Annotated in this window: 98 protein-coding genes, 2 tRNA genes, 1 other RNA gene, 14 pseudogenes and 2 riboswitches (2 of these 117 only partly in view); of the genes and pseudogenes, 71 read left to right on the plus strand and 44 right to left on the minus strand. The window is 63.5% G+C overall.

Annotated features, from left to right (window positions below):
• Both cls and cysK read right to left on the minus strand, forming a co-directional pair.
• On the minus strand, window positions 1-1,038 hold the 5' portion of the coding sequence (gene cls / locus H9K75_RS16170) for a cardiolipin synthase (protein ID WP_226858267.1). The gene continues 447 nt to the left of window position 1, outside the view; 1,038 of the gene's 1,485 nt are visible here — the first part of the coding sequence; it begins with the start codon at window positions 1,036-1,038; its stop codon lies off the left edge, out of view.
• Between the two features lie 121 nt (window positions 1,039-1,159).
• A pseudogene (gene cysK / locus H9K75_RS16175) lies at window positions 1,160-2,076 on the minus strand (cysteine synthase A).
• Window positions 2,077-2,349: 273 nt separating this feature from the next.
• On the opposite strand from cysK, the gene H9K75_RS16180 reads away from it, so the two are divergent.
• Both H9K75_RS16180 and rnpB read left to right on the plus strand, forming a co-directional pair.
• Window positions 2,350-2,514 carry a hypothetical protein gene (locus H9K75_RS16180; RefSeq protein ID WP_187723394.1) on the plus strand — a complete coding sequence of 55 codons (165 nt, stop codon included), beginning with the start codon at window positions 2,350-2,352 and terminating at the stop codon, window positions 2,512-2,514.
• A 49-nt stretch (window positions 2,515-2,563) separates the two neighbouring features.
• Window positions 2,564-2,883, plus strand: an RNA gene (gene rnpB, locus H9K75_RS16185) — RNase P RNA component class A.
• Between the two features lie 71 nt (window positions 2,884-2,954).
• Here the strand turns inward: rnpB and H9K75_RS16190 are convergent.
• From H9K75_RS16190 to H9K75_RS16205, 4 genes are all read right to left on the minus strand, one after another.
• Window positions 2,955-4,187, minus strand: coding sequence for a M48 family metallopeptidase (locus H9K75_RS16190; protein ID WP_187723395.1), 1,233 nt, complete (start codon window positions 4,185-4,187; stop codon window positions 2,955-2,957).
• Window positions 4,187-5,458, minus strand: coding sequence for a YjgN family protein (locus H9K75_RS16195; RefSeq protein ID WP_187723396.1), 1,272 nt, complete (start codon window positions 5,456-5,458; stop codon window positions 4,187-4,189). Before H9K75_RS16195 ends, H9K75_RS16190 begins: the two co-directional genes overlap by 1 nt.
• A gap of 121 nt (window positions 5,459-5,579) precedes the next feature.
• Window positions 5,580-6,344: an RNA pseudouridine synthase gene (locus tag H9K75_RS16200; protein WP_226858268.1), complete on the minus strand. Its 765-nt coding sequence runs from the start codon at window positions 6,342-6,344 to the stop codon at window positions 5,580-5,582.
• Between the two features lie 56 nt (window positions 6,345-6,400).
• A complete protein-coding gene (locus H9K75_RS16205) occupies window positions 6,401-8,086 on the minus strand; it encodes an MBL fold metallo-hydrolase (protein WP_187726073.1) in 1,686 nt (561 codons plus the stop codon).
• 127 nt (window positions 8,087-8,213) lie between these two features.
• Between H9K75_RS16205 and dapF the strand changes: the two genes are divergently transcribed.
• The 3 genes and pseudogenes from dapF to H9K75_RS16220 all read left to right on the plus strand — a co-directional run bounded on the left by dapF (window position 8,214) and on the right by H9K75_RS16220 (window position 10,843).
• Window positions 8,214-9,104 carry a diaminopimelate epimerase gene (gene dapF, locus H9K75_RS16210; RefSeq protein ID WP_187723397.1) on the plus strand — a complete coding sequence of 297 codons (891 nt, stop codon included), beginning with the start codon at window positions 8,214-8,216 and terminating at the stop codon, window positions 9,102-9,104.
• A complete protein-coding gene (locus tag H9K75_RS16215) occupies window positions 9,101-9,805 on the plus strand; it encodes a DUF484 family protein (RefSeq protein ID WP_187723398.1) in 705 nt (234 codons plus the stop codon). The genes dapF and H9K75_RS16215 overlap by 4 nt, the downstream gene beginning before the upstream one ends.
• A gap of 13 nt (window positions 9,806-9,818) precedes the next feature.
• Window positions 9,819-10,843, plus strand: a pseudogene (locus H9K75_RS16220) (tyrosine-type recombinase/integrase).
• Between the two features lie 9 nt (window positions 10,844-10,852).
• Here the strand turns inward: H9K75_RS16220 and fabF are convergent.
• Window positions 10,853-12,127 carry a beta-ketoacyl-ACP synthase II gene (fabF, locus tag H9K75_RS16225; protein WP_187723399.1) on the minus strand — a complete coding sequence of 425 codons (1,275 nt, stop codon included), beginning with the start codon at window positions 12,125-12,127 and terminating at the stop codon, window positions 10,853-10,855.
• A gap of 67 nt (window positions 12,128-12,194) precedes the next feature.
• Between fabF and H9K75_RS16230 the strand changes: the two genes are divergently transcribed.
• The 14 genes and pseudogenes from H9K75_RS16230 (at window position 12,195) to mraY (ending at window position 27,189) form a co-directional block, all read left to right on the plus strand.
• A complete protein-coding gene (locus H9K75_RS16230) occupies window positions 12,195-12,779 on the plus strand; it encodes a TetR/AcrR family transcriptional regulator (RefSeq protein WP_187723400.1) in 585 nt (194 codons plus the stop codon).
• A 37-nt stretch (window positions 12,780-12,816) separates the two neighbouring features.
• Window positions 12,817-13,278: a methyltransferase family protein gene (locus tag H9K75_RS16235; RefSeq protein ID WP_187723401.1), complete on the plus strand. Its 462-nt coding sequence runs from the start codon at window positions 12,817-12,819 to the stop codon at window positions 13,276-13,278.
• A gap of 138 nt (window positions 13,279-13,416) precedes the next feature.
• Entirely contained in the window at window positions 13,417-14,514 is a 1,098-nt protein-coding gene (locus H9K75_RS16240) for a CobW family GTP-binding protein (protein ID WP_187723402.1), read from the plus strand.
• A 394-nt stretch (window positions 14,515-14,908) separates the two neighbouring features.
• Complete coding sequence (gene dksA, locus H9K75_RS16245) at window positions 14,909-15,400, plus strand: RNA polymerase-binding protein DksA (protein ID WP_187723403.1); 492 nt, start codon at window positions 14,909-14,911, stop codon at window positions 15,398-15,400.
• Window positions 15,401-15,468: 68 nt separating this feature from the next.
• Window positions 15,469-17,217 (plus strand): STAS domain-containing protein, encoded by a 1,749-nt coding sequence (locus tag H9K75_RS16250; RefSeq protein WP_187723404.1) that lies wholly within the window; start codon window positions 15,469-15,471, stop codon window positions 17,215-17,217.
• Window positions 17,218-17,329: 112 nt separating this feature from the next.
• Window positions 17,330-17,875, plus strand: coding sequence for an ATP-dependent protease subunit HslV (gene hslV, locus H9K75_RS16255; protein WP_187723405.1), 546 nt, complete (start codon window positions 17,330-17,332; stop codon window positions 17,873-17,875).
• A gap of 163 nt (window positions 17,876-18,038) precedes the next feature.
• Entirely contained in the window at window positions 18,039-19,355 is a 1,317-nt protein-coding gene (gene hslU / locus H9K75_RS16260) for an ATP-dependent protease ATPase subunit HslU (RefSeq protein WP_187723406.1), read from the plus strand.
• A 254-nt stretch (window positions 19,356-19,609) separates the two neighbouring features.
• Window positions 19,610-20,038 (plus strand): division/cell wall cluster transcriptional repressor MraZ, encoded by a 429-nt coding sequence (gene mraZ / locus H9K75_RS16265; protein ID WP_187723407.1) that lies wholly within the window; start codon window positions 19,610-19,612, stop codon window positions 20,036-20,038.
• A 9-nt stretch (window positions 20,039-20,047) separates the two neighbouring features.
• Window positions 20,048-20,973 (plus strand): annotated as a pseudogene (gene rsmH, locus H9K75_RS16270) (16S rRNA (cytosine(1402)-N(4))-methyltransferase RsmH).
• On the plus strand, window positions 20,973-21,314 hold the full coding sequence (gene ftsL / locus H9K75_RS16275) for a cell division protein FtsL (RefSeq protein ID WP_187726074.1): 342 nt from the start codon (window positions 20,973-20,975) through the stop codon (window positions 21,312-21,314). The pseudogene rsmH and the gene ftsL overlap by 1 nt, the downstream one beginning before the upstream one ends.
• Window positions 21,311-23,062, plus strand: coding sequence for a peptidoglycan D,D-transpeptidase FtsI family protein (locus tag H9K75_RS16280; protein WP_187723408.1), 1,752 nt, complete (start codon window positions 21,311-21,313; stop codon window positions 23,060-23,062). Before ftsL ends, H9K75_RS16280 begins: the two co-directional genes overlap by 4 nt.
• Entirely contained in the window at window positions 23,059-24,573 is a 1,515-nt protein-coding gene (locus H9K75_RS16285; protein WP_187723409.1) for a UDP-N-acetylmuramoyl-L-alanyl-D-glutamate--2,6-diaminopimelate ligase, read from the plus strand. Before H9K75_RS16280 ends, H9K75_RS16285 begins: the two co-directional genes overlap by 4 nt.
• Window positions 24,570-26,021: a UDP-N-acetylmuramoyl-tripeptide--D-alanyl-D-alanine ligase gene (locus H9K75_RS16290; RefSeq protein WP_187723410.1), complete on the plus strand. Its 1,452-nt coding sequence runs from the start codon at window positions 24,570-24,572 to the stop codon at window positions 26,019-26,021. Before H9K75_RS16285 ends, H9K75_RS16290 begins: the two co-directional genes overlap by 4 nt.
• Window positions 26,012-27,189, plus strand: a pseudogene (gene mraY, locus H9K75_RS16295) (phospho-N-acetylmuramoyl-pentapeptide-transferase). Before H9K75_RS16290 ends, mraY begins: the two are co-directional and overlap by 10 nt.
• 85 nt (window positions 27,190-27,274) lie before the next feature.
• On the opposite strand, the gene H9K75_RS16300 reads toward mraY, so the two are convergent.
• Window positions 27,275-27,610: a hypothetical protein gene (locus tag H9K75_RS16300; protein ID WP_187726178.1), complete on the minus strand. Its 336-nt coding sequence runs from the start codon at window positions 27,608-27,610 to the stop codon at window positions 27,275-27,277.
• A 63-nt stretch (window positions 27,611-27,673) separates the two neighbouring features.
• Here H9K75_RS16300 and murD point away from each other — a divergent pair.
• From murD to H9K75_RS16360, 12 genes and pseudogenes are all read left to right on the plus strand, one after another.
• Window positions 27,674-29,138, plus strand: a pseudogene (gene murD / locus H9K75_RS16305) (UDP-N-acetylmuramoyl-L-alanine--D-glutamate ligase).
• A complete protein-coding gene (ftsW, locus tag H9K75_RS16310) occupies window positions 29,135-30,415 on the plus strand; it encodes a putative lipid II flippase FtsW (protein ID WP_187723411.1) in 1,281 nt (426 codons plus the stop codon). Before murD ends, ftsW begins: the two are co-directional and overlap by 4 nt.
• Window positions 30,412-31,482 (plus strand): undecaprenyldiphospho-muramoylpentapeptide beta-N-acetylglucosaminyltransferase, encoded by a 1,071-nt coding sequence (gene murG, locus H9K75_RS16315; RefSeq protein ID WP_187723412.1) that lies wholly within the window; start codon window positions 30,412-30,414, stop codon window positions 31,480-31,482. The genes ftsW and murG overlap by 4 nt, the downstream gene beginning before the upstream one ends.
• A complete protein-coding gene (gene murC, locus H9K75_RS16320; protein WP_187723413.1) occupies window positions 31,479-32,912 on the plus strand; it encodes a UDP-N-acetylmuramate--L-alanine ligase in 1,434 nt (477 codons plus the stop codon). Before murG ends, murC begins: the two co-directional genes overlap by 4 nt.
• A complete protein-coding gene (locus H9K75_RS16325; RefSeq protein ID WP_319016834.1) occupies window positions 32,909-33,928 on the plus strand; it encodes a D-alanine--D-alanine ligase in 1,020 nt (339 codons plus the stop codon). Before murC ends, H9K75_RS16325 begins: the two co-directional genes overlap by 4 nt.
• On the plus strand, window positions 33,925-34,803 hold the full coding sequence (locus tag H9K75_RS16330; protein WP_187723414.1) for a cell division protein FtsQ/DivIB: 879 nt from the start codon (window positions 33,925-33,927) through the stop codon (window positions 34,801-34,803). Before H9K75_RS16325 ends, H9K75_RS16330 begins: the two co-directional genes overlap by 4 nt.
• A 15-nt stretch (window positions 34,804-34,818) precedes the next feature.
• Window positions 34,819-36,048: a cell division protein FtsA gene (gene ftsA / locus H9K75_RS16335; protein ID WP_187723415.1), complete on the plus strand. Its 1,230-nt coding sequence runs from the start codon at window positions 34,819-34,821 to the stop codon at window positions 36,046-36,048.
• A 162-nt stretch (window positions 36,049-36,210) separates the two neighbouring features.
• Window positions 36,211-37,425 carry a cell division protein FtsZ gene (gene ftsZ / locus H9K75_RS16340; protein ID WP_187723416.1) on the plus strand — a complete coding sequence of 405 codons (1,215 nt, stop codon included), beginning with the start codon at window positions 36,211-36,213 and terminating at the stop codon, window positions 37,423-37,425.
• A gap of 207 nt (window positions 37,426-37,632) precedes the next feature.
• A pseudogene (gene lpxC, locus H9K75_RS16345) lies at window positions 37,633-38,555 on the plus strand (UDP-3-O-acyl-N-acetylglucosamine deacetylase).
• Window positions 38,556-38,574: 19 nt separating this feature from the next.
• The gene (locus H9K75_RS16350) at window positions 38,575-38,751 is read left to right on the plus strand and encodes a hypothetical protein (RefSeq protein ID WP_187723417.1); all 177 of its coding nucleotides are present in this window, start codon (window positions 38,575-38,577) and stop codon (window positions 38,749-38,751) included.
• A gap of 46 nt (window positions 38,752-38,797) precedes the next feature.
• A riboswitch (TPP riboswitch) is annotated at window positions 38,798-38,906 on the plus strand.
• Between the two features lie 118 nt (window positions 38,907-39,024).
• Window positions 39,025-40,872, plus strand: a complete 1,848-nt coding sequence (gene thiC, locus H9K75_RS16355; protein WP_187723418.1) for a phosphomethylpyrimidine synthase ThiC — start codon at window positions 39,025-39,027, stop codon at window positions 40,870-40,872.
• Window positions 40,873-41,064: 192 nt separating this feature from the next.
• Window positions 41,065-41,523: an RcnB family protein gene (locus H9K75_RS16360; RefSeq protein ID WP_187723419.1), complete on the plus strand. Its 459-nt coding sequence runs from the start codon at window positions 41,065-41,067 to the stop codon at window positions 41,521-41,523.
• 87 nt (window positions 41,524-41,610) lie between these two features.
• Here H9K75_RS16360 and ruvC read toward each other — a convergent pair whose 3' ends face one another.
• Window positions 41,611-42,159, minus strand: coding sequence for a crossover junction endodeoxyribonuclease RuvC (ruvC, locus tag H9K75_RS16365; protein WP_187723420.1), 549 nt, complete (start codon window positions 42,157-42,159; stop codon window positions 41,611-41,613).
• Between the two features lie 410 nt (window positions 42,160-42,569).
• Between ruvC and H9K75_RS16370 the strand changes: the two genes are divergently transcribed.
• Complete coding sequence (locus H9K75_RS16370; protein WP_187723421.1) at window positions 42,570-43,397, plus strand: IclR family transcriptional regulator; 828 nt, start codon at window positions 42,570-42,572, stop codon at window positions 43,395-43,397.
• A 17-nt stretch (window positions 43,398-43,414) separates the two neighbouring features.
• On the opposite strand, the gene mtgA is transcribed toward H9K75_RS16370, so the two are convergent.
• The 4 genes and pseudogenes from mtgA to H9K75_RS16390 all read right to left on the minus strand — a co-directional run bounded on the left by mtgA (window position 43,415) and on the right by H9K75_RS16390 (window position 48,178).
• Window positions 43,415-44,164 (minus strand): monofunctional biosynthetic peptidoglycan transglycosylase, encoded by a 750-nt coding sequence (gene mtgA / locus H9K75_RS16375; protein ID WP_187723422.1) that lies wholly within the window; start codon window positions 44,162-44,164, stop codon window positions 43,415-43,417.
• 46 nt (window positions 44,165-44,210) lie between these two features.
• Window positions 44,211-45,051 (minus strand): annotated as a pseudogene (gene aroE, locus H9K75_RS16380) (shikimate dehydrogenase).
• Window positions 45,052-45,198: 147 nt separating this feature from the next.
• Window positions 45,199-46,059 carry an energy transducer TonB gene (locus tag H9K75_RS16385; RefSeq protein WP_187723423.1) on the minus strand — a complete coding sequence of 287 codons (861 nt, stop codon included), beginning with the start codon at window positions 46,057-46,059 and terminating at the stop codon, window positions 45,199-45,201.
• A pseudogene (locus H9K75_RS16390) lies at window positions 46,056-48,178 on the minus strand (ribonuclease catalytic domain-containing protein). Before H9K75_RS16390 ends, H9K75_RS16385 begins: the two are co-directional and overlap by 4 nt.
• A gap of 152 nt (window positions 48,179-48,330) precedes the next feature.
• Here H9K75_RS16390 and H9K75_RS16395 point away from each other — a divergent pair.
• The gene (locus H9K75_RS16395) at window positions 48,331-49,908 is read left to right on the plus strand and encodes a PglL family O-oligosaccharyltransferase (protein WP_187723424.1); all 1,578 of its coding nucleotides are present in this window, start codon (window positions 48,331-48,333) and stop codon (window positions 49,906-49,908) included.
• A gap of 29 nt (window positions 49,909-49,937) precedes the next feature.
• Here the strand turns inward: H9K75_RS16395 and H9K75_RS16400 are convergent, their stop codons facing one another.
• From H9K75_RS16400 to H9K75_RS16410, 3 genes are all read right to left on the minus strand, one after another.
• Window positions 49,938-50,579, minus strand: coding sequence for a CDGSH iron-sulfur domain-containing protein (locus H9K75_RS16400; protein WP_187723425.1), 642 nt, complete (start codon window positions 50,577-50,579; stop codon window positions 49,938-49,940).
• 140 nt (window positions 50,580-50,719) lie between these two features.
• Window positions 50,720-51,106 (minus strand): VOC family protein, encoded by a 387-nt coding sequence (locus H9K75_RS16405; RefSeq protein ID WP_187723426.1) that lies wholly within the window; start codon window positions 51,104-51,106, stop codon window positions 50,720-50,722.
• A gap of 217 nt (window positions 51,107-51,323) precedes the next feature.
• A complete protein-coding gene (locus H9K75_RS16410) occupies window positions 51,324-51,908 on the minus strand; it encodes a YqiA/YcfP family alpha/beta fold hydrolase (protein WP_187723427.1) in 585 nt (194 codons plus the stop codon).
• Between the two features lie 109 nt (window positions 51,909-52,017).
• Between H9K75_RS16410 and rodA the strand changes: the two are divergent.
• A pseudogene (gene rodA, locus H9K75_RS16415) lies at window positions 52,018-53,187 on the plus strand (rod shape-determining protein RodA).
• Window positions 53,188-53,233: 46 nt separating this feature from the next.
• Window positions 53,234-54,694 carry a metalloprotease TldD gene (gene tldD, locus H9K75_RS16420; protein WP_187723428.1) on the plus strand — a complete coding sequence of 487 codons (1,461 nt, stop codon included), beginning with the start codon at window positions 53,234-53,236 and terminating at the stop codon, window positions 54,692-54,694.
• A gap of 123 nt (window positions 54,695-54,817) precedes the next feature.
• On the opposite strand, the gene H9K75_RS16425 is transcribed toward tldD, so the two are convergent.
• Window positions 54,818-55,003, minus strand: a complete 186-nt coding sequence (locus H9K75_RS16425) for a hypothetical protein (RefSeq protein ID WP_187723429.1) — start codon at window positions 55,001-55,003, stop codon at window positions 54,818-54,820.
• On the opposite strand from H9K75_RS16425, the gene H9K75_RS16430 reads away from it, so the two are divergent.
• Window positions 55,002-56,123 carry a 3-deoxy-7-phosphoheptulonate synthase gene (locus H9K75_RS16430; protein WP_187723430.1) on the plus strand — a complete coding sequence of 374 codons (1,122 nt, stop codon included), beginning with the start codon at window positions 55,002-55,004 and terminating at the stop codon, window positions 56,121-56,123. The genes H9K75_RS16425 and H9K75_RS16430 overlap by 2 nt on opposite strands.
• A gap of 63 nt (window positions 56,124-56,186) precedes the next feature.
• Window positions 56,187-56,498 carry a hypothetical protein gene (locus H9K75_RS16435; RefSeq protein WP_187723431.1) on the plus strand — a complete coding sequence of 104 codons (312 nt, stop codon included), beginning with the start codon at window positions 56,187-56,189 and terminating at the stop codon, window positions 56,496-56,498.
• Between the two features lie 63 nt (window positions 56,499-56,561).
• Here the strand turns inward: H9K75_RS16435 and mpl are convergent, their stop codons facing one another.
• Window positions 56,562-57,974: a UDP-N-acetylmuramate:L-alanyl-gamma-D-glutamyl-meso-diaminopimelate ligase gene (gene mpl / locus H9K75_RS16440; protein WP_187723432.1), complete on the minus strand. Its 1,413-nt coding sequence runs from the start codon at window positions 57,972-57,974 to the stop codon at window positions 56,562-56,564.
• Window positions 57,975-58,187: 213 nt separating this feature from the next.
• Between mpl and H9K75_RS16445 the strand changes: the two genes are divergently transcribed.
• From H9K75_RS16445 to H9K75_RS25590, 6 genes and pseudogenes are all read left to right on the plus strand, one after another.
• Window positions 58,188-58,790, plus strand: a complete 603-nt coding sequence (locus H9K75_RS16445) for a hypothetical protein (protein ID WP_187723433.1) — start codon at window positions 58,188-58,190, stop codon at window positions 58,788-58,790.
• 54 nt (window positions 58,791-58,844) lie between these two features.
• A complete protein-coding gene (locus H9K75_RS16450) occupies window positions 58,845-59,429 on the plus strand; it encodes a TlpA disulfide reductase family protein (protein ID WP_187723434.1) in 585 nt (194 codons plus the stop codon).
• A 112-nt stretch (window positions 59,430-59,541) separates the two neighbouring features.
• Window positions 59,542-60,000 carry an acetyl-CoA carboxylase biotin carboxyl carrier protein gene (accB, locus tag H9K75_RS16455; protein WP_187723435.1) on the plus strand — a complete coding sequence of 153 codons (459 nt, stop codon included), beginning with the start codon at window positions 59,542-59,544 and terminating at the stop codon, window positions 59,998-60,000.
• A gap of 11 nt (window positions 60,001-60,011) precedes the next feature.
• Window positions 60,012-61,360 (plus strand): annotated as a pseudogene (gene accC / locus H9K75_RS16460) (acetyl-CoA carboxylase biotin carboxylase subunit).
• Between the two features lie 94 nt (window positions 61,361-61,454).
• Window positions 61,455-62,345 carry a 50S ribosomal protein L11 methyltransferase gene (prmA, locus tag H9K75_RS16465; RefSeq protein WP_187723436.1) on the plus strand — a complete coding sequence of 297 codons (891 nt, stop codon included), beginning with the start codon at window positions 61,455-61,457 and terminating at the stop codon, window positions 62,343-62,345.
• 79 nt (window positions 62,346-62,424) lie between these two features.
• Window positions 62,425-62,703 carry a zinc-ribbon domain-containing protein gene (locus tag H9K75_RS25590; RefSeq protein WP_404826354.1) on the plus strand — a complete coding sequence of 93 codons (279 nt, stop codon included), beginning with the start codon at window positions 62,425-62,427 and terminating at the stop codon, window positions 62,701-62,703.
• Window positions 62,704-63,095: 392 nt separating this feature from the next.
• Here H9K75_RS25590 and H9K75_RS16475 read toward each other — a convergent pair whose 3' ends face one another.
• Window positions 63,096-63,368, minus strand: coding sequence for a hypothetical protein (locus tag H9K75_RS16475; RefSeq protein ID WP_187723437.1), 273 nt, complete (start codon window positions 63,366-63,368; stop codon window positions 63,096-63,098).
• Between the two features lie 44 nt (window positions 63,369-63,412).
• On the opposite strand from H9K75_RS16475, the gene H9K75_RS16480 reads away from it, so the two are divergent.
• Together H9K75_RS16480 and H9K75_RS16485 are read left to right on the plus strand one after the other, a co-directional pair.
• Window positions 63,413-64,027, plus strand: a complete 615-nt coding sequence (locus H9K75_RS16480) for a DUF3426 domain-containing protein (protein ID WP_187723438.1) — start codon at window positions 63,413-63,415, stop codon at window positions 64,025-64,027.
• Window positions 64,028-64,074: 47 nt separating this feature from the next.
• Window positions 64,075-64,974 (plus strand): carbohydrate kinase family protein, encoded by a 900-nt coding sequence (locus H9K75_RS16485; RefSeq protein ID WP_187723439.1) that lies wholly within the window; start codon window positions 64,075-64,077, stop codon window positions 64,972-64,974.
• Window positions 64,975-65,085: 111 nt separating this feature from the next.
• Here H9K75_RS16485 and H9K75_RS16490 read toward each other — a convergent pair whose 3' ends face one another.
• The 10 genes and pseudogenes from H9K75_RS16490 to H9K75_RS16525 form a co-directional block, all read right to left on the minus strand.
• Window positions 65,086-65,724: a histone gene (locus tag H9K75_RS16490; protein WP_187723440.1), complete on the minus strand. Its 639-nt coding sequence runs from the start codon at window positions 65,722-65,724 to the stop codon at window positions 65,086-65,088.
• A 193-nt stretch (window positions 65,725-65,917) separates the two neighbouring features.
• Entirely contained in the window at window positions 65,918-67,108 is a 1,191-nt protein-coding gene (locus H9K75_RS16495) for a ribonucleotide-diphosphate reductase subunit beta (RefSeq protein WP_187723441.1), read from the minus strand.
• A 134-nt stretch (window positions 67,109-67,242) separates the two neighbouring features.
• A complete protein-coding gene (locus H9K75_RS16500; protein WP_187723442.1) occupies window positions 67,243-70,179 on the minus strand; it encodes a ribonucleoside-diphosphate reductase subunit alpha in 2,937 nt (978 codons plus the stop codon).
• A gap of 367 nt (window positions 70,180-70,546) precedes the next feature.
• Window positions 70,547-71,133, minus strand: a pseudogene (gene ampD, locus H9K75_RS16505) (1,6-anhydro-N-acetylmuramyl-L-alanine amidase AmpD).
• Window positions 71,117-71,554: a helix-turn-helix domain-containing protein gene (locus H9K75_RS25595; RefSeq protein ID WP_404826443.1), complete on the minus strand. Its 438-nt coding sequence runs from the start codon at window positions 71,552-71,554 to the stop codon at window positions 71,117-71,119. Before H9K75_RS25595 ends, ampD begins: the two are co-directional and overlap by 17 nt.
• Window positions 71,528-72,672 (minus strand): annotated as a pseudogene (locus H9K75_RS25600) (sigma 54-interacting transcriptional regulator); the annotation flags it as partial. The pseudogene H9K75_RS25600 and the gene H9K75_RS25595, both read right to left, overlap by 27 nt.
• Window positions 72,673-72,687: 15 nt before the next feature.
• On the minus strand, window positions 72,688-73,407 hold the full coding sequence (locus H9K75_RS25240) for a sensor histidine kinase (RefSeq protein WP_319016835.1): 720 nt from the start codon (window positions 73,405-73,407) through the stop codon (window positions 72,688-72,690).
• Entirely contained in the window at window positions 73,317-74,387 is a 1,071-nt protein-coding gene (locus tag H9K75_RS25245) for a hypothetical protein (protein ID WP_319016836.1), read from the minus strand. The genes H9K75_RS25240 and H9K75_RS25245 overlap by 91 nt, the downstream gene beginning before the upstream one ends.
• 31 nt (window positions 74,388-74,418) lie before the next feature.
• Window positions 74,419-74,658, minus strand: a complete 240-nt coding sequence (locus tag H9K75_RS16520; RefSeq protein WP_187723443.1) for a PP0621 family protein — start codon at window positions 74,656-74,658, stop codon at window positions 74,419-74,421.
• A gap of 5 nt (window positions 74,659-74,663) precedes the next feature.
• Entirely contained in the window at window positions 74,664-75,464 is an 801-nt protein-coding gene (locus H9K75_RS16525; protein WP_187723444.1) for a cytochrome C assembly family protein, read from the minus strand.
• Between the two features lie 94 nt (window positions 75,465-75,558).
• Here H9K75_RS16525 and ffh point away from each other — a divergent pair, with 94 nt between their 5' ends.
• Entirely contained in the window at window positions 75,559-76,944 is a 1,386-nt protein-coding gene (gene ffh / locus H9K75_RS16530) for a signal recognition particle protein (protein ID WP_187723445.1), read from the plus strand.
• 42 nt (window positions 76,945-76,986) lie between these two features.
• The gene (locus H9K75_RS16535) at window positions 76,987-78,279 is read left to right on the plus strand and encodes an amino acid deaminase (RefSeq protein ID WP_187726076.1); all 1,293 of its coding nucleotides are present in this window, start codon (window positions 76,987-76,989) and stop codon (window positions 78,277-78,279) included.
• A 21-nt stretch (window positions 78,280-78,300) separates the two neighbouring features.
• Here the strand turns inward: H9K75_RS16535 and miaB are convergent, their stop codons facing one another.
• Window positions 78,301-79,641, minus strand: a complete 1,341-nt coding sequence (gene miaB / locus H9K75_RS16540) for a tRNA (N6-isopentenyl adenosine(37)-C2)-methylthiotransferase MiaB (RefSeq protein WP_187723446.1) — start codon at window positions 79,639-79,641, stop codon at window positions 78,301-78,303.
• 154 nt (window positions 79,642-79,795) lie between these two features.
• Entirely contained in the window at window positions 79,796-80,209 is a 414-nt protein-coding gene (locus H9K75_RS16545; RefSeq protein ID WP_226858270.1) for a hypothetical protein, read from the minus strand.
• A gap of 189 nt (window positions 80,210-80,398) precedes the next feature.
• Between H9K75_RS16545 and H9K75_RS16550 the strand changes: the two genes are divergently transcribed.
• Complete coding sequence (locus H9K75_RS16550; RefSeq protein WP_187723448.1) at window positions 80,399-81,154, plus strand: metallophosphoesterase; 756 nt, start codon at window positions 80,399-80,401, stop codon at window positions 81,152-81,154.
• 60 nt (window positions 81,155-81,214) lie between these two features.
• On the opposite strand, the gene H9K75_RS16555 is transcribed toward H9K75_RS16550, so the two are convergent.
• From H9K75_RS16555 to H9K75_RS16580, 6 genes and pseudogenes are all read right to left on the minus strand, one after another.
• Window positions 81,215-81,291: transfer RNA gene (locus tag H9K75_RS16555), tRNA-Met, on the minus strand.
• Between the two features lie 48 nt (window positions 81,292-81,339).
• A tRNA-Met gene (locus H9K75_RS16560) sits at window positions 81,340-81,416 on the minus strand.
• 75 nt (window positions 81,417-81,491) lie between these two features.
• On the minus strand, window positions 81,492-82,271 hold the full coding sequence (locus tag H9K75_RS16565; RefSeq protein WP_187723449.1) for an enoyl-CoA hydratase: 780 nt from the start codon (window positions 82,269-82,271) through the stop codon (window positions 81,492-81,494).
• Window positions 82,272-82,382: 111 nt separating this feature from the next.
• Complete coding sequence (locus H9K75_RS16570; protein WP_187723450.1) at window positions 82,383-84,209, minus strand: M61 family metallopeptidase; 1,827 nt, start codon at window positions 84,207-84,209, stop codon at window positions 82,383-82,385.
• A 165-nt stretch (window positions 84,210-84,374) separates the two neighbouring features.
• A pseudogene (locus tag H9K75_RS16575) lies at window positions 84,375-85,090 on the minus strand (DsbC family protein).
• A 74-nt stretch (window positions 85,091-85,164) separates the two neighbouring features.
• A complete protein-coding gene (locus H9K75_RS16580; protein ID WP_187723451.1) occupies window positions 85,165-86,337 on the minus strand; it encodes an FAD-dependent monooxygenase in 1,173 nt (390 codons plus the stop codon).
• A gap of 111 nt (window positions 86,338-86,448) precedes the next feature.
• Between H9K75_RS16580 and H9K75_RS16585 the strand changes: the two genes are divergently transcribed.
• Window positions 86,449-87,327 (plus strand): MOSC domain-containing protein, encoded by an 879-nt coding sequence (locus H9K75_RS16585; RefSeq protein ID WP_187723452.1) that lies wholly within the window; start codon window positions 86,449-86,451, stop codon window positions 87,325-87,327.
• A gap of 74 nt (window positions 87,328-87,401) precedes the next feature.
• Here the strand turns inward: H9K75_RS16585 and H9K75_RS16590 are convergent, their stop codons facing one another.
• Window positions 87,402-88,091 (minus strand): hydrolase, encoded by a 690-nt coding sequence (locus H9K75_RS16590; RefSeq protein ID WP_187723453.1) that lies wholly within the window; start codon window positions 88,089-88,091, stop codon window positions 87,402-87,404.
• Between the two features lie 133 nt (window positions 88,092-88,224).
• Window positions 88,225-89,106, minus strand: a complete 882-nt coding sequence (locus tag H9K75_RS16595; RefSeq protein ID WP_187723454.1) for a pirin family protein — start codon at window positions 89,104-89,106, stop codon at window positions 88,225-88,227.
• 146 nt (window positions 89,107-89,252) lie between these two features.
• Between H9K75_RS16595 and H9K75_RS16600 the strand changes: the two genes are divergently transcribed.
• The gene (locus H9K75_RS16600) at window positions 89,253-90,164 is read left to right on the plus strand and encodes a LysR family transcriptional regulator (protein WP_187723455.1); all 912 of its coding nucleotides are present in this window, start codon (window positions 89,253-89,255) and stop codon (window positions 90,162-90,164) included.
• Between the two features lie 85 nt (window positions 90,165-90,249).
• Here the strand turns inward: H9K75_RS16600 and H9K75_RS16605 are convergent, their stop codons facing one another.
• Window positions 90,250-91,719: an IPTL-CTERM sorting domain-containing protein gene (locus H9K75_RS16605; protein ID WP_187723456.1), complete on the minus strand. Its 1,470-nt coding sequence runs from the start codon at window positions 91,717-91,719 to the stop codon at window positions 90,250-90,252.
• Window positions 91,677-92,411 carry a hypothetical protein gene (locus H9K75_RS16610; protein WP_187723457.1) on the minus strand — a complete coding sequence of 245 codons (735 nt, stop codon included), beginning with the start codon at window positions 92,409-92,411 and terminating at the stop codon, window positions 91,677-91,679. Before H9K75_RS16610 ends, H9K75_RS16605 begins: the two co-directional genes overlap by 43 nt.
• Window positions 92,412-92,523: 112 nt before the next feature.
• Between H9K75_RS16610 and H9K75_RS16615 the strand changes: the two genes are divergently transcribed.
• From H9K75_RS16615 to H9K75_RS16650, 8 genes and pseudogenes are all read left to right on the plus strand, one after another.
• The gene (locus H9K75_RS16615; protein WP_187723458.1) at window positions 92,524-92,826 is read left to right on the plus strand and encodes a hypothetical protein; all 303 of its coding nucleotides are present in this window, start codon (window positions 92,524-92,526) and stop codon (window positions 92,824-92,826) included.
• Between the two features lie 99 nt (window positions 92,827-92,925).
• Window positions 92,926-94,020 carry a redox-regulated ATPase YchF gene (gene ychF / locus H9K75_RS16620; RefSeq protein WP_187723459.1) on the plus strand — a complete coding sequence of 365 codons (1,095 nt, stop codon included), beginning with the start codon at window positions 92,926-92,928 and terminating at the stop codon, window positions 94,018-94,020.
• A 168-nt stretch (window positions 94,021-94,188) separates the two neighbouring features.
• Window positions 94,189-94,542 carry a type II toxin-antitoxin system RelE/ParE family toxin gene (locus H9K75_RS16625; protein WP_187723460.1) on the plus strand — a complete coding sequence of 118 codons (354 nt, stop codon included), beginning with the start codon at window positions 94,189-94,191 and terminating at the stop codon, window positions 94,540-94,542.
• Window positions 94,539-94,823 (plus strand): NadS family protein, encoded by a 285-nt coding sequence (gene nadS / locus H9K75_RS16630; RefSeq protein WP_187723461.1) that lies wholly within the window; start codon window positions 94,539-94,541, stop codon window positions 94,821-94,823. The genes H9K75_RS16625 and nadS overlap by 4 nt, the downstream gene beginning before the upstream one ends.
• Window positions 94,824-95,063: 240 nt before the next feature.
• A complete protein-coding gene (locus tag H9K75_RS16635; protein WP_187723462.1) occupies window positions 95,064-96,836 on the plus strand; it encodes a dipeptidase in 1,773 nt (590 codons plus the stop codon).
• Window positions 96,837-97,339: 503 nt separating this feature from the next.
• Window positions 97,340-98,286: pseudogene (locus H9K75_RS16640) on the plus strand (NUDIX hydrolase).
• 108 nt (window positions 98,287-98,394) lie between these two features.
• Window positions 98,395-99,267 carry a carboxylating nicotinate-nucleotide diphosphorylase gene (gene nadC / locus H9K75_RS16645; protein ID WP_187723463.1) on the plus strand — a complete coding sequence of 291 codons (873 nt, stop codon included), beginning with the start codon at window positions 98,395-98,397 and terminating at the stop codon, window positions 99,265-99,267.
• 159 nt (window positions 99,268-99,426) lie between these two features.
• Complete coding sequence (locus H9K75_RS16650; RefSeq protein ID WP_187723464.1) at window positions 99,427-100,149, plus strand: hypothetical protein; 723 nt, start codon at window positions 99,427-99,429, stop codon at window positions 100,147-100,149.
• 3 nt (window positions 100,150-100,152) lie between these two features.
• Here the strand turns inward: H9K75_RS16650 and H9K75_RS16655 are convergent, their stop codons facing one another.
• Complete coding sequence (locus tag H9K75_RS16655; RefSeq protein WP_187723465.1) at window positions 100,153-100,677, minus strand: YqaA family protein; 525 nt, start codon at window positions 100,675-100,677, stop codon at window positions 100,153-100,155.
• A gap of 191 nt (window positions 100,678-100,868) precedes the next feature.
• Between H9K75_RS16655 and dusB the strand changes: the two genes are divergently transcribed.
• The 8 genes from dusB to H9K75_RS16695 all read left to right on the plus strand — a co-directional run bounded on the left by dusB (window position 100,869) and on the right by H9K75_RS16695 (window position 109,940).
• Window positions 100,869-101,942, plus strand: coding sequence for a tRNA dihydrouridine synthase DusB (gene dusB / locus H9K75_RS16660; protein WP_187723466.1), 1,074 nt, complete (start codon window positions 100,869-100,871; stop codon window positions 101,940-101,942).
• Entirely contained in the window at window positions 101,923-102,156 is a 234-nt protein-coding gene (locus H9K75_RS16665; protein ID WP_187723467.1) for a Fis family transcriptional regulator, read from the plus strand. Before dusB ends, H9K75_RS16665 begins: the two co-directional genes overlap by 20 nt.
• 141 nt (window positions 102,157-102,297) lie before the next feature.
• Window positions 102,298-103,896 (plus strand): bifunctional phosphoribosylaminoimidazolecarboxamide formyltransferase/IMP cyclohydrolase, encoded by a 1,599-nt coding sequence (gene purH / locus H9K75_RS16670; RefSeq protein ID WP_187723468.1) that lies wholly within the window; start codon window positions 102,298-102,300, stop codon window positions 103,894-103,896.
• Window positions 103,897-103,911: 15 nt separating this feature from the next.
• Window positions 103,912-104,409 carry a c-type cytochrome gene (locus tag H9K75_RS16675; protein ID WP_226858272.1) on the plus strand — a complete coding sequence of 166 codons (498 nt, stop codon included), beginning with the start codon at window positions 103,912-103,914 and terminating at the stop codon, window positions 104,407-104,409.
• 43 nt (window positions 104,410-104,452) lie between these two features.
• A riboswitch (cobalamin riboswitch) is annotated at window positions 104,453-104,734 on the plus strand.
• A 434-nt stretch (window positions 104,735-105,168) separates the two neighbouring features.
• Window positions 105,169-107,058, plus strand: a complete 1,890-nt coding sequence (locus H9K75_RS16680) for a TonB-dependent receptor (protein ID WP_264293826.1) — start codon at window positions 105,169-105,171, stop codon at window positions 107,056-107,058.
• A 25-nt stretch (window positions 107,059-107,083) separates the two neighbouring features.
• Entirely contained in the window at window positions 107,084-108,085 is a 1,002-nt protein-coding gene (locus tag H9K75_RS16685; protein ID WP_187723469.1) for an ABC transporter substrate-binding protein, read from the plus strand.
• Between the two features lie 29 nt (window positions 108,086-108,114).
• Window positions 108,115-109,161 carry a FecCD family ABC transporter permease gene (locus tag H9K75_RS16690; protein WP_187723470.1) on the plus strand — a complete coding sequence of 349 codons (1,047 nt, stop codon included), beginning with the start codon at window positions 108,115-108,117 and terminating at the stop codon, window positions 109,159-109,161.
• Entirely contained in the window at window positions 109,158-109,940 is a 783-nt protein-coding gene (locus tag H9K75_RS16695) for an ABC transporter ATP-binding protein (RefSeq protein ID WP_187723471.1), read from the plus strand. The genes H9K75_RS16690 and H9K75_RS16695 overlap by 4 nt, the downstream gene beginning before the upstream one ends.
• Here the strand turns inward: H9K75_RS16695 and hemL are convergent.
• Window positions 109,937-111,241, minus strand: coding sequence for a glutamate-1-semialdehyde 2,1-aminomutase (gene hemL / locus H9K75_RS16700; protein ID WP_187723472.1), 1,305 nt, complete (start codon window positions 111,239-111,241; stop codon window positions 109,937-109,939). The genes H9K75_RS16695 and hemL overlap by 4 nt on opposite strands.
• Window positions 111,225-112,103 (minus strand): bifunctional hydroxymethylpyrimidine kinase/phosphomethylpyrimidine kinase, encoded by an 879-nt coding sequence (thiD, locus tag H9K75_RS16705; RefSeq protein ID WP_187723473.1) that lies wholly within the window; start codon window positions 112,101-112,103, stop codon window positions 111,225-111,227. The genes hemL and thiD overlap by 17 nt, the downstream gene beginning before the upstream one ends.
• Before the next feature lie 174 nt (window positions 112,104-112,277).
• Here thiD and H9K75_RS16710 point away from each other — a divergent pair, with 174 nt between their 5' ends.
• The 5 genes in view from H9K75_RS16710 to H9K75_RS16730 are tightly spaced (at most 49 nt apart) and all read left to right on the plus strand, a layout consistent with a single transcriptional unit that may run on beyond the window.
• Window positions 112,278-112,451 (plus strand): rubredoxin, encoded by a 174-nt coding sequence (locus H9K75_RS16710; RefSeq protein WP_319016837.1) that lies wholly within the window; start codon window positions 112,278-112,280, stop codon window positions 112,449-112,451.
• 49 nt (window positions 112,452-112,500) lie between these two features.
• Window positions 112,501-112,902, plus strand: a complete 402-nt coding sequence (locus H9K75_RS16715) for a response regulator (RefSeq protein WP_187723474.1) — start codon at window positions 112,501-112,503, stop codon at window positions 112,900-112,902.
• A complete protein-coding gene (locus H9K75_RS16720) occupies window positions 112,903-113,268 on the plus strand; it encodes a response regulator (RefSeq protein ID WP_187723475.1) in 366 nt (121 codons plus the stop codon).
• 39 nt (window positions 113,269-113,307) lie between these two features.
• The gene (locus tag H9K75_RS16725) at window positions 113,308-113,835 is read left to right on the plus strand and encodes a chemotaxis protein CheW (protein ID WP_187723476.1); all 528 of its coding nucleotides are present in this window, start codon (window positions 113,308-113,310) and stop codon (window positions 113,833-113,835) included.
• A gap of 20 nt (window positions 113,836-113,855) precedes the next feature.
• On the plus strand, window positions 113,856-114,630 hold the start of the coding sequence (locus H9K75_RS16730; protein WP_187723477.1) for a methyl-accepting chemotaxis protein. The gene runs 1,496 nt beyond the window's last position; the window shows 775 of its 2,271 coding nt (coding positions 1-775); the start codon lies at window positions 113,856-113,858; its stop codon lies off the right edge, out of view.

Genomic DNA, 114,630 nt, shown 5'->3' on the forward strand with positions numbered 1-114,630 from the left:
CACCAGTTCCTTGCGCGCCGCGTACATGCAGGCCACGAACATGTCCGACATCGAATTGCCCTTGGACGTTGGCCCGGTCTCGAAGACCTGCGCCACGCAGCCGGGCTCGAAGCGCTCGATCGGCAAGCGCGCGGGCAGATGCTCGAGATCTTCCTCGCCATCCTCGGGAATCCAGCCGCTCAGGAACAGGTACTGCGTCTGCCTTGCAATCGGGCCTTCGCAGCGCGTCAACAGGTCGATCCACGGCGCGAAGCGGGGCTTGACCCGAAAGTCCGGCGACGCGAAATTCTGGCTGCCGCAGTAGCTGATGCGGTTGTCGATCACGACGATCTTGCGGTGGTCGCGCAGATCGACGCGGCTGAACGCCATGTGACGCAGGCGCGAGATGTCGTTGAGCGTGGAGTGCAGGCGCACCCCTGCGGCCTGCATCTGCTTCCACGTGGGGCTGTCCACGAACGCGCGCGAGCCTAGTGAATCCACCATCACGCGGCACTGCACGCCGCGCCGCGCGGCAGTTGCAACGGCGGACGCGAGACGGCACCCGACGTCGTCTTCGAGCCAGATGTAGACGGCGATGTGTACGCTCTCGCGTGCCTGCTCGATGTCTCCGACCAGTGTGTCAATGGCGGCGAGCGAATTGCGCCGGGGCTCGGTCACCGGCGCGTCGGGGTCGCCAAGCAAGGTGATGCGATTGCCGTCCGTGACGTGAAATCCGTTGATCGAATGCGCCAGATCGAACAGCGAGGCGGCCTTGGGATCGGCGGCCTGCGGGCGAAAGTCCACGTCGGGCGGCCGACCCATGTTTGCCTCGGTCTTTCGCAGGCGCGCGATGCGCGCATGGCCGATGCTGGTCTCGCCGAGCAGAAAGTAGCCGAACATGCCCACGATCGGAACCAGCATGATCACGGCGATCCACGCAAGGCGCGAGGCCGGCGTGCGGTTGGGCCGGGTGAGCGCGCGCAGCGCCACCAGCAAATGGGCAATGAAGAGCGATGCGGCCCAGGCAAGACTCAGTGCGTGATCGATATTGCTTGGCACGATGCGTTGTGAAGGATGATGTTTTTTTGATCCTAACCGAGTTCTCCGAACCGTTCACGAGCGCAAAAAAGCGCCGACACGTTGCCGTGTCGGCGCTGAGAGTCTCGAGCGGGCGCGATGGTCAGGCCGGCAGGAAACCATCCACCGACAGATAGCGCTCGCCCGTGTCGTAGTTGAAACCCAGCACGCGTGCGCCAGGTGGCAGTTCGGGCAGTTTTTGCGCGATGGCGGCGAGCGTGGCGCCCGACGAGATGCCGACCAGCATGCCTTCCTCCGTCGCCGAGCGGCGTGCGTATTCGCGGGCGGGTTCGGCATCGACCTGGATCACGCCATCGAGCAGTGAGGTATCGAGATTCCCGGGATGAACCCCGCGCCAATGCCCTGAATCGGGTGGGGTGCGGGCTGGCCGCCGGAGATCACGGGCGATGCCACGGGCTCGACCGCAAACACCTTGACGTTCGGGAACTGCTCCTTGAGCACGCGCGCCACGCCGGTCAGGTGACCCCCCGTGCCCACGCCGGTGATCAGCGCATCCAGGCCGTCGGGGAAATCGGCGAGGATTTCCTGGGCCGTCGTGCGTACATGGACCTCGACGTTGGCAGGGTTCTCGAACTGCTGCGGTATCCAGGCGCCGGGTGTCGATTCGACCAGTTCCTGCGCGCGCGCGATGGCTCCCTTCATGCCCTTTTCCTTGGGCGTCAGGTCGAAGCTGGCGCCATAGGCCAGCATCAGGCGGCGGCGTTCGATGGACATGCTCTCCGGCATCACCAGAATGATCCTGTAGCCCTTGACGGCCGCCACCAGCGCCAGCCCGATGCCCGTGTTGCCGGAGGTCGGCTCGATGATCGTGCCGCCGGGCTTGAGCGTGCCGCGCTTCTCGGCATCCTCGACCATGGCCAGTGCGATGCGGTCCTTGATCGAGCCGCCGGGATTGCCGCGTTCGGCCTTGACCCAGACGTTGGCGCTCGCGCCGAACAGGCGATTGATCTTGACCACGGGCGTGTTGCCGATGGTCTGCAGGATGTTGTCGAATTTCATGAAGGAAGTCTCCAGCCGGTAGGGGTAGTGTGAACAGGGTTTGGATGGGTGACCGAGTGAATCCAGAGGCGAAAGCCCGGACTTCTACAAGCCATTGTGGCCTAGTTGTTCCGACTTTCAGCGATAAGGATATGCACCCGCAGATATGGGGCTTTTTCGGATGTATTGACCTGCGCCGGATTAAATTGCGCAACAAGGGTAACAATTTTGAATCTTCAATTCATGTAGCTGCGAACGACCGAACCGACGGCCGGGTTGCAGGGAGTGTTGCGCATGAACCTGTTCGATTTCAACCTGCTGGCCGGCAGCCTGGCCCTGTTCCTGCTGGTCGGTGGTTACGCGTGGCGCGAGCACGGGGCGGCCATCGCCTGCATGTTCGCGGGCGTGATCGGGCTGCTGCTGCTGATCCTCTACAACCTGCGTGCCTCGGCGGGTTGATGCATGCCGCCAGACGGACCGGCGCGAGACACGCGATAATCACGTCCGTGAAGCACGCCAGACCGCCGCTGGTGCATGTGCCGAAAGGCCGCACTGGAGGAACGTCCGGACTGCAAAGGACAGCGTAGCAGCTAACGGCTGCCCACCGTGAGGTGAGGATCAGAGCAACAGAGACGAGCCGATTCAGTTCGGGTGAAACGGGCAATCTCTACGCGCAGCAATACCAAGTAGGCCAGCGTTGATGTGGTTCCGCAGAGCTGGCGGGTAGGTAGCATCGAGCCGTGGTGGCGACACCCGGCCCAGATTAATGGCGGTCACGTTGCGGGCAACCGCAATGCACAGAATCCGGCTTATCGGCGGGCTTCACACTTTTTTTGTTCCGGACTGCGGCTGCGGGTCATTTCACGGCGTCGCAGCGCAGTGCGGTGAAATTCCGGCCTTCAGTTCTCTTGCGCGCGCGACGGTTTCAGGGTGCGTGCTGAGCAGGGAGAACATGGCTTCTTCCTTCTCGATGTCAGCCTCGCTTCGGGCGTCTGGGCCTCGCGGTTCGCGGCCCCGTCCGGGTTCGATGCGCTCGATGCCGGAGCATGCGGCGCGGTGGCCGTCGTGTCCTTCCTGTCCTTGTCTTTCTCTTCGCCGTCCTTGCCGCGCCGCGCGGCCATGGCGAGCAGCAACTCGCCCATGGGCACGGTCGAAATCTCCGCGTTTTTGAGCAACGCAATGGCGAAGCAATCGGCTTCGCGCTCGTGGTTGCGCTGGTAGGCCAGGCCCGTGAGCAAGGTGCTGCCCGTGGAGATCAGGGCCGACACATCGCCGAGCGCGAGGCCGAGTCCGGTCTGCAGCACGCCTTGCTCGACCACCATGCGCGTGGTGTGGCGGTGCGCGACGTGGCCGATTTCATGGGCGAGCACGCCGATGATGGCGTCGTCGCCAATCTGCTGGCTGCGTGCCGTGTCCACCAGGCCGTCGGTGACCACGATGGTGCCGCCAGGCAGCGCGAAGGCGTTCGCGCCCATGCCGCGCCTGAATTGCAGCGTGTATCGGGGCTCGTAGCCGTGGTAGCGCTTGAGTGAAGCGGGCGTCTTTGCAAGCAGCGAGTCGAATTGGTCACGCAATTGTTGCTGGCGTTCCTTGGATAGCTTGCTGGGCTTGAGCATGCCCTCGTCCATTTGCGCCATGGCCTCGGAGGACAGGGCCGACTCCCAGCTCAATGGCACCCATCGCGTGAGCTGCGCGGCGGCCCAGGGCGTACCGTATTTGTAGAACGCCACCATGCCGATGGCGGCGACGACAAACACGCCGACGAACATCGGCCAGCGGGTTTGCATGCGCTGCGCGATGCCGGGTCGGAAGTCGGCAGCCGCGAGGGCGTCCTGCCATTTCCCAGCCTCCAGGATCTCGAGGCTGCCGCCGTCCTTGAGGTCGATGATCAGCGTTTCCTGTGGGCGCCGCGTACTCCATGCTTCGGGCCACTCGATGGAGCGGTGCGCATAGCGGCGCGGCTTGTCGCCCGGCGATTGCAGCGGATGCACGAGCAGGTCGGGCCCGCCCTGGAGAGACGGCGAAAGACTCACGAGCACCTTGCGCGGCTGGCTGCTTTGTCCGTCGAACCAGTTCGCGCGGATCAACGCTGTCGTGGCGTTCGGTGGTGGGCTGCTGCGGGTCGACAACATCAGCCGATCAGATCCAGTCCGGCCGCATCTGCCAGCGCGTCTCCAAAGCCTTCCTTCTGGCCTTGTTCGAGCCGACCGGCGAGCTGCTCGACGCTGCCCTTCACGTACAGCGTGACCGATTCGAATTTCATCTGGTATTCGGCAACGCGCGCAAACGGACGGTAGAAACCGATCGTGAGGATGGTCAGCAGCATGTTCTTCAAGCGCAGCATCACGAACCTGCGCGTGGACAGCGTGCACTTGAAGCGCGCGATGGTGCTGATGCCGGTGTTGTTCCAGATGAGATGGAACATGCGCGATTCACGGTAGGCGCGCGCCGGGCCGCTGGCCAGAAGAAGCAGGAACAGCATCAGCACCACGCCCAGGATGACCACCACGAAAAACATGATGCCCGATCTGTCACCCAGGCCATGGCCGAGCAGGTACGCGCCACCGGCGACCGCAGAGATCAGCGCCAGTACCACCACGAGCGAGAGCGCAAACACCAGCACGGTGCCAACCCAGATCTTCACGAAATCCATGTAGACCGGCTTCCAGCGGCTGATTTCGTTGCCGATGCGGGTGCGCAGCACCAGCAGGCTGCGGTAGTTGTATTCGATGCGGATGATGCACAGCACAGACAGAAACATGCCCAGCAGGAAGATGCCCACGATGCTCCAACCGGTGGCAGCTTCGATCCTGGGAAACTCCGGATGCGCGGTTTGGCCCTCCGTCACATCGGCCGTGCCGCCCGTGACGAGAAAGTCGACGCCGTAGAAGATGCCGATCCATACCAGCGCGAGTGCGAACACCGGCCAGCTCGCCTTGTAGATTTCCTTCCAGTTGGCGGTGAACATCAGGCGCAGGCCGCGCCAGCGCGTGTTGGAGAGCCGAAAGCGCATGGCACTCGCCCAGATGAACGGAGCGAGCGCGGCGCCGCACAGCAGGAACAACGCCACGGCGGTGTCCTGCCCGGTGCGCAGCGCAAGCTGGTAGGCGATGCTGAGCAGAAACACCACCAGAAAACCGAACACCATGCGGCGCTGTTGGGCGGTGAATTCGAGCGCGCTGCCCGCAAGCATCGAGTGGCCGTAGAAGTATTGGGCCGTGCGCCGCCGTGCGAACGGCGTGTAGAAGCCGAGGGTGACGATCGACAGTAGCACGTTGACGATCCAGACGCGAAAGTATTCACTGCCACGGCCCGTGAAGCGCAACGGATGCGCCCTGATTTTGTCGGGCGCGGAACCGCGCTCACGCTCCAGCCGGAGGTCGCGCTGACTGCTGGCATCCATACCCGTCTCCCTCTCATGAATGGTTTCAATGAGTATAGGGACTAAGGCCCAAGTTTTATCAAATTTTGATTACATTTGCTGGCAATTTGCGACAGCGTTGCGGAGAATGCCTTGCATTTGTTCAAAAACGTTCGCCGCGCCCGAGATACCGCCATTCGCCCTCGGGCAGCTTGGACAGCGGCACGCGGCCAATGCGGATGCGGCGCATGCCCACCATCTTGAGGCCCACCGAAGCGCACAGCGCGGCGATGGCATTCACGGCCGTGCCAGCCAGCGCAAACCGCAGGTGATTTTCACTTTGACGGCTGACCTTGGCGGGAGGCAGGGTGGTGGCAGCGCCGCCGCGCAGCGACGCCAGATCGGCACCAGCCACATCGCCACTGACTTCGACGATGCATTCATGCTCGAGCGTGGCCGCGTCTTCCACCAGGCGGCGTGCGATGTTGCGATCCTGCGTGAATACCGAGAGCCCGCTCGCCAGCCGATGTTGCAGCGGCGCGCAATCCTGTAAATGCTTGAAATGCCGACGCAGCACCCGCATGCGGCCGGCCTGTGGATCGGTGGCGCTGTGGGTGTGCAGGTCCAGCAGCTCCCACGGATCCCTGCATCCCGCAGGCTGATGCAGCAGCAAGGTGACGGGCGCAAGCTCCAGCAGGCTTGCATCGGCAGCAATCAGCACGCGCTGCTCGTCGCGCACACGCAGTCCGGGCTCTTCCTGCACCTCGCCATCGACGCTGACCCAGCCGCCCTCCACATACTGCTCGGCCACGCTGCGCGAGCAGCCCTTGAGCTGCATCACCCGTTTGGACAGGCGTTGCCCTTCCGATTCCTGCGGCGCGCTATCGCCGCTTGCTGCTTGCTGCTTGTCCGACATTCCAACCTTCATCGCCGACACTCAGGGTCAGCAATGCGCGATTATCCCCATCATCGAATGCGCCGGCCCTAGTTCCCAGGCTCCATGCTGCGGATGCGATCCACGTGGGCCTGGAGCGAGCGCTGCGCCACGGGCCACATGCGCTCGGGCACGTCGTCATAGGCGATCTTGACCCAGTCGTCGAGATCGCCGCCGGGCAGTTGCTGCATGGCCTTGAGCACCTTGGCCTCGCGAGCGAGGCGGTGGGCGGTGAGCTTGGCAATCGCCTCACGCGGCTTCTCGATCACGTAGCCATGTGCGGGCGCGATGAATTCGGCATTGCATTCGACGCAGGCCGCATCGAGCTTGGCGAGGCTGTTCAGATAGTCGTCCATGTTGCCATCGGGCGGGCTGACCACGGTCGTGCTGCCATTGAGGATGTGGTCGCCCGAGAACAGCAGGCCATCCTCGCGCAGCATCAGGCAGACGTGATTGGCGGCGTGGCCCGGCGTGTGGATGGCCTGTAGGGTGTGCGTGACTTCCCCATCGGGCGAAGGGCCCCTGAGCTGTACCTGTTCACCATCGGCCAGTTCGCGGTCGGGCGTGAACTGGCTGTGGGCCTGCGCGGTGGGGCGCGACGCCACACCGAGGATCGGCGGTTTCGGCTTGCCGTATTGCTCCACCCGTTCCTGCAGCGGCCTCGCGCCCGGCGAGTGGTCGGGGTGCGAGTGGGTGCAGACGATCTGGCGGATGTCCCCGCCCGCGGCACGCCAGAGCTTCTCCAGATGCTCGGGGTCGGCGGGACCGGGATCGATGGCGATGTAGCCGGTCGAGGGATCGCCCACCAGATAACTGTTCGTGCCCGGGCCGGTCATCACGCCCGGATTCGGCGCGGTCAGGCGCTGCACGTTCTTCAACAGCGGCACGGCGCGTTCGCTCTGCCAATCGAGCGGATGCAGGATCTGGCCGTCCGGCGTGACCAGGGCCAGCTCGCCGAACGAGTGTTCATGGTCCATGAAGCGCGTCTCGCGACCCTTGAGCAGCCCGCTTCTCGGGCAGCAGTTCCACAGCGGCTCTTCGTCCCTGGAGACCGCGTCCATCAAGGCCTGCACCGTCGCATACTGGTTCAGGTGTTCCAGCGTGCGGATGGTGGGAAAGATCATGAAGAACTTGCCTTCCGCGTGCTGCGCGAGCGCATTCGCCGGGCGCACCCAGACCGGCTCGAACTGTTCGGTCTCATCGGCCACCGGCTCCTGCCCCTCGGGCATGCGCCGCACCAGAAACGGCACCGAAAAGCGCTTGGGCGAGGTGCGGTCGGCCGTCCAGTGCGCGAGCAGGTGCATGTCGTCACCCGCCAGTCGCAGGCCGCGCGCGGCGCATTGGGCCACAAAGGGCTGATGGCGGTCGATCGCGGCAATGTCGGCGGCATCGGCAAAGCGCCCGTCGTCGGCATGTCGCGCCAGCAGAATGCCCAGTTCCTCGAAGGTCTCGCGGATCCCGGCCACGGCCTCGGTCACGCGCTCGGCGGTTTGCGTGGGCCGGTGGTCGGTCTGAGCGTGGGATTCGGGGCTGGCGTCGGCGGCATCGATTCCGCCGCCGGGAAACACGTAGGCTCCCGGCAGAAAGCTCGCGGTGGGCGAGCGACGGGTCATCAGCACCTCGAGCACGGTGCCGCCGTTGTCGGTCGGCGCGTCGCGCATCAGCAGCACGGTGGCGGCAGGGCGCGTCTTGACGGGCTCGCGATGGGCATGGAGTTGTTGGTTCGGGCGGGGCATGAACGCATTATGTGCATCCATGCCAACTTCTGCTGGCACGCATGCGACGCGTGCGCGCGCCACCGGCTACAGCTTATTACGGGCCGGGTTGTGCGCAGACCGGCGTGGGGACGGATAATTGCGGGATATGCCCAAGCAGATCCGCTTCACCAAGATGCAAGGCGCGGGAAACGATTTCGTCGTGCTTGACGAGACCTCCCACCGCCATGGCCTGACTGCCGAACAGTACCGGTTCATCGCTGATCGCCATTTCGGCATCGGCGCCGACCAGATACTGACCGTGCGCGCGGCGCCATCGCCCGAGGTCGATTTCGAATACCTGATCCATAACGCGGACGGCGGCGAGGTCGAACAGTGCGGCAACGGCGCGCGCTGCTTTGCGCGCTTTGTGCACGACAAGGGTCTGACCCGCAAGGACACGATCCGCGTGCAGACCATGAAGGGCGTGATCACGCCCCAACTCATGCCCGATGGCCGCGTCACCGTGGACATGGGCCGACCGCGTTTCGAGCCCGACGAGATTCCGTTCAATGCCGAGAACCTGCACGCCCTGAAGGGCCCGACGGATGCCAGGCGCTGGCAGGTGCCGGTGGACTATCCGGCCGGTTCGCACGGCAGCGTGCTGCTGACCGTGGTCTCCATGGGCAATCCGCATGCCGTGCAGTTGGTGGACGACGTGGGCAATGCACCCGTCAACGAACTCGGGCGACTGATCGAAATCCATGAGCGCTTTCCCGAGCGCGTGAACGCCGGCTTCATGCAGATCGTCAGCCGCGACGAGATCAAGCTGCGGGTGTTCGAGCGCGGCGTCGGCGAAACGCTGGCCTGCGGCACGGGCGCATGCGCGGCCGTGGTTGCCGGCATCCATCTCGGCCTGCTCGACCTGCGGGTCGACGTCCACACCCTGGGCGGCCGACTCACGATTGCGTGGTCCGGCGACCCGCGAGATTCCGTATTCATGACCGGGCCGGCCACCACCGTGTTCGAAGGTCAGATTGAAATTCCAGACAAGCTATGACGACTACCTCCATCCCCACGAGTTCCAACGTGCCACCGATCACCGAAGACGACATCGCCGAATTTCTGGTGAACACACCGGATTTCTTCGAACGCCACGCCGAAGTGCTTGCCAGCGTCACCATTACAAGTCCCCATGGCCACCGTGCCGTGAGCCTGCACGAGCGCCAGGCCGAGATGCTGCGCGAGAAGATCAAGGGCCTGGAACAGCGCGTCATGGAGATGGTGCGCCACAGCGGCGAGAACACCTCCATCAGCGACAGAACGCACGAGTGGGCACGCCGCATGCTCGCGGTGAAGGAGCCGATTCGCCTGCCCGATGCCGTTGAAGAAGGCATGCGCGAGCTGTTCGACGTGCCCCAGGTCGCCCTGCGCGTCTGGGGCGTGAGCGCGGTCTATGGCGGGGAGACGTTTGCGCAGGGCGTCAGCGACGACGCGCGCGCATTCGCTTCGTCGCTGACCAGCCCGTTCTGTGGCGCGAACATGGGGTTCGAGCCCACGCAATGGCTGCCGGAGGCCGGCCAGGTGCAGTCGCTCGCACTGCTGCCGCTGCGTGACGGCAACATCGACAGCACCGAGCCCGCGTTCGGCCTGCTGGTGCTGGGGTCGCAGGACGCCTCGCGTTTCGACGCGGCCATGGGCACCGACCTGCTGACACGCATGGCCGAGCTGGCGAGTTCGGCGCTGTCCCGTCTGCGCTGATTTCTCCCAGCCGATGGCTCGCCAGACCTCTGCACGTGCGAAGCAGCCGTCTGCGGTGCGTGGCGATGCGGCGTTGGAGCAGGCGGTCCTGCCGCCCGAGGCGCTTCGCTATCTCGAATTCGTGCGCGTGCAAAAGCGCCTTGCCGCGCGAACCCACACGCTGTACACGCTCGATCTCCAAAGACTTGCGCAGTTCGCGGCGGATGTCGGCCTGCCGATGCTCGCGCTGCAGAACGCGCACATTCGCCGCTTCGTCGTCCAGATGCATGGCGCGGGGCGCTCGGGGCGCGGCATTGCGCTGATTCTTTCGGGCTGGCGTGGCTTCTTCACCTGGGCCGCGCAGCAGGGGCTCGTCCCGCACAACCCGGTGCAGGACGTGCGCGCCCCAAGTCGCCCAAGCCGCTGCCCAAGGCGCTTGGCGTGGACGATGCGGTGCGCCTTGCAGAGTTCGAGCAATCCAGCGCCGACCCGTGGCTGGAGGCGCGCGACGCGGCCATGGTCGAGCTGCTCTACGGCTGCGGCCTGCGCGTCGGTGAACTGGTGGGACTGGACGTGATTGCCACCACCGCAGCGCACGACGAGGGGCGCGGCTGGCTCGACATGCAGGCGGGCGAAGCGCATGTGTTCGGCAAGGGCTCCAAGCGCCGCAGCGTTCCCATGGGCGCGCCTGCGGTCGCGGCGGTGCGGGCCTGGCTCGACGTGCGTGCCCAGCCGTTTGGCGGCGGCCAGTCGCCGCGCCTTGACGCCGCGCTGTTCGTGGGGCGACGCGGCGCGCGCCTGACTGCGCAATCCGTGTGGCTGCGCCTGCGCGAACGCAGCCAGATCGCGGGACTCACCACGCCCGTTCATCCCCACATGCTGCGCCATTCGTTCGCAAGCCATCTGCTGCAGTCGAGCGGCGATCTGCGCGCGGTGCAGGAACTGCTGGGACACGCCAACATCACCACCACCCAGGTCTACACGCGGCTGGACTACCAGCACCTTGCGCAGGTCTACGACGCGGCGCATCCGCGTGCCAAGCGCAAGAGCGAGGATTGACCCGGTCGCTCAAGCCACGTAGCGCCCGAGCACCAGTGATGCGTTCACGCCGCCGAAGCCGAACCCATTGAGCAAGGCATGCTGGATGGCCAGTGGCCTGGCGCGCAGGGCCACGAGATCGAGGCCGTCGGCCAGGGCATCGGGATGCTCCAGATTCAGGATCGGCGGCGCGATCTGGTCCCGCAATGCGAGGACGGTGAAGATGGTCGCCACGGCACCTGCGGCGCCCAGCATGTGACCCACGGCGGATTTCGGTGCGCTGATGGCCGGGCCGCTGCCGCTCGTTCCGAAAATCTGCCGAATGGCCGCGAGTTCGCCTCGATCACCGACCTGCGTCGACGTGGCATGTGCCGCGACGTACTGCACGGCCTGTGGCGCAATGCCGGCCTGCGCGAGTGCGATGCGCATGGCTTCGGCGGCGCCCGAGCCGTCCTCGGGCCCCGAGGTGATGTGGTGCGCGTCCGCCGACGTTCCATAGCCCAGCACTTCCGCCAACGGTTGCGCGCCGCGCGCCTGCGCGTGTTCCAGCGACTCAAGCACCAGCATGCCCGCGCCTTCTCCCATCACAAAGCCGTCGCGTGCCGCATCGAAGGGGCGGGATGCCCTGGTGGGCTCGTCGTTGAAGTGGGTGGACAGTGCGTTCGCTGCCGCAAAGCTGCCGATGCTCACACGGTCTATCGTCGCCTCGCTGCCACCACAGATCGCGATGTCGGCTTCGCCGCTCTGAATGAGCCGCGCCGCGTCCCCGAGCGCCTGAACGCTGGCGGCACAGGCCGTGACCGGCGCGCCGATGGGTCCCTTGAAACCATGCCGGATCGAGACGTGACCGGCCGCGAGATTCACCAGAAACGCCGGAACCGTGAATGGCGACAAGCGCTGCGGCCCCTTGGCGTCGGTGGTCCGCACGGCCTCGGAGACCGTGGTGAAGCCGCCCACGCCCGATCCGATCACCGTTGCGGTTCGCCGCTGATCAGCGAGCGTCCCGGGCGTCCATCGGGCCTGAGCAATGGCCTGCCCGGCGGCGCCCAGCGCGAGGGCGATGAAACGATCCATGCGGCGCAGTTCCTTGGCGGACACCACCGCATTCGCGTCCCAACCCCCGAGAGGATCTTCGTCGATGTCGCGCACGCGCGCGGCGATTGCGACGCCCGTGCCGTCGCCGATTCCGGCGGGCAGGGCGGACACGCCGGATTCCCCCGCAAGCAGGCGTTGCCAGGCCAATTCCACATCGCAACCCAGAGGCGATACCAATCCCATTCCGGTAATGACAATTCGCTTGCGCATCTTGTGACCTCGTTATTGATGATTGTCATAATCATAAAATAATTTAGATGACGAATATCATCAAAAAATGAAAGTCAGCAGAATCCAGTCCGCGAAAAACCGCTCAGGCATTGTCGAAGCGGCCGCGCGCCTCTATCGCGAAAAGGGTCTGCATGGCGTGGGCGTAGCTGAAATCACGCAGGAGGCCGGGTTGACCCACGGCGGCCTGTACCGTCATTTCGATTCGAAGGATGCGCTCGCGCGCGAGGCGTGCATTCGCGCGTTTGACTGGAAGATCACTTCGCAGGATGCGGAGCAAGGAGCGAATGCCGACGCGAGATTGCAAGCGCTGGTGCATGACTATCTTTCAACGCGTCACCGCGACAACCCGGGCGACGGATGTCCCGTAGCGGCGCTGGCGATGGACGCGGCCCGGGCGGGACCGCCAATGTCTGAAGTCTTTGCAGAAGGCATCGAGCGCAACATCCAGCGCTTTGCTCAAGCGGCCAGCAACGGCTCGCACGCGGCGGGCGCGACCGAACGGGCCGACACGATACACATGTTGGCGAGCATGGTGGGCGCGATGGTGCTGGCGCGTGCAACGGCGGCGGCAAACCCGGCGCTGTCGGAAGAAATTCTCGCTACGCTTCGACAACGGCTGGCAGCAGTCTGAGCCATCCCGACACCGCCATTCTGAAAGGACCTTCGCCATGTCAGCTCTGGATCTCAGGATTCCGCCTCCCATCATCGGCCTCGCCACGGCGGCGTTGATGTACGGCCTGGCAGTAGCAATCCCTTCGGCGGCGTGGAGTCACGCTCTGTGCCCGTGGCTTGCGGGTGGGTTCGCGCTGGTCGGCATTGCCATCGATCTGTCCGCGCTGTGGGCATTTCACCGCCACCGCACCACGGTGAACCCGCTTTCGCCTGATCGCACCACCCGCATCGTCAGCGACGGCATCTACCGCCTGACGCGCAATCCCATGTATCTCGGCATGCTCGGACTCTTGCTGGCGTGGGCGATCTGGCTCGCAAACATGGCGGCGTGGGTTGGGCCGGTGCTGTTCGTGGCCTACATCACGCGTTTCCAGATCATTCCCGAAGAACGCATCCTGCACCAGAAGTTTGGCGCGGCCTATGCGCAGTATCGGCAGCGCGTACGCCGCTGGATTTAGTAGGGCCTTCGGGGCTCGCTACACTTGAATCGATTGCCTGGCGGCCCAAACTGGTGGCCCACCCCCATCCGTTGACATGGCGCGAACGATACATGCTCGTTGGCGCGCCATCTCCTTTTGCTGAAAGTGAACTGCATCATGTCCCTGATCCCTGCAACCATCCTGACCGGCTTTCTGGGCGCGGGAAAAACCACGCTGCTCAAGCGCGTGCTGACCGAGGCGCACGGCCAGAAGATCGCGGTCATCGAAAACGAGTTCGGCGAAGAGAACATCGACACCGACATCCTCAGGACCGAATCCAAGGAGCAGATCGTGCAGATGAGCAATGGCTGCATCTGCTGCACGATTCGCGAAGATCTGCGCGAGACGCTGCAACTGCTGGCCGCCAAGCGTCGCCAGGGCCTGGTGGAGTTCGACCGCATCGTGATCGAGACCACCGGCCTGGCCGATCCGGGGCCGGTGGCGCAGACCTTTTTCATGGACGACGAGATCGCCGAGACCTATCTGCTCGACTCCATCATCACGCTGGTGGACGCCAAGCACGCCAACCAGCAGCTCGATGATCGCCAGGAAGCGCGTCGTCAGGTGGGCTTTGCCGACCAGATTTTTCTCTCCAAGACGGATCTGGTGAGCGACGCGGAGAAGGAGGCGCTGATCCATCGCCTCAAGCACATGAACCCGCGCGCGCCGATCCGCGCCGTGCACTTTGGCGATGTGGCGCTCAAGGAAGTGCTCGACCTGCGCGGCTTCAACCTGAACTCCAAGCTGGACATCGATCCGGATTTCCTCAAGGAAGATTCGCACGGCCATGGCCATGACCACGCCCATGGACATGAGTCCCACGACAAGGACCATGTGCACGACGAGCATTGCGGCCACGGCGAACATGCGCATGAACACGGCGAGCATTGCGATCATCCGCACCATCATCACTATGACGACGATGTGAAGAGCTTCGTGTTCCGCTCCGACCGGGCGTTCGATCCTGTAAAACTCGAAGATTTCCTCGGGGCCATTGTGAACATTTATGGCCCGCGCATGCTGCGCTACAAGGGCGTGTTAAATATGAGGGGAACGGAGCGCAAGGTGATTTTCCAGGGCGTGCATCAATTGATGGGCAGCGATCTGGGTCCCGAGTGGGCGGCCGATGAGCAGCGAGTCAGCAAGATGGTGTTCATCGGTATCGACCTGCCCAAGGACATTCTGGTGCAGGGTCTGGAACAGTGTCTTGTGTAAGCTGATATGGCGGCCAGCAGATGTCGTGCGGAAGGTTGGCGTGTGTTGTGTGCCACTTTCTCCCGAATGACTAATTAGGCCGCTACAATCGCGCCCCGAAAAAGCCGGGATAGTTGATTGATCGACATTCCGGCTCCGCCCGTATTGCGAGGAGATGGAAAAGTGAGCGCCGCACCCAGCGTTTGCGTGGTGAAAGCCACATGGCAGGGATCTGGCACGGAGCAGGGCACAATGCTGCTCCGGCGGATCAGCGCCCATGCATCGGCAACCCGGCACACAAGTGCCACGGAAGCCGTGCTGGAATTCCTGGCCCCTTCCCGAATCCTGCATTCGAACGTACCATCATCGGCACAGAGGGGCCGCGGTGGCCCCACACGCCAGCTTTACTGACACCATGCCCACGACAATCCAAAACACTGCGGCTGCCGCGAAGAAAGACCCCAAGCTGGCCAATAACTGGAAAAGCAAGTCAGGGGAAGAATTGACCGACGCGGAAGTGCTCTCCATGCCCGAGAGCGAATACATGAACGACAAGCAATTGGCGTTCTTCCGTCATAAGCTGACGCAAATCAAGCAAGACATGCACAACAATGCCGGCGAAACCACCGAGCATTTGCGTGAAGACACGGTCGTGGTGCCCGATCCGGCGGATCGCGCGACGATCGAGGAAGAGCATGCACTGGAACTGCGCACGCGTGACCGCGAGCGCAAGCTGCTCAAGAAGATCGAGCAGTCCATCGCGCGCATCGATTCCGGTGACTATGGCTATTGCGACGAGACCGGCGAGCCTATCGGCGTCGGTCGCCTGATTGCACGCCCCACGGCCACGCTGTCGCTGGAAGCCCAGCAGCGCCGCGAATTGAAGCAAAAGATGTACGGAGATTGATCGATGCCCCGCCTTCCGCATCCTGCGCGTTCTCGCCCGGATGAGGCGGGTTTCCGCATCCATTGGTCATGAGCAAGGAAGACTCTTCCCGCGGACTGCTGTCCAAGGTTGTGCGTTTTGTGCGCAACCCGACCGTGCAATGGTCGGAACTGGCCACGCCTGAAGAAGACAAGGAAGGCCAGTACAGCAAGCAGATGCTCAAGGAAATGATTGAGCGCAAGCGGCGCAATGATTTTGTGCGCCGTCGTGAGTTCGATCAATTGCGCAAGCTGCGCCGCCGGGAGCTTGTGCAGGGCCAGAAACTGGAGGACGCGGCGGGTCGCACGTCCTTCGCACAGAGCACGATGCTGCCGCAGGCGAATGGCACGAACCTTTCGCAGGATGGGCGCGCAGTCACGCTCAAGAAGATCGACGAGATCGAGGCCCAGATGTCCCAGCAGTGGTGGCGCGCCAAGCCGGGCGGGGCTCCCGGCGAGCGCCCCGTGCCGCGTGTCGTGCCGCCACCGCTGTCGCACGATCCGCAGGTGACCGCCGAAGTGCCTCTCGAATTTGCACCGACCGCCCCGCTGACGGTAACGTTTTCTGAATTTCCTCACACCCAACCTGCGACAATGTCGGTAGCTATGGATCCGACCATGCCGATGTCATTGGACGGTTTGGGCCCGCAGTTCGACGTACCCACCCTCGGGATGGATGCCGTCGTCGCTCATGAGGAATTGGAGAAATTTGTGCACGAACCCGACCTGGAAGAAGCCGCCATTCGTTTCGCCAATGGCGATTACGCGGGCGCTGAATCTGGCCTGCTGGAAGTGCTCGCACGGCACGCGCAGGATGATCCCAAGGATCAGATCGAGATCTGGATGACCTTGTTCGACCTGTATCGCGCAACGGGATTGCAGGAACGCTTCGACAAGCTGGCGATCGACTACGCCGGACGTTTCGGCCGGTCCGCGCCGATGTGGTTTTCGCTGCCCGAGCAGCTCGGCATGGCTCCGGCCGACAGCGCCGGCGCGGCCGCGAATCAGCGTGAATTCAACTGGAACGCGCCACCGACGATCACCCCGCAGTCGCTCGCGGCATTGCAGGCATCCATTTCCCGCAAGCCCGCGCCGCCCTGGACGCTCAATTGGTCGCGCACCACGGACATCGATCCGCTGGCCCTCGGCGGGCTTGCAGACATGTTCCTGCAATGGGCCGATTCGCCCGTGGATGTCAAGTTCGTGGGTGTTGCCGCCCTGAACGCCCTGATGGAATCCAGAACGCCCTCGGGCGACCGCAGCGTCGATGAGCAATGGTGGCGTCTGCGCATGGCGCTGCTGCGCCTCATGGGCTTGCCCGACGAGTTCGAGCTGGTGGCGCTCGACTATTGCGTGACCTATGAAGTCTCGCCACCGTCCTGGGCTCCGACCAAGGGCAAGTTCCAGGGCGACGACAGCGCGCTCAATGCGGTCGTCGAGCAGGCGCGCCAGGACGCACAGCGCGAGCGCGAACTCGGCAATCCCTCGCAAATCCCCATGCCCGCTCACAAGCCCGAGCCTGCGCGGGCACCGGGTCTGTCCGGCTACATCGATGGCGATGCGGTTCCGCTGCTTGAGCCATTCGAATCAATGGCAAGGGACGATGCACCGCTGCAGATTCCCTGCGACCGGCTCATCCGCATGGACTTTCCGGCAGCAGGCTCGGTACTCAACTGGGCCGCCGAACAGCAGGCCAAGGGCAGAGCCGTGCAATTCGTCAATCTGCATCGCCTGGTCGCGGTGTTCTTCAACGTCATTGGCGTGGGCGAGCACGCCTGGGTCATCCCGCGGCGGAACTAGGGGCTGCTCCAAACAGCGCGCTTCGGGCGCGCTTTTTCATGGGCGTGTCGTCGTGCGGGAAATTCTCGCACGCATCTTGATTTCCCCCGCGCGACCCTCACCTGACAACGCCATGGAACAGTATCACGGCACCACCATTCTCAGCGTCCGCCGCCAGACGGCGGACGGCATTCAGGTCGCCATTGGCGGCGATGGCCAGGTCACTCTGGGCAACATCGTCGTCAAGGGCACGGCGCGCAAGGTGCGCAAGCTCTACGGCGGCAAGGTTCTCGCGGGGTTCGCGGGAGCGACCGCCGACGCCTTCACGCTGTTCGAGCGCTTCGAGGCCAAGCTCGAAAAGCACAACGGCCAGTTGACGCGCGCCGCCATCGAACTCACCAAGGACTGGCGCACCGACCGCGTGCTGCGCCGACTCGAAGCCATGCTGGCCGTGGCGGACGAGTCCGCATCGCTGATCATCACCGGCAACGGCGACGTGCTGGAGCCCGAGCAGGGCATCGTCGCGATTGGTTCGGGCGGTGCCTATGCGCATTCGGCCGCCAAGGCGCTGCTCAGCAATACCGATCTGTCCGCAGAGGAAGTGGTCCGCAAGTCACTGGCGATTGCGGGTGAGCTCTGCATCTACACCAACATGCACCACAGCATCGAGACGCTTTGAGCGGTGATCAGCGGTGGCTCGTTTCGATGCCGCCAACAGGGCCCACGCGCCTCGCATGGTTGTGTGGCGATGCCTTGATGCGGCGCGCTTGCGCCCCGGCGTCGCCGAAATGGCCGCGAGGCCCATCCTTTTTCCTTGAATTTCGAATTTTTCAGGTCTTGCCATGTACTCAATGACGCCGCAGGAAATTGTTTCCGAACTGGACAACCACATCGTCGGGCAGAACAGCGCCAAGCGCGCCGTGGCCATTGCGCTGCGCAACCGCTGGCGTCGCCAGCAGGTCGATGCGGGTCTGCGCCACGAAATCACACCCAAGAATATTCTGATGATCGGCCCCACGGGTGTCGGCAAGACCGAAATCGCGCGCCGCCTGGCCCGGCTTGCGGATGCGCCTTTCATCAAGGTCGAGGCGACCAAATTCACCGAGGTGGGCTATGTCGGCAAGGATGTCGATTCCATCGTGCGTGATCTGGTCGAAATCGCGGTCAAGCAGACGCGCGAGGCCGACATGAAGAAAATGCGCATGCGCGCCGAGGATGCCGCCGAAGAACGGATTCTCGACGTGCTCGTGCCGCCTGCGCGCAGCAGCGAACCGGCGCCCGATGGCGCGGCGCGACAGAGCTTTCGCAAGAAGCTGCGCGAGGGTCAGCTCGACGACAAGGAGATCGAGATCGATCTGGCCGAATCGCGTCCGCAACTGGAAATCATGGGCCCGCAGGGCATGGAGGAAATGACCGAGCAACTGCGTGGCATGTTCAGCCAGATGGGTGGCGAGAAGCGCAAGCTGCGCAAACTCAAGATCGTCGAGGCGCTCAAGCTGGCGACCGACGAAGAGGCAGCCAAGCTGGTCAACGAGGATGAGGTCAAGAGCCGAGCGCTGGCAAATGCCGAGCAGAACGGCATTGTTTTCATCGACGAAATCGACAAGGTCGCCACGCGCCAGGAGGCGTCGGGCTCCGATGTGTCTCGACAGGGCGTGCAGCGCGACCTGCTGCCGCTGGTTGAGGGCACGACGGTCTCCACCAAGTACGGCATGGTCAAGACCGACCATATGCTATTCATTGCGTCGGGAGCCTTTCATCTGGCCAAGCCCAGCGACCTGATTCCCGAGCTGCAGGGCCGCTTTCCGATCCGTGTGGAGCTCGAATCGCTGTCGGTCGAGGATTTCGAGGCCATCCTGACGCAGACGCACGCCTCGCTGGTCAAACAGTACCAGGCGCTTCTGGCGACCGAGGGCGTGACGCTTGAGTTCACGCCCGACGGCATCACGCGGCTTGCGCACATCGCCTATGACGTGAACGAGCGCACGGAAAACATCGGCGCACGCAGGCTGTCCACGGTGATGGAGCGACTGCTCGATGAGGTCAGCTTCGATGCGGTCAAGCTTTCGGGCCAGACCGTGAAGATCGACTCCGGCTACGTCGATGGCCGCCTGCAGATGCTCAGTCAGAACGAGGACCTATCGAGATACATTCTCTGACGGTTTTATTCGACCACTCCCAACCCTCAAGTGTCACTTCGTGAACAAAGCCTAAGTGCTTAATAAATAAGGGTTTTATCTGCTAGCCATTCTCTAAAACACGGCCTAAGTCCTTGATTTCATTGCAAATTTGTTTGGTTTGACCCCTTGCACGGTGTTCTTTTCCTGCTACAGTGGAAAAAAGTGCAATTTAGTGGTGAAAAGTGCCCTAAATCTTCCGTTTCAGGGTTTCAACCAAGCAGAGGTCCAACGCCGTGTTTCAAGGCGCGTCATCAATCAGTCTGGATGCCAAGGGGCGGCTCTCTGTGCCGACCCGGTATCGTGACGTCCTGATGGCGAACGCGACCGGCCAGCTCACCATCACCAAGCACCCGCACGGCTGCCTGATGATCTTTCCGCGCCCCGAGTGGGAAAAGTTCCGAGAACGCATCACCGCGCTGCCGATGGAGGCCGTGCGCTTCAAGCGCATCTTCATGGGTCACGCAATGGACGTGGACATGGATGCCACGGGCCGCGTGCTGGTTGCGCCGGAACTGCGCGAAGGCGCGGGCATCAGCAAGGACACGATCCTGCTGGGCATGGGAAATCACTTCGAACTCTGGGACAAGGCGAAATACGACGCCCAGGAAGCCGAAGCGATGCAGGGCGAACTGCCCGAAGTTCTCAATGGTTTTTCTTTCTGAAGGCCGAGAGTGAACCAGCCATTGCTGCACACCACGGTCTTGCTGAACGAGGCGGTCGACGCCTTGCTGGATCCGTCGCACCCCGACGCCGCCACCTACGTGGACGGAACGTTCGGGCGCGGCGGTCATTCGGGGCTCATTCTCTCGCGGCTCGGCCCGAACGGGCGGCTGGTGGCGTTCGACAAGGACCCACAAGCCATCGAAGCCGCAGCGCGCATCACGGATGCGCGTTTTTCAATCCGGCACGAAGGATTCAGCCATCTGGGCGAACTGCCCGAGAGCAGCGTCGATGGTGTCTTGCTGGATCTGGGCGTGAGCTCTCCCCAAATCGATGATCCGGAGCGTGGCTTCAGCTTTCGCTTCGACGGTCCGCTGGACATGCGCATGGACACCACCCGTGGTGAGAGCGTTGCCCAGTGGTTGGAAGACGCTGAAGCAAAGCAGATAACGGAGGTGATACGTGACTACGGCGAAGAACGGTTTGCTGGCCCCATTGCAAAGGCGATTGTTGCTTGGCGCGAGACACGGGGTCCAATTACAAGCACCTCCGAACTGGCCGACCTCGTGGCTGGCGCGGTCAAAACCCGCGAGCAGGGCCAGAACCCTGCAACGCGCACATTTCAAGCTCTTCGGATTTTCATCAACGCCGAGCTTGAAGAGCTGCAACAGGCGCTAGCAGGCAGCCTGCGGATTCTCAAGCCGGCGGGCGTCTGGTGGTGATCAGTTTTCACTCGCTGGAAGACCGCATCGTCAAGCAATTCATCGCGCAGCACTCCAAGGAGGTCTACGACCGCCGTGCGCCATTTGCTGCACCGGTGCCGATGCGGCTCAGGGCGCTTGATCGCATCAAGCCCGGCGAGGCCGAGGTGTCCGGCAATCCGCGCTCGCGCAGTGCCGTGATGCGCGTGGCCGAGCGAACGGAGGTGCCGGCATGATGCTGCGCCTGAACCTGTTGCTGCTGCTCGCCGTGATGGCCTGCTCGATGTTTCTCGTGAACACGCAGTACGAGTCGCGCCGCCTGTTCACCGAACTCGACCGGGCGCAGGCCGAGGCGCGCCGCCTCGAGACCGAACACCAGCGCCTGCAGGTCGAAAAGCGCGCGCAGGCGACACCGCTGCGCGTGGAGACCATGGCTCGCGAGAAGCTGCAGATGGTCTCGACCACGCCAGCCATCACGCAATACGTGACCGACGACGGAACGCCCGTGGTGACAGCGGTCACCCCCGCCGCCGTTCCAAGCGGCGCCGCCGCCGCCACGACAGGGAGGCGCAGATGAGTTCGCGCAGCGTCAACTACACATCCAGCCCGCTGCTGGCCAGCAAGACGCCGGTCTGGCGCAGCAAGTTCATCGTCGCAGCCGTGGCGCTGGGTTTTGTCGCGCTGGCTGGCCGTGCGGCCTATGTGCAGGTGTTCGGCAATGATTTTTTCCAGCGCCAGGGTGAAGTACGCTTTGCGCGCACGCTCGAGCTGCCGGCCAATCGCGGCCGCATTCTGGATCGCAATGGCCTGATTCTCGCGTCCAGCGTGCCTGCCGCGAGCATCTGGGCGATTCCGGAAGACGTGGATCAGGACAGCCCCGAAATCCAGGCCAAGCTCAAGAAGCTCGCCAAGCTCATGGACATGCCTCTTCCCGCGCTCAAGGCCAAGCTGGCCGACGAGGACAAGAGCTTTGTGTGGATCAAGCGCCAGCTCGACTGGGGCGTGGGCCAGGAAATCGCCAAGCTTGACATCAAGGGCATCTACCAGCGCAAGGAATACAAGCGCGAGTATCCCGAGAGCGAGTCCGCGGCGCACATCGTCGGCTTCACCAACGTCGAAGACCACGGCCAGGAAGGCATGGAACTCGCGTTCGACAAGGAACTCGCGGGCAAGCCCGGTTCGCGCCGCGTGATCAAGGACCGTCTGGGCCGCATCGTGGAAGGCGTGGGGGTCGAGGTGCCGCCGGTCGATGGCAAGGACATCCAGTTGTCGGTGGACAGCAAGGTGCAGTTCTTTGCCTACCAGAAGCTGCGCGACACCGTGATCGCCAAGAAGGCCAAGGCCGGTAGCGTGGTGGTGCTGGATGCGCACACGGGCGAAGTGCTGGCGCTCGCCAACTATCCAACCTACGATCCCGGTAACCGCAAGAATCTGACCGGCGAGCAGTTGCGCAATCGCGCGATGACCGACGTGTTCGAGCCCGGCTCGACCATGAAGCCGATCACCATCGGCCTGGCGCTGAACTCGGGCCGCGTGCGTCCCGAGACGACGGTCGACACCACGCCCGGGCGCATCACCATCACGGGCTCCACGATCTCGGACACGCACAACTACGGCGCGCTGACGGTCGAAGGCGTGATCCAGAAATCAAGCAACGTGGGCACCACCAAGCTCGCGATGAACATGCCGGCCCGCGAAATGTGGGAGACCTATTCGGCGGTCGGCTTCGGGCAGAAGCCGCAGATCACCTTTCCCGGCGCGGTCACGGGACGGCTGCGCCCCTACAAGAGCTGGCGTCCGGTCGAGCAGGCGACGATGTCGTATGGCTACGGTCTGTCGGCGAGCCTGTTCCAGATGGCGCGCGCCTACACGGTGTTCTCGAATGACGGCAAGGTCATTCCGGCGACGATACTCAAGACCACCGAACCGGCGGTCGGCGTGCCGGTGTTCACGCCCAAGACGGCGCATCAGGTGCGCAAGATGCTGCAGATGGCCGCAGGCCCCGGCGGCACCGGTCAACTGGCGCAGACCATCGGCTATTCGGTGGGCGGCAAATCGGGCACGGCGCGCAAGCAGGTCGGCAAGACCTATGCGATCGGCAAGTACCGTGGCTGGTTCACCGGCATGGCGCCGATCGAGAATCCACGCGTCATCGTCGCGGTGATGATCGACGAGCCCACGGTGGGCTCGGCCTACGGCGGCATCTCCGCCGCGCCGGTGTTCAGCGAAGTCGTGCAGCAGACGCTGCGCATGATGGGCGTGCCCCCCGACATGGCCGTGCGTCCGCAGATCGTCAGCAATCCCGTCGAGGAGCAGCCACTATGAGCGTTCTGCTTTCGCTGACATCGGCGCAGGATGCAGTGCGTTGGTTGCGTGAACGCGTGACCGGCACCCTGCAGACCGACAGCCGGCTGGTTCAGCCCGGTGATGGTTTCATCGCCTGGCCCGGCGCCGCGACCGACGGCCGCTTTCACGTCGGCAATGCGCTGACCAACGGTGCCACGGCCTGCCTCGTGGAACTCGAAGGTGTCGATGCGTTCGGATTCGTCGGCGCGCATCTCGCGTCGATGCGCGGCCTCAAGGACGCGACCGGGCCGATTGCCGCCGCCTGGTTCGGCATGCCGACCACGCATCTCGACGTGCTGGCAGTCACCGGCACCAATGGCAAGACGAGTACCGCATGGTGGCTGGCCGAGGCGCTCAATGCGCTGGCCCGTCAGACCGATGTGGTGACCTACAAGGGCTGCGCACTGGTGGGCACGCTCGGCATGGGCATGCCCGGTGCGCTCGAATCCACGGGACTGACCACGCCCGACCCCGTGCGCCTGCAGCGCGCCTTCGAGCAATTCGTGGAGCAAGGCATCGGTGCCTGTGCCATCGAGGCTTCGTCGATTGGTCTGGCCGAGCACCGCCTTGCGGGCACGCGCATTCGCATTGCGATGTTCACCAATTTCACCCAGGACCATCTGGACTATCACCCGTCCATGGGCGCCTACTGGGCCGCCAAACGCGCGCTGTTCGACTGGCCCGGCCTGCGTGCGGCCGTGATCAACATCGACGACCAGCGTGGCCGGGAGCTTGCCGAGGAACTCGAAAGTTCGCAGCTCGACATCTGGCCGGTCTCGCTGCGCGACGGCACCTCCGCTCGCCTGAAGGCGCGCGACATCAGCTACAGCGACGAGGGCCTGGTGTTCACCGTGGTCGAGGGCCGCAATGCGCACACCTTGCAGACGCAGGTGATCGGTCTGTACAACGTCTCCAATCTGCTGGGCGTGATTGCCGCACTGCGTTCGCTTGGCGTGGCGCTGGAGCATGCACTGTGGGCCTGCGCGCAACTCACGCCGGTGCCGGGCCGCATGGAGCGCATCACGTCGCCCGGTCAGCCGATGGTGGCCGTGGACTATTCACACACGACCGACGCGCTCGAGAAGGCATTGCAGGCGCTGGCTCCGATGGCCAAGGAGCGCGGCGGCAAGCTCTGGTGCGTGTTCGGTTGCGGAGGCAATCGCGATTCCGGCAAGCGCCCGCACATGGGCGCGGTCGCCCAGCGTCTGGCCGACGAGGTCGTGGTCACCAGCGACAACCCGCGCAACGAAGAGCCGATGAGCATCATCGAGCAGATCCTCACGGGCACGACGGCGGCGACGACGCTGCGCGTGCAGGCCGATCGCGCTCTGGCGATTGCCGAGACGCTGGCCGCTGCCGCTCCCGCCGATGTGGTGCTGATTGCGGGCAAGGGCCACGAGGACTATCAGGAAGTGCGCGGCGAGCGCCACCATTTCTCCGACATCGAGCAGGCGCGCGCCGCGCTCGGTCTGCGCGGGGCCGCTCAATGAGCCTGCACAAGCCCACGCTCATGACGCTCGGCGAGGCCTTCGCGCTGATCTCCGAACGCGTGCCGAGCGCGCGTCTGATCGGCGATGGCGGCGTGGCTTTCAAACGCGTGCACAGCGATACGCGCACGCTGGCGGCGGACGATCTTTTTGTCGCGCTCAAGGGCGAGCGCTTCGACGCCAACCAGTTTCTCGCCGACGCGCGCGCCGCCGGTGCCGTGGCTGCAATCGCTCATGGCGGCTTGCAGGAGGCCGGTCTCGCGGGCATTCAGGTGCCCGACAGCCTGCGCGCGATGGGCGCGCTCGCCGCTGGCTGGCGCAAGCAGTGGCATGGCCCGCTGATTGGCGTCACGGGCAGCAATGGCAAGACCACCGTGACGCAGATGATCGCGTCGATCCTGCGTGCCTGGAAGGGCGAGGCGGCGTTCGCCACGCAGGGCAATTTCAACAACGACATCGGCGTGCCGCTGATGCTGCTGCGCATGCAGGCCACGCACCAAGCGGCGGTGATCGAGATGGGCATGAACCATCCGGGCGAGATTGCCTATCTGGCCGACATCGCGCGCCCGACGGTGGCCCTGGTCAACAACGCGCAGCGCGAGCATCTTGAATTCATGCAGACCGTGCAGGCCGTTGCGCGCGAAAACGGCAGCGTGTTCGCAGCGCTGCCGCGCGATGGCGTCGCGGTGTTTCCCGCTGCCGACGAATACACGCCGCTGTGGCGCGAACTCGCGGGCCATCGCCGCACGCTCACGTTCGCCGAGAGCGCGGGCGACGTGCAATGCGCCAAGGCCGAGTGGCAGGGCGCGGGCTGGAAGGTCTGCATCGACACGCCGCTCGGCGCATTCGACACCGAGCTACAGATCGCGGGTCGCCACAACGTTGCCAACGCACTGGCCGCGACCGCCTGCGCCGTGGCGGCGGGCGTGCCGGTGTTTGCGATTGCCAGGGGGCTCGCGCAGTTCGAGCCGGTCAAGGGCCGCTCGCGTGCGGCGCTGCTGCCGTTCGCTGGCGAGCGCTCGATCACGCTGGTGGACGACAGCTACAACGCGAATCCGGATTCGGTGCGCGCCGCCATCGATGTGCTCGCCGCTCTGCCCCGGCCGCAATTGCTGGTGCTCGGCGACATGGGCGAGGTCGGAGATCAGGGGCCGCAATTTCATGCCGAGGCAGGTGCCTACGCGCATGAGCGCGGCATCGACTGGCTCTACGCATTGGGCGCTGCGGCCACCCACGCTGCGCGAGCCGCTGGCCCAGCGGCACGGCATTTTGAAGACATGGCAGCGCTGCTTGCAGCGGTGCAGGCGAGCGTGCCGGACATCGGCAGCGTACTGGTCAAGGGATCGAGATTCATGAAGATGGAACAAGTGGTGCAGGCACTGCAGGCGCAGTCGGCCAAAGATGCCACCGGCACGACAACGCAACCGTTGGGAGATCGCGCATGCTGCTGACGCTCGCTCAATGGTTGCAGGCGTTGTCGCCGGAGTTCGGTTTCCTGCGCGTGTTCCAGTACATCACGTTCCGCGCCGTGATGGCGGCGCTCACCGCACTCGTCATCGGGCTTGCCGCCGGTCCGCGCGTGATCCGCATGCTCACCTCGCTCAAGATCGGCCAGCCGATCCGCGAATACGCCATGCAGTCGCATTTGGCCAAGAGCGGCACGCCGACCATGGGTGGCGTCCTGATTCTTCTGGCGATCACCATCTCCACGCTGCTCTGGGCCGATCTGTCGAACCGCTTCGTGTGGATTGTTCTGGTGGTCACGCTGGGCTTTGGCGCGATTGGCTGGGTGGACGACTGGCGCAAGGTCGTCAACAAGGACCCCGAGGGCATGCGCTCGCGCGAGAAGTATTTCTGGCAGTCGGTGATCGGCCTCGTCGCCGCGCTCTATCTGGTGTTCAGCATTTCCGAGAACTCCAACTGGCGCGTGTTCGAACTGTTCGTCTCCTGGGTGCAGTCGGGCTTCTCGCTCGATCTTCCGCCAAGGCCGGTCTGAACGTGCCGTTCTTCAAGGAAGTGACGTATCCGCTTGGCGTGCTGGGTTTCGTGATCCTGACCTATCTGGTGATCGTGGGTTCGAGCAACGCGGTGAACCTGACCGACGGCCTCGATGGCCTTGCCATCATGCCGGTGGTGATGGTGGGCGCTTCGCTCGGCATCTTTGCCTACGTGACCGGCAGCGCCAGCTATTCCAGGTACCTGCTGTTCCCGCACATCGCGGGCGCGAGCGAGCTGATGATCTTCTCGTCCGCCATGGCGGGCGCGGGCCTTGCGTTTCTGTGGTTCAACACCCATCCGGCGCAGGTATTCATGGGTGATGTCGGCGCACTCGCGCTGGGCGCTGCGCTGGGCACGATTGCCGTGATCGTGCGTCAGGAAATCGTGCTGGCCGTGATGGGCGGCATCTTCGTTGTGGAGGCGCTCTCGGTGATGCTGCAGGTGACCTGGTTCAAGTTCACCAAGAAGCGTTTTGGCGAAGGCCGACGGCTGCTCAAGATGGCGCCGCTGCATCACCATTTCGAAAAAAGCGGATGGAAGGAAACGCAGGTTGTCGTGCGTTTCTGGATCATCACCATGTTGCTGTGCCTCATCGGCCTGACTACCTTGAAGCTCAGATGAGTCAGTATCCGCACGACCCCCTGCGCCAGCCCGCCGCCCGGAAACCCCAGAGGTTCCGGAGGCGGATTTGCCCGTGACGGATGCGTCATCGGCCGCGCAACTGCCTACTGAATCCGATGTCGAGACCGGTGCTTCTGCGGCCGTTGATTCGGCGGTGCCCGAAGACCTCGCCGATGCAGCGACTCCGGAACCCGAAACGCCCAAGCCGGGGTTTCTGGGTGATGCCGCAGACTTCGTCGCGCCTGCCAAGTCCGCCGCCGCCGAAGCCGCCGAATTCGTGGCGCGCATCTTCGCCGATGTGCAGGGCAAGGACAAGGACGATGCGGACGCCGCGCCGCCCGTGGATGCGGGCGAGCCTGTCGAGGCCGACGCGCAGGATGGCGAAGCCTCCGAAGAGCAGATCGAACAGCCACGGGAGCAAGCCGCGTTCGAGCCACGACTGCAGGGCAAGCGCGTGCTGGTCCTCGGCCTCGGTGCATCGGGCATGGCGATGGCGCGCTGGTGTGTCAGGAGCGGGCGGAAGTCACCGTGGCCGATACGCGCGAAGCGCCGCCGCAGCTTGCCAGCCTGCAACAGGAATTGCCGCAGGTGCGCTTTGTCGCGGGCGAAATCAGCGCAGACCTGGTCAACGGTCAGTCGCTCGATGCGATCTACCGCTCGCCCGGCCTGTTTCCGACCGCCATCGCCGCAGTCCTTGAGGCTGCGAATGCCGCGCAGATTGCGGTTGGCGGCGAGCTTGACCTGTATGCGCTCGCGCTGCACGAGCTGGCGATCACGCGCGACTACCGGCCCGCCGTGCTGGCGATCACCGGCACCAATGGCAAGACCACGGTGACCTCGCTCACCGCGCTGCTCGTGCAGTGCGCCGAGAAGACCGTTGCGATGGCCGGCAACATCGGCCCGACCCTGCTCGACACGCTCGCAAAGCACATCGATGAGGACAGCCTGCCCGAGGTCTGGGTGCTTGAGCTGTCGAGCTTTCAACTCGACGGTGTGAAGGGCTTCGAGCCGACCGCAGCCGCCGTGCTCAACATCTCGCAGGACCATCTCGACTGGCATGGCAGTCTGTCTGCCTATGCGGCGGCGAAGGCCCGCATCTTCGGGACAAGGGCCTGATGATCCTGAACCGCGAAGACCAGATGGTGATGGACATGTTGCCGCCACCGGTGCGCGTGAAGCTGCAAAAGCCGCAGTTGCGCGCGCATGTGACCTTCGGTGGCGACATGCCGCAGCGTCCCGGTGATTTCGGCATCGAGAACGTCAGCGGCATGAACTGGCTGGTGCGCGCACACGAGGCCGACGAAACCAGCCGCAAGGGCCGCAACGTGCAGGAGGTAGACCTGCACATCCAGCGTTTCATGCCCGCCGATGCGCTGCGCATTCGCGGTCGCCACAACGCGATGAATGCGCTCGCGTCACTGGCGCTCGCGCAGGCGGCGGGATGCGCGCTCGCGCCCATGCTGTTCGGTCTGCGCGAATACCGCGGCGAGCCGCACCGCGTGGAGCCCATCGGCATCGTCGATGGCGTGGAATATTTTGACGACAGCAAGGGCACGAACGTGGGCGCCACGGTGGCCGCGCTGGGCGGTCTCGGCCCCGAGCGTCGCCTGGTGGTGATTCTGGGCGGCGATGGCAAGGGGCAGGATTTCTCGCCACTCGCGTTGCCGATCTCGCGCTATGCGCGCGCCGTGGTGCTGATGGGCCGCGACGCGCCGCAGATCGAGGCCGTTCTACAGGACACGGGCGTGGTGGTGCTGCATGCGGCGAGCATGGTCGAGGCGGTGGAGATCAGCGCCCGGAACGCGCATGCAGGCGATGGCGTGCTGATGTCACCCGCCTGTGCGAGCTTTGACATGTTCGACAACTATGCGCACCGCGCTCGCGTGTTCTGCGAAGCCGTGCAGGCGCTCGCCGAAGAAACCGGCCAGGTATTGGGAGGACAGGCATGACTGCAGTCGCAAGCGAAGAACGCCTGACTCCGTGGCAGCGCATTTCCGGTTGGTTCGGAGCGATTCCGGTGAAGGCCTCCGACGTTCTGCCGGTGCGCATCGGTGGCACGGAATACCGCCAGACCACGGCCACTCCCGCGCGCATGGTCGGCTTCGATCAGGCGCTGCTCTGGGTGGTGATTGCCTTGCTCGCATGGGGCGTGGTGATGGTGTATTCCGCGTCGATCGCCATGCCGGACAATCCGCGCTTTGGCAACATCGAGCACTACCACTTCGTCAAGCGCCACGTCATGTCGCTGTGCATGGGGTTCGTCGGCGCGTTCATCGCGTTCAAGATTCCGATGAACACCTGGGAGCGCTACGCGCCGTGGCTGTTCGTGGTCTCCATCCTGCTGCTGGTGGCGGTGCTGATTCCGCACGTGGGCACGGTCGTCAACGGCGCGCGCCGCTGGCTGTCGCTGGGCATCATGAACTTCCAGCCATCGGAACTCGCCAAGCTTGCCGTGGTGATCTACGCCTCCGACTACATGGTCCGCAAGATGGAGGTGAAGGAGCGCTTCTTCCGCGCCGTGCTGCCGATGGCGATTGCCGTGGCCGTGGTTGGCGCGCTGCTGCTGGCCGAACCCGACATGGGCGCGTTCATGGTGATCGCCGTGGTGGCGATGGGCATCCTGTTCCTCGGCGGCGTGAATGCGCGCATGTTCTTTTTGATTGCAGCCGTGCTGCTGCTGGCCTTTGCCTGCATGGTGTGGTTCTCCGAATGGCGTCGCGAGCGCATCTTTGCCTATCTCGATCCATGGAGCGAAAAGCACGCGCTCGGCAAGGGCTACCAGCTCTCGCACGCGCTGATCGCGATTGGGCGCGGAGAAATCTTCGGAGTCGGTCTGGGCGGCAGCGTCGAGAAGCTGCACTGGTTGCCCGAGGCGCACACCGACTTTCTGCTCTCGGTGATCGGTGAGGAATTCGGTCTCGTCGGCGTGATGATCCTGATCGTTGCGTTCCTCTGGCTCACACGCCGCATCATGCACATCGGCCGTCAGGCGATTGCGCTGGACCGCGTGTTTTCCGGTCTGGTGGCCCAGGGCATCGCGATGTGGATCGGCTTTCAGTCGTTCATCAACATGGGCGTGAATCTCGGCGCGCTACCCACCAAGGGCCTGACCCTGCCGCTGATGAGTTTCGGCGGCTCGGCGGCGCTCATGAATCTGGTCGCGCTGGCGGTGGTGCTGCGCGTCGATTATGAGAACAAGGTGTTGATGCGCGGAGGTCGCGTATGAACCGTCGGCAGCGCACCGCACTCATCATGGCCGGTGGTACAGGAGGGCATATCTTCCCGGGCCTCGCCGTGGCCGAGGAACTGCGCAATCGCGGCTGGAACGTGCACTGGCTGGGCACGCCCGGCAGCATGGAGTCGCGCATCGTTCCGCCCAAGGGTTTTCCGCTCGAGCCGATTGATTTTTCCGGCGTGCGTGGCAAGGGGCTGGTGACGCTGGCCTTGCTGCCCTTCAAGCTGCTGCGCGCCTTTTGGCAGGCGTTGTCGGTGGTGCGCCGCGTCAAGCCCGACGTGGTGGTCGGCATGGGCGGCTATGTGACCTTTCCCGGTGGAATGATGGGCGTGCTGGCCGGCAAGTCGCTGGTGCTGCATGAGCAGAATTCGGTAGCAGGCATGGCCAACAAGGTGCTGGCCGGTGTGGCGGACCGCATCTTCACCGCGTTTCCCAACGTCTTCAAGAAAGGCCAGTGGGTGGGCAATCCGCTGCGCGCCGCATTCACGCAGAAGGCCGATCCGGCTTCGCGTTTTGCGGGTCGCAGCGGGCCGCTCAGGCTGCTTGTCGTGGGCGGCAGTCTCGGTGCGCGCGCGCTCAACGACATCGTTCCCCAGGCGCTGGCGCTGATTCCGGCGCAGCAGCGTCCCGAGGTGATTCATCAAAGCGGCGCAACGCAGATCGACGCGCTGCGCCGCAACTACGAGGCTGCGGGCGTGCAGGCCACGCTCACGCCGTTCATCGAGGACACTGCCTCGGCCTTTGCCGATGCGGACCTGATTGTCTGCCGCTCGGGTGCCAGCACGGTGACGGAAATCGCCGCCGTGGGCGCGGCTGCGGTCTACGTGCCGTTTCCCTCGGCAGTCGATGACCACCAGACCACGAACGCGAAGTTTCTGGTCGATGCGGGTGGTGGCTGGCTCGTGCAGCAGCGCGACCTCACGCCGCGTGGACTGGCGGACATGATCGTGAATTTGCAGCGCTCGGAACTGCAGGAAAAGGCGCTGAAGGCAAAGGCCATGGAAAAGACCCACGCCACCCACGAGGTGGTGACCGCATGTGAGGAACTGGCCGCATGAAACACGCCATCCGTCACATCCATTTCGTCGGCATCGGCGGCTCGGGCATGAGCGGCATTGCCGAAGTGCTGCACAACCTCGGCTATGTGGTGTCGGGCTCGGACCTGTCGGACAGCGCGACGCTGCGCCGTCTTCAGGAACTCGGCATCCGCACCCACATCGGTCACGCGGCCATCAACATCGACGGCGCGAACGCCGTGGTCACGTCCACCGCCGTGCTTGGCGACAACCCGGAAGTGGTTGCCGCACGCGAGCGCAATATTCCCGTCGTGCCGCGCGCGCTGATGCTCGCCGAGCTGATGCGCCTGCGTCAGGGCATTGCGATTGCCGGTGCACACGGCAAGACCACGACCACCAGTCTGGTGGCGAGCGTGCTGGCCGAGGCCGGACTCGATCCGACCTTCGTGATCGGCGGACGCCTGAACAGCGCGGGAGCGAATGCCAAGCTCGGCAAGGGCGAATACATCGTGGTCGAGGCCGATGAGTCGGACGCATCGTTCCTCAATCTGCTGCCGGTGATGGCGGTGGTCACGAACATCGATGCCGACCACATGGAGACCTACGGTCACGACTTCGAGAAACTCAAAAGCGCCTTCGTCGATTTCCTGCACCGCATGCCGTTCTACGGCACGGCGATCCTGTGCATCGAAAGCCCGGCAGTCCGCGACATCATGCCGCGCCTCACGCGCCCGGTGATCACCTACGGCTTCGGCGAAGACGCGCAGGTTCGCGCCACCGACGTGCGCGCGGTGGGCACGCAGATGCACTTTCGCGTCAAGCGCGGCGGCGCGGTGGCAGGGCCGGATCTCGATGTGGTGCTGAATCTCGCGGGCATGCACAACGTCCTCAACGCGCTGGCCGCCATCGTGGTCGCCGCCGAGGTCGACGTGCCCGACGAGGCGCTGCTGCGAGGCCTTGCGAGCTTCAACGGCGTGGGCCGGCGCTTCCAGCGTATCGCCGATCTGCCCGCAAGCGACGGCGGACGCTTCGACCTCATCGAGGACTACGGGCACCATCCCGTCGAGATGGCGGCCACGATGTCCGCCGCGCGAGGCGCATTTCCGGGTCGTCGTCTGGTGATGGCCTTTCAGCCGCATCGCTACAGCCGCACGCGCGACTGCTTCGAAGATTTTGTGAAGGTGCTGGGCGAGGCCGACGCGGTGCTGCTGACCGAGGTGTATGCAGCGGGCGAGCAACCCATCGTCGCCGCCGACGGACGCGCCCTGGCACGTGCGGTGCGCGTGGCAGGCAAGGTCGAGCCGGTGTTCATCGACGACGTCGCCGAGCTGCCACAGCGCATCCTGAGCGGTGCCAGGAACGGCGACGTGGTGATGTGCATGGGCGCTGGCTCCATCGGAGCGGTGCCCGCAAAAGTCTCCGAGATTGTCTCGGGCATGAACCAGTCCGCGCAGGAGGGCAAGGCGCAATGAACAACAGCAGCAGTAGCAACAACAAGACGGTGAACCCCATGGACGCACGCAGCCTCGGCAAGGTGGCGGTGCTGATGGGTGGCTCGTCCGCCGAGCGCGAGGTCTCGCTGATGTCGGGCGGCGGCGTGCTGCAGGCGCTTCAGTCGCGCGGCGTGGATGCGCATGCCTTCGATCCCTCGACCAACAATCTTTGCGATCTCAAGACCCATGGCTACGACCGCTGCTTCATCGCGCTGCACGGTCGCCACGGCGAAGACGGCACGGTGCAGGGCGCGCTCGAACTGCTTGGCATTCCCTACACCGGCTCCGGCGTGATGGCGTCCAGCATTGCAATGGACAAGACCATGACCAAGCGCATCTGGCGCGCGGAAGGTCTGTCCACGCCCGACTGGAAGCTGGTGGCAAGCGCCGCGGAAACCGCGCAGGCGTTCAAGGATCTGGGCTCGCCGATGATCGTCAAGCCGGCGCGCGAAGGCTCGACCATCGGCCTCACCAAGGTGACCTCGGTGGGCCAGTGCGAGCAGGCCTACCACCTTGCGGCGCGCTTCGACCCCGAAGTGCTGTGCGAGCAATTCATCGACGGTGACGAGACTACCTGCCCGATCCTCGGCCAGGGCCGCGACGCGCGCGCACTGCCGGTGATCCGCATCGTCGCGCCCGATGGCAAGTACGACTACCAGAACAAGTACTTCACCGACGTCACGCAGTACCACTGCCCGAGCGGCCTGCCCGACGCCGAAGAGCGCGAGATCCAGCGCCTCGTCGTCCAGGCGTTCCGCACGCTGGACTGCCGGGGCTGGGCGCGCGCCGACATCATGATCCGCAAGACCGACCGCAAGCCGTTTCTTCTCGAAATCAACACCTCGCCGGGAATGACCGGCCACTCGCTGGTGCCGATGTCGGCCAAGGCAAGCGGCCTCGACTATCCCGAACTCTGCATCCGCATCCTGATGAGCGCATCGCTCGATGCACGGCAGGGTCAACCGTCCACTGAACCAGGAGCCGGCGCGCAATGAACGACGCTCTGCCAGCACCGCTCGACGTCCGGCTCATGAACATGATCGCCACGATCCTGTTCGTGTGCTGCGCCGTGGGTCTGGTGACGGCGGGAAGCTGGTGGTTTCTGCGCAATCCGGCGTTTGCAATCGGCCGTATCGTGGTGCATGGCGACCTCTCGCACACCAACCCGGTGAGCCTGCGCGCCAACGTGGCACCGCGTCTGATGGGCAATTTCTTCACGCTGAATCTGCGGCAGGCCAAGGAAGAGTTCGAGAACGTTCCATGGATCCGGTCGGCGCAGGTACGGCGCGACTACCCGAACGGTCTGGCCGTGGAAATCGAGGAGCACAAGGCCCGCGCGTTCTGGGGCGCCGAAGGCAGTCCCACGCTGGTGAACAATTTCGGCGAAGTGTTCGAGGCTGCGGCCGATGAAGACGACGAGAACAAGCTGCCGCGCCTGCAAGGCCCGGAAGGCCGATCGCTCGACGTGCTGCGCATGTACGACCACCTCGTGCCCAGGATGAAGCCGCTCGGCTCGCCCATCGATGCGGTGGTGCTCAATGGCCGTGGCAGCTGGCGCGTGCAACTGGACAATGGCGCTGCCATCGAGCTGGGCAGCGGATCGACCAACGACGTGACGCAGCGCCTCGATCGCTTTGTGCGCACGGTCTCCAGGGTCGCCGCGCAGCAGGGCCGCAACGTGGCTGCGCTGGAGTCGGCGGACCTGCGGCAGATGGATGGATATGCGTTGCGCTTGCGTGGGGTGACCACGGTGAGCGCAGAAGCAGCAGCAGCGCGTGCGAAGGCACAGGCGGCTGCGCGACCAGCGGCGCGGCCAGCGACGGCCACGCGCACTACTACAACGACACGCACCCCTGGGCGAAGCAACTGAGGGCAGGACGGATTTATGGCAAGAGAATACAAAGATGTGGTTGTAGGCCTGGATATCGGAACCGCCAAGGTGATGGCGGTGGTGGCCGAGGTCATGCACGACGGCAACCTCAAGCTCGCCGGGCTGGGCATTGCGCCAAGCAACGGGCTCAAGCGTGGCGTGGTGGTCAACATCGACGCGACGGTGCAGAGCATCCAGCAGGCCTTGAAGGAGGCCGAGCTGATGGCAGACTGCAAGATCCAGCGCGTCTACACCGGCATCACCGGCAGCCACATCCGCGGCCTGAATTCGAGCGGCATGGTGGCGGTGAAGGACAAGGAAGTCTCGGCGACCGACGTGGCGCGTGTGGTCGAAACCGCCAAGGCCATCAACATCTCCAGCGACCAGCGCCTGCTGCTCGTGGAGCCGCAGGAATTCGTGATCGACGGCCAGGATGTGCGCGAACCCATCGGCATGAGCGGCATCCGTCTCGAGGCCAAGATCCACATCGTGACGGGCGCGCAAAGCGCCGCCGAAAATATCATCAAATGCGTGCGCCGCTGCGGCCTCGAGGTCGAGCAGCTCATGCTCAACCCGCTTGCCAGCAGCCAGGCCGTGCTGACCGATGACGAGCGCGAACTCGGCGTGGCCGTGGTCGATATCGGTGCGGGCACGACCGACGTGGCGATCTTCACCGGTGGTGCGATCCGCCACACGGCCGTGATTCCGATTGCCGGTGACCTGATCACCAGCGACATCGCCATGGCGCTGCGCACCCCGACCAAGGACGCCGAGGACATCAAGGTCGAGAGCGGCTACGCCAAGCAGTTGCTGGCCGATCCCGAGGCACAGGTCGAAGTGCCGGGCCTCGGTGATCGCGGCCCGCGCATGCTCTCCAAGCAGGCGCTTGCCGGTGTGATCGAGCCGCGCGTCGAAGAAATTTTTTCACTCGTGCAACAAGTGATACGCGAGTCGGGGTTTGAAGAGGTGCTGTCGTCAGGCATTGTGCTGACTGGCGGCAGTGCGGTGATGCCGGGCATGGTCGAACTGGGCGAGGACATCTTCCTCAAGCCGGTGCGACGCGGCATCCCCAAGTATTCCAGCGCTCTGTCCGACATGATCGCCCAGCCTCGTGCCGCGACCGTGATGGGCTTGCTGGAGGAAGCGCGGCTTGCTCGCCTGCGCGGATTCAAGGTCGCGGCCAAGAGCGGGTCTGTGAAGACAGCGTTCGGTCGTCTCAAGGACTTCATTGTGGGGAACTTCTGAGATGACTGCACATCTTCTGTGGCTCGCGCGCGCCGGACCGCCTCCACCCACCAGAGACCGATGGCGAAGTACGGGACCTCCGCCATCGAGAGAAATCACATTCGGGAAATCCCATCCATTTTCGGCAATTGCAATTGAAGAACCAGCGTTAGGAGCACCAACATGACCATCGAAATGATCGAGTCCGAAGAGTTCAACCAAGGCACGCAGATCAAGGTGATCGGTGTCGGCGGCGGCGGCGGCAACGCCGTCGAGCACATGATCATGCGCAGCGTGCAGGGCGTGGAATTTGTCTGCGCCAACACCGACGCGCAGGCGCTGACACGCAGCACCGCGCACCGCACCATCCAGTTGGGGGGCAGCGGCCTGGGCGCGGGCAGCAAGCCTGATAAGGGACGCGACGCTGCCGAGCTGGCGGTCGAGGACATCCGTCAGGCGATCACCGGCGCACACATGCTGTTCATCACGGCGGGCATGGGCGGCGGCACCGGCACGGGCGCGGCTCCCGTGATCGCGCGCGTTGCCAAGGAAATGGGCATCCTGACCGTGGGCGTGGTCACCAAGCCCTTCGACTGGGAAGGTGGCCGTCGCATGAAGAATGCCGACGAAGGTCTGACCGAACTCGAAGCCAACGTCGATTCGCTGATCGTTGTTCTCAACGAAAAGCTGCTTGACGTGCTCGGTGACGACATCACGCAGGACGAAGCGTTCGCGCATGCCAACGACGTGCTCAAGAACGCGGTCGGCGGTATCGCTGAAATCATCAACGAATACGGCCAGGTGAACGTCGACTTCGAAGACGTGCGCACCGTGATGGGCGAGCCCGGCAAGGCCATGATGGGCACGGCCACCGCGAGCGGTCCCGACCGTGCGCGCATCGCGGCCGAGCAGGCGATTGCCTGCCCGTTGCTCGAAGGCATTGATCTTTCGGGCGCCAAGGGCGTGCTGGTGCTGGTCACGGCGAGCAAGGGCAGCCTCAAGCTGTCCGAGTCGCGCCTGGCGATGAACACCATCAACGCCTACGCTTCGCAGGATGCGCACGTGATCTTCGGCGCGGCCTACGACGAGACGCTCGGCGACGACATCCGCGTGACCGTGGTGGCCACCGGCCTGTCGCGTGCCAGCGCGCGTCGCCAGCCGATCTCGGTGGTGCAGGGCGGCCTGCGCACCGGCACCGACAACCTGCCCTACAACATGGCGGTCGGTGGTTCGGTGGGCGCGGCTGGCGGTGCTGCCCAGCCCGGCTACGACAACATGTCCGTGCCCAGCGTCTGGCGCACCAATCGCACGCACGCCACGGCGCGCGTCGATGCGCTGTCGTCGGGTGGCATGGAAGAGCTGGAAATCCCGGCCTTCCTGCGCAAGCAGGCCGACTGATGTCGCACCACGAGGTGCCTGTCAGCGAATTCGCGTTGAGAAACGTTGAACAAGAGCTACGTGAGAGTTAAACAGAGAGTCGAGGGAGCGGGGAACCGCTTCCTCTTTTTTTTTGTGCTCCAAAATTCGTAGCGTCACATTATTTTCTATTGCGGATATAGAGAGATCCGGGAGCCCTGTTTCTCTCTGTTGACCTACAATTCAATGATGCTTCATCAACGCACCATCAAGACCCTGACGCGCGCCGTTGGCGTCGGTTTGCACAGCGGCCATCGGGTCGAGTTGACGTTGCGTCCGGCACAGCCGGACACGGGCATCGTGTTTCGCCGCGTCGATCTGCCGGAGCCGGTGGATATCCCCGTGAACGCCATGGCCATCGTGGATACGCGCATGGCCTCCACCATCGGCGTGGGCGGTGCCAAGGTGCACACCATCGAACATCTGATGTCGGCCTGCGCGGGCCTTGGCATCGACAATCTGTACATCGACATCACGGCGGAGGAAGTGCCGATTCTCGACGGCTCGTCGGCCTCGTTCGTGTTTCTGCTGCAAAGCGCGGGCGTCGAAAAGCAGAGCGCTCCCAAGCGCTTCATCCGCGTCACCCGCCCGGTCGAAATCCGCCAGGGCGAGGGCACTGGCCTCAAGTGGGCGCGTCTCGATCCCTATCACGGCTTCAAGCTGCGGTTCGAGATCGATTTCGCGCACCCGGCGGTGGACTCCACCGGGCAGAGCGTGGAGTTCGACATGGGCTCGGACAACTACACGCGCGACATCGCGCGTGCACGCACCTTCGGCTTCACCAAGGACGTCGAGATGATGCGCGCGAACGGTCTGGCGCTTGGCGGCGGGCTCGACAACGCCATCGTCATGGACGACTACAAGGTGCTCAATTCCGATGGTCTTCGCTACGACGACGAATTCGTCAAGCACAAGATCCTCGACGCCATCGGCGACCTGTATGTGGTCGGCAAGCCGCTGCTTGCGGCGTACAGCGCATTCCGCTCGGGCCATGGCCTGAACAACCTGTTGCTGCGCGAACTTCTGGCCCACGAAGACTGCTGGGAGATCGCCACGTTCGAGAGCGAGCGCCAGGCCCCGCAGGCTTCGCCATGCCCGCGCACGCGTGGTGATCGACGGCGGCGCGCTCGCATGCTGATCTTTCGCGCCATCGTCATGTTTCTGGTGGTGGCCGCCGCCCTGTGCTTCGCGTTCTATGCGGCCACGGGCCGGCCGCAATACAAGCGCTACGGATTCATCATCATCAAATGGATGCTGATCGCGGCGCTGGTGTTCTTTGCCGTGCTGTTTCTCGAGCGCATCGTCTGACCGCCCGCGGCCGTCATTGGCGTTTCATACCTTTGCCCCTATACTCGCGCTTGCTCCGGGGTGCACGTATGGCGTGCTGAGACAGTGGACCCGACCACTGGAACCGCGAACTTGATCTGGTTAGTACCAGCGTAAGAAGAGCTGCAGTTGGATCTGCATGGTGACGCGCGCGCGCTCGCCCGAAATGGGTTTCACGCCACAAGTCCCTTCATTGCGATCCAGCCGATTGCGGAGCATTCCCTTTGAGACCGAGATCCAAGGAGTGCAACCATCATGAACGCAATCGACAGGTTTTCCCAACTGCTTTCGCTGAGCCGCGAGCCGTTTCCCGCATCCACCAAAAGCTATCTGACGGGCAGCCAGCCCGATCTGCGCGTGCCCGTGCGCGACATCGCGCTCACCCATGGTGAGACGGTGAGCGTGTATGACACCTCGGGTCCCTACACCGATCCCGGCGTCGCCATCGACGTGCGCCAGGGCCTGCCCAGCGTGCGTGGCCAATGGATCGACGCGCGTGGCGACAGCGAGTACTACGCGGGCCGTCTGCGCGTTGCGCTCGATGACGGGCGCAAGGGCGACGCCGACGACCTCCGTCTCGAACAACTGCGTGCCGAGGCCGCCGCGCTGCAGCGCCAGCCGCGCCGCGCGAAGAGCGGTGCCAACGTCACGCAGATGCACTATGCAAGGCGCGGCATCGTCACGCCCGAGATGGAGTACGTGGCGATCCGCGAGAACGGTCGCCGCGAATGGATGCAGCAGTACATGCAGGATGCGGCCCGCGAACAGCGCCTTGCGGGCAATCCGATGGGCGCCAGCATCCCGAAAATCATCACGCCGGAATTCGTGCGCGACGAAGTGGCCCGGGGCCGCGCGATCATCCCGGCCAACATCAATCACCCCGAAGTCGAACCGATGGCCATCGGTCGCAATTTCCTCGTGAAGATCAACGCGAACATCGGCAATTCCGCCGTGACGTCGAGCATCGAGGAAGAAGTGGAAAAGCTCGTCTGGGCGATTCGCTGGGGAGCGGACAACGTGATGGATCTGTCCACCGGCAAGAACATCCACACCACCCGCGACTGGATCGTGCGCAATTCGCCGGTGCCCATCGGCACGGTGCCGATCTACCAGGCGCTCGAAAAAGTAGGCGGCGTCGCCGAGGACCTGACGTGGGAAATCTTTCGCGACACGCTTGTCGAGCAGGCCGAGCAGGGCGTGGACTATTTCACGATCCACGCGGGCGTGCGCCTTGCGTACATTCACCTCACCGCCGCACGCCGCACGGGCATCGTCTCGCGCGGTGGCTCGATCATGGCGAAATGGTGCATGGCGCATCACCGCGAGAGCTTTCTGTACGAGCACTTCGAGGAAATCTGCGACATCATGAAGCAGTACGACGTGAGCTTCTCGCTAGGCGATGGCCTGCGCCCGGGTTGCGCCTCGGACGCCAATGACGAAGCGCAGTTTGCCGAACTGCACACGCTCGGCGAACTCACGCAGATCGCCTGGAAGCACGACGTGCAGACCATGATCGAAGGGCCGGGCCACGTGCCCATGCACCTGATTCAGGCCAACATGCAGGAGCAGCTCAAGCACTGCGGCGAGGCGCCGTTCTACACGCTGGGTCCGCTGACCATCGACATCGCACCCGGTTATGACCATATCGCATCGGCCATCGGCGCGGCGATGATCGGCTGGTTCGGCACGGCGATGCTGTGCTATGTGACGCCCAAGGAACACCTGGGCCTGCCCGATCGCGACGACGTGAAGCAGGGCATCATCGCCTACAAGATTGCGGCGCACGCTGCCGATGTGGCCAAGGGTCATCCGGGGGCGCGCTCACGCGACGATGCGCTGAGCCAGGCGCGGTTCGACTTCCGCTGGGAAGACCAGTTCAATCTCGGCCTCGATCCCGACACCGCCCGCGAGTTTCATGACGAGACGCTGCCCAAGGATTCCGCGAAGGTCGCGCACTTCTGCTCGATGTGCGGACCCAAATTCTGCTCGATGAAGATCACGCAGGAAGTGCGCGAATTCGCGGCCAGGGGCATGCAGGAAAAAGCCGGCGAGTTCCGCGAAGGCGGCGGTGAACTCTACATTCCGATTCAATCGGTCGCCTGATGCCGGTTGCAAAGGTGAACCAAGCTTTGCGGAACGCAAATCTCCGGTAAACCTGCCGTCTGCCTACTCGACAGGGCAGGTGTTTGGTGCAACATGATTTACATATCGCGGGCACGCGCCAGGTCTCGAAGGCGCGTGCAGCGATATCGGATGCCTTGCAGGGGCACCGTTGTCCACACCAAGGAGGTTTACATGACAGCAAAGATTCGCACCGCCGCCAAAACTCTGACGTCCGCAGCAGTGGCACTCGTGCTGGGTGTTGCCGCAATCGGCGCGACGGCCCAGCCGCGTCCCGACATCAACAGGAATGACCCGCGCTACGATCACAGAGACGACCGTCGCGATGACCACCGCTACGACCGTCGCGACGATCACAGGGACATGGATCGCCGCCATGACCATCGCCGCAGCAATCCTCCGGGCCACGCGCGTTACGACCACTATCCGCGTGGCGCAGGGCCGGACCATCGCTGGAATCGCGGTGACCGCATTCCACCGGCTTACCGCACGCGCAGCTACGTGGTCGAAGACTGGCGCGGCCATCGCCTCTCCTCGCCGCCACGCGGTTATCAGTGGGTTCAATACGGCGGTGACTACCTGCTGGTCGCCATCGCCACCGGCGTGATCGCCTCGATGATTCTGACCAACTGAGTCTGTCGCCACGAAGCGGGGCCTCGGCACTGCGCGGTCAGCGCAAATTGCCGCAGCCCCGTGCGTTGAGTGAACAGGCCTGGGGCCCTAGTAACTTCTGCCGGACCGGTACATTGCATGCTGGCGGCGCTGCAGTTCGGCGACTTCGCCCACGCGTGCCATCGCGGCTCCCGCATGGGCGTGGGTGATCGCAAGGCCCAGCGCGTCGGCCGCGTCCGAACCCGGCAGCCCGGGCAATTGCAGCAGCCTGCGCACCATCTCCTGCACCTGATTCTTGGCCGCGCGCCCATGGCCTACCATGGCTTTTTTCATCTGCAGCGCGGTGTATTCGGCCACCGGCAGATCCTGCGACACCAGCGCCGCCAATGCCGCACCGCGCGCCTGCCCCAACAGCAGCGTGGATTGCGGATTGACGTTCACGAACACGATCTCGACGGTGGCCTGGTCGGGCTGATACCGCTTGACGACCTCGGTCACACCCTCGAACAACACCTTCAGCCGCCCGGGCAGGTCGCCGCGCGCGAGCTGGGTCGTGCGAATGGTGCCGCTTGCCACATAGCTCAGTTGATGGCCGTTCACATCGACCACGCCGAAGCCGGTGGTCTGCAGTCCGGGGTCGATGCCCAAAATTCTCACGCGCTGTGTGTCCTTCTCCGTCGATTTCCGGTCAGTAGGAAATTTAGGAAAGTTGAGGGATTCCGATAGGCGGAACGTTAAAAATTGTCCAACAAAAAATTTTGCAAGCTTCTAGACTGTAGCTGGAAAGGGAGCTGATCTGCTGGAGACAGGCAGGCTGCTTCCTCATATGACAAATAAGGTGAGGCTCGCGTCGGCGCGCTCACCATAACAGGCGATCCGGACAGGTGCGAGGTGGTGGTCCGCCGGATTGACCGAAGAAAGTACGTCGTGTCTGAGTTTTTGATGATTGTCTCCGGTGCCTCGGCGAGCGGGTACCCCGTTGGGCCGGGCGTCTGCAATGCGGTCGCATGCGAGCCCTTTTCGCGGTCGCCGCGCGGCTGTTGGCGTGCTGCGCCGGGAGTTGCGCCATGAGCACCGAAGTCCGTTCCGTGCAACGCGCGTTGCAGATTCTCAGGGTCATGAACGAACGCGTGAGCTGGACGCTGCAGGAGCTGCATCTGCGCACGGGTCTTGCCAAATCCACGCTGCATCGTCTGCTGAGCACGCTCGAGGCCGAGAAGTACGTGCGCACCGATCCCCACGTCTATGGCCATTACCAGCTCACGCAGGCAGTGGGCAACCTGAGCTGCGGCATCACCACGCAAATGCAATTGGTCGAGCTGGCCGCGCCCATGATGGTGAGCACCACGCATGCCATCAAGTGGCCGCTGTCGCTTGGCGTGATCGATCACCATCAGATCCGCATCGTCTACTGCACGATGCCGTACAGCCCTTACGCGATCCGCCCGTCCAGTGTGGGGCGTAAATACGAGCTCACGGAGTCGGCATCGGGCCGGGCCTATCTGGCGTTCTGCGATCCGGTCGAGCGCCGCATCCTGATCGAGGAGATGAACAGCCGCGAGGACGACGGTCCGCGCATGACCGACCTGCGCGCCATGCGCCACATGATCCGCGATATCCGCAAACAGGGCTTTGCGGTGCGCTACGGCCAGCACCGGTCGGAGAGCGCGGCCATGGCCGTGCCGGTCTTCAGCGCGGGCATGCTGCGCGGTGTGCTGGTCTACTCGACCTTCGCGCGCCAGATGGATGAGCGCATGCTCACCCGCGCCGTGCCCACGGTGCTCGCGACCGCGCAGCGCATCGGCGAAGCGCTTGCGCCGGCATTGCGCGCCGGTGGCCTGATGAATGGCCAGGTGATGCCGGGCCGGATGGAGCCGATGGCGCGCGTGGCCTGAACTCGGCGGCCAGCGTCTCAGGGCAGCTCGGTGCGGTTCATGCGCCCCATGATGACGCGCGTGCGGCCATTGAGGTAGGCCGATTGCGGCTGTTTTTCAAAGCGCTTGGGCGCGGGCAGCATGACGGCCAGACGTGCGGCTTCCGCGCTGCCCAACTGGTTGGCGTTCTTGTTGTAGTAGCGGCGCGCGGCGGCCTGAGCGCCGAACACGCCGTCGCCCCATTCCACATTGTTCAGGTAGATCTCGAGAATCCGTTGCTTGGACAGAAACTGTTCGAGCAACATCGCAAGCACCAGCTCCTGGCCCTTGCGCAGCATGCTGCGTTCACCCGAGAGCAGCAGGTTCTTGGCGAGTTGCTGGGTGATCGTCGAGCCGCCGCGAATGCGGATTGCGCGCGGCGCGGCCTTGGGATTGGCCGCCATGCGCTTCTCGGCCAGTTCCTGCATCCGGTTGTTGCGATCCCAGTTCTTCTCGATGGCGGTCCAGTCCACGCCTTCGTGATTGACGAAGCCGTCGTCCTCGGCGGCAACCACGGCGCGCTTGAGCGAATCGGAAATCTGCGCGTAGGGCACCCACTCCTGCCTCCAGTGCAATGCCGGGCCGCCGGTCGTCGCCGTCAATTGCTGCCAGGCTTGCGAGCGCTGAAACGTCGTGGACTCCGGATCGACCACGACCATGAGCGCCACGCGCAGCACGAAGAACAGTTGCAGCGCGACGAATGCCAGCACCACGAGGGCCAGCCAGCGGGTGATTGCCTTGAGCGACATGGTCCCGATTCTCGCGCAATTGCAGCGTCGGTAATGGCAGCGTCGGTCAGCGGCCCGCGGCGATTTCGGCGCGCAGCTCGCGCAGCACCTGCCCGGCGGGCGGGCGCACGCCGCGCCACAGGGCAAACGATTCCGCTGCCTGTTCGACCAACATGCCAAGACCGTCACGCGCCACGGCCCATGGCTTGCGGCCCAATGCAGGAAGCCCTGGGCCTTTTCGCCATACATCATGTCGTAGGCCAGCGCGCCCTTGCGCAGCACGCGGTGCGCCACGGGCGATGCGGCCCCGGCGAGGCTGCTGGCCGAGCCGTTGATCACGATGTCGAAATCTCCGGCGATCGGTTCCAGCGCGCTGGCCGCCAGTTCGCTTGCGACCTCGGCGGCGATGGCGGCATGGCTGTCGGCCAGGGCCTGCGCCTTTTCCACGGTTCGGTTGGCGATGACGATGCGACGCGGTCGTTGGCGCAGCAGCGGGCCAAGCACCCCGGCGGCCGCGCCACCCGCACCGATCAACAGCACGTCGCGGCCAGTGATTTCCACGCCTGCGTTGCGGGTGATGTCGGCAACGATGCCGAGACCATCGGTGTTGTCGGCGCTGATGCGGCCGTCCGCATGCAGCACCAGGGTATTGGCCGCACCGGCAAGGATCACGCGCTCGCTTTTCCCGGTGGCGAGTGCTGCGGCCTCGAGCTTGAAGGGCACGGTGATGTTGCAGCCCTTGCCGCCCTCTGCGGCGAATGCGCGGACCGCCTGGGCGAAACCGTCAACCGCCACGAGCGCTCGGGTGTAGCTGAGCGGTTCGCCCGTGAGTTCGGCGAAGCGGGTGTGGATCCAGGGGAGCGGCTGTGGGCGATGGGGTTGCCCATCACGCAATATTTTTCAGACATGGCAATGCGGGACGTGGAGGCCGGGATGTGCGCCCGGTGGCGCGCCGTTCGGCCAACCAACGAGCGGCAGATGGGGCGAGGGGCGTGCGGCACCTTGCTGCGCTCGTGCCCCGGGAGGTGGCGTGGATGTCGGCACGCGCTGGGCCGTCAACGCAGGTCGGTTTCGAGCGTCAGGTCTCGCGTGAACTTGAAGCGCGAGACGACGGCGATCTGGTCGGCCTTGCTGCGCATCGCGGGGCCGAAATGGCCGTAGGGGCCGGCGGCGCGAGCGATGGCTTCGGCGCGGCGGTCCAGGAGCTTGTTGCCCGAGGTCTGCGCGACCTCGGTTTCGAGCACGCGACCGTCGTGGTTCACGGTGATGATCATGATGAGTTCACCGTAGAGCTTTTTGCCGCTGGCTTCGGGGAAGTTCTCCGTGCCCTTGTCCTCGACCTTGCGACGCAGCGCGTCGTAGTAGACGGCGTAGACTTCCTCGCGCGTGGCGGGGCTGATGTAGCGCTTCTTGGGACGCGCGTTTTCCTCGTTGATGCGCTTTTCGATTTCCGCGAGCACCTTGAGCAGTTGCTTGCGTTTTTCTTCCTGCACTTCCTTGTCTTCGCTCTGGCTGTTGGGGCGCGGGTCGGGCGGCGGCAGCAGGGCGAGTTCCTTGCGCAACTGGGTCAGGAGCTGGGTTTGCTGCTCCATCATCGAGTCCATCTTGCGCTGGGCTTCTTCGAGATCGTCGCCGACCGCCGTCAGCGCGGAATAGGGCAGCGGACTCGTCGCGCGGCCCGCTGCGGCCTCGCCGCCACCCGCCAGTGACGACTGCGCCACGGCCTGGGCCTTGTCAGGCCGTTCGTTGGACTTGGCGTTGACCAGGATGACTTCGAGCGGAGTGTCCTCGAACACGCGATTGAAGCTCTCGGGATCGACGAAGCGCACCGTCAGCAGAGCGGCGTGGACGATGATGGAGGCACCAAGCGCCAGTTGCAGGACGCTCAGTTTCTTGAGGATGGCGGGCAGTTTCACGGCGCCTGATTATCTCCGTTGTCGGCGCTTTTGGGCTGTCCTTGCGCCGCCTGTGGCGCATCTGCCGCATCGCTCTCGTTGACGTCGACCGCAATCGCGATGGGGCCCGCCACCGCATTGTCGTCGTCCTCTTCGTCCTCCTGGCTGACATCGCCGTCGTCGCTCGCGTCATCGGGGTCATCGAGGCGCTGCAGCACCGTTCCATGGATGTCGAGCGTGATCTCGTCGATATCGCCGAGTTTGACGAGCGCGCGTGCACCGCGCGGCAGGTTTTGCGCGCCGAGCACCGAGATCACCAGCGGCAGCGTATCGGCGCGCACCAGCATGCCGCCGGGGCCGTTGTCCTTGATGACCGTGGCCTCGATTTCGGTGATGCCGTTCTGTTCGAGGTACTTGAGCGTCCAGAAGCGCTCCATGCCGGCCTGATAGCCGTTGTAGGCGCTGTAGGCCGCATCGAAGCTCGAGATGATCGAGAACAGATCCGCATCCTTGGGCTTGAACGGCGCGGCGAGCGCGGCAGTCTTGCCGTGGCGCGCGCAGGCGATGATCTGCCACTGGTTCACCAGATCGACATAGCGACGCAGCGGCGAGGTGGACCACGCATAGCACTTCACGCCAATGCCCGCGTGCGGCTGGGCCTTGGTGCCCATGCGCACCTTGACGCCGGGAGCCAGAGAATACTGGCTGCGATAGATGCCGGGAACGCCGTGATCGGCGAGCAACTGGCCCCAGGTGCTGTTGGCGACGATGGCCGCCTCGGCCACGATCAGGTCGAGCGGCGCGCCGCGCTTGCGCGTGGTGATGCTCACGGTCTCGCTGCCATCCGGCTCGCCGCCGTCGTTGCCCGCAAGGCGGAAGTTGTAGTCGGGACGATTGAAGGTCTCGGGCTTGCCGCGCACCACCTCGCGGCCTGCCTTGAGCTTCTTCGCCAGGCGGTACAGGAAGGAAAGCTCGGCGCGGCGCTCCTGCAATTGCGGTGGCGTGTCGTCGACCGTGATGGACGCATCGCCCAGCCACTCCTCGGTCACGATGTGGTCAAGCTTGTCGTGGCGCAGGTTGACCGCGACCGGCACGCGCTCAAGGCGGGTCTCGGTGCCGGTGATCTCCAGCGTCTCTTCGTTGATCGTCACATACAGCGAGACCGCGGGATTGGCGCGGCCTTCGTCGAGCGTGTAGATCTGCACCACCTCGTCGGGCAGCATGGTGATCTTGTAGCCGGGCATGTAGACCGTCGAGAGCCGCGCGCGGCCTACGTGGTCGATGGCCGAACCGGGCTCGATGGCCAGGCCCGGCGCGGCAATGTGCACGCCCAGCGTCACCGTGCCGGTGCCCAGTCCCTGTACCGACAGCGCATCGTCGATTTCGGTGGTGGCCGAATCGTCGATGGAATAGGCCTGGACGGACGCCAGTGGCAGATCCTGCGGCGGCTGCGGCGCGTGGAGGGGCGGAAAGCCCGTGCCCTTGGGAAAGTTCTCGAACAGAAAGCGCTTCCAGTGAAACTGGTAGGCCGAGTCGATGGCACCTGCGGCCTGCAGCAGATCGAGCGGCGCCTTGTGCGTGGCGCGGCTGGCCTCGACGACCGCCTTGTATTCGGGTGCGTTCTTGTCGGGCCGGAACAGGATCCTGTAGAGCTGATCACGGATTGGCTGCGGGCAGGTACCGGCGGCGAGTTCCTCGGCCCACGCGGTGATCTGCGCGGCGATCTGCTTTTTCTTCTCGATGGCGGCGAGCGCCTGTTGCAGGATTTCGGCCGGAGCCTTCTTGAAGCGCCCCTTGCCTGCGCGCCGGAAATAGTGCGGTGCCTCGTGCAGGGCAAACAGCGCGGCGGCCTGTTCGGTGAGCGAGGCCGAGGTGGAGAAATAGTCGCGCGCGACGTCGGCAAACCCGAATTCGTCCTCCGGAGCGAATTCCCACGCGAGGTCGAGCTCCATGGTCGAGGCCAGTTCCCGGCCTTGGCCAGCAGTTCTGCGGGCGCGGGCTTGTCGAACTTCATCAGGATATTGGAGGACTTGACCTTGACGCGTTTCCCGGAGTCGAGCTCGATCTGGGCCGAGCTTTCTGCTTCTGAGAGGATGCGGCCAGCCTGGAACTTGCCGGCTTCTTCGAATAATGCATGCATGGCGGCTATTTTCCCACGGCGCGCGGGTCCGCCTGCCCGGGTGCCCAGCCGGACACAAGGATTTGCGGTTGGCGAGTGCAGGCGCGAGTGCGCGTCGGTCTATGATTCGCGGCTCGCCACACCGCCCCACGCGCCCGAAAAGGCGCGCACCCATGAAAGCTGTCACCCACGTAATTGCCCTGGCACTCAAGAGCCTTGCCGTGGCAATCCCTTTTCTCTTCGCCTACACGCAGTCGCCGCTGACGAATTTCTGGCCGCTGGTGGCGAGCGCCCTGTGTGGCGGGCTGATCGTGCTGCTCAGCATCGCGCGCATGGGTCAGCCAGCCGCGCTGCGCGAGGATCTGGGGCGCAGTCTGGCGTTCGGCCTGCTGCTGGCCGGGACGCTGGCGTCCGTGGTGGGGCTGATCCAGTTCTTCAAGGGCGATGTCGGCCTGTCGCCGTGGATCTACCAGAGCACGGTCGGACAAGCCATCGGCAACGTGCGGCAACGCAACCAGCAGGCAACGCTGTTGCTGATGGCGGCGCTGGCGCTGCTGCTGTGCGTCTCGCGCTGGCTGGGAGGCGCGCGCGAACGCGGCGTTGACGCGCCGACGCGTGCGAACACCTGGGTCACGGTTTTCGCCGTGGCAGCACCTTGGCTGCTGGCCCTGCTGTGCATGGGCAGCGGCGTGACCGCATCGCGCACCGGCGCGGTCGAATGGATGGCGCTGGTGATCATGCTGTGGTTCTGGCGAAAAAGCATGGGGCGTCTGGCGCTCGGCCTCGCCGTGGCGGGCTTGTTTGCGTATCTGCTGGCCGCGTGGGCGCTGCCCGAGCTGCTGCTGCGCTGGACGGGCGTTCAGGTCGATGGCCTGTTCATGCGCGTGGCCGACACCTCGCACCGCTGCACGAGTCGCTTCACGCTGTGGTCCAACATGGCGCATCTGATCGGGCTTCAGCCGTGGACCGGCTGGGGTTGGGGAGAACTCGATTTCGCGCACTACAGCACGGTGTTTCCGGGCGAGCGCTTTTGCGTGCTGCTCGACAACGCCCACAATCTGCCGCTGCATCTCGCGGTGGAGCTGGGCCTGCCGGTGGCGATGGCGTTCTGCGCGCTGGTGCTGTGGGTACTCTGGCGCGCCAAGCCGTGGCGCGAAACCGATGCTGCGCGCCAGTTGGCCTGGGGCGTTCTGGCGCTGATCGCGATGCACAGCATGCTCGAATTTCCGCTGTGGTACGGCCCGTTCCAACTGGTTGCGGTGCTGTCCATCGTGATTCTGCTGCTGCCCGTGCGCGCCGTGGAGATCGCTGCGCAAGAAACCATGCGATGGCAGGTCGCGGCGCTGTTGGCTTGCGTGGCATGGCTCGCGGGCATTCATCTCGTGACCAGCGATTTCCGCAGGATGGCGGCGCTCTACCAGTCGCCGCCCTATCGAGCAGCGCAGTGGCGCGAACTCACCCCCAGAGAGGTCAGCGAAAATTCCGACTTCTTCACCGATCAGGCCGAGTTCGCGTGGCTCACCACGACCAGCCTCACGCCCGGGAATGCCGCGCAGATGCACGCAATGGCGCGCCGCATGCTGCACTATTCCCCCGAGCCGCGCGTGATCACCAAGTTGATCGAGAGCGCACGGATTCTCGGAGTGGAGGTCGAGGTGCAGGAGCAGATGAAGCTGTTCCAGATCGCCTACCCCGATGCGTTCAAGGCCTTTGTCGCCAAGCAACCGCTGCCTGCGGCCTCGGCGCATTAGTCAGGGGTGAACAGACCCTAGCCAGTGCGTCACGCGTTGGCGCTACGAAAACCCACTTTTGCGTGGCTGCCGTCGCAATACGGTTTGTTCTGCGAATGCCCGCATCGGCACAGATAGGTGTCCATCACCCGATCAATGGTTTTGCCGGTGCCGGTCACCACTTCGAGCGCGCCGCTCACGTGTAACGGGCCGTCCTGCGTGGGATCGATACGCAGTTCACCGTCGCGGACCGCGAGCGCTTCGGAGTCCTTCGCGGCGGGCTCGCCAGTCGCGGTGAATCCGGACTTCACGTGACTTTGATCGCAATACGGCTTGTTGCGCGACTCGCCGCAGCGGCATAAGGTAGCGCGAAAACCGTCTTCCTTGCCATCCACAGTCAGTGGCGCATAAAACGCGAGCGGGCCGTTTTCGCGCACATGCACCAGATTGACGATCGGTGCTTGTTCGAGCGCGGAGCCGTCGGGGTTCCTGCATTGGATTGCGCCCGAAGGGCAATTGTGCGCAATCTCCAGAACCTCCGCTGCCGAGGCGCGTTCCGGATGAATCCACTCGCCTTGCACGTTGGGGACGAACACGTCGGGGTGATGCAGCACGCAGTTGCGCGAGTGAATGCAGCGCGAACCGTCAAACTCTACCGTGACATCGTCTGAGCGAACGACTTCTATCGTCATTGTGTACCCCTGGCAATCGTGGAAGCTGTAACGCTACACGCTCGGTGCAATCCGCTTCGTAGGACAAGCCTGCAAAAACGATCTTCCACGGGGCGTCCACACCGCATGCGGCGCACGATGTGAGGCGCCCACGCCGCGCTCTACTGCCAGACGTTTGCGACGCTGGCGAAGTTCTGCATCGACGCATGGGCGGCCACGCAGAAACGATGGCCCGTAGGCGCTTGCAGGACGATGTGCTCGGCACGCGTATCGACAACGCTTGCACCGAGTTTTTCAAGGCGTGCGACCTCGTCCGGCAGCGAATCGGCTTCGATGTCCAGGTGCGCGCTCGAAGGGGCGATGACGCGTTGCACGGCCACGGGCGTGTCGCCGGGCGGGGTGATGAGCTGGATGTAGCCGGACGCCGCGTCTGCGAGCAGAGTGTTCGGTAACGGGTAGCCGAGTGCCGCGCTCCAGAAGCGCGCAGCCGCGAGTAAATCGATACTTTGGCAGTCGATGACGATATTGCCGAGTTTGCTTTTGTGCATGTTATTCACCTGGTTGAGCAATCGCCAAAAACGCCGCAAGGGGTAACAGCGGCGATTGGCTTCTTGTTGTGTTTGGTGAGGAAATGCTAGCGACAAAGAGGACGACGACTATATGAACCCCGCGTGATTCGTGGGAATGCCAATGCGCGATCCGATATGTTTTGGCAATGCGCACAGCCGCCACCCGAATCCGCGCTGGTCAGGCGTCGGTCCGGGGTCAGACCGGGTCGCAAAAGCGGATCACGGCATCCACATAAGACTCGAACTGGCTCAGGGCGTGATCGCCGCCTTCGAGGATGTGCAGCTCGGCGAGCGCATAGCGCTCTGCCATCTCGCGCCAGTCGAGCAACTCGTCGCCCTTGGCGATGATGGCCATCTCGGGCGCTGCGGGCGGCAGGTGGCGCACGTCGAGCGCCTCGAGTTCGGCGACGAAGTGCGGCTGAAAATAAAAGCGCTCGCTCGGGTTGTGCCAGACAGTCTGGTCGCCGACATGGGCCAGCAGATCGCGCGCCGGATTCACGGCGGGGTTGAGCATGACACTGCGGCAGCGCCTTTGCTGCGCAAACCAGCTGGCGTAGAAGCCGCCGAGCGAAGAGCCGATCACTGCCGTGGCTTCGCGCGGCCAGTGGCTCGTGCCTTCGGCCACCATGGCCATGGCTTCGGCAGGCGAGGGCGGCAGTTGCGGACACCAGAAATGTACCTTCGGATGGGCGCGCGTCACGTGTGCCGCAGTCATCTGCGCCTTGGCGGATTGGGGCGAGGAACGGAAGCCGTGCAGATAGAGCAGGTGCGTCGTGGGCATGGGAAATCGTTGAAACGGGGCGCAAGCGACAGTTGTTTTACGCAAACATGACGATGGATTTTGCACCTTTGGCGAAGGGGGGTGCGCTGCACGGGGATAATCGCGCGCCATGTCTGCCGTTTTCGACAAACCCACGCTGCTCCAGCGAGTCATGCCCCTGCTCCGCGGGTTCGACTGGCCGTTGATCGCTCTTTTGCTGGTCCTGACCTCCATCGGATTGACGGCGATGTATTCGTCGGGGTACGACCACGGCACGCGCTTTGCCGACCATGGCCGCAACATTCTCCTGGCGGCCGGGATTCTGTTCTGTGTCTCGCAGGTGCCACCGCAAAAGCTCATGGCGCTGGCGTTGCCGCTGTATACGCTGGGCGTCGCGTTGCTGATTGCCGTGGCGCTGTTCGGTATCACCAAGAAAGGCGCGCAGCGCTGGATCAACGTGGGCGTGGTGATCCAGCCCAGCGAGCTGCTCAAGATCGCTACGCCGCTGATGCTCGCCTGGTGGTTCCAGAAGCGCGAGGGTCAGGTGCGGATGATCGACTTTGCGGTCGCGGGTGTGCTGCTGCTGATTCCCGTGGGCTGATCATGAAGCAGCCGGATCTTGGAACCTCGTTGCTGGTGATGGCTGCCGGGCTCTCGGTGATCTTCTTCGCCGGCCTGCCGTGGAAACTGGTGCTGCCCCCGTGCTGCTGGGCGCGGTGGGGATCTTCCTGATCGTCTGGTTCGAGCCCCAACTGTGCGCCGACGGCATGCGCTGGCCGGTGCTGCACGACTATCAGCAGCAGCGTATCTGCACGCTGCTCGACCCGACGCGCGATCCACTCGGCAAGGGTTTTCACATCATCCAGGGCATGATCGCCATCGGCTCGGGCGGGCTCTGGGGCAAGGGCTTCATGGCGGGCACGCAGACGCATCTCGAATTCATTCCCGAGCGCACGACCGACTTCATCTTTGCCGCGTACTCCGAGGAATTCGGGCTCGTCGGCAACATTGCGCTGATCATCAGCTTTCTGCTGCTGGTCTGGCGCGGTCTGGCGATCGCCGTGGGGCCACCTCCCTGTTTGGCCGACTCATGGCCGGTGCCGTCTCGATGATTTTCTTCACCTACGCCTTCGTGAACATGGGCATGGTGAGCGGCATTCTGCCGGTGGTGGGCGTGCCGCTTCCGTTCGTGAGCTACGGCGGCACGGCGATGGTCACGCTGGGGCTCGCGCTGGGCGTGCTGATGTCGGTCGCGAGAGCGCAGAACCAGCCATCGCAGGCACCGCAGGAAGCCGGATAGAAGCAGCACCCTGCGCAGGGATTGTCTGGCCCCTAAAATGGCCTCCATGATCTCTCGCGAACCCACCATTGAACGTTTGGCCATCGCCCGGCAACTGCTGCTGGAGCCCTTTGGCCTCGACGAGTCCCATCTGACCCGCGCGCTCGCGGAAATCCGCGCGCACCGGGTCGATGACGCCGACCTTTATTTCCAGTACACCCGCAGCGAGGGCTGGAGCCTGGAGGAGGGCATCGTCAAGACCGGTTCGTTCAGCATCGACCAGGGTGTCGGCGTGCGTGCCGTGAGTGGCGAGAAGACCGCGTTCGCCTATTCCGACGATATCTCCGAGGCTTCCCTGCTCGACGCCGCGCGCACCGTGCGCTCGATTGGCTCGGCCGCGAAATCGGCGCGCACCAAAGTGGGCGCGAAGAAGGTCGCCCACAGCCGCTCGCTCTACCCCGGCATCGACCCGATTGCCACGATGGATAGCACGGCCAAGGTGCAGTTGCTGGAGCGCGCCGAAAAGCTCGCACGCTCCAAGGACCCGCGCGTCGTGCAGGTGATGGCGGGACTCGCCGGTGAGTACGACGTGGTACTGGTTGCGCGTGCCGATGGCACGCTCGCAGCCGACGTGCGCCCGCTGGTGCGACTGTCGATCACCGTGATCGCCGAGCAGGATGGCCGCCGCGAAGTCGGCTCCGCCGGTGGCGGCGGACGCTTCGGGCTCGACTATTTCGATGAGCAACTGGTCCATCAATATGTGAGCGAGGCGGTGAACGCGGCGCTCGTGAATCTCGAATCACGCCCGGCACCGGCTGGCGAGATGACCGTGGTGCTCGGTCCCGGCTGGCCCGGCGTGCTGCTGCATGAGGCAGTGGGCCACGGCCTTGAAGGCGACTTCAACCGCAAGGGTTCGAGCGCATTCAGCGGCCGCATCGGCGAGCGCGTCGCGGCCAAGGGCGTCACCGTGCTGGACGACGGCACGATTGCCGACCGCCGCGGCTCGCTCAACGTGGACGATGAGGGCCATGCCACGCAGAAGAACGTGTTGATCGAGGACGGCATCCTCAAGGGCTACATCCAGGACGCCATGAACGCGCGCCTCATGAAGACCCAGCCCACGGGCAATGGCCGCCGCGAGAGCTACGCGCACATTCCGATGCCGCGCATGACCAACACCTACATGCTCAATGGTGACCGCGATCCGGCGGAAATCGTTGCCTCGATCAAGAAGGGGCTGTACGCCACCAACTTCGGCGGCGGCCAGGTGGACATCACGAGCGGCAAGTTCGTTTTCTCCGCAAGCGAGGCGTACTGGGTCGAAAACGGCAAGATCCTCTATCCCGTCAAGGGCGCGACCATCGTCGGCAGCGGCCCCGAGTCGCTCAAGAAGGTGAGCATGATCGGCAACGACATGAAGCTCGACAGCGGCGTCGGCACCTGCGGCAAGGAGGGCCAGAGCGTGCCGGTAGGCGTGGGCCAGCCGACCATGCGCATCGACGGCCTGACCGTGGGCGGCACCGCCTGACGAGCACGGCCCGGCACGTTGCGTGAAAGAACCCCCGCGAAATCCCGCATAAAAAATGCTTGTTGCATCGCATCAAAAAGTGCTACATTCAGCGCCTATGCAAGTTCGCAGCGCGTTTTACTTTTACTTTTGGTTCTCGTCCAAGGCGGATGAGAGGCAACTGCGCGCACGATAACTCGCAAGCAAGGTTCCCCCAAAGACCGCCGAAGCTGAAAAGCCCGGCGGTTTTTGTTTTTCCGGCCCCTCTCTTTTTTCGCAGCGTTTTTCTTTCACAGACAGTTCAACACCTTCCACGAGGACGCCTTTCATGACTGCCAATGTCTCTCCATCCCCTGATGCCTGGTATCGCAACGTCGAGAAAACCAGCAATACCGACGACAACCGCATCAAGGACATCACCATGTTGCCTCCTCCGGAACATCTGATCCGCTTCTTCCCGATTTCCGGCACGGAAGTGGAGACGTTGATCACCCGCACGCGCCAGTCCATCCAGAAGATCATGTCGGGCGAGGATGATCGCCTGCTGGTCATCATTGGCCCCTGCTCGATCCACGACCCGGCGGCAGCGCTCGAATATGCGAAGAAGCTCAAGGTGGTGCGCGAACAATACAAGGACACGCTCGAAATCGTGATGCGCGTGTACTTCGAGAAGCCGCGTACCACGGTCGGCTGGAAGGGCCTGATCAACGATCCCTACCTCGATGGCAGCTACCGCATCGACGAAGGCCTGCGCATTGCACGCCAACTGCTCATCGACATCAACCGCCTGGGCATTCCGGCAGGCAGCGAATTCCTCGACGTGATCTCGCCGCAATACATCGGCGACCTGATCAGTTGGGGCGCCATCGGCGCGCGCACCACCGAGAGCCAGGTGCACCGCGAACTGGCGTCGGGCATTTCCGCACCGATCGGCTTCAAGAACGGCACGGACGGCAACATCCGCATCGCCACCGACGCGATCCAGTCCGCCAGCCGTGGTCACCACTTCCTGTCGGTGCACAAGAATGGCCAGGTCGCGATCGTGCATACCAGCGGCAATCAGGACTGCCACGTGATCCTGCGCGGCGGCAAGGCACCGAACTACGACGCCGAGCACGTCGCGGCAGCGTGCGCTGATCTGCAGGCGGCCGGCCTGAATCCGACGCTGATGGTCGATTGCAGCCACGCCAATTCGAGCAAGCAGCACGAAAAGCAGCGCGATGTGGCGCGCGACGTCGCCTCGCAGATTGCGGGAGGCTCCAAGTCGGTGTTCGGCCTGATGATCGAAAGCCATCTGCACGCCGGGGCCCAGAAGTTCACGCCGGGCAAGGATGTGCCCAGCGCGCTCGAGTACGGCAAGAGCATCACCGATGCCTGCCTCGGCTGGGACGATTCAGTCGCGACGCTGGCCGAATTGTCGTCCGCAGTACAGACGCGGCGCGCATCTTGAGAGGAAAATGGGGGAGTGGCAATATTGCTTCCCCATTTTCCCATTCGCCAAAGGACGTGAACCATGCGCAGTGAAGTGACGGTGACTCTGAGCCCGGAACAGGAATTCCGTATCGATCTCGAAGGTGCCGAGCCCCTGACCAACGAAGCCGCGCGCCGTTGGCTGGATGACGAGTTCGTGCGCCTCGATTGCGAGCCCCTGCGCCCGAGCGGCAAGGTGCTGCTGGCCGACAAGGTGCTGGTCGTCGCGGCAAGCGCGAGCGAGCGCGCTTTCTCCGACGCTGCGTGGGCGCACCAGTTCGCGCGGGCCGCAAGTGCGGCGCTTGAACGCAAGACGGTGCGCATCGACATTCCCTCGATGGCGCTGACGTTCTGACGCCTCCCGGTCCGACCGGGAACGCAAAAGCGGTGCCTTGAAGCACCGCTTTTTGCTTGCAGATCAGGACTTGGCGAGCGCGTCCAGCAGCTTGGCGTGAATGCCGCCAAAGCTGCCGTTGCTCATGCAGACGATGTGGTCACCCGGTCGCGCTTCGGCGCGCAGTTGCTCGACCAGCGTGTCGATGTTGTCGACGGCGCGAGCCCGTGCACCCAGCGGCGCGAGCGCTTCGGCCGCATCCCAGTCGAGTCCCGCCGTGTGGCAGAACGACAGATCGGCCGATTCGAGCGCCCAGGGAAGCTGTGACTTCATCGTGCCGAGCTTCATGGTGTTGCTGCGCGGCTCGAAGGCGGCGAGGATGCGGGCATTCTGGCCGACCACCCGGCGCAGACCGTCGAGCGTGGTGCGCAGCGCGGTGGGGTGATGCGCGAAATCGTCGTAGACGGCGATGCCGTTGACCGTGCCGCGCAACTCCATGCGGCGCTTGACGTTCTGGAATTGGCCCAGCGCCTCGGCAGCCTGTGCGGGCGACACACCGACATGCTCGGCGGCCGCAATCGCCGCCAGTGCATTGAGCTGGTTGTGCACGCCGCTCAAATTCCACTTCACATGCGCGACCGGTTGGCCCCGGCGCAGCACCTCGAAATCGCCGGGCTCGCCACGCGCGCCGAAATCGCTGACCGCGTCGCCAAAGCTCGCGACCTCACTCCAGCAACCGGCATGCAGCACGCGAATCAGGCTCTCCTCAAGCGCATTCACCACCACGCGACCGGAGGCAGGAACGGTGCGCACGAGGTGATGGAATTGCCGCTCGATCGCCGCGAGGTCGTCGAAGATGTCGGCATGGTCGAATTCCAGATTGTTCAGCACCGCCGTGCGCGGGCGGTAGTGCACGAATTTGCTGCGCTTGTCGAAGAAGGCGGTGTCGTATTCATCGGCCTCGATCACGAACAGTGGTGCCTGACCCTGCTGTGCCGCGCCCCACTCATGCGACGCGTTTCTTCCCAGACGGGCCGAGACGCCAAAGTTCAGCGGTACGCCGCCGACCAGGAAACCGGGCTCGCGTCCAGCGTGTTCGAGAATCCAGGCGAGCATCGACGTGGTCGTCGTCTTGCCGTGCGTGCCCGCAACGGCCAGTACATGGCGGCCCTGCAGCACATTCTCGGCAAGCCATTGCGGCCCGCTGACATACGGAGCGCCCGCATCCAGAATGGCTTCCATCAACGGAAATTTCGGCGTTCCATCGGCCAGGCGCGCACGGCTGACCACATTGCCGATGACGAAGACGTCGGGTCGAAGCGCCAGTTGGTCGGCGCCAAAGCCTTCGATCAGATCGATGCCCAAGGCGCGCAGTTGATCGCTCATCGGCGGATAGACACCCGCATCGCAACCGGTCACGCGATGACCGGCTTCCCGGGCCAATGCCGCCACGCCACCCATGAAGGTGCCGCAAATCCCCAGAATATGTATGTGCATGGGCGTCGATTCTACGAGTTGACGCATCCCCCTGATGGACCGGTTGGACCTGGCGGAGTGGGGCGTGGACCGGGCGTGCGGAAACGGTCTAAGTCGCGCAATATTTCAGGTATTGGCATTGGAGCGACAATGGTCCTTCGGTTCCTCATCGGGCGCTCGCCTGACGGAGGTGTGTGTGTGTTGCGCCGAGGTCCCGTCCACAGGATTGCCGCCATGAATGACGCTCTTGCTACCGAGATAGCCAATGCCACGGCCCGACTGGTGGTGGAAGAGGGCCTGGAATGGGGCCCGGCCAAACGCCGCGCCGTCAAGCAACTGGGCCTGCCCGTGCGCACCGCCTTGCCGGACAACGATCTGGTGGAGGACGCGGTGCGCGAATACATCGGCCTGTTCTGCGCCGACACCCAGCCCGCCGAGCTGCGCGCGCTGCGCCAGCTGGCGCTGGTCTGGATGGAGCGCATGCGCGAATTCCGTCCCTATCTGGCCGGTGCCGTCTGGCATGGCACGGCGACGCGGCTGTCGGACGTCTACGTGCAGATGTTTTGCGATGACCCCAAATCCGCGGAAATTTGCCTGATTGACCATCATGTCGAGTACGAACCGCGTTCGGTGACCGGGTTTCGCGGGGAGTTGGTGGACGCGCTGAGCCTCAGCAGCATGTCGGCCGAGCTTGGTGAATACATCGGTGTGCACCTGATGGTCTACGACCTCGATGATTTGCGCGGTGCCCTCAAGCCGGACTCCCGAGGCAGGCTGCCACGCGGTGACATTGCCGCCGTGCGCGCGCTGCTCACGCAGCCGGAAGCGGGCGGCTGACCGGCTCGCTGCCTTGTCGGGGCCATTCCTTTTTCAAAAATAACGGTTTTCATCATGTCCACGTCCATCGAGTCCGATCCGAATTCCGCAGCGGCTGCCGATCCGGCGGCGCCGTCCGCGTCGCGCCGCCGCTGGTTGTTGGCCGGAGCCGGTGTCGCGGCGGCGGCTGCGGGTGCCGGATTTGCCTGGTGGCGATTTGAGCCGCACGCGGTGTCCGACGGGGTCGAGGCGTCGTTCTGGAATGCCTCCATGGAGACGCTCGATGGCTCAACGTTGACCATGCGCAAGTTTCATGGCCGACCGCTGCTGCTCAACTTCTGGGCGACTTGGTGCCCGCCGTGCGTTGAAGAGTTGCCCCTGCTCAATGGTTTCTACAATAAATATGCAGGCAAGGGCTTTCAAGTGCTTGGATTGGCGATCGACAAGCCGGATGCGGTGCGCAAATTTCTGGAGCGCACACCGCTGGATTTTCCCATTGCGCTGGCCGGTCTCACCGGCACGGACCTCGGGCGCGCGCTCGGCAACGAGTTGGGTGGCCTTCCTTTTTCTGTGTTGTTTGGAAAAGAAGGGAACATCTTGAAGCGTAAAATGGGGCAATTAACCGAACAAGACGTGGCCCAATGGGCTTCCCAGACATAAGGAAGCCCCGCATCTCCTCAAGGAGATGCAGATATTTGGGTCAATTTCGATGCAATAGGCTGAAATTGGGGTAAATTTGCGCCCCATTCTGTTTCTAGCCGTTGGAGCTCCCATGGATTTGCGAAAACTTAAGACCCTCATCGACCTGGTGTCCGAGTCGAACGTTTCTGAACTCGAGATCACCGAAGCCGAGGGCAAAGTGCGCATCGTCAAGGGCGGCGGTGCCGTCGTTCAACAGATGGTTGCCGCGCCGATGATGGCGCAACCCGCCGCCGTAGCCCCCGTTGCCGCAGCGCCTGGCGCCGACTCCGCCGCGCCGGCCGCGGCTGCGGTATCCGGCCATGCCGTGAAGTCGCCAATGGTCGGTACTTTCTACCGCTCGGCCAGCCCCGGAGCCAAGCCGTTCATCGAGATCGGTGCCCAGGTCAAGGAAGGCGACACGCTTTGCATCATCGAGGCGATGAAGATCCTCAACGAGATCGAAGCCGACAAATCCGGCACGGTCACGCGCGTCATGGCTGAAAACGGTCAGGCGGTCGAGTACGGTCAGCCTCTGTTCGTGATCGAGTAAAGCGGCAATTCATGTTCAAGAAAATCCTGGTTGCCAACCGCGGTGAAATCGCCCTGCGAGTTCAGCGCGCGTGCCGCGAGCTGGGCGTCAAGGCGGTGATGGTCTATTCCGAGGCCGATCGCGATGCCAAATACGTCAAGCTCGCCGAGGAAGCGGTCTGTATCGGTCCTGCGCCGTCCGGACTCTCCTACCTGAATATGCCGGCGATCATTTCCGCAGCGGAAGTGACCGACGCCGAAGCGATCCACCCCGGCTACGGGTTTCTCTCCGAGAACGCCGATTTTGCCGAGCGGGTGGAAAAAAGCGGTTTCCAGTTCATTGGCCCGACCCCGAATCGATCCGCATCATGGGCGACAAGGTATCGGCCAAGCAGTCGATGATCCGTGCGGGCGTCCCATGCGTGCCCGGCTCGGACGGCGAATTGCCCGATGATCCGGTCGCGATCCGCCGCATTGCGCGCTCGGTCGGCTATCCGGTGATCATCAAGGCCGCTGGCGGCGGTGGTGGTCGCGGCATGCGCGTGGTGCACACCGAGGCGGCGCTCGTCAACGCCGTGCAGATGACCAAGGCCGAGGCGGAAACCGCGTTCGGCAATCCGGCTGTGTACATGGAGAAATTCCTCCAGAACCCGCGCCACATCGAAATCCAGGTCATTGCCGACAAATTCAAGAACGCCGTCTATCTGGGCGAGCGCGACTGCTCCATGCAGCGCCGCCACCAGAAGGTGATCGAGGAGGCTCCGGCCCCGGGTATTCCGCGCAAGCTGATCGAGAAGATCGGCGAGCGCTGCGTGGCCGCCTGCAAGAAGATCGGTTATCGCGGTGCGGGTACGTTCGAGTTCCTGTACGAGAACGGCGAGTTCTATTTCATCGAGATGAATACCCGCGTTCAGGTGGAGCATCCGGTGACCGAATGGATCACCGGCGTCGACATCGTCAAGACGCAGATCATGGTCGCCGCTGGCGAGAAGCTGCCGTTCACGCAGCGCCAGATCGAGATTCACGGCCACGCCATCGAATGCCGCATCAACGCGGAAGATCCGTACAAATTCATCCCCTCGCCGGGCCGGATCACCATGTGGCACGCGCCGGGCGGCCCTGGCGTGCGCGTGGATTCGCACGTGTACACGAACTACTTCGTGCCGCCGAACTACGACTCGATGATCGGCAAGCTCATCGTGCATGGCGACACGCGCGAGGAAGCCATCGCACGCATGCGCACGGCCCTGCTCGAGACGGTGGTCGAAGGCATCAACACCAACGTGCCGCTGCACCGCGAGCTGATGGTGGACGCCAAGTTCAACGCCGGTGGCACCAACATCCATTATCTGGAACAGTGGCTGGAAGAGCGCAAGCGCTGAACTTCGCCCGTCGCGTGATTTGATGATGATGGTTCCATGCTGGCAGTTTGCAACGAACTGCCAGCATGTTTTATTTGAGCAAGAAGGTGCCTCCATGTTTGAGCTTTCCCTGTTGTGTTCCGAAGAGCGGGTCGAAGATCTGAGCGACGCGCTGGAGGCGCTCGATGCCCTGAGCGTGTCGGTCGAAGACGCCGATGCCCAGACCGATGCCGAGCAGGCACTGTTCGGCGAACCCGGCATGCCCGCACCCAAGGAAGGCTGGAATCGCAGCCGCATCGTCGCGCTGTTCCAGACAAGGGTCCAAGCCGAGGAGGCGCAGGCGCTGCTACAGGTGCAGGATTTCTTTGAAGGCAGCGAGATTCTGGCGCTCACCGAAGTCGAGGATCAGGACTGGGTGCGCATCACGCAATCGCAGTTCGCGCCGGTGGAAATCACGCGAGATTTCTGGATCGTCCCCTCGTGGCACGAGCCGCCCGCTGCCGCCAGGCACTGCATTCGCCTCGACCCCGGCCTCGCGTTCGGCACCGGCACGCATCCGACGACCCGCATGTGCCTGCGCTGGATCACCCGGAACGTAGATCCCGCGCGTGCACCGGCGCGCGTGCTCGACTACGGATGCGGCTCGGGGATCCTGGCCATCGGCGCGGCAAAGTTCGGCGCGCGCGACATCGTGGCCGTGGACATCGATCCCGCTGCGGTCACCTCCACCGTCGCCAACGCGGCTGCCAATGACGTGACGCTTCAGGCCGGTCTGCCGGACATGGCGCAAGGCGTCTACGACGTCGTGCTGGCCAATATTCTGGCCACGCCGCTCAAGGTGCTTGCACCGCTGCTCTGCGCGCACGTCGCCGAAGGCGGTGCGCTGGTAATGGCGGGCATTCTGGAGCGTCAGGAAGATGAACTCAAGGCGGCTTACGCACCGTGGCTGCAACTGGAAGTCAGTGATCGTGAGGACGGCTGGATCCTGATGACGGCCCGCCGTTGAGCCACTTCCGGGCTGTTGCTTCTGCTTGCATGCGAGCGCCGTAGTGCTCGGCGAATGCAGCCCCTACAATGCAAAGCCGATGAGCCAGATTACCCGCTGTCCTGCCTGCCGGACCAGTTTCAGAGTTGTTGCCGACCAACTGAGAATCTCAGGAGGTTGGGTGCGCTGTGGTCGCTGCAAGGAGGTGTTCGACGCCTCGACCAATCTGCTCGCAGACGTGCGCTATGCGCCGGTTCGTCAGAACAAGGGAGCGGAGGCGGCGACACCGTCTGCCTCTCCCGCGCCCGGAGATCGGCCAGCTTCGGCGCAGCCCCCAAGGTACTGGTGCCGCCGGTTCCGGCATCGAATTTCCCGTTGAGCGTTCCCGTTCCCGACGAAGCGCCCAGCGTATGGAGCACCGCGCGTGCGAGCGTGCCGGGATCGCCCGATGTCTCGATTCAGCCGCGCGCGCTCGAACACCCACAGGAGCAAGGCCCGAAAGCACCAGCCGACGCCGCTCAAACACCCGCATCGGCGCAACCCTGGGCCGGGCATTTTTCCAGCCCGCTCGTTGTGCCGACCCCGGTCCGCGCCGCAGACAGTTTTGCAGCGTTCAGCACCTACGGCGAGCGACGCGAATCGAATGTCATGCCGCCGGACTGGGTGCCCGATGTGGCGACTCGCCAGAGTCCTGGTGAGCAGGCGCGGGACACCACCGAAGCGCAGCGCGTGGAGCCGGAGGTGGTTCATCAGCCCGATACCGCTGGTGATTCAAAGATCGAGCCGACCCTGGAGCCAACGCCCGGGTCGTCGCCCGCACCGGGTGCCGCCACCATCGTTTTCGGGGATGCGGACACGGATGATGAAGACGATGACGAGGAGATGCCGGAGCTCACCTTCGAGGCGTCGCGTCAGCACGAGCTGGTCGATGAACCGCTGATCTTTGGCGAGCGCGGTGAGGATGAGGTCGACGACGACCTTGTCGACAAAGCGGATGCCCTGAAGAGCGATGAGGCCGAGCGCGTCGAGCCCGAAATCGAACATACGGACACCGAGCCGCAGAATCTTGCCCGGACACCACGACCGATGTGCCCTACGTCGTACGCCAGGCCGCCGAGGTGGAGGTTGCTACGCCCTCACGGACGAGCGACCAGGCACCTGCGACGGCCGCGCCGACCGAAGGCGAGGTGGGCTTCATTCGTGATGCGCGCCGCAAGGCGTTCTGGAGCAAGCCTGTCACGCGTGTGTTGCTGGTGTTGCTGGCGGTCGGCCTGCTGATCGGGTTCGCCGTGCAGTACGCGGTCACCGAGCGTAATCGGCTCGCAGCCGTCCATCCGGCGCTGCGACCGTCGCTGGAATTGTTGTGCCTGCCGCTGCGGTGCGAGGTGGGGCTGCCGCGTCAGATTGCGTCCGTGGCCATCGACAGCTCGACATTCACGCGCGTGAAGGATGACGCGACCTCGTTCAATCTCCAGGTGGCGCTCAAGAGCACGGCCGACATGGTGCTGGAGATGCCTGCGCTCGAACTCACGCTCACGGATTCCAGCGACCAGCCGGTGCTGCGCCGCGTGCTCAAGCGCGAGGACACCGGCGCACCCGCCGAACTGGCGGCGCACGGCGAGTGGAATGGCACCGTCAAACTGCAGGTGCCCGAGGTGGCCGACCGCGTGACGGGGTACCGGCTGCTGGCCTTTTATCCCTGAATTCTTTTTCTGTTCTTTTTCAATTCATTCAAGGCATTGGCAAGACTATGGCCGTACTGATCTGTGGCTCCCTCGCATACGACACCATCATGACTTTCGAGGGCCGCTTTGCCGAGCAGATCCTGCCCGAGCAATTGCATATCCTGAACGTGTCGTTTCTCGTTCCCGCGTTGCGTCGCGACTTCGGCGGCTGCGCCGGCAACATTGCCTACGCGCACAAGCTGCTGGGCGGCGACCCCTTGCCGATGGCGGCGCTGGGTCGCGACGGGGCGGACTACATCGAGCGCATCAAGAGCCTGAACATCGACACGCGCCACGTGCTGCAGGTCGATGACAATTACACCGCGCAGGCCATGATCATGACCGACCGCGACAACAACCAGATCACCGCGTTTCACCCCGGCGCGATGATGCAGGCGCACCTGAACAACAAGATCACCAGGGACATCGGCGCGGCCCTGGGCATCGTGGCTCCCGACGGGCGCGATGCCATGCTGCAGCATGCCGAGCAGTTCGCCGCCGCCGGCATTCCATTCGTCTTCGATCCGGGTCAGGGCCTGCCGATGTTCAATGGCGAGGAACTGCGCCATTTCATCGAGCTTGCCACTTGGGTGACGGTGAACGACTACGAAGGCAAGATGCTGTGCGAGCGCACGGGCTGGAGCGAGGCGGAGATTTCACGCAAGCTCAAGGGCATGATCGTGACGCTCGGCAGCGAAGGCTGCGCGGTCTGGGAGAGTGGCGAGCAGCAACTCGTCGCACCCGTGAAGGCCAGGGAAGTGGTCGATCCCACAGGCTGTGGCGACGCATGGCGCGGCGCATTGCTCTTCGGTCTGGAGCGTCAATGGCCACTCGCCCGATGTGCGGAGCTGGGCAACAAGCTCGGCGCACTCAAGATCGCTCAACGCGGCCCGCAAAACTACACGCTGGATTTCAAGGTCGAGTGACGCTGCGCGACGGTTCGGCGCAGTTGTCCGAGCCTCGATGACGCCAACGAAAAAGCCCGGTGCGTAAACACCGGGCTTTGCTTGCTGTTTCCTTGAAGGAGACTTGCCCGATCAGGGCTTGCCGCCTGTCGGGAACGGCCACGCAGCTTGAGGGTTCAGCGTGGTCTGTGCAGCGGGCGCAGCAGCGGCGGCAGGAGCAGCAGCGGCAGGCTTGGCAGCAGCCTTCTTCGGAGCGGCCTTCTTTGCAGCAGGCTTCTTCGCGGCGGGCTTCTTGGCCGCAGCAGGCTTCTTTGCAGCAACTGCCTTCTTGGCAGGAGCAGCGGCCTTCTTGGCTGCAGGCTTCTTGGCGGCCATGGCCTTCTTGGCTGGAGCAGCCTTCTTCGCGGCTACGGCCTTCTTGGCTGGGGCTGCCTTCTTTGCGGCTACGGCCTTCTTGGCGGGAGCTGCCTTCTTCGCGGCCATGGCCTTCTTGGCTGGAGCTGCCTTCTTTGCGGCTGGGGCCTTCTTGGCTGGGGCTGCCTTCTTCGCGGCTACGGCCTTCTTGGCTGGAGCTGCCTTCTTCGCAGCTACGGCCTTCTTGGCTGGGGCTGCCTTCTTCGCAGCTACGGCCTTCTTGGCGGGTGCAGCCTTCTTCGCTGGAGCAGCCTTCTTTGCGGCTACGGCTTTCTTTGCCGGAGCAGCCTTCTTGGCCACGGTTGCTTTCTTCGCAGGTGCTGCCTTCTTAGCAGCGGTCTTCTTCGCAGTTGCCATCATTTTCTCCTTGGGTCGATTAGCAAAGAGCACCCCGTGTCTACTTTGGACACAGAGCGATTCGTGGCCTCAGGGAGTTGGATGTCCAACCCAAAGCCACAAATACGGTAACGCCCCACACCGCGCCTCGTGCGGGCGCTTGGTTGTGGGGGTGAGATTCAAAGAACATGACCTGCTGTCATTGGATGATCAATCAGTCCCAGGACAGGGCTCCACCGGATTGGTACTCGATGACGCGGGTCTCGAAGAAATTGCGTTCTTTCTTCAAGTCGATCATCTCGCTCATCCAGGGGAACGGATTCTCTTCATTCGGGAACAGCGTCTCCAGGCCAATCTGTGTCGCACGGCGATTGGCGATGTAGCGCAGGTAGCTCTTGAACATCGATGCATTCAGACCCAGCACGCCGCGCGGCATGGTGTCTTCGGCGTAGGCGTACTCGAGATCGACGGCCTTGTGGAACAGGGCTTCGATTTCTGCCTTGAATTCCGGAGTCCACAGATGCGGGTTCTCGAGCTTCAACTGGTTGATCAGGTCGATGCCGAAATTGCAGTGCATCGACTCGTCGCGCAGGATGTACTGGTATTGCTCGGCGGCGCCGGTCATCTTGTTCTGGCGACCAAGCGCCAGAATCTGCGTGAAGCCGACGTAGAAGAACAGGCCTTCCATCAGGCAGGCGAAAACGATCAGCGACTTCAGCAGCGTCTGGTCGGTCTCGGGCGTGCCGGTGTGGAATTCCGGATCCATGATCGCTTCGATGAACGGGATCAGGAATTCATCCTTGTCGCGGATCGACTTGACCTCGTTGTACGCATTGAAGATTTCACCCTCATCGAGGCCGAGCGATTCGACGATGTACTGATAGGCGTGCGTGTGGATCGCTTCCTCGAACGCCTGGCGCAGCAGGAACTGGCGGCACTCGGGTGCGGTGATGTGGCGATACGTGCCGAGCACGATGTTGTTGGCGGCCAGCGAATCAGCGGTCACGAAGAAACCGAGGTTGCGCTTGACGATGCGGCGCTCGTCTTCGGTCAGGCCGTTCGGGTCTTTCCACAGCGCGATGTCGCGCGTCATGTTCACTTCCTGCGGCATCCAGTGGTTGGCGCAGGTGGCGAGGTATTTTTCCCAGGCCCACTTGTACTTGAACGGAACCAGTTGGTTCACGTCGGTTTTGGCGTTGATGATGCGCTTGTCGGCGGCATTCACGCGCTTGTGAACAGCGGGTGCCGATGTCGCGGAAACCGTCGCAGCAGAAGGTGCGACAGCTTGCGACGATGTGGAGGAAACGGTTTGAAGAGCGGGTATTGCTCCAAGGCGGTTGTCGTGCGAACCGCCTGCCGTTTGATTTTGCGATGAGGGCTTGACTTCTTCGTCCCAGGTCAGCATACGTTTTCCAGTGCTCGAATTATGAAAGCAGCGACTCAAAAAGAAAAGCGCTGCGGCGTTGCTTCGCCAAATTTTTTTATGTCGAAGCACGCGCGGTGAGATGCGAGGCACTTCAAACGCGCGTGCAAACCGCTTTATTGGCAGGCCTCACAGCCCGGATCATCGATGGCGCAGAACTTGATATCGGTGGCTGGAACGCTTTCGGCCTGCGCGCGCGCGGCAGCGGCTGCTGCCTCCAAAGCATTGACTGGTGCGGCTTTCGGAGCTGCGGCAGAATTTTGTTCACTGCCGTTCGAGACCGCGTTGAGTTGACGACCACTCACCGTGCTCATCTCCACATGCGTCGCGGATTGCGTGCGCAGGTAGTACGTGGTTTTAAGACCACGAACCCATGCGAGCTTGTAGGTTTCATCGAGCTTCTTGCCTGATGCACCGGCCATGTAGATGTTCAGGCTCTGCGCCTGATCGATCCATTTCTGGCGACGCGCTGCTGCTTCGACCAGCCATGTGGGAGCCACTTCGAACGCGGTGGCGTAGAGATTTTTCACGTCCTGCGGCACGCGGTCGATGGGTTGCAGCGAGCCCTTGAAGTGCTTCAGATCCATCACCATCACGTCGTCCCACAGACCCAGGCGCTGCAGATCGCGCACCAGGTATTGGTTAACGACGGTGAACTCGCCCGAGAGGTTCGACTTCACCGACAGGTTGCCGAACGATGGTTCGATCGACGCGTCCACGCCCACGATGTTGGAGATGGTGGCGGTCGGTGCGATGGCGATGCAGTTCGAGTTGCGCATGCCGTCCTTGGCGATCTTGTTGCGCAGCGCATCCCAGTCGAGCGTGCTCGAGCGATCCACTTCGACATAGCCGCCGCGTTCCTTGGCAAGCAGGTCGAGCGAGTCGATTGGCAGGATGCCCCTGGACCACAGCGAGCCGTCATAGGTCGAATAGGTGCCGCGTTCCTTCGCCAGTTCGCTCGACGCGAAGTAGGCGTAGTAGCAGATGGCTTCCATCGATTCGTCGGCGAACTGCACTGCTTCCTCGCTGGCGTACGGGATGCGCATTTCATACAGCGCGTCCTGGAATGCCATCAGACCCATGCCCACCGGGCGGTGGCGCATGTTGGAGTCCTTGGCCTTTTGTACCGCGTAGTAGTTGATGTCGATGACGTTGTCGAGCATGCGCATCGCGGTGCTGATGGTCTTCTTGAGCTTGTCGTGATCGATCTTGCCGTTGGTGATGTGACGCGAAAGATTCACCGAGCCGAGATTGCAGACGGCGGTTTCCGTGTCGCTGGTGTTCAGCGTGATTTCCGTGCACAGGTTGGACGAGTGCACCACGCCCACATGCTGCTGAGGCGAACGGATGTTGCAAGGATCCTTGAACGTGATCCATGGATGGCCGGTCTCGAACAGCATCGAGAGCATCTTGCGCCACAGGTCCATGGCCGGAATCTGCCTGGACAGGCGAATCTCGCCCGATGCGGCCTTGGCTTCGTAGGCCGAATAGGCCTTCTCGAACGCGCCACCATACAGGTCATGCAGATCGGGAACGTCGGCGGGGCTGAACAGCGTCCAGTTGCCTTTTTCCATCACGCGCTTCATGAACAGGTCGGGAATCCAGTTCGCGGTGTTCATGTCGTGCGTGCGGCGGCGATCATCGCCGGTGTTCTTGCGCAGCTCGAGGAACTCCTCGATGTCCAGGTGCCAGGTTTCGAGGTAGGTGCAGACCGCGCCCTTGCGCTTGCCACCCTGGTTCACGGCGACGGCGGTGTCGTTGACCACCTTGAGGAACGGCACCACGCCCTGCGATTCGCCATTCGTGCCCTTGATGTGCGAGCCGAGCGCGCGCACGCGCGTCCAGTCGTTGCCGAGGCCGCCCGCGAATTTGGAGAGCAGCGCGTTTTCCTTGATCGACTCATAGATGCCGTCAAGGTGGTCGGGTACGGTCGTCAGATAGCACGACGACAACTGCGAGCGCAGCGTGCCGCTGTTGAACAGCGTGGGCGTGCTCGACATGAAGTCGAACGACGACAGCACCTCATAGAACTCGATGGCGCGCGCGTTGCGGTCGGACTCGTTGAGCGACAGGCCCATGGCCACGCGCATGAAGAATGCCTGGGGCAGTTCGATGCGCGTCTTGCGAACGTGCAGAAAGTAGCGGTCGTACAGCGTCTGCAGGCCAAGGTAGTCGAATTGCTGATCGCGCTCGATCTTGAGTGCGGCGGCCAGGCGCGGCAGGTCGAACTGCTTGACGAGGCGCTCGTCGAGCAGTTCGTTGTCGACACCCTTCTGGATGAACTGCGGGAAGTATTCCGCATAGGCTGCCTGCATTTCTGCGGGTGCCACGTCGCGTCCCAGCACCTCGCGCACGATGGTGTGCAGCAGCAGGCGCGCGGTGGCGTAGGTGTAGCCGGGGTCCTTCTCGATCTTGGTGCGCGCCGCCAGGATGGCGGCCTTGAGCACTTCGTCCATCGGCACGCCGTCGTAGAGGTTGCGCATGGTTTCGGTGACGATCGGCGCGGCGGTCACGCCTTCGCCGATGTTGGCGCAGGCCGACTCGATCAGCGAGTGCAGACGCAGCACGTCGAGTTCCACGCGCTGACCGTTTTCCAGCACGTGCATCGTCGGCACCTGCGGCAGCAGTTGCTCGCGGCGCTCGGCGCGCTCCTGCTTGCGGCGCTCGCGGTACAGCACGTAGGCGCGGGCGACTTCATGGTGGCCGCTGCGCATCAGGCCAAGCTCGACCTGATCCTGCACGTCTTCGATGTGGAAGGTGCCGCCGCCGGGGCGCGAGCGGGTGAGTGCGTACACGACCGTTTGTGTGAGGTTGTCCACCACTTCGCGAATGCTCGCGGACGCCGCGCCCTGAGCGCCGTGCGTTGCGAGAAACGCCTTCATCATCGCCACCGCGATCTTCTGCGGCTCGAACGGAACCACGGCGCCATTGCGGCGAATGATCTGGAACTGGGCGAGATTTCCGTTGCTCGCCGTGGGCTTGGCAGCCGCGGGCGTGGTGGATTTCGCGAGCGCAGGGCTCACCTCATTGACTGCGGTCTGTACAGCTTGCATGTAGTCCTCTTTTTAGTGTGTTCGAAGGGGGTCACGCGGGCTGGCTCAAGCCGCATGATGCTTCGGATGGGATGTGTGTCACCGGATGCTGTGACACACTATATCTGGGGTGTCTCAAGTCATCAAGACACTACCTGTAGTGTATATGCAGCACGACTCCGCTGGCCCGGGCGGCACGCTTTTCGACACTTCGATCTGGTCGCCGTCGTTGCGCGGCATGTGTGCTGGCGACGTTTGCGGGCCAAGATCACCAGTGGCTGCGAGCTATGCGGCGATATGCTCCGCCAGACCGCATGCAATGGAAAAAGAGGACGGAAAAAAAAGCACGAAGATCACCGGCGCGAAAACCACGGCGCGGTGACGGTTGCTAGGTCTGTAGTGGAAACCACCAACCCGTATCACACAAATTGTTGCGCATTCGTCGCCATTCGAATCCGGCCCCGGGATCGCCCTTGCGACCGGGTGCGATGTGCTCATGGCCCGCGATGAAGCGGATCGGATAGCGCACCGCGATATCGCTGCACAGCAGGGTGAGCGCGGTGTACTGCGCGTCGCTGAAACGCTCGCCCTCGAGGCCTTCGAGTTCGATGCCGATGGAGTCGTCGTTGCAGTTGTCGCGCCCGCGCCAGTGTGAGCGACCTGCGTGCCATGCGCGCTGGTCACAATCGACGAATTGCGTGATCGCTCCGTTCCTGTCGATCACGAAGTGACTGGAAACCTCGATGCCGCGGATGGTGTCGAAGTAGGGATGGGCGTCCCAGTCGAGCTGGTTGGTGAAGAGCCGCTCGATGTCGCCCGTGCCGTTTTCGCCCGGTGGCAGGCTGATGGAGTGCACGACGACGAGGTCGATCCGTGCACCGTCGGGCGGGGTCCGTGGTTGGGCGAGTCGATGCGGCGGGCCCTGGCGTACCAGCCGCCGGACCACACGCGCGAACGCTCATTCACCTTCGGCATGGGATTCCGTGCCGCCGTCGGCTTCGGAGATGTTCAGCCGCTCGATGCGGTAGCGGATCTGGCGCAGGCTGATGCCAAGGCGCGCGGCGGTCGCCGTGCGGTTGAAGCCGGATTCGCGCAATGCGCGCACGAGGATGTCGCGCTCCTGCTTGTCGAGCCAGGCCTGCAGATCGCTTGGCAGGGTATTGTGGGACGAATAGGGCGCTGGCGCTTCGGCGGATCGGCTCGGCATGCGCTCGAGCGTATCGGTCGTGGTCGCTGCCATGGACGGCGATGGTGATGCCGATGGCTGAGCGGGTGCAGGTTCCGGTGTCGATCCGGGGAGCGGCGGATCGACGAACAGTTCGTCGCCATCGCTGAGCGCAACGGCGCGGTGCAGCAGATTTTCCAGCTCGCGCACATTGCCCGGCAGCGGATGCATGGCGATGCGCTGCAAGGCGTTTTCGGTAAGCGGTGGCACGGGAGCGCCGGAGTCGCGTTCTATGCGTTGCAGCAGCGCTCGGCACAGCGCGGGCAGATCTTCGCGACGCTCGCGCAGCGGCGGAATCAGCACCTCGATGACGTTCAGGCGGTAGTACAGATCCTGGCGAAAATTGCCTGCCTGCACCTCGGCGGCGAGATCCTTGTGCGTGGCGCTGACGATGCGCACGTCCACGGTTTCCTCCTGCGTGGCCCGAGGGGTCGCACGCTGCGCTCCTGAATCGCGCGCAGCAGCTTGGATTGCATGGCGAGCGGAAGGTCACCGATCTCGTCAAGAAACAGCGTGCCGCCCTGCGCGGCCTGAAAAAAGCCTTCACGGTCGGCGCTCGCGCCGGTGTACGAACCCTTGCGCGCGCCGAAGAACTCGGCTTCAAGCAAATTCTCAGGAATGGCACTGCAGTTCACCGCGATCATCGGGCCGTCGGCGCGCTGGCTGTTGTCGTGCAGCGCACGGGCGACCAGTTCCTTGCCGGTGCCGGACTCGCCACGCACCAGCACCGGTGCCATGCTGCGTGCAACCTTGGCGATGCGCTGCTTCACATTGCGCATGGCAGCGGAATCTCCCACCAGAAGCCGCATCACGGGCGAGGCGCTCGGGGAATCGACGTCTGCGGAAACCCTGGCTTCTGCCTCCTGAAGGCGCGCGCCGGCGTTGGCGGCGGGCTGGCCGGGCGCGGGTACCGCTCCCGTGCCCTGCACCGCCGAGGCGACCACCGTGCGGAACTGCTTGAGGTCCACCGGTTTGGTCAGGTAGTCGAACGCGCCCGCGCGCAACGCCTCAACCGCGTTCTCGGCAGAACCGTAGGCCGTCATCACCACGCAGCGCTCGCGGCGCTGGGCCTCGCGCAGATACAGCAGCACCTCCATGCCGTAGCCGTCGGGCAGCCGCATGTCCGAGATCACCACGTCGAACTGCTGCACCCGCAACTGCTGGCGCGCCTCCTGCACCGATCCGGCGGTCTCCACGCGGTAACCCTCGCGCAGCAGCGTGAGCTCGTAGAGCGTCCTCAGATCGGGTTCATCGTCAATGACAAGAATGGAGGCGGCGTATGCAGGCATGTGTTCGTTGGAGTCTCAAACCATGATTGTGTCAAAAAGGGAAGGCGTGCCCGGAAGCTGTAGCGATTTGCGGAAGGTGACGATGAAGGCATTGCCCTCGGTCTCGCCGCGCGCGAGCGTGAGCGTGCTGCGTTCGTAGCGGATCGAAGCGCCGTGGCGACTGCACAATTCTCTACATATATAGAGTCCCAGTCCGCTGGAGCGGCTTTCCGAGGAGAAAAACGGCTCGAACAGATGCTGCTCGACCGATTTCTCAAGTGGCGCGCCATCGCTCCATACCTGCATCAGCGCGAGCCCTTCGGGCGTGGTGCCGGTCTCGATGCACATCGAGTCCGCATGCGGGCCCATGTAGCGCAGCGCGTTGTCCATGAGATTCACGAGCACGCGGCGCAGATGGTCGATGTCGAAGTTCACCTGCATGTCGGCGGTGTTCAGCGCGACCAGCGCCCGCCGGCTGTTGGGGTCATGCGACTGCCAGTCGCTGACCATGTGCACGACGTTGTCGTCAAGCTCGATGGGCGCGGCGGGCACGTTGTCGATCTGGTGGCGCACGCGCGCAATGTCCAGCACTTCCTCGGTGATGCGCGTGAGTCGATGCGCGTTCTGCTTGACCATCTGGCTCAGCCGCATCTGCATGGGATCGGTCAGGTCTTCTTCGAGCAGCGCATTGGCCTGGATGATGGCGGCCAGCGGGTTGCGGATTTCATGCGCCACGGCAGCCGACATGCGGCCCATCGCGGCGAGCTTTTCGGTGCGCAACCGGGCCTCCATCTCGCGCAGATCCTGCAGGAACACCACACACAGCGGGTCGCTGGTTTCGTGGGGTTAGCGGTGCTGGCCTGCAGGTCGTGGTGCATGGTCAGCCAGGTGCGCGCCCTGAGGCCCATGGGGCTGTGGCCCGGGTGAACGATGTCGATGTCCGCCGATTGCTGCGTGCCGCTGTGAAACGTTGCGCGCACCAAATCGAGCAGCGATGCCCAGTTGCCAAGCTGCTGCAGATCGAACGGCATGGCAGAGGGCGCGGCGTCGCCCATCAGCAAGCGGGCCGACGGATTGGCGAGCCGCACGCGATCCTGTCGATCCATCACCAGCACGCCTTCGCTCAGATGCTGCATGACCAGCGCGCTCACGTCTTCCTGCGTCTGCGCGGCCATGCGACTGCGCTGCGCGATCTCGTGCTCCGTATGCAGCTTGAGCGAGAGCTGGTGCGCCAGATAGGTGACGATGAAAAAGCCGACGCTGGTGAGCGCCGCCTGCACATAACGCTGGGTGGAGTCGCCCGAGGTCTTCTGATCGACCCACAACGCACCCGCCAGTAGAACAATGGTGATCAGCGAGGTCGTGCCAAGCGCCGTCATCAGCGTGCCCAGCATGCCGGCCATCAGCACCGGCAGGGCGAACAGCGGCATGAAGCTCAACGTGTCGCCCGCAAAAAACTGTAGGTAGCTGAACACCACGATGTCCACGCCGATCGTGGGCAGCCACTGGAGACCGGGTTGCGGAGCCGGAACATTGCGCGAGAAGATGCGGACCGCGATGGTCAACGCCAGGTAACCCATGCTCGCCGCGAGCGTGTCCGGACTCGTCGGCGTGTGCCAGATCAGCGCGGCGGCCTGCTGCATGGCCAGCAGCAGCGCAACCATCACCCGGCCATTCAGGAACGCCAGCCAGATCCGGAGAAACGTATTGTTGCCGGGACGTTGTCGATACTGCACAGTGAATTCTGGATGGAGGGTTGGTTGCGACTCAGGCCGGTCCCTGGCGCTGGTGTTCGACGCTGCAGAAATGCAGCTCGCCCTGTTGCAGCGCTTCGCTCCTGGGCAGCATCAGGCCGCAGCGCGCGCAGGGCACGATTTCCTGCGGAATGCGGGGCGTGCGAGGCGGGGCGGGGCGTTGCTGGTCGCCGGAGCGCTTGTCGTCGATGCGCTGCTTGCGCCAGACGTTGTAGGCAATGATCAGGACGATCAGGACGAGAAGGTATTTCATGAGGTTCAGCCTCCCGGGCGTGCGAGCAGCACTTCCATCACAAAGCGTGAACCGGCATAGGCGAGCAACAGGAGGGCCGCGCCAGCATACAGCATGCGCACCGCGCTCAGGCCGCGCCAGCCAAAGCGCGAACGCCCGATCAGCAGCACGGCGAAGGTGATCCACGAAAGCACCGAAAACACCGACTTGTGATCCCAGATCCAGGCGCGGCCATACAACACCTCGCCGAAGAACCAGCCGGCAATCAGGGTCGCGGTCAGCACCACGAAGCCTGCGGTCACGAAGCGGAACGTCAGCCGCTCCAGCGTGAGCAGCGGCATGCCGCCCGGGGAATCGGTGGCCTGGCGGATGTTTTTTTCGGCGCGCGTCATCAACCACGCATGAACGACGGCGGCAGCGAACAGTCCATAGGACGCGATGCCCAGCGTGAGGTGCAGGGGCAGCCAGGGCGATGAAAGCGCATGCAGAGGCTTGCCCGGAAAGAGCGCGGACATCAGTACCACCGCCGCGCCGAGCAGGGACAGCACCCAGAGTGCATGCAGTTCCGGAAAGAATTGGCGCTCCACAAGATAGGCGACCAGCATCAGCCACGCGGTCATCGACAGTGCGGAGGCGAATCCGAAATGCGGCGAGTCGCCCATCAGGCCCCAGGCAATCGAGGCGCCGTGCATCACCCAGGCCACCATCAGGGCCACGCGTGCCTGCGACGAGGAGAATCGGGAGCCGGCAATGGCCGAAACCACATAGGCCGCAGCCGCTGCAAGGGCCAATAGCCATCCAAGTGTTGACGCACTGGGTAAAATCATAGACTTACAGTTTAGCCTTTCGCCCGCGTTCGTCGGGCCAAACATCGCAGCATCCTCGCCCGCTTGGCGTGAATGCCGCCCTTGGAGCATTTGCATGGCTTCCGCGCTCACCGATAAATTATCACGACTCGTCAAGGAGATGCGTGGTCAGGCCCGCATCACCGAATCCAATGTGCAGGACATGCTGCGCGAAGTGCGCATGGCGCTGCTCGAGGCCGACGTGGCCCTGCCCGTGGTGCGCGACTTCGTTGCCCGGGTGAAGGAAAAGGCGCTCGGCCAGGAAGTGCTCGGCAGCCTCAAGCCCGGTCAGGCGCTGGTCGGGATCGTCAACGCCGAACTCGCCGCCACCATGGGCGAGGGCATCTCCGACATCAACCTCAATGCCCAGCCACCGGCCGTGATCCTGATGGCGGGCCTGCAGGGTGCGGGCAAGACCACCACCACGGCCAAGCTCGCCAAGCACCTGATCGAAAAGCGCAAGAAGAAGGTGCTGACCGTGTCGGGCGACGTGTATCGTCCCGCCGCCATCGAGCAGTTGAAGACCGTCACCGCGCAGGCCGGTGCCGAGTGGTTCGCATCCACACCCGACCAGAAGCCGCGCGACATCGCGCTTGCGGCGCTGGACTACGCGAAGAAGCACTACTTCGACGTGCTGCTGGTCGATACCGCAGGCCGCCTGGCCATTGACGAACTGCTGATGCAGGAAATCAAGGACCTGCACTCCGTGCTGAAGCCGGTGGAGACGCTGTTCGTGGTCGATGCCATGCAGGGCCAGGATGCGATCAACACCGCCAAGGCCTTCAAGGAAGCGCTGCCGCTCACGGGTATCGTGCTCACCAAGCTCGATGGCGACTCGCGCGGCGGTGCGGCGTTGTCGGTGCGGCAGATCACGGGCGCGCCGATCAAGTTTGCCGGTGTCTCCGAAAAGATCGACGGCCTGGAAGTCTTCGATGCCACGCGCCACGCGCAGCGCGTGCTCGGCATGGGCGACATCGTCGCGCTGGTCGAGCAGGTCACCAAGGGCGTGGACATGGAGGCCGCGCAGAAGCTGGCCGAAAAGGTCAAGAGCGGTGACGGCTTCGATCTGAACGACTTTCTCGCGCAGCTTCAGCAGATGAAGCAGATGGGCGGCCTCTCCACGCTGATGGACAAGCTGCCGAGCGAGCTGGCCGGCAAGGCCGGTCAGGTCGACATGGACAAGGCCGAACGCGAGGTGCGTCGCAAGGAGGGCATCATCTGCTCGATGACCCTCAAGGAGCGCAAGCATCCCGCGCTCATCAAGGCCACGCGCAAGAAGCGCATTGCCGACGGTGCCGGTGTGCAGGTTCAGGAGGTGAACCGGCTGCTCAAGGAATTCGAGCAGATGCAGACCATGATGAAGAAGATGAAGGGCGGCGGACTCATGAAGATGATGAAGCGCATGGGTGGCATGAAGAACATGATGGGTGGCGGCGGCGGCATGCCCAAGCTTCCGTTCTGATTTTTTCGGGTTTGCCGGTTCGCTGGAGATGCCGACGTGCCGATGGAAAACATTTCTCCTGAGCTGACGCTCGGCCCCGGGTTCAAGGGCTTTCCGTTCACGGCAGAGCCATGCACGGCGACAGAGATTGCGGCTCGCGGCTGGAACGTGCTCGCGGGCGATCTGCCGTTTCCGGTTGCGGTGCTCAAACGCACGGCGCTCGAGCACAACATCGCCTGGATGCAGGACTATGTGGGACGCAAGGGCGTGCAACTCGCGCCGCACGGCAAGACGACCATGTCGCCCGAGCTGTTTGCCGCGCAGATGGTGGCGGGGGCATGGGGACTGACGTTTGCGACGGCGTATCAGGTCAGCGTGGGTGTGGCGTCGGGCGCGCGGCGCATCATCGTTGCCAATCAGGTGGTGTGTGATGCGGATCTCGATGCGCTCGATCACATGCTTGCCGGGAACCAGGGTTTGCGCATCTGGTTTCTCGTCGATTCCGTGGCCCAGCTCGCGCTGATCGAGGACTGGGCGCAGCGGCGCGCCAGTTCGCGGGTGTTCGAGGTGCTGCTCGAGATGGGCATTCCCGGCAAGCGCACGGGCTGCCGCAGCTTTGACGAGGCGATGCTGGTGGCGCAGGCGATTTCCCAATCGCGCGTTGCCACGCTTGCCGGGGTCGAATGCTACGAGGGCAACGCGGCCAACTGCGACAACGAACACGACATCCGCGAAGTCAGCGCCTTGGTGCGCCGCGTGCTGAACGTGGCGCTGGCATGCGATCAGCGCAGGCTCTGGTCGGACGACGACGATCACCTGCTGTTCACCGCCGGTGGCTCGGCGGTATTCGATCTGGTGATGCCGCTGCTGCAGGCCAAGGGCCTGTCGCGCCCGGTGCGCGGCGTGTTGCGCTCAGGGTGCTACATCACGCACGACCATCTGAACTATGCGCGGTATCTCGCCAACGTGGAACGTCGCGAGGGTCTCGATCCATCGCTGCGGCCAGCGCTCACGGTCTGGGCGATGGTGCAGTCCGTGCCGGAACCGGGGCTCGCGCTGCTGACTTGCGGGCGGCGCGATATCTCGTTCGATATTGAAATGCCCGTGCCGGTGCGCTGGGCGCGCAGCGGCGAGCGCAGCGCGCAGAACGCGCCTGGGTCGTGGCGCGTCACGGCGCTCAACGATCAGCATGCGTATCTGAATTTCGACGCAGAGCAGCATTCACTTGCGCCGCAGGTCGGTGACCGCATCGAGTTGGGCATATCCCATCCCTGTACCACGTTCGACAAGTGGCGCTGGATGCCCATCGTCGAGGACGACGGGCGCGTCAGCGGGGCCATCCACACGCGGTTCTGATTTTTTGCTGAGCCTTGGCGTTCAGGCGGCGACGGTTTCGCTGGTCACCACTTCGCCGCGCAGCGTGTAGGTCCTGGCTTCGGTGATGCGCACGTCGATCAGTTGACCGATCAGGCGTTCCTGTCCAGGAAAATTCACCACGCGGTTGCACTCGGTGCGGCCCATCAGTTCGCTGCCGTCGCGCTTGGAGATCCCTTCGACCAGCAGGCGCTGCACGGTGCCGACCCGTTCCTCGCTGATGTCCTTGATGTTCTGGTTGATCACCGCCTGCAGCTCCTGGAGGCGGCGCAGCTTGACCTCGTGCGGCGTGTCGTCGGGCAGGTTGGCGGCCGGGGTGCCGGGGCGCGGGCTGAAGATGAAGCTGAACGAGTTGTCGAAGCGAACGTCGTGGATCAGCTTCATCATCTTCTGGAAGTCTTCCTCGGTCTCGCCGGGAAAGCCGACGATGAAATCGCTGCTCATGGCCAGATCCGGACGGATCGCGCGCAGCTTGCGCACGGTGCTTTTGTACTCCATGGCGGTGTAGCCGCGCTTCATCGCCATGAGGATCCTGTCGCTGCCGTGCTGCACCGGCAGGTGCAGGTGATTGACGAGCTTGGGCAGTTTTGCATACGCCTCGATCAGGCGCGGCGTGAATTCGTTTGGGTGGCTGGTCGTGTAGCGGATGCGCTCGATGCCCGGAATGTCGGAGACGTATTCGAGCAGCAGCGCAAAGTCGGCGATCTCGCTGGTGTCGCCCATCTTGCCGAGATAGGCGTTCACGTTCTGGCCGAGCAGATTGATTTCCTTGACACCCTGATCCGCGAGACCGGCGACTTCCACGAGCACGTCCTCAAAAGGACGACTCACTTCCTCGCCGCGCGTATACGGCACGACACAGTAGCTGCAGTATTTGGAGCAGCCTTCCATGATCGACACGAACGCGGTCGCGCCGTCCACGCGCGCGGGCGGCAGGTGGTCGAATTTCTCGATTTCGGGGAACGAGATGTCCACCTGGGGCTTCGACTTCGCCGCACGCGCGTTCAGCAGATCGGGCAGGCGATGCAGCGTCTGGGGGCCGAACACCACGTCCACATAGGGCGCGCGCCTGATGATCTCCTCGCCTTCCTGGCTCGCGACGCAGCCGCCGACGCCGATCAGCACACCCTTGTCTTTGAGGTGCTTGACGCGGCCGAGGTCGCTGAACACCTTTTCCTGCGCCTTCTCGCGCACCGAGCAGGTGTTGAACAGGATGAGGTCGGCCTCATCCATATGGGTGGTGGGCTCATAGCCCTGGGCCGCGCCGAGCACGTCGGCCATCTTGTCCGAGTCGTACTCGTTCATCTGGCAGCCGAAGGTCTTGATAAAAACTTTTTTGGACATGGGGAACTCTCGAATTCTGTGTGGGGCCGCGCGAGCCCGCCAGCGAAGGTGCGACACGCAGGGCGACCGGCACGCGTTCAATGTGTGGGAGCAGAGCGTCGTGGCAGCCGAGCAGCCATGCACGATGGCTGCGAGCCCTCAACGACGCGGATGCTTAACGGAACCAGCCGCGCTTGGGTTCCTTGGCCAGCTCGTTCTTGGTCAGGATCCACACATTGAGCAGCATGCCGGTGCTGGGCTCGACCACGTAACGCACATCGAGTTTCTGGCCGACGACGGAGTGCGCAAACACCAGTTGGTTCTGTTGATTGAAGATGCGCAGACCGGGTGCAAGGCGATAGTCCTTGCCTTCGACTACAGCCTCCACGCTGCTCTTGACGACGAGGTCACCGCGCTGCGAGCTGGGAGGGAAGTTGCGGGGAACGGCTTGCTCCATCGCCTGGGTCTGGGCGAGAAGCGGTGTCACGGTGCCGAGCGTGAGCATGACGGCGCAGACGGAGGCGCTTGCGAACTGGCGCGCCAGCGTCGGGAAAGTGCGTGGGAATGAGGGCTTGTTACAGCGGTTCATGGTGTTCATCCAGAGGCTGAAGGAGTGCGCGATTCTAGCCGTTGGGGCGTTCCGGCATGTCTGTTGGCGAATTTCCGGATCAAAACCGTCCGATTTGCGCCTCGGCGGTGCCCATCGATCTTGTCGTTAACAAAGTTGTTTTAAGAGAAACATGGGGTTTTTGGCTGTTACCCAATGTATATTTGACGCATGTCCAGTCTTGCGGTCACCGCATTGCCCACGTCGTCACTCCAGTTGGTGCGCTTTTCCGTCAATCGCATTGGACGTGACATCGCCGTGGGAGACATCCACGGCTGCTTTTCCGCATTGCAAAGCGCCTTGTCGGCGATTGATTTCGATCCGTTGAGCGACCGCTTGTTCTCGGTGGGCGATCTGGTGGATCGCGGCCCGGAATCGCACCGGGTGATCGAGTGGCTGGACAAGCCGTGGTTTCACGCCATCTGCGGCAATCACGAGCAGATGGTGTGCCGCACCGCAGGTGGGAACCCGCTGCCTGATGTCGATCACATGAAGCACGGCGGCGAGTGGATGCTACGGCTAAGTGAGTGCACGCTCAGCGCCATTGTCGAGCGCCTGGCGGCCTTGCCGCTGGCCTTCGAGGTGCAGACCGGCGACGGCCCGGTGGGTCTGGTGCATGCCGGGTATCCGTTTGAGGATTGGGACGACATCCGCAGTTTTCACCTGGCCGAATCGGCCATCGATTGCTGTCTCTGGTCGCGCGACCGCTATGCGCGGCGCGCTGAGCAGCACGTGGCCAATGTGCGCGCCGTGATTCACGGGCACACCACGGTGAATGAGGTCCAGAGGCTGGGCAATACGATTTTCATCGATACCGGAGGCTGGCGCCGCGGCGTCGGGCATTTCACCTTGCTGGACCTGCAGACCCTTGCCCCGGTCAAGGCGCGGATGCCGACCATCACTCAGGACGAACGTGCAACTGTCTGAAGCTGGCGGCGAGCCAAAGAAAAAGCCGTTGCGCTTGCGTGCAACGGCTTTTGTCCGATCTGGTGGTCGTAGAGGGACTTGAACCTTCGACATCAGCATTATGAATGCTGCGCTCTAACCAACTGAGCTATACGACCGGTATTCAAGAAGCCCACAGCACCTTGCGGATACTGCGGGCTTGAATTTGGTGGTCGTAGAGGGACTTGAACCTTCGACATCAGCATTATGAATGCTGCGCTCTAACCAACTGAGCTATACGACCGAAGACGAAGATTATAGCTCAGGATTTTTGTGGCAGGACAAATGTCTTGCGCCGCACAAAAGCCGTTGTTTCGCCTCAGAGGTGCTTGAAGACGGCCTTGCGCTTGTTCACGAATGCATCCATGCCTTCCTTCTGGTCCTCGGTGGCGAACAGCGCGTGGAACAGGCGGCGCTCGAACATCAGGCCATCGGCAAGCGAGCTTTCGAAGGCGCGATTCACGGTTTCCTTGGCGGCCATGACGGCGATCTGCGAGAAGCCGCTGATCATGATCGCGGCGCCCAGCGTCTCCTCCATCAGCTTGTCGAGGGGCACGACGCGGCTCACGAGGCCTGAGCGCTCGGCTTCCGTCGCATCCATCATGCGACCGGTGAGCGCCATGTCCATGGCCTTGGACTTGCCCACGGCACGTGGCAGGCGCTGAGTGCCGCCAGCGCCGGGAATCACGCCGAGCTTGATCTCGGGCTGGCCGAACTGGGCGTTGTCGGCAGCGATGATGAAGTCGCACATCATCGCGAGTTCGCAGCCGCCGCCGAGCGCATAGCCGGCCACCGCCGCGATCACGGGCTTGCGGATGTCGCGGATCTGCTCCCAGTTGCGCGTGATGTAGTCGCCCTTGTAGGCATCTGCAAAGCTGTACTTGGCCATCGCCACGATGTCCGCGCCTGCGGCAAAGGCCTTTTCACTGCCGGTGAGGATGATGCAGCCGATCTTCTCGTCCGCATCGAATGCGCGCAGCGCCTCGCCCAGTTCGTTCATGAGCTGGTCGTTGAGCGCGTTGAGCGCTTTGGGACGGTTCAGCGTGATGACGCCGACTTTTTCCGCTTCGGTGCGGACTTCAATCATTTCGTAGGCCACGGTTATCTCCAAAAAATAGTCTGGTCAGTGGTGTACAGGGGAATGAAAGACTATACCGAAGCGCTGCGCCGGGCGACGTCCACATGCGGCCTGAACGGCAGAAAGTGCGAACTATCTGTCAGCTTTGGCGTCTGCGCGGGTGTCGTCCCTGCCTTGTTCTTCGCGCAGCCAGTGCCTGGCGAGATCGGCGTTGTCCACGGCGAGGCGCACGGTCTCCGGTGTCTCTCCAGGCCGCGCCTCTGCCAATAGCGACAACGGCAATTCGAGCAAGCGGCGATCACGTGAGACGAGCGCCGTCACGCGTCGCTCCGATCCGGCATAGAGCGCGAGATCGTCGAGCTTCTGAATGCGCCAGCCAGCACCATCCGCGAGCCGGATACCGAGCCATTCATCGCCCGCCATGAAGCCCGCCTGTTCGGCAAGGCCCGCGCTCAGCACGACCTTGACCGTGATGCCCGCGCCGCCTTCCTGCACGCGCAGGCCAAGACGCTGCGCGGTGGCACCGGCGTCGGCCTGCATGTCGATGCCCTGCGATGCAAGCAGCTCCTTGAGCGGCAAATCGGCCGTGCCATGCACCCATTGCTGCAACTCGCCGGACCAGTCCCTGCCCGAGAGCTTTTGCAGTACGGCGAGCACATCGTCCTCGGACATCGGGCCGCCCCGCGTGCGTTGCCACAGCGCGCGCATCACGTCGTCGAGCGTCGTCCTGCCCTGCTGGCGCAACGCGAGATCGAGGCACAGCGCGACCAGTGAGCCCTTGGTGTAGTAGCTCACCGTGGAGTTCGGCGTGTTCTCGTCCTGGCGGTAGTACTTGACCCAGGCGTCGAAACTGGCCTTGGCGACGGACTGCACGTTGCGGCCCGGGGTCTGCAACACCTGGTTGATGGTCTTGGTGATCAGGCGCAGATAACCCGCGTGATCGACCAGTCCCGCGCGGCGCAGCAGCAGATCGTCGTAGTAGCTCGTGAACCCTTCAAAGAACCACAGCAGCTCGGTGTAGTTCTCTTGGTTGTAGTCGTAGCGTGCGAACTCGGCGGGGCGCATGCGCTTGACGTTCCAGGTGTGGAAATACTCATGGCTGATCAGCCCGAGCAGCGTGGAGTAGCCCTCCGGCACGGTTTTCTCGCCCACGCGCGGCAGGTCGCGGCGGCTGCAGATCAGCGCGGTGCTGTTTTTGTGTTCAAGGCCGCCGTAGCCGTCATCGACGACGTTCAGCATGAACAGATAGTGGGTGTGGGCGGCCTTACCCTCGCCATGCCAGAAGCGGATCTCGGTCTCGCAGATGCGCTGCGTGTCGGCCAGCAGGCGCTCGCCATCGAAGGACGCCGCAGCGCCCGCGACGACGATGCGGTGCGGCACGCCGCAGGCCGTGAATCGGGCGCTCCAGAACTTGCCGAGTTCGACGGGGCTGTCCACCAGTTCATCGTAGTTCGCGGCGAGGTAGGTACCGAAGCCCGCGCGGTTGACATGTACCGGCGTGAGTGCCGTGGCGGCCTGCCAGCCCTTGATGCGCGCGGGCGGCGCAATCTCGATGCCGTGGGGCCGGTCTTCGAGCCCGATGGCCCGCAGGCACACGCTGGTGCCATTGAAGAAACCGCGAGAGGCATCGAGCCAGGCAGTGCGTACCGAGTGGTCATAGGCCGCGATCTGGTACGTCAGCGTGAGCGGCCGGTTTCTCGCGCATTGCGCGCTCCAGCGGTGCTTGTCGAGCTGCTTGAGCGCAACCGCCTTGCCGCCCTGGCTGGCCGTGAGTTGCTGGAGGTTCTTGGAAAACTCGCGCACCAGATAACTGCCCGGAATCCACACCGGCAGCGCCAATTCCTGATTTTCCGCGGGCCGCGCAACCACCATCGTCACGTTGAACAAGTGGGTCTGCGGATCGGTGGGCTCCACGCGGTAGAAGACGGAGGGCGTGGCGGCGATGGAACTGTGGGTCATGTGGTCGTGTTGGAGTGCTTGACGGTTGCAACTATATGCGGGCGGGCTTGCGGCAGAACAAGTGCCGGGAAGGCCCGGAAAACCCGTGCCGCAAAAGAGAAAGGCCGGGGCTGCGCGCGCCCGGCCTTGAGAGTCGTCTGTCAGGCCGCCTCGCGGCGGCATGCGTCACTTTGCGGAAACGACGGTGGCGAGGCGCTTTTCCACTTCCTGCGCGCTGATCGCGCCCGGCACGCGCGTGCCATCCTGGAAGATGATGGTGGGCGTGCCGGTGATCTTGTGCTTTTTGCCGAGGGCCAGGTTGCGCTGGATGGCTGCGGTGTCGCAGCTCGCGGCAGGGGTGACCTTCTCGCGCAGCATGTGGTCTTCCCACTCCTTCACGCGGTCCTTCGCGCACCAGATGTTGCGGCTCTTTTCTGCCGAATCGGGGCTCAGGATGGGGTAGAGGTACAGATAGACCGTGACGTTGTCCACGTTCTGCAGATCTTTCTCGAAGCGCTTGCAGTAGCCGCAGTTCGGGTCTTCGAACACCGCGATCTTGCGCTTGCCGTTGCCACGCACGATGGTGAACGCGTCGGCCACGGGCAGCGCGTTGAAGTCGATGGCGGTGAGCTTGTTGATGCGGTCTTCGGTGAGGTTGCGGCGCGCCTTGGTGTCGATGAGCTCGCCCTGAATCAGGTAGTTGCCCCAGCGTCGGTGTAGAACACGTCCGTGCCCATGCGCACCTCGTAGAGCCCCTTCATCGGCGTGGCGGAGATTTCCTCGATGTTCTGCAACTGCGGAATGCGCTCGGTCAGGGCCTTGCGGATGGCCGCCTCCTGTGCGAACACGCCCGTGCCCGTTGCGAGTGCGGCGACTGCCAGCAAGCTTGTGACTAGTTTCATGGTGCTTTTCTCATTCCACTCAAAGGTTCTTCAAATTCAATGCATCGGCGGGCCGTGCATGCGGCCACCGCACTTCAACGCTTGGCCGGTGGCTGCAATCCCATCGCCTGACGTGCGACCCATTCCTTGACCGGGCCGCTCATCTCGAATCGTCTCATGCCCCAGTTGCGCAACGCCTGCAGCGGTGACTCCTGACGGGCAAACAATTGTTGCAGCGCGTCCATCGTCGTGCCAAGCGGCAGCAGTGCGGACTTGCGCTCGCGCTCGTACTGACGCAGCAGACGCATATCGCCCACGCTGCGCCAGGTGGGGCGCTCGCTCAGAATGCGTGCCAGCGCGCTCGCGTCGGCAAGACCGATGTTCAGTCCCTGACCGGCCAGCGGGTGCACGGTGTGCGCCGCGTCGCCAGCCAGCACCCAGTGGGGGGCATTGGTTGATTCCCGGTCGGCTTGTGGCATCGTGCCACACCAGCGACGCGCCTGCGCCTGCTGAAGCGGCCATGAGGCGCGCGCGGCCGCGAGTTCCAACGTGCCGAGACTGTTTTCGCTCAGTGCTTGCAGCTTCTTCGCGAAGGCCACATCATCCGCAGCAAGCCATTGCGTCACCTGCTCCTGGGGGATTGACCAGACAACCGCCACAGAGTTCCCTTCGGGCCCCTCGAGCGGCAAAAAAGCCAGAATGCTGCCATCTGGCGTGAACCATTGGCGCGCGATCTGGCTGTGGGGGCGTTCGCTGCGCAACCGGGTCGCTATCGCGGTCTGGCCGTAGGCCGTGGTGTCGAATTCCACGCCGAACTCGCTGCGGCTCTTGCTTGCACGGCCCTCGCAAACCACGGTGAGCGGCGCCGACACCGGCGCGCTGACCACCTCGACCAGCGACTGAAACCGGGTCGCATCGGCCAGACGCTGCTCGAGCGCGGGCACATCGACGATCCAGGCCATCGCCTCGGCATGCTGGCGGCCGGCGTCGAACGTGACCGAACCGCCCTGATCGCCATGCACCTGCATTTGCAGCACCGGCGTGGCATGTTCGGCCTCGGGCCAACAGCGCACAGACTGCAGGACTTCGCGCGAGGCGACGTTCATTGCATAGGCGCGCACGTCGGAATGCGACGACGCCCGCGAACCCGCGGAGTCCACCAGAGCAACGGACAGGCGCTCGCGCGCCAGCAGCAGCGCAAGCGTGCGGCCCACGATGCCCGCGCCGCGAATACAAACGTCAAAGGATCGGTCAAATGATTGCGCCATGCGGGAATTGTAGAAGGCGCGGCGCAACCGCCACGCGAGCAGGCGAGAATCCCCATCTCGGCACAGGCACCAACCGGATGTCCGCAGGTCGAGCCACCGGAGTTGAATGACATGAATTTCGCGACCGAACACGATCTGTCGGGCACCCTCCACGGACTGTTCATCTATCCGATCAAGTCCTGCGCAGGCATTGCCGTGCAGGAGGCCAGGCTGGTCGAAAGTGGTCTGCAATGGGATCGCGCCTGGATGGTGACCGACCCCGAGGGCGCGCTGCGCACCCAGCGCGAGCTGCCGCGGATGGTGCTGATCGTGCCCGCATTGGTAGGTGACGAACTCGTGGTGAATGCGCCGGACATGCCAGAGCTGAGGTTGCCCAGCGCCGTGCCGGCCGCAGGCGAGCGCGACACGCGCGCCCGCGTCTGGCGCGACACCGTGTCCGCTCGCGACATGGGCGACGACGCCGCCACGTGGTTTTCCCGTTATCTCGAAGTGCCGTGCAGATTGGTGCGGTTCAATCCCGATCACCGCCGCATCGTCGATCCGGACTGGACGGGCGACGTCGAGGCCGTCACCCAGTTCGCCGATGGCTTTCCGATGCTCGTGACCAGTACGGCTTCGGTGGACGATCTCAATCAGCGCCTGTCGGGCGCGGGCGAGGCCACCGTCGATGCAAGGCGCTTTCGCCCGAATCTGCTGATCGAGGGGATCGAATCGCACGACGAAGATCGCATCGACTCACTGTTCATCGCGGCGCAGGATGAGATCGTCGAGCTGCGCATGGCCAAGCCCTGCACCCGCTGCCCCATGCCCGACGTGAATCCCGACAACGCGGAGGTCGGCACGCAGGTCAACGCCATGCTGCGCCAATACCGTCAGGACCCGCGCGTGAATGATGCGCTGACCTTCGGCATGAACGCGATCACGCTTCAGGGTGAAGGGCAGGTGCTGCGTGTGGGCCAGCGTGTCGGCGCGAACCTGAGCTTCGACTGACACTTGGCCCGATAAAAAAACCGCGCCGGTTTTGATGGCGCGGTTGCACAGCGGTGGCCTGCTCTATTGCGCGCTTATTGCGAATCCAGCTTTTCGCCGCTGCGCGCCACTTCCTGCGCCTTCATGTGGCTTTCGATCAGCAACTGGTAGTTCGGGAAAATGCCTGTATACGCCTCGGCCCATTGCGCGGCGTCGTCGCGATTCCAGGTGCGCTGCAGTTCGGAGGCCACACCAGCGGTATCGATCGGCACGACACCGGCCTGCATCACGCGAGCGAGGGTGACTTCCTGAGCCATCTTGGAGTAGGTGCCCGAGGCGTCGATCACGGCAAACACCTGGTAGCCCTCGGCCACCGCCGCGATGGAGGGGAAGGCCATGCACACGCTGGTGATGGTGCCTGCGATGATCAACTGCTTCTTGCCGGTGTCTTTCACCGCCTGCACGAAATCGGGGTTGTCCCAGGCGTTGATCTCACCCTTGCGTGCGATGTAGCGCGCATGCGGCGCGTTGGCGTGGATTTCGGGAATCAGCGGGCCGTTGGGACCCTGCGGCACGGACGCTGTGGTGATCACCGGAATCTTCGCCAGCGTGGCGATTTTCGCCAGCGTCGCGGCCAGGCTGCGCAGCGTGGTGAAGGGCATGTCGTGCACGGTCTGGAACAGGCCGCTCTGATGGTCGATCAGCAGCATCGCCACATCGTCGGGATTGATCACGGGCTTTGCGCCGTTGAAGTTGGCAGGCAGGGAAGTGTTTTGCATTGTCATGTGGAGTTTCTCCGGTGGGTTAAATCAGTGAGTGAAAAAAAATGGGACTGCGGGCCACGGTCCACCGGCATCCGGTGCCTTGTGGCGCCCGGATGCGCGGTGTCTACCGTGGATATCTCGGCGTGTCAGCGGTTCAGTTCGCAGCCGGGCTGATCTGCCCGAAGCGTCCGCTGTTGAAGTCCGTGATGGCCTGCCGGATTTCGGCGTCGGTGTTCATCACGAACGGGCCGTATCCGACCACGGGCTCGTCAATGGGCTCGCCCGCAAGCCACAGCAGCGTCACGTCGCCATTGGCCTCCAGGTGCACGCCGTTGCCGTTGCGATCCAGGTGCACCAGTTGACCGGCGCGTGCGACCTCGTCGCCGTTGATCTGCACCGTGCCATGCAACACCACCAACGCAAGCGTGTGGCCGGGCTGCGCGGGCAGCTCCACCGACGCATCGGCCTTGATCCGCACGTCCCACACGTTGATCGGCGTGAAGGTACGAGCAGGCCCGTGGGCGGCGGCATAGTCACCCGCGATCACGCGCAGCGTTCCGGCACCGTTGGGCAGATCGACCTGCGGGATATCCTTGTTCAGCAGGTTCTGGTAGGTCGGTGGGCTCATCTTGTCCTTGGACGGCAGATTCACCCAGAGCTGAACCATCTCGAACGGGCCACCCTCGCGGGCATAGTGCTCCGAATGGAACTCCTCATGCAGGATGCCCGATGCGGCGGTCATCCACTGCACGTCGCCGGGACCGATGGTGCCGCCCGAGCCGGTGGAGTCGCGGTGTGCGACTTCGCCGTCGTAGACGATGGTCACGGTCTCGAAGCCACGATGCGGATGCGTGCCCACGCCCAGCTTCTGCGTTGTGGGCGAGAAGTGATGCGGGCCGGCATGGTCGAGCAGCAGGAACGGGCTCAGTGCGCGGCCATGATCGCCATAGCTGAACATCGAGCGCACGGGGAATCCGTCTCCCACCCAGTGAGGGCGAGGTGCTTCGTACACACCCAGAATTTTGTTGAAGGCCATGGTTCTCTCCTTTTGCGGGCGGGACCGTCGCGACCTGTGTGTGCGTCGATCACCAGCCAGCCGTTGAACATGGATAGAAGTATGGGGATGAGACGATGATTTGAGTAGACGCTAATATTCGGCTACAGAGTTCTATTTTTGAGACGATGAAACTTCCAGATCTCAACGAGCTGTACTACTTCGCCCAGGTGGTGGAGCACGGCGGCTTTGCGCCAGCAGGGCGCGCGCTCGGCGTTCCCAAGTCCAAGCTCAGCCGCCGCGTGGCGCTGCTTGAGGAACGCCTTGGTGCGCGGTTGATCGCGCGTTCGACGCGCAGCTTTGCGGTCACCGAAGTCGGCGAGCGCTACTACCAGCACTGCCGCGCCATGCTGACCGAGGCGGAGGCCGCCGAGGAGTCGGTGGCGCTCATGCAATCCGAGCCCGCGGGCGTGGTGCGCCTGAGTTGTCCGGTGGCGATCCTGTCCACCCGCGTCGGGAAAATGCTCGCGAAATTCATGGCGCAGCATCCGCGCGTGCAGTTGCACGTCGACGAAACCAATCGCCGCGTCGATGTGGTCGGCGAACGCCTCGACATCGCCATCCGCATTCGACCGCCGCCGCTTCAGGACAGCGATCTGGTGCTGCGCGTGCTCGCCAAGCGCCGTCAGTGTCTGCTGGCCAGCCCGTCGCTGATCGAGCACTGCCAACGCGCCAGCGGCCCCACCGATCTGGCCCACTGGCCATCGCTCGACATGGGCCAGCCCCAGGAGATACACCGCTGGGTTCTGCACGGCCCCAACGGCGAGCGTGCCGAGGTGCGCCACTCACCAAGATTCGTCACGCAATCCATGCTCGCGCTGATCGACGCCGCGGTGCAGGGGGTCGGCGTGGTCCAACTGCCGCGCATGCTGGTCGACGAGCAGCTTCATCGCGGCGAGCTGGAACAAGTGCTCCCGGGCTGGGAACCCCGCGAGGAAATCATCCACGCCGTCTTCGCGTCAAGGCGAGGACAGTTGCCTGCGGTGCGGGCGTTGCTGGATTTCCTGGGGGACGAGTTCAAGGGGATACACGAGGACTGAGCGCCCGCAGGATGCCCGAAGAGCGATCGTTCCCCTGAGGCCACTTCCTGCCGATCGGATGTCCGGCAGGAAGCGGTAGTCTCAATCAAGGCACGCGTCGTCGGCGCAGGCTTACCCAGGCAAAGCCGCCAAGCAGCGTGGACAGCGCGATCAACGCCCACTCACCGAGCGTGGGTACTGCCGCAGCGTCGATGGGCGCAGCGCCCGCCGTCACGGTGGTTGAAGCGACATTGTTGGCGCTGTTGCTGTCGACCGTCGATGTTCCAGCCGTCGTGGTCAGTGTGACCGAGCCAGCGGTCGTTGGCGTGAAGGTCGTCGCGCAGCTCATGCTGGCACCCACCGCCAGACTGGCCATTGGCGAGGCGGGGGTGCAGATCGTTGTGGCACCGCTCGGAGCGCCGGTCACGGTGCAGGTGGCCATGGCAGCGCTGTCGGGGCCATTGTTGGTGCAGGTCGTCGTCACGGTGGTGGATTGACCCGTGACGGCACTCACGCTGGTCGGCGCGGCAGCCTGCATGTCCGCGGCTGGAGGCACGGCGGTGACGTTCACGGTCTGCACATTGTTCCCGGGATTGGGATCGGTGGAGGTCGAACCTGCCTTCGTCGTCAGCGTCACGGTACCGGGCGTGGTCATCGTGAACGAGGTGACACACGCAATGGACTGGTTGGGCTGCAGATCGGTGCTGCCCGAGGCCGGTGTGCAGATCGTCTGCGCACCGGCTGGGGCGCCACTCACTTCGCACGTCGCCGCAGCAGCGATGTCCGGGCCGTTGTTGGCACACACCGTGGTGATGCTGCCTGGCACGCCGAGCCCCCACTGGATGGGCGCGGTGGGCGTTGCAACCATGTCCGCAACCGGCGTCACGGTCAGGGAAGCTCCGGTCGTAGGAACCAGCGCGGTCGTGGTAACGATGCCCGGCCCCGCCTGCGAGCCAAAGGCGTTTTGCAGAATGGCGCCGCTCGCGGGAAGCGGTGAAGCCGCCTGGGCCGTGACGTCCACCGAGATGGTGCATTCACTCGCGCCCGCTGCCAGCACGCCGCTTGTCACATCAATGACGGCGGCCCCGGATGAAGCTGCGACCGTGGTTGCGCCGCACTGATTGCTGATGTTGGCCGGACTGGCGACCACCATTCCCACAGGCAGCGTGTCCTTGAACGTCCAGCCTGCCTTTTCGAGTAGATCCGTCGTGTTGGTCACGGTAAAGGTCAGTCGGCTGGTCTGGCCCACGGAAATGGCCGCAGGCGAAAAACTCTTGGCGAGATTGGGTGACACATCGAGCATGACGATGTTGTCGAAGGCACCGTCGTTGCCCGAGCCGCGCGAGTTCAAATTGGTGAATCGCATGCCGACGGCGGCGTCAGTGATCAGGTAGGCACGGTCACCGCGCAGTTGGGCCGCAAACACCGGGCTTCCGTTGAAGGTGTTCTTGGGCAGATAGCCGGGCTCATTGGTTTTTGTGGCATCGAACGCGTAGCGCGTTCCCTGTCGGCATGGATTGAGCGCGGTGGTGTTCATCGGCAACTCGGACGCGTCCGGTTTGATGAGTTTGAACATGTACTGCGGCTCGGAATTCGTTTGAGGGGCGTAGTCGCAGAACAGTTGACCGCAGCGGCGGCGACTGAAAACGTCAGGAAACGACCTCCTGGCGGAATAGGAATGTTCTTGTTGGTCTTGAGAATCGTGAATTCGCGCGCGGCTAGGTTGTCATAGGCTTCGGTATAGGCCGCGATGATGTGATTGCCGGTGTTGTCCGACGGCCTGGTGTTGGGCGTTGGATTCGTCACTTGCCCCAGCACGTTGGCAAGCACCTGCAGGTTCTGCCACGCAGCGATCGAATTACCGAGGCCTGCCGGATTCACGGGCGAAAGTTGCCGTGCGTTGCAGATCAGTGGGCTGCCTGCGGCAGCGCCCGCGTTCGGATTGGCCATGTCATAGCTCACCCAGATGCCGTTGCAATATCCCGGGTTGATCCAGTACGGCCGTGTATCGATGGTAAGGTATTTTTCTGAAGCTACGGCGCCGTAGGTTTCACCAAGCGCGGCTCCCGCAAAGTCGGTTGCGGCGCTCACGTATTGATCGAGCAACAATGGCTTGAGCGGCCCGGACGCGTTCGGCGCTGCCGTGTTGTCAAAATTTTCACTGAACAGGGGGAGCGGTGCCACTGGCGCAGCCATCAGGGACGACGAGGCGAGCAGTCCGGCGATCACGAGTGGGATGTGCGCAGGGGCAAAAAGCAAATTGGGCAAGGGGAAGGTCCTCAATGGCGAAATGCATGCAATGCCAGCCTGTCTCCCGCACCACCGCCCAGGGAAAACGTTTCCAGCGTCGGCGCACACGCCCTATCGATAAACAAATCAGGTGAATTTTCTGATTGGTTTTTACAATTTAAACCCGCCATTGGCAAGCCAACGGCCCGCGGCTCCTGTGCGAAATGCGCAGAGCATTCGCTTGCTATCGAGTACAGGCGACAGCACGCAGCTGCAAATTGCTGACATTGCGTTCGACAATCTGTTTCGCATTTGCAACGAAATGAATGCACGGTCGTTCAGTCGCCTGCGTTTTTCGAGCGTATTGGGTGATCAGTACAATCAGCAGCTATTTCCCCGGCAGAACGAGGGCGGCGTCCTCTCCAATCCGGCACCTCCCTTGTTGCACACGTGATCCAGTCCCCGCGCCACGCCTGCGGATCACGCGCCTCGGCCACGCTGGCTTTGTTGGGGTCGATGGTTCACAAGGGGTTGATTTACCAAAGGAATTTCCATGAGCCTCAAATGCGGCATCGTGGGCCTGCCCAATGTGGGCAAGTCCACTCTTTTCAACGCGCTGACGAAGGCCGGCATTGCCGCCGAGAACTATCCGTTCTGCACGATCGAGCCGAATACCGGTGTGGTCGAAGTACCTGATCCTCGTTTGAAGGATCTGGCAAGGATCGTCGAGCCGGAGCGCGTCGTTCCCGCCATCGTCGAGTTCGTGGACATTGCCGGGCTGGTGGCCGGCGCTTCGAAGGGCGAGGGCCTTGGCAACCAGTTTCTCGCGCACATTCGCGAGACCGACGCCATCGTCAACGTCGTGCGCTGCTTTGAAGATCCGAACGTGATCCACGTGGCGAACAAGGTCGATCCGATTGCCGACATCGAAGTCATCCAGACCGAGCTGTGTCTCGCCGATCTGGCCACCGTTGAAAAGGCGCTGAACCGCTACAGCAAGGCGGCCAAGTCGGGCAACGACAAGGAGGCCGCGAAGCTGGTGTCGCTGCTCACGCCGATTCAGGCCGCGCTCGATCAGGGCAAGCCTGCACGCACGGTGCCCGTGAGCAAGGAAGATGCGCCATTGCTCAAGTCGTTCTGCCTGATCACGGCCAAGCCTGCGATGTTTGTCGGCAACGTGTCGGAAGACGGCTTTGAGAACAATCCGCTGCTCGAAACCCTGAAGTCGTATGCTGCCGCGCAAGGCGCACCAGTGGTTGCGATCTGCGCCAAGATCGAAGCCGAAATGTCCGAAATGGGCGACGAAGACCGCGACATGTTCCTTGAGGAAATGGGCCTCGAGGAACCCGGCCTGAACCGCCTGATTCGCGCTGGATTCAATCTCCTGGGTCTGCAGACGTACTTCACCGCCGGAGTCAAGGAAGTGCGCGCCTGGACCATCCACGTCGGCGACACCGCCCCGCAGGCCGCCGGCGTGATCCACGGCGATTTCGAGCGCGGCTTCATCCGCGCGCAAACCATCGCGTTTGACGACTTCATCCAGTACAAGGGTGAACAGGGCGCCAAGGACGCGGGCAAGATGCGCGCGGAAGGCAAGGAATACGTCGTCAAGGATGGGGATGTGATGAACTTTTTGTTCAACGTCTGAGTTATTGAGCCCCAAACGGGAGTTGGCGTTTTTCACACCGAAGATGATTGTCGCGTGACGCACGGCATGTTCGCGAGCTACCGTTCTTGCGCATCTTGTGAAGCAGGGTAAGCCGAAGGAAGAGGCCTTTTGTGCTGACGATACTAATCCAATGGATTACAATATTTCATGAGTGAGGCCTTGCACGGCATCGCTGAGCTGCCCACCTATACCCGCCTAGCCGATAAGCTCTTGAACACGGATGAGCGCCAAGATCTGATCGACTATTTGGCCGAGCATCCAAAGGCCGGAGATGTAATGGAGGGTACGGGCGGGGTGCGCAAACTGCGCTGGCGGCGTGGTGGTCAAGGCAAGAGTGGCGGCGTGCGTGTCATCTACTACTATCACGATGACCTCATGCCGTTGTATCTGCTGACGGTGTTCGCCAAGGGCGACAAGGCCAACCTGACCAAGGCCGAGCGCAACGATCTGGCCGACCTTGTTGATGTGTTGGTCGAAATCTGGAGAGAAAAGACGTCATGAGCAACGCATTCGAAAGTATCAAGCAGGGCCTGCAAGAGGCCATTGCCCACGCCAAGGGCGACGAGCGCGGCGTGCGCGTGCACCGTCCGCGCGTCATCGACGTGAAGGCCGTGCGTGCCAAGGTCGGCATGACGCAGGAACAGTTCGCGGCTCGCTTTGGTTTTTCTACGGCAACCTTGCGGCATTGGGAGCGCGGCGACCGCACACCGCACGGCCCGGCGCTAGTGTTGCTCAATGTGATTGAACGTAATCCGCAGGCTGTCATCGACGCCCTGGCTTGACTGCGCAAGGCTATCCTGAGGGGATATGACGGCCGGCGCGAAATGACAAACCATGCCCGCACACCTGAATCCATGCGGCTTTAACGCGACAATTTATTTCTATACAGCGTCTGACGACGACGCCCCAGCATCCGCGTCCGCGCCAGCACGAACCCCATGCGGTTCATGCTGGCGTTTTTATGGTCCGTTCAGACAAACGCGTTATTCTGGCGGCTTCCAAAAAATGGAGGCATTTCAAACATGAAGCCGCAATTTCGTCGCTGCGTGGTGGCCTTGGGGGTGGCGCTGGGTATGACTTTGATGGCAGCGCCGGCGATCCATGCCGAGACGCTGAAGAAGCCCGCGCTTGATGCCATCGCCGCTCGTGCGATGCCGGGGGCGGTCAGCTTTCCGGAATTTTTGAAGGGCGTTGCGCAGCAGCATCCCGACATTGCGCCAGCGGTACAACGCTATGTCGATGGGCAGCAGCAGGCATTGCAAGGGGATGACCTCGTCAATATTGCGCGTCTGCTGGGGCTGTATACGCGCCTGACGCAAGAGGCCAGGGTGCTTGCAAGCATCGAGCAGATGGTGGCGCTGCCGACGGTGCGTGATGCAAAAATTCCACCGCACGAAAACCCGTCGATCATCGAGTTTGGTCAACTGGTCGAGCGCATGGCACGGGACTTTGGTCTGCAGTATCGCAACGTGGACAACCGCATTTTCGAGGTGACGCTGCCCGGTTCCGGGCGGGATGAATTCGGCATCCTCACGCACGCCGACGTGGTGCCGGTGGTCGCTGCCGAATGGGTGATCGATGGTCGGCAGATCGATCCGTTCAAGGTCACGCGCGTTGGAGACAAGCTTTATGGTCGCGGCACGATCGACGACAAGGGGTCCATCGCCACGGTGCTCTACGCGATGAAGGCGGTGAAGGATTCCAGGCTGCCGCTCGCGCGCGGCATTCGGTTGATGATCGAGACCACCGAGGAAACCGGTGGCGATGCGATGAAGTACTACCGCGAGAAGACCACGCTGCCCGAGCACAACATCGTGCTGGACAGCAAGTACCCGGCGGTGGTTGCGGAAAAAGGCACGGGCGCGATCAAGGCATTCTTTGCCGATGTGCAGAGCGCCGACGCACAGCAGCCGACGATGACCGCGATGGCTGGCGCGGCGTCTTCCAACGCGATTGCGCAGACGGCGACGGCGAGCATCGAAGCGGGCGATGCGACCGCGCTCGCGGCGGTGGCCCGCAAGCTGCAAGCGGCCAGGGACGGTTTTGTGGACGCCCACCAGAAACTCGGCAAGTTCAGCATCGACATCGCGACCGGCGCCAACAAGCTGGACATCAAGGTCACCGGTACCTCGGCCCATGGATCGCGCCCGGAAGAAGGCGTGAATCCGGTGCCGCGTCTCGCGCTGTTTATGGAGCAGACACTGCTGCAGCAAGCCGCTGGCGAGAAAGCGCTGCTGCAACGCAACCAGTACACCGATGCGGTTCGCTACATCAATGCGGTGTACGGCCTCGACTACTTCGGCAACGCGCTCAAGCTCGCGTATGCGGACGATTTCATGGGACCACTCACGATCTCGCCCAATTTCATCAAGGCATCGAACGGGCAACTGGAAGTGACTGCCAATGCGCGCATGCCACGCGGCAGGTCGCCCGAGGAATTGAAGGCAAGCGTGGAAAAGGGCATTGCCGATTGGAGCGCTGCGGCCAAGGTGCCGGTGAAGATCGACTACACCCAGGGCAACTGGATGGCGCGCGACCCCAGGGGCGCGTGGCTGGCGACGCTGCTGAACATCTTTGGCGACACCACCGGGCTTGATGCCAAGCCGGTGCCGACGGCGGGCAGCACCACGGCCAAGCTGATGCCCAACGCCATCAACTTCGGCCCTGCAATGCCGGGCAAGAAGTACACGGCACACAACGCGCTGGAGTACAAGGAAGTGCCCGATCTTCAAGCCGACATGCAGATGTTCACCGAGATGCTGGTGCGCATCGGCAATCTGCAGCAGATGCAGTGAACGATGCGCAGCCCGATCAGAACTCCACGGTCGCGGAAAGCCAGAGGCGGCGGCCTTCACCGGGCTCGGGACGCGCGTGCTGATGACGGCGTTGCCCGCGTCCCCTGTGGGCTCAAGCGCCGACGCCTCGCGGTGGAAGGTGCTTGAGCGCACGGTCAGGCCGAGCAGGTCCTGCTTGATCGGGCCGCTCAGATAGACGTTGGCTCCATGGTTGTCGCAGCGGTCACCGTTGCGCTGCAGCGTGCCGTTCACGTGGCCGAGCCCACCCATTCATTGCCGACCTTGCGCGTGATGATGTTGATGACGCCGCCCACGGCATCCGAGCGATCCGGCTGGTTCGACGCAATGCCGCACGATCGGCGGTGCTATTTGTGCCTAAATGTTCGCACCTGTAAACGCAATGCTGCTTCGCGAAGCGTGAGCGCATCAGCGTTCGAGCCCGGCGACCCCATGGGATAATTTTTGCCGTCCGGCAATCACGCCGTGCAAAAATTCCCATCACCTTGAGCGCAAAGAAATCCGACCATCATTGTGTGCAGGCCGATCTGGTGGCGGTGCTGGCCGCCGTCACCGCAGGCCAGCCGCGCGTTCTCACCACGCAGGATGGACGTACCTTGCCTGCCGGGCCGTTCACCGCCGGTCATCGCTCGCTCCAGGCGAGCCTGCGCGAATGGGTGGAAAACCAGACGCACCATCCGCTCGGCTACGTCGAGCAGCTCTATACCTTCCCCGACCGCGACCGCTCCGAGGCCATGGGCATGCGGGCGATTTCGATCAGCTACCTGGGGCTCACGCGCGAGGCCGACGACGAGGGTGCGGCCCAGCCCGGCTGGCATGACTGGTACCGCTATTTTCCGTGGGAGGATGTGCGTGATGGCGAGCCCGCACTGGTGGGCAAGCTCATCGCGCCGCGCCTGCGCGAATGGTGTCGCGGCGCGCCCAATGCGGCGCTCAGAAGACAGCGCACGCAACGTGTGGCGGTGATGTTTGGTCACGGTGACAACGAGTGGAACGAGGAGCTGGTGCTCCAGCGCTATGAGTTGCTGTTCGAGGCCGGGCTCGTCGAAGAGTCGCAGCGTTACGGCATTCGTTCTGAGTCGGAGGGCGGCACGCTGCTGCCGGGTGCCAGCATGGGCCACGATCACCGCCGCATTCTGGCGACGGGCATGGCGCGTCTGCGCGCCAAGATCAAATACCGGCCCGTGGTTTTCGAGCTGATGCCGCCCGAATTCACGCTACTGCAATTGCAGCACACCGTGGAAGCTCTCGCGGGCGTGGCCTGCACAAGCAGAACTTTCGCCGCCAGATCGAGCAGCAGGCGCTGGTCGAGGAAACCGGAGCGATGGCGATAGGCGCGGCGGGGCGACCGGCCAAGCTGTTCCGGTTCCGCCGCCATGTGATTCTGGAGCGCGCGATGTCGGGCAACAAGCTGCCGCTGGCACGCGGCTGATTCCTTCCCGCGCCCGCCCGCGCGGCGGGAATTTCCATGCGCTTGACGGAGCTTATGCTCATGTTTAGCATAACGAGCACTCCCATTTTTCGACTTAATATACTCAAAATGAGCATAAAAAAAGAGACTTTCCCGCTGCCCATTCCTCCGCTGCCGGACGTGATGCTCGAACCCCTGGTGCGCATGGCGCTGCTCGAAGATCTCGGGCGTGCTGGCGATCTCACGACCGACACCATCGTGCCTGCGCACGCGCAGGCCGAGCTGCGGCTGATCGCGCGGCAGGAGGGTGTGCTGGCAGGGCTCGATCTGGCTCGCCTCGCGTTCTCGCTGATGGATTCGCGCCTTGAATTCAAGGTCATTTGCGCCGATGGCACGCTGTTGGCGCCGGGCACCGAGATTGCGCGCATACGCGGATCGGGCCGAGCCATCTTGAGCGCCGAGCGCGTGGCGCTGAACTATCTGTGCCATCTGAGCGGAGTGTCCACTGCCACGCATTCGATTGCCGAGGCCATCAAAGGACACGGCGCGCGCGTGACCTGCACGCGCAAGACCATGCCGGGGATGCGCGCGTTGCAGAAATACGCGGTGCGTGTCGGCGGCGGCAGCAACCATCGTTTTGGTCTCGACGATGCGGTACTCATCAAGGACAATCACATCGCGCTCGCTGGTGGTGTCGAAGCGGCGGTGAAGCGTGCGCGTGCTGGCGTTGGCCACATGGTGAAGATCGAGCTGGAAGTGGACACGCTCGCGCAATTGCAGGTCGCGCTCGAGCTGGGCGTGGATGTGGTGCTGCTCGACAACATGGGTCTCGATGATCTGCGCGCCGCCGTGGGCATGTGCAAAGGCCGCGCGATCACCGAAGCCTCGGGCCGCATCACGCCCGACACGGCCGCAGCGGTGGCGGCGACGGGCGTCGACCAGATCGCGGTGGGATGGATCACGCACAGCACGCGCGTGCTCGATATCGGGCTCGATGCATGAACCCCGCGCGGCGCAGATGACCGGAACGGGCCGCTCCGGGCAATGGCACGGAAGGTGTCCCGTCATCGGAATCTATGGCTGAGCGGTGCTCTCGGGCATTAACGATCACGTCATTTGCGGGCTGGATAATGCGCCGCTTTCGTGAAAGATGCCGTCCCCATGAATTCGTTGAAGATCGTCGCCGCACCACTGAGGGTGGCTGTCCTTGCCCCGCTGCTGCTCGGCGCGGCCAGCGCATACGCTGCGCGTCCGATGATCACGGACGATGCGCGCGTGGTCGATCCCAAGGCCTGCCAGGTCGAGAGCTGGGCGCGACGCAATCAGGATGGAACGAACGAATTCTGGGCTCAGCCCGCGTGCAACTTCACGGGCAATCTGGAACTGACGCTCGGTGGCGCCATCACGCGCGAGAGCGGTGGCGCAACTCACGCTTCGGCACAGGTGCTGCAGGGCAAGACGCTCTTCAAGCCGCTTGAGACCAATGGCTGGGGCGCGGGGCTGGTGCTCGGCACGGTGCGCGATCCACGTGCGAGCGCGGGCGCGGGTCGCGACTGGTACGGTTTCGTTCCGATGAGCTTTTCGTTTGCCGGGGATCGCTTTGTGCTGCACACGAACCTTGGCTGGCAGCGCGACCAGGGCACCCGGCGTAGTCACGTGATGTGGGGCGTTGGCAGTGAAACACGACTCACCGATCGATCCTTTGCCGTCATGGAAACCTTTGGCGCGGCCGATGGCAGGCCGCATTATCAGGTGGGTGTGCGCTACTGGCTGGTGCCCGAGCGCGTGCAGGTCGATACCACTTACGGAAACCGGTTTGGCGGTGGCGGTGATCGCTGGATATCGGTGGGGCTGCGCCTGCTCTCGCCAGCATTTCTGCCGTGATTCTCAGAGCGGAATGGTTTTGAGCAGCACCGTCGTCATCACCAGATAGCGCAGGAACTTGCCGATGGCCATGTAGCCTGCGCAGGGCCAGAACGGCAGGCGCATCCAGCCCGCGACCGCGCACAGCGGATCACCGACCACGGGCAGCCAGCTCAGCAGACAGGTCTTGGCGCCGAACTTGCGCAGCCACACGCGCGCGCGTCGTTCCGTGCGCGAGAGTTCGCGCGGCCTTTTGTGGTGTGCGAGTTCGGGATGCCCTTCGAGTCGGCGTTTGCGCGCGGCGTTCCACGCCTTGTGCGCGCCAAGCCCCATCCACCAACTGACCATGCCGCCCAGCGTATTGCCGGCCGTGGCGATCAGAACCGCAGGCCAGAACAGATCGGCATTGAGCTTGATGAGCCCGAACACTGCAGGTTCGGAGCCCAGCGGCAGCAGCGTGGCCGAAATGAACGAGACGATGAAGATCGTGCTCAGCCCGAATTGGGGCAGCGCGAGCCATTCCAGCAATTGATGTAGCCATGCTTCCATAGGCCCGCAAGTGTAGGCCCTTGGGCATGCGCCCGTGTGTCAGCGCAGGTGGACAATTTCTGGCCGTCGTCAAGTGGCGTGTGAACCGTCCGCGCTGGCCTCGCCGGTATTCTGCGCTGCCTAATTTTTGGGCAGGTATAATCGCGCCTCTTTTCCTGCGCTTTGCCGCCTCTTCAAGCCTTTTCCTCCCTATGTCTGCCCTGCACATTGGTCATATCCCATTGGCGAACAACCTGTTTGTTGCTCCCATGGCGGGGGTGACCGACCGGCCGTTTCGCCAGCTCTGCAAGGCGCTTGGCGCGGGGTATGCGGTCAGTGAAATGGTGACGTCGCGCAAGGATCTCTGGAACAGTCTCAAAACTTCGCGCCGCGCCAATCACGACGGCGAACCGGGCCCGATCTCGGTGCAGATCGCCGGAACCGACGCCGCGATGATGGCCGAAGCGGCGGTCTACAACATCGATCGCGGCGCGCAGATCATCGACATCAACATGGGCTGCCCAGCCAAGAAGGTCTGCAACAAGTGGGCCGGATCGGCGCTCATGCAGAACGAGAAGCTGGCCGTGGAAATCGCGCAGGCCGTGGTCGAGGCGGCGGCTCCGCACAATGTGCCGGTCACGCTCAAGATGCGTACCGGATGGTGCAACGAGCAGCGCAACGCGGTGACGCTGGCGCGCGCCTTTGAAGACGTCGGCATCCAGATGCTGACCGTGCACGGACGCACGCGCGAGCAGGGCTACAAGGGTTTTGCGGAATACGACACCATCGCGGCCGTGAAGAATGCCGTGCGCGTACCGGTGGTTGCCAATGGCGACGTGAACAGCCCCCAGAAGGCACGCGACGTGCTCGCCGCCACCGGGGCCGACGCCATCATGGTGGGCCGCGCGGCGCAGGGGCGACCATGGATCTTCCGCGAGATCGGCCATTTTCTCGCAACGGGCGAGCAGCTCGCGCCGCCGCTCGTGGCCGAGGTGCGTCGTCTGCTGCTCGATCATTTGCAGGATCACTACCAGCTCTACGGCGAGCAGACCGGCGTGCGCAGTGCGCGCAAGCACATCGCCTGGTATGTGCGTGCGCTGCCAGGCGGCGAAGAACTGAGACAACATATCAACACTTTGGATGACTGCGCAGCGCAATGGCGCGCGGTGGCGGACTATTTCGATGCGCTAGGCGCACGAATGGACCGGCTGCCGTGCCTTGATTTTGCGGATGCGAACGCAGCTTCGGAACTGAGGGAATCGACCCATGAGCAAGAACAACATTGAAGACAGCGTTCGTGAGAGCCTGCAGAGCTATTTTCGCGATCTCGACGGAGAGTCTCCCGACGGCGTATACGACATGGTGATCCGCCTCGTTGAAAAGCCGCTGCTGGAGGTCGTGATGACGCAGGCCAACGAGAACCAGTCACGCGCCGCCGAGTGGCTGGGGCTCAATCGCAATACGCTGCGCAAGAAGCTGGTCGAACACAAGCTGCTGTGAACGGCGGCTCGGCAATATTGCAGCCATCGTTTGGATGGCGGGCTGGCTGACCGACTGCTTGAATGATTGATTGAACCCACGACCGTTGCACGCCCGGGCTGCAATGGCGCGCCGATTACCTGAACTTCTGCTGTACGAAAAATGAAAGCACTGATCTCCGTCTCCGACAAAACCGGCATCGTCGAATTTGCAGAGGCATTGCACGACCTCGGCGTGCAACTTCTGTCCACCGGCGGCACCGCCAAGCTGCTGGCCGACAAGGGCTTGCCCGTGACCGAGGTGGCGCAGCTCACGCAGTTCCCAGAAATGCTCGATGGCCGCGTGAAGACGCTGCATCCCAAGGTGCACGGTGGCCTGCTCGCGCGCCGCGATCTGCCCGAGCACATGGCGGCCCTGAAGGAGCACGGCATCGACACCATCGACCTGCTGGTGGTGAATCTCTATCCGTTTGAAGCGACCGTCGCCAAGCCCGGCTGCACGCTCGCCGATGCCATCGAGAACATCGACATCGGCGGTCCGGCAATGGTGCGCTCGGCGGCCAAGAACTGGAAGGACGTGGGTGTGATCACCGCCGCCGACCAGTACGCTGCCGTGATCGGCGAACTCAAGGCGGGCGGCAAGCTCAGCGACAAGCTGCGCTTTCAACTGTCGGTGGCCGCGTTCAACCGCATCTCGCAGTACGACGGCGCGATCAGCGACTATCTGTCGTCGGTAACGTTCGAGGACGAAAAGCTCTCGCAAGCCTATGTGCCCGAGCGCACCGTGTTCCCGGCGCAGGCCAACAGTCAGTTCATCAAGATCCAGGATCTGCGCTACGGCGAGAACAGCCATCAGCAAGCGGCCTGGTATCGCGACCTGTATCCCGCCCCGGGCTCGCTCGCGACCGGCGTGCAATTGCAGGGCAAGGAACTCTCGTACAACAACATTGCCGACGCCGATGCGGCGTGGGAGTGCGTCAAGAGTTTTGTCGAGCCGGCCTGCGTGATCGTCAAGCACGCCAACCCTTGCGGCGTCGCCGTCGGCAAGGATGCGCACGAGGCCTATGCCAAGGCATTCCAGACCGATCCGACGAGCGCATTCGGCGGCATCATTGCCTTCAATCGGGCGGTGGACAAGGCCGCGGCCGAAGCGGTTTCCAAACAGTTCGTCGAAGTGCTGATGGCCCCGGAATTCAGCGCCGAGGCGCTGGAGATCTTCAAGAGCAAGGTGAACGTGCGCCTGATGCAGATTGCCCTGCCCAAAGGCGGCAAGACCGATTGGGACAATGGCCGCAACGCCATCGAATCCAAGCGCGTGGGTTCGGGCATCCTGCTGCAGACCGCCGACAACCATGAGTTGCAATTGGCCGATTTGAAGGTCGTCACGGTCAAGCAGCCGACGCCCGAAGAACTGCAGGACCTGCTGTTCGCCTGGAAGGTCGCGAAGTTCGTGAAATCCAACGCCATCGTGTTCTGCAAGAACGGCATGACGATGGGTGTCGGCGCAGGCCAGATGTCGCGCCTCGATTCGGCGCGTATCGCATCGATCAAGGCCGAGGCCGCCAAGCTCACGCTGAAGAATACGGTGGTCGCAAGCGATGCGTTCTTCCCGTTTCGCGATGGGCTCGACGTGGTGGTCGATGCGGGTGCAAGCTGCGTGGCGCAGCCCGGCGGTTCGATGCGCGATCAGGAGGTGATCGATGCGGCCAACGAACGCGGCGTGGCCATGGTGTTCACGGGCGTGCGCCACTTCCGTCACTGATCGTAGTTCGCATCAGTGGCAGGCAACGACGACGAAGACGATGCGCCCCGCCGGCCCAGGTGGCTGGGCTGGGCCATCGTGATCTTCATGGTGATGGTGGCGTTCGGCGTCGCCAACGTGGGCTGGCTGATCATGCGGCCCGATCCCGTCTCCGAGCGGCAGGATGCGGCCATGCAGGCACGCCCCGAGTTGCTCGCGGGCAAGGCCCTGGTGCAGGGTTCCGACTGCATGCGCTGCCACGGGTTCGAGCGCAGCTACGTCGGACCGACCTTCGCCGATATCGGCAAACGCTACGCCGCGCGCGCAGACGGCGCTGAATACATCGCGCGCAAGATTCGTGAAGGCGGCGCGGGCGAATGGGGCCGCAACATCATGCCGCGCCATCCGCAGATCACGCAGCAGCAGGCCCTGCAAATGGCGCAGTGGATGATCGCGTTGACGCCTGGCGCAGCTTCGGCCAGCACCGCTTCCGACCCTCCAGCGAGTGCGCCTGCGGCTGTTACAACGCGTTGAAGCATGCTACGATTCGCGGGTTCCGCGCGGGCTTGACGTTCGCAACGAACAAGCGTTTGCAGGTGCCCACGTTCGTGGGTGAAACGGGAACAAGGTCAATCGTCGGCGGTCGCAATGATCACGATGACTGGAAGCCTTGGCTGCCCCGCAACGGTAAGTAGATGGAAAGCATTCCACGCGGTTTCGCTCAGGCGGGGCCGCAGTCACTGACGATGTCGCGCGGAAATTTTTTCCAAGGCGGCAAGGTCGGGAAGGCGGAATGCCAATGTGCGCGCAGCGCCCATCGTCTATGAGCCCGGAGACCGGCCTGCAGACATTCCGGTGCAATGCACTGAAACCATGACTGTCTGCGGGGTGTGGACGGCCTTCATTTCTGCGAGGCCAGTGCGGTGCCGCTTCAAGGTGCTGACGCGGTGTTCGCGTGCAATGGGGTCGCACTTCAGGCAGTCCTTGCTCTGTCTGAAAACATGTTCTCTTCGAACCTTCTGCCTGCGTCGCCAACCGATTGCGCGACCGCATCTCCATTTCCATTTTCCTTTCTTCATTTCCCGTTGCCCGCGTTGCGGCCCATGGCGCTGCACGCCTGCGTCGCGGCCACATGCGCGTGCCTGAGCGCGCCCGTAGGGGCGCAGACCAGTCTGCCGAGGTTCAGGTGCACGCAACGCCTGTGGTCGATTCCGCACTCGGGCTAGCCAATTCCGCCTCATCAGGCGCGAGCGTGAACGTGCCCGTGCAGGACCTCCCGCGAGCCTGTCCACGGTGTCTTCGCAGCAGATCGAGGAGCGCGCCGATTTCGGCGTGACCGGCGCGGTGACGCGCACCGTCGGGCTCACGGTGAACGGCAGTCCGGGCAATGGCGGCCTGTCCTTTTCGAGCCGGGGCTTCAGCGGCGTGAACTCGGTTGGCGTTGCAGAGGACGGCATGATGCTGGGCGTGGCGTCCGGCACGCTGACCTATCCCAACGATGCCTGGGGCTATGAGCGCATCGACGTGCTGCGCGGCCCGGCTTCGATCGTCTACGGCAGCGGCACCATGGGCGGCACCATCAACGCGGTGCGCAAGCAGCCGAGTCGGGAACGCTCGACCGATCTGCTCGTCGGCGCCGGAGGCCACGGTACGGCGCGGCTCGGGTTGGGAACCACGGGCGCGATCAACGAGACGCTGAGCTATCGCATCGATGCCTATGGTCAGCACACCGACGGAGAGCGCGACATGGGCCGCGCCAGCAGCCAGAAGTTGATGACGGGTCTGCGCTGGCAGCCGCGTGCCGATCTCAAGGTGGATATCACCGCCGACATCGCCGATCAAAAGCCTGAGCGCTATTTCGGAACGCCCGTGGTGGATGGCCGCATCGTGCGTTCGCTGCGCGAGCGGAACTACAACGTGATCGACAGCGACATTCACTACGAGGACAAGCGCGCTCGCGCCAAGGCCGAATGGCGCGCAAGCGATGCGTTGACGCTGCGGGAAGAGTTCTACTTCTTCAAGGCCGACCGCCATTGGCGCAATTCGGAATCACATCTCTTCAATCCCGCCACGGGTCAGGTTGCGCGAGACGACTATCTGGAGATCGGCCATGCACTCGACCAGAGGGGCAACCGCGCTGCAGCGGACTGGAAGCTCGCCGATCACCGCCTTGCCATCGGCTGGGACGTCTCCGAGGCGCGCTATACACAGTTCAGCAATTCGCCCTACGGCACGCCGACCAACCATGTGGATGCATGGCGCCCTGATCGCGGATATTGGTCTAGCCCCGATCCCTATTTGCCGCGCACCGGCACGCGTTTGCGCCAGAACTCGCTCTACGTCGAGGACGCGTGGAACCTCTCGGCGCAGTGGTTGCTGATGGCGGGCGTGCGGCGCGACTGGTATGCGTTTGATCGCCGCAACCTGATCAACGGCTCCACCGCGAATACCGATCTGGCTGGCACGTCCTGGCGTCTGGGCGGCACCTACCGATTGGACGAGCGCCGCAGCCTCTACGCCCAGGTCAGTCAGGGGCATGATCCGGTGAGCAGCCTGCTGGCCCTGTCGGCAACGCAGACCCAGTTCAAGCTCACACGCGGACGGCAGGCGGAAATCGGCTGGAAGCAGCAACTGCCCGATGATCGCGGCGAACTGACGCTGGCGGTATTCGATATCCGCAAGCAGGACATCATCACGCGCGATCCCGTGCGGCCGGCGTTCTCGATTCAAGGCGGCAAGCAGTCTTCGCGCGGTGTGGAGTTGAGCGCCGCCTACAAAGTCAACGCCGCATTGCGTTTCGATGGCAATGTGGCCTATGTGAAGGCGAAGTATGACGAGCTTCTGGACCCGAACTCCGGTGCCGACCGGGCAGGTAATCGTCCGCGCAATGTTCCCGCCACCACCGCCAATCTCTGGGCGCATTACCGCATCGGCGCATGGCAGACGTCGCTCGGACTGCGGCACGTCGGCAATCGCTTTGCCAGCGATGCCAACACCTCGCGCCTGCCTGCCTACGCGGTCGCCGATGCGGTGGTGCGCTGGGACATGAGCCGCGCAAGCTCGCTGAGTCTCGTGGTACGCAATCTGTCGGATCGGCTCTTTGCGACGAACGCGCAGAGCGACGGGCAGTGGTACGTCGCACCGGGCCGCAGCGTCGAGTTGATTGGTCAATTGCGCTTCTGACGCACGGCTTAACGGGGACGCGAAGATGCTCTGTCTGAATTCTCACTGGCGCGTGCGCGCGGCGGTTTTCCTCGCGACCTTGCTTGCACTGGGCGGTGCCGCGCGTGCGGAGCGTGCCGAGCGGGCGCGGCCCGTTGTGATCGATGTATGCGGCAAGCCGGTCACCTACACAGCGGTTCCGCAGCGCGCCGTCACGCACGATTCGAACATCACGGAGATGTTTTTGTTTCTCGGGCTCGGGCCGAAACTTGTGGGCTACTCGGGCATTGCGGGCGACAAGGAACTCTCGCCCGCGTACCGCGCAGCGCTTGCGGGAGTGCCCGATCTTTCGCGCAAGAGCATGAACCTCGAGAGCATGCTTGGCGTGCGGGCCGATTTCGTGTTTGCCGGCTGGAACTACGGCTTTCGCGCGGGCGGTGTCACGCCTGAATTGCTCGCGCGATACGCCATCGATTCGTATGTGCTGCGCGAATCGTGCATCCACGTGCAAAAGCGCGAGCGCGTCTCGCTCGTCGACGGCGTCGCGGACATGCGAAATCTGGCGCGCATCTTTGATGTCGAAGAGCGCAACGCCGACCGGCTCGGCGCCATCGAGACGCGCGTCCACGCGCTTGCCGAGCGCATGCGGGGGCTGGAAAAACGGCCCAGAGTGTTCGTGTTCGACAGCGGCCAGCGCCTGCCGGTGACCGTGGGTCGCTTTGGCATGCCGCACGCGATGATCGAAGCGGCGGGTGGCGAAAACATTTTCTCCGACATCGAAAGCAACTGGCCGACGGGCAACTGGGAAGACGTGATTGCCCGCAATCCCGAGTGGATCATCATCGTCGACTACGGCCAGCCAGATGCGCAAGGCAAGATTGATTTTCTGCTGGGCAAGCGCGAGCTTTCCCAGGTCAGTGCGATCCGCAATCGCCGCTTCTTCGTGATGCGCTACGCGCAGGCGACACCCGGTCCCGGCAACGTCGACATGGCGGAGGCGCTCGCGCGCAAGTTGCACCCCGAGCGCTTTGTGGGCGCGCAAAAATAGCCATGCGGATCGGATAAACCGTGCATCGCATGCGCAGACATCACTCCGGAATCTGGCTCGGCCTGTTGACGCTGCTGCTCGTCGTTGCAATAACTGCGGGCGTGGCGCTGGGATCGGTCAAGGTGGCGCCCGCATCGGTGTGGCGCATCGTGGTGCACGAACTGTTCGGCCTGCTGCCGACGTCCGGCCTCGGCGTGCAGCAGCACCAGATTGTCTGGCAGGTGCGCGCGCCGCGCGTTGCCATGGCGTTGCTCGCGGGCGCGGGCCTTGCCACGGTGGGCGTGATCATGCAGGCCATGGTGCGCAACCCGCTGGCCGATCCCTACATGCTCGGCATTTCATCGGGCGCGTCCGTAGGGGCGGTGTCGGTGCTGGCATTCGGCAGTTTTGCGGCGGCGGGCGTCTACGCGATCTCCGTGGGTGCCTTCGTCGGCGCGCTTGGGGCTACCACGGCGGTCTATTGGTTGGCGAGAACACGAACGGGTGCGCAGCCGGCCACGCGTCTGATTCTGAGCGGTGTGGCGATTGGCTATTTTCTTACCGGTTTGACGAGCCTGATCACGCTGACTTCGGGGCAGCGCGATCTCGCCGGGGCGTTGATGACCTGGACGCTCGGCAGCCTGGCCGGCACGCAGTGGGACACGCTGGCCTTGCCTGCGGTGACTCTAGGGCTGGGCATCGCATGGCTGCTCTCGCAGTCGGCATCGCTCAATGCCTTGATGACCGGCGATGAAACCGCAACCACGCTCGGCGTGAATACCCAGGCGCTGCGGCGCAGGCTGTTTGTGGTGATCTCGCTGCTCACCGGAGTGATGGTCGCCGCAAGCGGTGCCTTCGGCTTTGTGGGGCTGGTCGTGCCGCACGTCACACGCATGCTCGTGGGCTCGGATCACCGGCGCGTGCTGCCGCTCGCAGCGCTGTTGGGTTCTGCATTCCTGGTGCTGGTCGACCTGCTCGCGCGCGTGCTGTTCGCGCCGATGGAGGTGCCGGTGGGCGTGATTACCGCGTTGATCGGTGGGCCGTTCTTTGTCTGGATGCTCGCCCGGCAGAGTCGCGGTGCGCGGAAGTCGGCATGAGGCCCGCGCTGCTCGAGACCCGCAACCTGCGCTGGAGCGTCGCGGGAAAGCCGGTTGTGGGCGATGTGTCGATGGCACTGCGCGCTGGTGAATGCGTCGGCCTGATCGGTCCGAATGGCTGCGGCAAGTCGAGCCTGCTGCGCATGCTGTATCGCGTGATCCGGCCCGATGCCGGTGCGGTGTTGCTCGGTGGGCGTGATGTGCGGGGCATGCCGGACCGGGAGTTCGCGCGTCAGGTGGCGGTGCTCACGCAGGAGTTCGACCCGGTGTTCGACATGTCGGTCGATGAGGTCGTGATGATGGGCCGCATTCCGCATCGCGCGCGCGGACTGCCGTGGGCCGCAGACTCGGCGCGGGATCGCGAATGGGTGAGCGCCTGCCTGGAACAGGTCGGATGCACACATCTGCGTGACTGCGATTTCGCGCGTGTCTCCGGCGGCGAGAAACAGCGCGTGCTGCTTGCGCGCGCTCTTGCGCAACAGCCGCAATGCCTGCTGCTCGACGAGCCGACCAACCACCTGGACGTGCGCTACCAGCACGAGCTGATGGCGCTGGTGCGTGAAGCGGGACGCAGCACGCTGGTCGTGCTGCACGACTTGAACATCGCCGCGCAATACTGCGACCGGCTCTATCTCATGCACGAAGGCCAACTGGTGGCCGAGGGATCACCCCGGGAGGTGCTCACTGCGGACCATATCGCCGGTGTGTACGGCATGGACGCCGTGGTGGACGTCCATCCGTTCACATCGAAGCCGCGCGTGACGTTTTGCGCGCGCTAAAGTGTCCGAAATACCTCACGCGCCGCTTCGATGGTCTTGTCGATGTCGGCATCGGTGTGCGCGCCGCTCACGAAGCCCGCCTCATACAGCGCCGGTGCAAAGTAGTGACCGTGCTCGAGCATGCCGTGGAAGAACCGGTTGAACACCTTGCCGTCGGTCTTCATCACTTCGGTGTAGGTGCTGGGCAATTCGGGCAGGAAGTAAAAGCCGAACAGGCCACCCTGATGGTCCACGCTGAAAGCCACACCGGCAGCGTCGGCTTCTTTTTTCAGGCCGACCATCAGGCGCGCGGTCGTTGCGTGCAGCGCGTCATGAAAACCAGGCTGGCTGATCAGCTCCAGCGTCTTCAGGCCGCAGGCCGTGGCGATGGGGTTGCCCGACAGCGTGCCGGCCTGATACACCGGGCCGAGCGGCGAGAGCTTTTCCATGATCTCGCGGCGCGCGCCGAACGCGGCCATCGGCATGCCGCCGCCAATCACCTTGCCCATTACCGTGATGTCGGGTTTGAAGCCTTCGATCTGCTGCGCGTAGAGGCTTTGCGCGCCGCCGAGCGCCACGCGAAAACCGGTCATGACCTCGTCGTAGATCATCAGCGCGCCGTGTTCCAGCGTCAGCTCGCGAATGCGGCGCGTGAAATCGACGCTGGCGCGCACGAAGTTCATGTTGCCCGCAATCGGCTCCATGATCACGCAGGCGATCTCGCCGCCGATTTGTGCAAACGCTTCCTCAAGCTGGTCGAGATCGTTGTATTCCAGAACGATGGTGTCCTTGACCACGTCGGCGGGCACACCGGCGGACGACGAAGCGCCGAACGTGGCGAGGCCAGAGCCCGCCTTCACAAGCAGCGAATCTGCGTGGCCGTGATAGCAGCCATTGAACTTGATGATCTTGTTGCGGCCCGTGAAGCCGCGCGCCAGACGCAGTGCGCTCATGCCGGCTTCGGTGCCCGAGCTCACGAGGCGCACCATCTCCATCGACGGCATCAGCTTCAGGATCGCCTCGGCAAGCTCGATCTCACGTTCGGTCGGAGCGCCATACGAGAAGCCTTCGAGCACGGCCTTCTGCACCTCGGCGACGACTTCGGGGTGACCGTGACCCAGGATCATCGGACCCCATGAGCCGATGTAGTCGGTGAACTGCTGGCCGTTGGCGTCCCAGAAATGCGCGCCGCGTGCACGTTCCACGAAGCGCGGCGTACCGCCCACGGCCGCAAACGCGCGCACGGGAGAGTTCACGCCGCCGGGGATCACCTGCCTGGCGCGTTCGAACAGGGAAACATTCAAATCAGTGGGATGTGTCATGGGGTGGAATCTGAAAAGCATCGACGTCGCTCGCAGCGCCGCCGGGTTCGTTGGAGGACGCCTCCTCGTCCTCATCCTCGTCGTCGGGTTGGGCCCAGAACATGCGGTCGGGAATCAACTGGCCCATGCCCGGGCGGTAGCCCGCGAGCAGGCAGCCGTCCAGATAGCTCAGCGCCTCCTTGGTCGCATCGCCCAGATCGTTGTCGCACGCCACCAGTGCCGCGAGCGCCGCCGACAGCGTGTCACCCGCGCCGGCAAAGCTGACCTCGAAGCGCTCGAACTGGCCGCTGCCGAGCACGGCCTGCGGGGAGCACAGAACGTTGTCGAAATGCTGTTTGTTGACGGGTACGCCTGTTACAAGTGTGTAGGGCACGCCCTTGTCGGACGCGGCCATTGCAATCTCGCGCGGAGTGGGCAAGCGGTCGTTTTCCCAGTCCGGCAGCAGCCAGCGGCGCAGCGTGCTGTGGTTTCCTACCAACACCGAAGTCTGCGGAAGCAATAATTCCATGAAGGCATCGAGATACTGGTCGATCAGGTCATCGCTCCACCATGACAGGCTGGGCATGTAGGCAATCACTGGAACGTCGGCGTAGTCGGCGGTCAGCTCGGCGATGACCGCGAGGTTTTCGGGGCTGCCAGCGAAGCCTACCTTGATGGCCTGTACGGGCATATCCTGAAAAACAGTTCGCGCTTGATCTGCCACAGTGTCATCGTCGAAAGCAAAAAAATCGACGATTTCCGTTGTGTCTCTGACATAGGTGCCAGTCACAATGGCTAGCGCATGGGCTCCAACAGAGGCGATAGCCGCCGTATCTCCGGTCAGTCCGCCCGCTCCACTGGGGTCGTTGGCGTTGAACGTCATCACGCACACTGCACTGGCGATTTCGTCAGTGGCTTCGTTGTCGGAAGGGGGGAGATGGGGGATGTGGAGTCTTGTTTCATGTACGGACGCCAGCGTACCCGGTGGCGCGAAAACCGCATCTCATGGTGATGTCTAGATACAATCGTTGCATTCTATGTGAAGGCTCTTTAAGCTGTGACAAATTCAATGACCTGGATGTGTTTGATTTGCGGTTGGATATATGACGAGGCCCTAGGGGCTCCCGATCATGGTATTGCACCGAACACCCCATGGGAACAAGTACCCATGAATTGGACATGTCCTGAATGTGGCGCGCGCAAAGAAGACTTCGAAATGGTGGAAATCTGATGAAAAACGCTCGCAGCTGCGATTTTTCGATTCTAGGGAGCGGTAGAAATTGACTACAGGCGGTAATCCGACATTCAAGGTGCTGGTTGTCGACGACAGCAACACCATCCGTCGCAGTGCGGAAATTTTCCTCAAGCAGGGCGGGCACGAAGTGCTGCTTGCTGACGATGGTTTCGATGCACTGTCGAAGATCAACGACTTCAACCCTCAGTTGATCTTTTGCGACATTCTGATGCCCAAGCTGGATGGCTACCAGACCTGCGCGATCATCAAGCGCAATGCCAAATATTCCGACACGCCCGTCGTGATGCTGTCTTCCAAGGACGGTGTCTTCGACAAGGCGCGCGGGCGCATGGTCGGGTGCCAGGAATACCTCACCAAGCCGTTTACCAAGGACCAGTTGCTGCAGGCCGTGCAGCAGTTTGGCAATGTGGATCAAGGAGTCAATTAAATGCCCATTCAGAAAGTTTTGGTGGTCGACGATTCGAAGACAGAACTGATGTATCTGACCGATTTGTTGCAAAAGAAGGGCATGCAGGTACGCACGGCCGAAAACGCGGAAGAAGCAATCAAGCGTCTTGCCGAGGAAAAGCCCGATCTGATCCTCATGGATGTGGTGATGCCAGGCCAGAACGGCTTTCAGCTCACGCGTTCGATTGCACGTGACCCGCTGTATTCGGACGTGCCGATCATCATGTGTACCAGCAAGAATCAGGAAACCGACCGCGTCTGGGGCATGCGCCAGGGCGCGCGCGGCTACATCACCAAGCCGGTGGACCCTGCGGAACTGCAGGCCAAGATCGACTCGCTGAGCTGATTCATTTTCCACTGATTACAAGAAGGCTCAAGCGGATCCATGGCCAATCGCGAAGCTCTGAGGGAGCTCCAGACCCGTCTCGCCAGCCGTCTTCAGGCGGCGCGCGCGGAAGGCTCGAATGTCTCGTCCTGGCTGGCCGTGGAGACCGCGGGGCAGCGGTATCTGTTGCCGCTCGGACATTCGGGTGAAATTTTTCATTGGACCGGGGTGCAGGCAGTGCCGTACACGCAGCCTTGGTTCGTGGGCGTCGCCAACCTGCGCGGCGCCTTGATGGGGGTGGTGGATCTCGGTGGCCTCATGGGCACGATGATCAACCGCTCCGAGCAGGCACTGGCGGATGCCAGTCTGCTGGCGATGAATCCGGCGCTGGGTGTGAACGCAGCGCTGATGGTCGACAAATTGCTGGGATTGCGCGGCACGGACGCCTTTGTGTCCTCGGATGCGCCCGGCGAAGGCGCGCCCGAGTACTTCGGGTCCCGCTACACCGATGCGCAGGGCGCGCATTGGCAGGAATTGAATCTGCAGGCGTTGTCGCAGAGTCCGGCTTTTCTAGGTATTGGCGTTTGAGATTTTCTTAGGGTTGCACTATGTCTTTTTCTCTTGACAAACTGTTCAAGCGCAAGGGAGCCACGGCGGAGCCGGGCACCGCGCAGACGATTGAACACTCTGAGCAGGATTCACTGGTCGCGGGTACGCTGGCGGACACGTTCCAGAACGAGGGCATGTACACCGTGCAGGGCGATCCGGGCCAGGCTACGCAGTACGGCGAAGAGGACGATCTCGCCGATCGTGAAGTGATCACGCTGCCCGTGCTGGGCCGCGCACCGGCCGCCGTGCACCAGCGCAAGCTGCTGCTGTTGCTCGGCGTCGGTCTCGTGGTACTGGCGCTGCTGGCCGGCTGGGTGCTGCAGCAGTCCAACCGGGTGGCGCAGCAGCTCACCGCGACCGGTCAGTCGCTGATGCAGTCGCAGCGCCTGGCGAAGTCGGTATCGCAGGCGCTGGTGGGTGCACCACAGGCCTTCCCCGACGTCAAGGACAGCTCGGACGTTCTGGCGCGCAATGTGAGCGCGCTGAACAGTGGCGACAGCGAGCTCGGCGTGCAGGCGCTTGGCGACGACTTCAAGCCCGAACTCGACACCATCTCTCCGCTGGTTGATCGCGCCTCGCGCAACTCCAAGGTGGTGCTGGGTCAGCAGGCGATCCTGACGCAGGTCGGCGACGCGCTGCGCACCATCAATCGCCAGTCTGCCGATCTGCTGGAAATCGCCGAAACGGTTTCCTCGCTCAAGCTGCAGCAAAACGCATCCTCCGCAGAAATTTCCGCTGCCGGTCAGCTCGTCATGTTGACGCAGCGTATCGGCA

The organism is Diaphorobacter aerolatus, assembly GCF_014489535.1.
GTDB lineage: Bacteria > Pseudomonadota > Gammaproteobacteria > Burkholderiales > Burkholderiaceae_C > Diaphorobacter_A > Diaphorobacter_A aerolatus.

Coding starts and splice junctions, on each gene's coding strand:
- H9K75_RS16180 (WP_187723394.1), top strand. CDS start 2,350: ATGAACCTGTTCGATTTCAACCTGCTGGCCGGCAGCCTGGCCCTGTTC.
- H9K75_RS16190 (WP_187723395.1), bottom strand. CDS start 4,187: ATGTTGTCGACCCGCAGCAGCCCACCACCGAACGCCACGACAGCGTTG.
- H9K75_RS16195 (WP_187723396.1), bottom strand. CDS start 5,458: ATGGATGCCAGCAGTCAGCGCGACCTCCGGCTGGAGCGTGAGCGCGGT.
- H9K75_RS16200 (WP_226858268.1), bottom strand. CDS start 6,344: ATGAAGGTTGGAATGTCGGACAAGCAGCAAGCAGCAAGCGGCGATAGC.
- H9K75_RS16205 (WP_187726073.1), bottom strand. CDS start 8,086: ATGCCCCGCCCGAACCAACAACTCCATGCCCATCGCGAGCCCGTCAAG.
- dapF (WP_187723397.1), top strand. CDS start 8,214: ATGCCCAAGCAGATCCGCTTCACCAAGATGCAAGGCGCGGGAAACGAT.
- H9K75_RS16215 (WP_187723398.1), top strand. CDS start 9,101: ATGACGACTACCTCCATCCCCACGAGTTCCAACGTGCCACCGATCACC.
- fabF (WP_187723399.1), bottom strand. CDS start 12,127: ATGCGCAAGCGAATTGTCATTACCGGAATGGGATTGGTATCGCCTCTG.
- H9K75_RS16230 (WP_187723400.1), top strand. CDS start 12,195: ATGAAAGTCAGCAGAATCCAGTCCGCGAAAAACCGCTCAGGCATTGTC.
- H9K75_RS16235 (WP_187723401.1), top strand. CDS start 12,817: ATGTCAGCTCTGGATCTCAGGATTCCGCCTCCCATCATCGGCCTCGCC.
- H9K75_RS16240 (WP_187723402.1), top strand. CDS start 13,417: ATGTCCCTGATCCCTGCAACCATCCTGACCGGCTTTCTGGGCGCGGGA.
- dksA (WP_187723403.1), top strand. CDS start 14,909: ATGCCCACGACAATCCAAAACACTGCGGCTGCCGCGAAGAAAGACCCC.
- H9K75_RS16250 (WP_187723404.1), top strand. CDS start 15,469: ATGAGCAAGGAAGACTCTTCCCGCGGACTGCTGTCCAAGGTTGTGCGT.
- hslV (WP_187723405.1), top strand. CDS start 17,330: ATGGAACAGTATCACGGCACCACCATTCTCAGCGTCCGCCGCCAGACG.
- hslU (WP_187723406.1), top strand. CDS start 18,039: ATGTACTCAATGACGCCGCAGGAAATTGTTTCCGAACTGGACAACCAC.
- ftsL (WP_187726074.1), top strand. CDS start 20,973: ATGCTGCGCCTGAACCTGTTGCTGCTGCTCGCCGTGATGGCCTGCTCG.
- H9K75_RS16280 (WP_187723408.1), top strand. CDS start 21,311: ATGAGTTCGCGCAGCGTCAACTACACATCCAGCCCGCTGCTGGCCAGC.
- H9K75_RS16285 (WP_187723409.1), top strand. CDS start 23,059: ATGAGCGTTCTGCTTTCGCTGACATCGGCGCAGGATGCAGTGCGTTGG.
- H9K75_RS16290 (WP_187723410.1), top strand. CDS start 24,570: ATGAGCCTGCACAAGCCCACGCTCATGACGCTCGGCGAGGCCTTCGCG.
- ftsW (WP_187723411.1), top strand. CDS start 29,135: ATGACTGCAGTCGCAAGCGAAGAACGCCTGACTCCGTGGCAGCGCATT.
- murG (WP_187723412.1), top strand. CDS start 30,412: ATGAACCGTCGGCAGCGCACCGCACTCATCATGGCCGGTGGTACAGGA.
- murC (WP_187723413.1), top strand. CDS start 31,479: ATGAAACACGCCATCCGTCACATCCATTTCGTCGGCATCGGCGGCTCG.
- H9K75_RS16325 (WP_319016834.1), top strand. CDS start 32,909: ATGAACAACAGCAGCAGTAGCAACAACAAGACGGTGAACCCCATGGAC.
- H9K75_RS16330 (WP_187723414.1), top strand. CDS start 33,925: ATGAACGACGCTCTGCCAGCACCGCTCGACGTCCGGCTCATGAACATG.
- ftsA (WP_187723415.1), top strand. CDS start 34,819: ATGGCAAGAGAATACAAAGATGTGGTTGTAGGCCTGGATATCGGAACC.
- ftsZ (WP_187723416.1), top strand. CDS start 36,211: ATGACCATCGAAATGATCGAGTCCGAAGAGTTCAACCAAGGCACGCAG.
- H9K75_RS16350 (WP_187723417.1), top strand. CDS start 38,575: ATGCTGATCTTTCGCGCCATCGTCATGTTTCTGGTGGTGGCCGCCGCC.
- thiC (WP_187723418.1), top strand. CDS start 39,025: ATGAACGCAATCGACAGGTTTTCCCAACTGCTTTCGCTGAGCCGCGAG.
- H9K75_RS16360 (WP_187723419.1), top strand. CDS start 41,065: ATGACAGCAAAGATTCGCACCGCCGCCAAAACTCTGACGTCCGCAGCA.
- H9K75_RS16370 (WP_187723421.1), top strand. CDS start 42,570: ATGAGCACCGAAGTCCGTTCCGTGCAACGCGCGTTGCAGATTCTCAGG.
- mtgA (WP_187723422.1), bottom strand. CDS start 44,164: ATGTCGCTCAAGGCAATCACCCGCTGGCTGGCCCTCGTGGTGCTGGCA.
- H9K75_RS16395 (WP_187723424.1), top strand. CDS start 48,331: ATGAAAGCTGTCACCCACGTAATTGCCCTGGCACTCAAGAGCCTTGCC.
- H9K75_RS16400 (WP_187723425.1), bottom strand. CDS start 50,579: ATGACGATAGAAGTCGTTCGCTCAGACGATGTCACGGTAGAGTTTGAC.
- H9K75_RS16405 (WP_187723426.1), bottom strand. CDS start 51,106: ATGCACAAAAGCAAACTCGGCAATATCGTCATCGACTGCCAAAGTATC.
- H9K75_RS16410 (WP_187723427.1), bottom strand. CDS start 51,908: ATGCCCACGACGCACCTGCTCTATCTGCACGGCTTCCGTTCCTCGCCC.
- tldD (WP_187723428.1), top strand. CDS start 53,234: ATGATCTCTCGCGAACCCACCATTGAACGTTTGGCCATCGCCCGGCAA.
- H9K75_RS16430 (WP_187723430.1), top strand. CDS start 55,002: ATGACTGCCAATGTCTCTCCATCCCCTGATGCCTGGTATCGCAACGTC.
- H9K75_RS16425 (WP_187723429.1), bottom strand. CDS start 55,003: ATGAAAGGCGTCCTCGTGGAAGGTGTTGAACTGTCTGTGAAAGAAAAA.
- H9K75_RS16435 (WP_187723431.1), top strand. CDS start 56,187: ATGCGCAGTGAAGTGACGGTGACTCTGAGCCCGGAACAGGAATTCCGT.
- mpl (WP_187723432.1), bottom strand. CDS start 57,974: ATGCACATACATATTCTGGGGATTTGCGGCACCTTCATGGGTGGCGTG.
- H9K75_RS16445 (WP_187723433.1), top strand. CDS start 58,188: ATGAATGACGCTCTTGCTACCGAGATAGCCAATGCCACGGCCCGACTG.
- H9K75_RS16450 (WP_187723434.1), top strand. CDS start 58,845: ATGTCCACGTCCATCGAGTCCGATCCGAATTCCGCAGCGGCTGCCGAT.
- accB (WP_187723435.1), top strand. CDS start 59,542: ATGGATTTGCGAAAACTTAAGACCCTCATCGACCTGGTGTCCGAGTCG.
- prmA (WP_187723436.1), top strand. CDS start 61,455: ATGTTTGAGCTTTCCCTGTTGTGTTCCGAAGAGCGGGTCGAAGATCTG.
- H9K75_RS25590 (WP_404826354.1), top strand. CDS start 62,425: ATGAGCCAGATTACCCGCTGTCCTGCCTGCCGGACCAGTTTCAGAGTT.
- H9K75_RS16475 (WP_187723437.1), bottom strand. CDS start 63,368: ATGTTCGATTTCGGGCTCGACGCGCTCGGCCTCATCGCTCTTCAGGGC.
- H9K75_RS16485 (WP_187723439.1), top strand. CDS start 64,075: ATGGCCGTACTGATCTGTGGCTCCCTCGCATACGACACCATCATGACT.
- H9K75_RS16490 (WP_187723440.1), bottom strand. CDS start 65,724: ATGGCAACTGCGAAGAAGACCGCTGCTAAGAAGGCAGCACCTGCGAAG.
- H9K75_RS16495 (WP_187723441.1), bottom strand. CDS start 67,108: ATGCTGACCTGGGACGAAGAAGTCAAGCCCTCATCGCAAAATCAAACG.
- H9K75_RS16500 (WP_187723442.1), bottom strand. CDS start 70,179: ATGCAAGCTGTACAGACCGCAGTCAATGAGGTGAGCCCTGCGCTCGCG.
- H9K75_RS25595 (WP_404826443.1), bottom strand. CDS start 71,554: ATGCATCCGCTGCCGGGCAATGTGCGCGAGCTGGAAAATCTGCTGCAC.
- H9K75_RS25240 (WP_319016835.1), bottom strand. CDS start 73,407: ATGGGCCGCATGTCGGCTGCCGTGGCGCATGAAATCCGCAACCCGCTG.
- H9K75_RS16520 (WP_187723443.1), bottom strand. CDS start 74,658: ATGAAATACCTTCTCGTCCTGATCGTCCTGATCATTGCCTACAACGTC.
- H9K75_RS16525 (WP_187723444.1), bottom strand. CDS start 75,464: ATGATTTTACCCAGTGCGTCAACACTTGGATGGCTATTGGCCCTTGCA.
- ffh (WP_187723445.1), top strand. CDS start 75,559: ATGGCTTCCGCGCTCACCGATAAATTATCACGACTCGTCAAGGAGATG.
- H9K75_RS16535 (WP_187726076.1), top strand. CDS start 76,987: ATGGAAAACATTTCTCCTGAGCTGACGCTCGGCCCCGGGTTCAAGGGC.
- miaB (WP_187723446.1), bottom strand. CDS start 79,641: ATGTCCAAAAAAGTTTTTATCAAGACCTTCGGCTGCCAGATGAACGAG.
- H9K75_RS16545 (WP_226858270.1), bottom strand. CDS start 80,209: ATGAACCGCTGTAACAAGCCCTCATTCCCACGCACTTTCCCGACGCTG.
- H9K75_RS16550 (WP_187723448.1), top strand. CDS start 80,399: ATGTCCAGTCTTGCGGTCACCGCATTGCCCACGTCGTCACTCCAGTTG.
- H9K75_RS16570 (WP_187723450.1), bottom strand. CDS start 84,209: ATGACCCACAGTTCCATCGCCGCCACGCCCTCCGTCTTCTACCGCGTG.
- H9K75_RS16580 (WP_187723451.1), bottom strand. CDS start 86,337: ATGGCGCAATCATTTGACCGATCCTTTGACGTTTGTATTCGCGGCGCG.
- H9K75_RS16585 (WP_187723452.1), top strand. CDS start 86,449: ATGAATTTCGCGACCGAACACGATCTGTCGGGCACCCTCCACGGACTG.
- H9K75_RS16590 (WP_187723453.1), bottom strand. CDS start 88,091: ATGACAATGCAAAACACTTCCCTGCCTGCCAACTTCAACGGCGCAAAG.
- H9K75_RS16595 (WP_187723454.1), bottom strand. CDS start 89,106: ATGGCCTTCAACAAAATTCTGGGTGTGTACGAAGCACCTCGCCCTCAC.
- H9K75_RS16600 (WP_187723455.1), top strand. CDS start 89,253: ATGAAACTTCCAGATCTCAACGAGCTGTACTACTTCGCCCAGGTGGTG.
- H9K75_RS16605 (WP_187723456.1), bottom strand. CDS start 91,719: ATGTTCAAACTCATCAAACCGGACGCGTCCGAGTTGCCGATGAACACC.
- ychF (WP_187723459.1), top strand. CDS start 92,926: ATGAGCCTCAAATGCGGCATCGTGGGCCTGCCCAATGTGGGCAAGTCC.
- H9K75_RS16625 (WP_187723460.1), top strand. CDS start 94,189: ATGAGTGAGGCCTTGCACGGCATCGCTGAGCTGCCCACCTATACCCGC.
- nadS (WP_187723461.1), top strand. CDS start 94,539: ATGAGCAACGCATTCGAAAGTATCAAGCAGGGCCTGCAAGAGGCCATT.
- H9K75_RS16635 (WP_187723462.1), top strand. CDS start 95,064: ATGAAGCCGCAATTTCGTCGCTGCGTGGTGGCCTTGGGGGTGGCGCTG.
- nadC (WP_187723463.1), top strand. CDS start 98,395: ATGAGCATAAAAAAAGAGACTTTCCCGCTGCCCATTCCTCCGCTGCCG.
- H9K75_RS16650 (WP_187723464.1), top strand. CDS start 99,427: ATGAATTCGTTGAAGATCGTCGCCGCACCACTGAGGGTGGCTGTCCTT.
- H9K75_RS16655 (WP_187723465.1), bottom strand. CDS start 100,677: ATGGAAGCATGGCTACATCAATTGCTGGAATGGCTCGCGCTGCCCCAA.
- dusB (WP_187723466.1), top strand. CDS start 100,869: ATGTCTGCCCTGCACATTGGTCATATCCCATTGGCGAACAACCTGTTT.
- H9K75_RS16665 (WP_187723467.1), top strand. CDS start 101,923: ATGAGCAAGAACAACATTGAAGACAGCGTTCGTGAGAGCCTGCAGAGC.
- purH (WP_187723468.1), top strand. CDS start 102,298: ATGAAAGCACTGATCTCCGTCTCCGACAAAACCGGCATCGTCGAATTT.
- H9K75_RS16685 (WP_187723469.1), top strand. CDS start 107,084: ATGCTCTGTCTGAATTCTCACTGGCGCGTGCGCGCGGCGGTTTTCCTC.
- H9K75_RS16690 (WP_187723470.1), top strand. CDS start 108,115: ATGCGCAGACATCACTCCGGAATCTGGCTCGGCCTGTTGACGCTGCTG.
- H9K75_RS16695 (WP_187723471.1), top strand. CDS start 109,158: ATGAGGCCCGCGCTGCTCGAGACCCGCAACCTGCGCTGGAGCGTCGCG.
- hemL (WP_187723472.1), bottom strand. CDS start 111,241: ATGACACATCCCACTGATTTGAATGTTTCCCTGTTCGAACGCGCCAGG.
- thiD (WP_187723473.1), bottom strand. CDS start 112,103: ATGACGTTCAACGCCAACGACCCCAGTGGAGCGGGCGGACTGACCGGA.
- H9K75_RS16720 (WP_187723475.1), top strand. CDS start 112,903: ATGCCCATTCAGAAAGTTTTGGTGGTCGACGATTCGAAGACAGAACTG.
- H9K75_RS16725 (WP_187723476.1), top strand. CDS start 113,308: ATGGCCAATCGCGAAGCTCTGAGGGAGCTCCAGACCCGTCTCGCCAGC.